This is a genomic window from Paraburkholderia largidicola, assembly GCF_013426895.1.
GTDB classification, from domain to species: Bacteria; Pseudomonadota; Gammaproteobacteria; order Burkholderiales; family Burkholderiaceae; genus Paraburkholderia; species Paraburkholderia largidicola.
On sequence record NZ_AP023174.1, the window covers coordinates 3,503,760 to 3,618,399 of the forward strand.

103 protein-coding genes, 1 pseudogene and 1 riboswitch (2 of these 105 only partly in view) are annotated in these 114,640 nt (G+C 62.9%); of the genes and pseudogenes, 37 read left to right on the forward strand and 67 right to left on the reverse strand.

Annotated elements, in window-relative coordinates; genetic code table 11:
• From PPGU16_RS15625 to PPGU16_RS15635, 3 genes are all read left to right on the forward strand, one after another.
• On the forward strand, nt 1-410 hold the 3' portion of the coding sequence (locus PPGU16_RS15625) for a DUF969 domain-containing protein (RefSeq protein ID WP_180720882.1). It extends 364 nt beyond the left edge of the window; the window shows 410 of its 774 coding nt (coding positions 365-774); its start codon lies beyond the left edge, outside the window; its stop codon occupies nt 408-410.
• The gene (locus tag PPGU16_RS15630; RefSeq protein WP_180720884.1) at nt 407-1,363 is read left to right on the forward strand and encodes a DUF979 domain-containing protein; all 957 of its coding nucleotides are present in this window, start codon (nt 407-409) and stop codon (nt 1,361-1,363) included. The genes PPGU16_RS15625 and PPGU16_RS15630 overlap by 4 nt, the downstream gene beginning before the upstream one ends.
• A 221-nt stretch (nt 1,364-1,584) precedes the next feature.
• Nucleotides 1,585-2,292: a tetratricopeptide repeat protein gene (locus PPGU16_RS15635; protein WP_180720886.1), complete on the forward strand. Its 708-nt coding sequence runs from the start codon at nt 1,585-1,587 to the stop codon at nt 2,290-2,292.
• A 36-nt stretch (nt 2,293-2,328) separates the two neighbouring features.
• Here the strand turns inward: PPGU16_RS15635 and PPGU16_RS15640 are convergent, their stop codons facing one another.
• From PPGU16_RS15640 to PPGU16_RS15700, 13 genes are all read right to left on the reverse strand, one after another.
• Nucleotides 2,329-3,537 carry a TraB/GumN family protein gene (locus PPGU16_RS15640; protein ID WP_180720888.1) on the reverse strand — a complete coding sequence of 403 codons (1,209 nt, stop codon included), beginning with the start codon at nt 3,535-3,537 and terminating at the stop codon, nt 2,329-2,331.
• Nucleotides 3,530-4,567, reverse strand: coding sequence for a peptide ABC transporter ATP-binding protein (locus tag PPGU16_RS15645; RefSeq protein ID WP_243460550.1), 1,038 nt, complete (start codon nt 4,565-4,567; stop codon nt 3,530-3,532). The genes PPGU16_RS15640 and PPGU16_RS15645 overlap by 8 nt, the downstream gene beginning before the upstream one ends.
• Nucleotides 4,564-5,568: an ABC transporter ATP-binding protein gene (locus tag PPGU16_RS15650; RefSeq protein ID WP_180720890.1), complete on the reverse strand. Its 1,005-nt coding sequence runs from the start codon at nt 5,566-5,568 to the stop codon at nt 4,564-4,566. Before PPGU16_RS15650 ends, PPGU16_RS15645 begins: the two co-directional genes overlap by 4 nt.
• Before the next feature lies 1 nt (nt 5,569).
• Entirely contained in the window at nt 5,570-6,487 is a 918-nt protein-coding gene (locus PPGU16_RS15655; protein WP_180720892.1) for an ABC transporter permease subunit, read from the reverse strand.
• A 10-nt stretch (nt 6,488-6,497) separates the two neighbouring features.
• A complete protein-coding gene (locus PPGU16_RS15660) occupies nt 6,498-7,511 on the reverse strand; it encodes an ABC transporter permease subunit (RefSeq protein WP_180720894.1) in 1,014 nt (337 codons plus the stop codon).
• 154 nt (nt 7,512-7,665) lie between these two features.
• Entirely contained in the window at nt 7,666-9,297 is a 1,632-nt protein-coding gene (locus PPGU16_RS15665) for an ABC transporter substrate-binding protein (protein ID WP_180720896.1), read from the reverse strand.
• A 185-nt stretch (nt 9,298-9,482) separates the two neighbouring features.
• Nucleotides 9,483-11,138, reverse strand: a complete 1,656-nt coding sequence (locus tag PPGU16_RS15670) for an ABC transporter substrate-binding protein (protein WP_180720898.1) — start codon at nt 11,136-11,138, stop codon at nt 9,483-9,485.
• A gap of 891 nt (nt 11,139-12,029) precedes the next feature.
• Nucleotides 12,030-12,860, reverse strand: coding sequence for a methylenetetrahydrofolate reductase [NAD(P)H] (gene metF, locus PPGU16_RS15675; RefSeq protein ID WP_180720900.1), 831 nt, complete (start codon nt 12,858-12,860; stop codon nt 12,030-12,032).
• Nucleotides 12,861-12,877: 17 nt separating this feature from the next.
• Complete coding sequence (locus tag PPGU16_RS15680) at nt 12,878-13,231, reverse strand: phage holin family protein (protein WP_007577130.1); 354 nt, start codon at nt 13,229-13,231, stop codon at nt 12,878-12,880.
• Between the two features lie 169 nt (nt 13,232-13,400).
• Complete coding sequence (gene ahcY, locus PPGU16_RS15685) at nt 13,401-14,822, reverse strand: adenosylhomocysteinase (RefSeq protein WP_180720903.1); 1,422 nt, start codon at nt 14,820-14,822, stop codon at nt 13,401-13,403.
• Nucleotides 14,823-14,853: 31 nt separating this feature from the next.
• Nucleotides 14,854-14,968: riboswitch (S-adenosyl-L-homocysteine riboswitch) on the reverse strand.
• Nucleotides 14,969-15,017: 49 nt separating this feature from the next.
• Nucleotides 15,018-15,827: a glycosyltransferase family 2 protein gene (locus PPGU16_RS15690; RefSeq protein WP_180720905.1), complete on the reverse strand. Its 810-nt coding sequence runs from the start codon at nt 15,825-15,827 to the stop codon at nt 15,018-15,020.
• 92 nt (nt 15,828-15,919) lie between these two features.
• Nucleotides 15,920-16,642, reverse strand: coding sequence for an LrgB family protein (locus tag PPGU16_RS15695; RefSeq protein WP_180720906.1), 723 nt, complete (start codon nt 16,640-16,642; stop codon nt 15,920-15,922).
• A gap of 24 nt (nt 16,643-16,666) precedes the next feature.
• Entirely contained in the window at nt 16,667-17,155 is a 489-nt protein-coding gene (locus tag PPGU16_RS15700; protein ID WP_405034141.1) for a CidA/LrgA family protein, read from the reverse strand.
• Nucleotides 17,156-17,272: 117 nt separating this feature from the next.
• Between PPGU16_RS15700 and PPGU16_RS15705 the strand changes: the two genes are divergently transcribed.
• Nucleotides 17,273-18,232, forward strand: a complete 960-nt coding sequence (locus tag PPGU16_RS15705; RefSeq protein ID WP_180720910.1) for a LysR family transcriptional regulator — start codon at nt 17,273-17,275, stop codon at nt 18,230-18,232.
• Nucleotides 18,233-18,296: 64 nt separating this feature from the next.
• Here the strand turns inward: PPGU16_RS15705 and PPGU16_RS15710 are convergent, their stop codons facing one another.
• The gene (locus PPGU16_RS15710; protein ID WP_180720912.1) at nt 18,297-20,078 is read right to left on the reverse strand and encodes an OmpA family protein; all 1,782 of its coding nucleotides are present in this window, start codon (nt 20,076-20,078) and stop codon (nt 18,297-18,299) included.
• A gap of 181 nt (nt 20,079-20,259) precedes the next feature.
• A complete protein-coding gene (locus PPGU16_RS15715; protein WP_180720914.1) occupies nt 20,260-21,900 on the reverse strand; it encodes a GMC family oxidoreductase in 1,641 nt (546 codons plus the stop codon).
• A 308-nt stretch (nt 21,901-22,208) separates the two neighbouring features.
• Between PPGU16_RS15715 and PPGU16_RS15720 the strand changes: the two genes are divergently transcribed.
• Nucleotides 22,209-23,882 carry an isovaleryl-CoA dehydrogenase gene (locus PPGU16_RS15720; RefSeq protein WP_180720915.1) on the forward strand — a complete coding sequence of 558 codons (1,674 nt, stop codon included), beginning with the start codon at nt 22,209-22,211 and terminating at the stop codon, nt 23,880-23,882.
• Between the two features lie 38 nt (nt 23,883-23,920).
• Nucleotides 23,921-25,339, forward strand: a complete 1,419-nt coding sequence (locus PPGU16_RS15725) for a coniferyl aldehyde dehydrogenase (protein ID WP_180720917.1) — start codon at nt 23,921-23,923, stop codon at nt 25,337-25,339.
• Between the two features lie 9 nt (nt 25,340-25,348).
• Here the strand turns inward: PPGU16_RS15725 and PPGU16_RS15730 are convergent, their stop codons facing one another.
• From PPGU16_RS15730 to fliE, 5 genes are all read right to left on the reverse strand, one after another.
• Nucleotides 25,349-25,684, reverse strand: a complete 336-nt coding sequence (locus PPGU16_RS15730; protein WP_180720919.1) for an EscU/YscU/HrcU family type III secretion system export apparatus switch protein — start codon at nt 25,682-25,684, stop codon at nt 25,349-25,351.
• On the reverse strand, nt 25,681-27,072 hold the full coding sequence (gene fliK, locus PPGU16_RS15735; protein WP_180720921.1) for a flagellar hook-length control protein FliK: 1,392 nt from the start codon (nt 27,070-27,072) through the stop codon (nt 25,681-25,683). The genes PPGU16_RS15730 and fliK overlap by 4 nt, the downstream gene beginning before the upstream one ends.
• Before the next feature lie 68 nt (nt 27,073-27,140).
• Nucleotides 27,141-27,470, reverse strand: a complete 330-nt coding sequence (locus tag PPGU16_RS15740; RefSeq protein ID WP_180720922.1) for a flagellar protein FliT — start codon at nt 27,468-27,470, stop codon at nt 27,141-27,143.
• Nucleotides 27,467-27,901 (reverse strand): flagellar export chaperone FliS, encoded by a 435-nt coding sequence (gene fliS, locus PPGU16_RS15745; protein ID WP_007577111.1) that lies wholly within the window; start codon nt 27,899-27,901, stop codon nt 27,467-27,469. Before fliS ends, PPGU16_RS15740 begins: the two co-directional genes overlap by 4 nt.
• Before the next feature lie 394 nt (nt 27,902-28,295).
• Nucleotides 28,296-28,631 carry a flagellar hook-basal body complex protein FliE gene (gene fliE, locus PPGU16_RS15750; RefSeq protein WP_180720924.1) on the reverse strand — a complete coding sequence of 112 codons (336 nt, stop codon included), beginning with the start codon at nt 28,629-28,631 and terminating at the stop codon, nt 28,296-28,298.
• A 232-nt stretch (nt 28,632-28,863) separates the two neighbouring features.
• Between fliE and fliF the strand changes: the two genes are divergently transcribed.
• The 13 genes from fliF (at nt 28,864) to fliR (ending at nt 41,204) form a co-directional block, all read left to right on the forward strand.
• Complete coding sequence (gene fliF, locus PPGU16_RS15755) at nt 28,864-30,645, forward strand: flagellar basal-body MS-ring/collar protein FliF (RefSeq protein WP_180720925.1); 1,782 nt, start codon at nt 28,864-28,866, stop codon at nt 30,643-30,645.
• Nucleotides 30,635-31,630 carry a flagellar motor switch protein FliG gene (gene fliG, locus PPGU16_RS15760; RefSeq protein ID WP_180720926.1) on the forward strand — a complete coding sequence of 332 codons (996 nt, stop codon included), beginning with the start codon at nt 30,635-30,637 and terminating at the stop codon, nt 31,628-31,630. The genes fliF and fliG overlap by 11 nt, the downstream gene beginning before the upstream one ends.
• Complete coding sequence (gene fliH, locus PPGU16_RS15765) at nt 31,617-32,294, forward strand: flagellar assembly protein FliH (RefSeq protein WP_180720928.1); 678 nt, start codon at nt 31,617-31,619, stop codon at nt 32,292-32,294. Before fliG ends, fliH begins: the two co-directional genes overlap by 14 nt.
• On the forward strand, nt 32,288-33,943 hold the full coding sequence (gene fliI / locus PPGU16_RS15770) for a flagellar protein export ATPase FliI (RefSeq protein WP_180720929.1): 1,656 nt from the start codon (nt 32,288-32,290) through the stop codon (nt 33,941-33,943). Before fliH ends, fliI begins: the two co-directional genes overlap by 7 nt.
• 18 nt (nt 33,944-33,961) lie before the next feature.
• A complete protein-coding gene (fliJ, locus tag PPGU16_RS15775; protein WP_007734698.1) occupies nt 33,962-34,411 on the forward strand; it encodes a flagellar export protein FliJ in 450 nt (149 codons plus the stop codon).
• A 65-nt stretch (nt 34,412-34,476) separates the two neighbouring features.
• Entirely contained in the window at nt 34,477-35,991 is a 1,515-nt protein-coding gene (locus PPGU16_RS15780) for a flagellar hook-length control protein FliK (RefSeq protein ID WP_180720931.1), read from the forward strand.
• Between the two features lie 608 nt (nt 35,992-36,599).
• A complete protein-coding gene (gene fliL / locus PPGU16_RS15785; protein ID WP_180720932.1) occupies nt 36,600-37,103 on the forward strand; it encodes a flagellar basal body-associated protein FliL in 504 nt (167 codons plus the stop codon).
• 65 nt (nt 37,104-37,168) lie between these two features.
• Nucleotides 37,169-38,167: a flagellar motor switch protein FliM gene (gene fliM / locus PPGU16_RS15790; RefSeq protein WP_180720934.1), complete on the forward strand. Its 999-nt coding sequence runs from the start codon at nt 37,169-37,171 to the stop codon at nt 38,165-38,167.
• Entirely contained in the window at nt 38,160-38,624 is a 465-nt protein-coding gene (gene fliN / locus PPGU16_RS15795) for a flagellar motor switch protein FliN (RefSeq protein WP_035991507.1), read from the forward strand. The genes fliM and fliN overlap by 8 nt, the downstream gene beginning before the upstream one ends.
• Nucleotides 38,621-39,229: a flagellar biosynthetic protein FliO gene (gene fliO / locus PPGU16_RS15800; protein WP_180720936.1), complete on the forward strand. Its 609-nt coding sequence runs from the start codon at nt 38,621-38,623 to the stop codon at nt 39,227-39,229. Before fliN ends, fliO begins: the two co-directional genes overlap by 4 nt.
• 98 nt (nt 39,230-39,327) lie before the next feature.
• Complete coding sequence (gene fliP, locus PPGU16_RS15805; protein ID WP_180720937.1) at nt 39,328-40,098, forward strand: flagellar type III secretion system pore protein FliP; 771 nt, start codon at nt 39,328-39,330, stop codon at nt 40,096-40,098.
• A 22-nt stretch (nt 40,099-40,120) separates the two neighbouring features.
• Nucleotides 40,121-40,390, forward strand: coding sequence for a flagellar biosynthesis protein FliQ (fliQ, locus tag PPGU16_RS15810; protein ID WP_180720939.1), 270 nt, complete (start codon nt 40,121-40,123; stop codon nt 40,388-40,390).
• Nucleotides 40,391-40,421: 31 nt separating this feature from the next.
• The gene (gene fliR, locus PPGU16_RS15815) at nt 40,422-41,204 is read left to right on the forward strand and encodes a flagellar biosynthetic protein FliR (protein ID WP_180720940.1); all 783 of its coding nucleotides are present in this window, start codon (nt 40,422-40,424) and stop codon (nt 41,202-41,204) included.
• Between the two features lie 844 nt (nt 41,205-42,048).
• Here the strand turns inward: fliR and flgL are convergent.
• The 12 genes from flgL to PPGU16_RS15875 all read right to left on the reverse strand — a co-directional run bounded on the left by flgL (nt 42,049) and on the right by PPGU16_RS15875 (nt 55,157).
• Nucleotides 42,049-43,269 carry a flagellar hook-associated protein FlgL gene (gene flgL, locus PPGU16_RS15820; RefSeq protein WP_180720941.1) on the reverse strand — a complete coding sequence of 407 codons (1,221 nt, stop codon included), beginning with the start codon at nt 43,267-43,269 and terminating at the stop codon, nt 42,049-42,051.
• A 14-nt stretch (nt 43,270-43,283) separates the two neighbouring features.
• A complete protein-coding gene (gene flgK / locus PPGU16_RS15825) occupies nt 43,284-45,257 on the reverse strand; it encodes a flagellar hook-associated protein FlgK (RefSeq protein ID WP_180720943.1) in 1,974 nt (657 codons plus the stop codon).
• 917 nt (nt 45,258-46,174) lie between these two features.
• Complete coding sequence (locus PPGU16_RS15830) at nt 46,175-46,924, reverse strand: flagellar brake protein (protein ID WP_180722646.1); 750 nt, start codon at nt 46,922-46,924, stop codon at nt 46,175-46,177.
• Nucleotides 46,925-47,343: 419 nt separating this feature from the next.
• Nucleotides 47,344-48,276 (reverse strand): flagellar assembly peptidoglycan hydrolase FlgJ, encoded by a 933-nt coding sequence (gene flgJ, locus PPGU16_RS15835; protein ID WP_180720944.1) that lies wholly within the window; start codon nt 48,274-48,276, stop codon nt 47,344-47,346.
• 12 nt (nt 48,277-48,288) lie between these two features.
• The gene (locus PPGU16_RS15840) at nt 48,289-49,476 is read right to left on the reverse strand and encodes a flagellar basal body P-ring protein FlgI (RefSeq protein ID WP_224033004.1); all 1,188 of its coding nucleotides are present in this window, start codon (nt 49,474-49,476) and stop codon (nt 48,289-48,291) included.
• Between the two features lie 2 nt (nt 49,477-49,478).
• Complete coding sequence (gene flgH / locus PPGU16_RS15845) at nt 49,479-50,189, reverse strand: flagellar basal body L-ring protein FlgH (RefSeq protein ID WP_180720946.1); 711 nt, start codon at nt 50,187-50,189, stop codon at nt 49,479-49,481.
• Nucleotides 50,190-50,239: 50 nt separating this feature from the next.
• Nucleotides 50,240-51,028 (reverse strand): flagellar basal-body rod protein FlgG, encoded by a 789-nt coding sequence (flgG, locus tag PPGU16_RS15850; protein WP_180720947.1) that lies wholly within the window; start codon nt 51,026-51,028, stop codon nt 50,240-50,242.
• Nucleotides 51,029-51,080: 52 nt separating this feature from the next.
• Entirely contained in the window at nt 51,081-51,839 is a 759-nt protein-coding gene (gene flgF, locus PPGU16_RS15855; protein WP_180720949.1) for a flagellar basal-body rod protein FlgF, read from the reverse strand.
• Between the two features lie 22 nt (nt 51,840-51,861).
• Nucleotides 51,862-53,370, reverse strand: a complete 1,509-nt coding sequence (locus PPGU16_RS15860) for a flagellar hook protein FlgE (protein ID WP_180720951.1) — start codon at nt 53,368-53,370, stop codon at nt 51,862-51,864.
• Nucleotides 53,371-53,403: 33 nt separating this feature from the next.
• The gene (locus PPGU16_RS15865) at nt 53,404-54,120 is read right to left on the reverse strand and encodes a flagellar hook assembly protein FlgD (RefSeq protein WP_180720953.1); all 717 of its coding nucleotides are present in this window, start codon (nt 54,118-54,120) and stop codon (nt 53,404-53,406) included.
• A gap of 11 nt (nt 54,121-54,131) precedes the next feature.
• The gene (gene flgC, locus PPGU16_RS15870) at nt 54,132-54,557 is read right to left on the reverse strand and encodes a flagellar basal body rod protein FlgC (RefSeq protein ID WP_180720954.1); all 426 of its coding nucleotides are present in this window, start codon (nt 54,555-54,557) and stop codon (nt 54,132-54,134) included.
• A 108-nt stretch (nt 54,558-54,665) separates the two neighbouring features.
• The gene (locus PPGU16_RS15875; protein WP_180720956.1) at nt 54,666-55,157 is read right to left on the reverse strand and encodes a flagellar basal body rod protein FlgB; all 492 of its coding nucleotides are present in this window, start codon (nt 55,155-55,157) and stop codon (nt 54,666-54,668) included.
• A gap of 242 nt (nt 55,158-55,399) precedes the next feature.
• Between PPGU16_RS15875 and flgA the strand changes: the two genes are divergently transcribed.
• From flgA to PPGU16_RS15890, 3 genes are all read left to right on the forward strand, one after another.
• Nucleotides 55,400-56,671 (forward strand): flagellar basal body P-ring formation chaperone FlgA, encoded by a 1,272-nt coding sequence (gene flgA / locus PPGU16_RS15880; protein ID WP_180720958.1) that lies wholly within the window; start codon nt 55,400-55,402, stop codon nt 56,669-56,671.
• Nucleotides 56,672-56,776: 105 nt separating this feature from the next.
• Nucleotides 56,777-57,112, forward strand: coding sequence for a flagellar biosynthesis anti-sigma factor FlgM (gene flgM, locus PPGU16_RS15885; protein ID WP_180720959.1), 336 nt, complete (start codon nt 56,777-56,779; stop codon nt 57,110-57,112).
• 98 nt (nt 57,113-57,210) lie between these two features.
• Nucleotides 57,211-57,657 carry a flagella synthesis protein FlgN gene (locus tag PPGU16_RS15890; RefSeq protein WP_180720961.1) on the forward strand — a complete coding sequence of 149 codons (447 nt, stop codon included), beginning with the start codon at nt 57,211-57,213 and terminating at the stop codon, nt 57,655-57,657.
• Between the two features lie 937 nt (nt 57,658-58,594).
• Here PPGU16_RS15890 and PPGU16_RS15895 read toward each other — a convergent pair.
• The 20 genes and pseudogenes from PPGU16_RS15895 to flhD form a co-directional block, all read right to left on the reverse strand.
• On the reverse strand, nt 58,595-59,329 hold the full coding sequence (locus PPGU16_RS15895) for an RNA polymerase sigma factor FliA (protein WP_028364064.1): 735 nt from the start codon (nt 59,327-59,329) through the stop codon (nt 58,595-58,597).
• Between the two features lie 22 nt (nt 59,330-59,351).
• Nucleotides 59,352-60,221: a nucleotide-binding protein gene (locus tag PPGU16_RS15900; protein ID WP_180720962.1), complete on the reverse strand. Its 870-nt coding sequence runs from the start codon at nt 60,219-60,221 to the stop codon at nt 59,352-59,354.
• The gene (gene flhF / locus PPGU16_RS15905) at nt 60,214-62,061 is read right to left on the reverse strand and encodes a flagellar biosynthesis GTPase FlhF (protein ID WP_180720964.1); all 1,848 of its coding nucleotides are present in this window, start codon (nt 62,059-62,061) and stop codon (nt 60,214-60,216) included. The genes PPGU16_RS15900 and flhF overlap by 8 nt, the downstream gene beginning before the upstream one ends.
• Before the next feature lie 943 nt (nt 62,062-63,004).
• Nucleotides 63,005-65,101, reverse strand: a complete 2,097-nt coding sequence (gene flhA / locus PPGU16_RS15910; protein ID WP_180720966.1) for a flagellar biosynthesis protein FlhA — start codon at nt 65,099-65,101, stop codon at nt 63,005-63,007.
• Nucleotides 65,098-66,306 carry a flagellar biosynthesis protein FlhB gene (flhB, locus tag PPGU16_RS15915; protein ID WP_180720967.1) on the reverse strand — a complete coding sequence of 403 codons (1,209 nt, stop codon included), beginning with the start codon at nt 66,304-66,306 and terminating at the stop codon, nt 65,098-65,100. The genes flhA and flhB overlap by 4 nt, the downstream gene beginning before the upstream one ends.
• A gap of 227 nt (nt 66,307-66,533) precedes the next feature.
• Nucleotides 66,534-67,819 (reverse strand): annotated as a pseudogene (locus tag PPGU16_RS15920) (DUF3443 domain-containing protein).
• A gap of 16 nt (nt 67,820-67,835) precedes the next feature.
• Nucleotides 67,836-68,402, reverse strand: coding sequence for a DUF2844 domain-containing protein (locus PPGU16_RS15925; RefSeq protein ID WP_180720969.1), 567 nt, complete (start codon nt 68,400-68,402; stop codon nt 67,836-67,838).
• 1,036 nt (nt 68,403-69,438) lie between these two features.
• Entirely contained in the window at nt 69,439-70,158 is a 720-nt protein-coding gene (gene cheZ / locus PPGU16_RS15930) for a protein phosphatase CheZ (RefSeq protein ID WP_035987522.1), read from the reverse strand.
• 1 nt (nt 70,159) lies between these two features.
• Nucleotides 70,160-70,555 (reverse strand): chemotaxis response regulator CheY, encoded by a 396-nt coding sequence (gene cheY / locus PPGU16_RS15935; protein ID WP_028364056.1) that lies wholly within the window; start codon nt 70,553-70,555, stop codon nt 70,160-70,162.
• Between the two features lie 74 nt (nt 70,556-70,629).
• Nucleotides 70,630-71,733 carry a protein-glutamate methylesterase/protein-glutamine glutaminase gene (locus tag PPGU16_RS15940; protein ID WP_180722648.1) on the reverse strand — a complete coding sequence of 368 codons (1,104 nt, stop codon included), beginning with the start codon at nt 71,731-71,733 and terminating at the stop codon, nt 70,630-70,632.
• 5 nt (nt 71,734-71,738) lie between these two features.
• Nucleotides 71,739-72,539: a chemoreceptor glutamine deamidase CheD gene (cheD, locus tag PPGU16_RS15945; RefSeq protein WP_180720970.1), complete on the reverse strand. Its 801-nt coding sequence runs from the start codon at nt 72,537-72,539 to the stop codon at nt 71,739-71,741.
• Nucleotides 72,536-73,474 carry a CheR family methyltransferase gene (locus tag PPGU16_RS15950; RefSeq protein ID WP_180720972.1) on the reverse strand — a complete coding sequence of 313 codons (939 nt, stop codon included), beginning with the start codon at nt 73,472-73,474 and terminating at the stop codon, nt 72,536-72,538. The genes cheD and PPGU16_RS15950 overlap by 4 nt, the downstream gene beginning before the upstream one ends.
• 248 nt (nt 73,475-73,722) lie before the next feature.
• Nucleotides 73,723-75,510 carry a methyl-accepting chemotaxis protein gene (locus PPGU16_RS15955; RefSeq protein WP_180720974.1) on the reverse strand — a complete coding sequence of 596 codons (1,788 nt, stop codon included), beginning with the start codon at nt 75,508-75,510 and terminating at the stop codon, nt 73,723-73,725.
• A gap of 85 nt (nt 75,511-75,595) precedes the next feature.
• A complete protein-coding gene (locus PPGU16_RS15960; RefSeq protein ID WP_180720975.1) occupies nt 75,596-76,123 on the reverse strand; it encodes a chemotaxis protein CheW in 528 nt (175 codons plus the stop codon).
• A 45-nt stretch (nt 76,124-76,168) separates the two neighbouring features.
• Nucleotides 76,169-78,481 carry a chemotaxis protein CheA gene (cheA, locus tag PPGU16_RS15965; protein ID WP_180720977.1) on the reverse strand — a complete coding sequence of 771 codons (2,313 nt, stop codon included), beginning with the start codon at nt 78,479-78,481 and terminating at the stop codon, nt 76,169-76,171.
• A 73-nt stretch (nt 78,482-78,554) separates the two neighbouring features.
• Nucleotides 78,555-78,917 carry a response regulator gene (locus tag PPGU16_RS15970; protein WP_042305151.1) on the reverse strand — a complete coding sequence of 121 codons (363 nt, stop codon included), beginning with the start codon at nt 78,915-78,917 and terminating at the stop codon, nt 78,555-78,557.
• A 69-nt stretch (nt 78,918-78,986) separates the two neighbouring features.
• Nucleotides 78,987-80,105 carry a flagellar motor protein MotB gene (gene motB, locus PPGU16_RS15975; protein WP_180720978.1) on the reverse strand — a complete coding sequence of 373 codons (1,119 nt, stop codon included), beginning with the start codon at nt 80,103-80,105 and terminating at the stop codon, nt 78,987-78,989.
• A gap of 12 nt (nt 80,106-80,117) precedes the next feature.
• A complete protein-coding gene (gene motA / locus PPGU16_RS15980) occupies nt 80,118-80,978 on the reverse strand; it encodes a flagellar motor stator protein MotA (RefSeq protein ID WP_007581537.1) in 861 nt (286 codons plus the stop codon).
• Nucleotides 80,979-81,137: 159 nt separating this feature from the next.
• Nucleotides 81,138-81,749: a flagellar transcriptional regulator FlhC gene (flhC, locus tag PPGU16_RS15985; RefSeq protein ID WP_180720980.1), complete on the reverse strand. Its 612-nt coding sequence runs from the start codon at nt 81,747-81,749 to the stop codon at nt 81,138-81,140.
• A 133-nt stretch (nt 81,750-81,882) separates the two neighbouring features.
• The gene (flhD, locus tag PPGU16_RS15990) at nt 81,883-82,203 is read right to left on the reverse strand and encodes a flagellar transcriptional regulator FlhD (RefSeq protein ID WP_007581541.1); all 321 of its coding nucleotides are present in this window, start codon (nt 82,201-82,203) and stop codon (nt 81,883-81,885) included.
• Nucleotides 82,204-82,877: 674 nt separating this feature from the next.
• Here flhD and PPGU16_RS15995 point away from each other — a divergent pair.
• Entirely contained in the window at nt 82,878-83,942 is a 1,065-nt protein-coding gene (locus PPGU16_RS15995; RefSeq protein WP_180720981.1) for a glycosyltransferase family 4 protein, read from the forward strand.
• 312 nt (nt 83,943-84,254) lie between these two features.
• On the opposite strand, the gene PPGU16_RS16000 is transcribed toward PPGU16_RS15995, so the two are convergent.
• Nucleotides 84,255-84,557 (reverse strand): H-NS histone family protein, encoded by a 303-nt coding sequence (locus tag PPGU16_RS16000; RefSeq protein ID WP_180720983.1) that lies wholly within the window; start codon nt 84,555-84,557, stop codon nt 84,255-84,257.
• A 290-nt stretch (nt 84,558-84,847) separates the two neighbouring features.
• Between PPGU16_RS16000 and aqpZ the strand changes: the two genes are divergently transcribed.
• Together aqpZ and PPGU16_RS16010 are read left to right on the forward strand one after the other, a co-directional pair.
• Entirely contained in the window at nt 84,848-85,597 is a 750-nt protein-coding gene (gene aqpZ, locus PPGU16_RS16005) for an aquaporin Z (protein ID WP_180720985.1), read from the forward strand.
• Nucleotides 85,598-85,956: 359 nt separating this feature from the next.
• Nucleotides 85,957-86,271: a PXPV repeat protein gene (locus tag PPGU16_RS16010; RefSeq protein ID WP_180720986.1), complete on the forward strand. Its 315-nt coding sequence runs from the start codon at nt 85,957-85,959 to the stop codon at nt 86,269-86,271.
• Between the two features lie 95 nt (nt 86,272-86,366).
• Here the strand turns inward: PPGU16_RS16010 and PPGU16_RS16015 are convergent, their stop codons facing one another.
• The gene (locus PPGU16_RS16015; protein ID WP_180720988.1) at nt 86,367-87,188 is read right to left on the reverse strand and encodes a Cof-type HAD-IIB family hydrolase; all 822 of its coding nucleotides are present in this window, start codon (nt 87,186-87,188) and stop codon (nt 86,367-86,369) included.
• A gap of 92 nt (nt 87,189-87,280) precedes the next feature.
• Nucleotides 87,281-88,165 (reverse strand): glucosamine kinase nucleotide-binding domain-containing protein, encoded by an 885-nt coding sequence (locus PPGU16_RS16020; protein ID WP_180720989.1) that lies wholly within the window; start codon nt 88,163-88,165, stop codon nt 87,281-87,283.
• 97 nt (nt 88,166-88,262) lie between these two features.
• On the opposite strand from PPGU16_RS16020, the gene PPGU16_RS16025 reads away from it, so the two are divergent.
• From PPGU16_RS16025 to PPGU16_RS16035, 3 genes are all read left to right on the forward strand, one after another.
• Complete coding sequence (locus PPGU16_RS16025; RefSeq protein ID WP_180720991.1) at nt 88,263-88,919, forward strand: DNA-3-methyladenine glycosylase I; 657 nt, start codon at nt 88,263-88,265, stop codon at nt 88,917-88,919.
• Complete coding sequence (locus PPGU16_RS16030; RefSeq protein ID WP_180720993.1) at nt 88,916-89,056, forward strand: hypothetical protein; 141 nt, start codon at nt 88,916-88,918, stop codon at nt 89,054-89,056. Before PPGU16_RS16025 ends, PPGU16_RS16030 begins: the two co-directional genes overlap by 4 nt.
• A 305-nt stretch (nt 89,057-89,361) precedes the next feature.
• Nucleotides 89,362-89,787 (forward strand): hypothetical protein, encoded by a 426-nt coding sequence (locus PPGU16_RS16035; protein WP_180720994.1) that lies wholly within the window; start codon nt 89,362-89,364, stop codon nt 89,785-89,787.
• A gap of 145 nt (nt 89,788-89,932) precedes the next feature.
• Here the strand turns inward: PPGU16_RS16035 and rpsU are convergent, their stop codons facing one another.
• Nucleotides 89,933-90,145 (reverse strand): 30S ribosomal protein S21, encoded by a 213-nt coding sequence (rpsU, locus tag PPGU16_RS16040; protein ID WP_007581560.1) that lies wholly within the window; start codon nt 90,143-90,145, stop codon nt 89,933-89,935.
• Nucleotides 90,146-90,440: 295 nt separating this feature from the next.
• On the reverse strand, nt 90,441-91,382 hold the full coding sequence (locus tag PPGU16_RS16045; RefSeq protein WP_180720996.1) for an aldo/keto reductase: 942 nt from the start codon (nt 91,380-91,382) through the stop codon (nt 90,441-90,443).
• A gap of 240 nt (nt 91,383-91,622) precedes the next feature.
• Between PPGU16_RS16045 and PPGU16_RS16050 the strand changes: the two genes are divergently transcribed.
• The 3 genes from PPGU16_RS16050 to PPGU16_RS16060 all read left to right on the forward strand — a co-directional run bounded on the left by PPGU16_RS16050 (nt 91,623) and on the right by PPGU16_RS16060 (nt 94,365).
• Entirely contained in the window at nt 91,623-92,441 is an 819-nt protein-coding gene (locus tag PPGU16_RS16050) for a flagellin domain-containing protein (RefSeq protein ID WP_054929282.1), read from the forward strand.
• Between the two features lie 163 nt (nt 92,442-92,604).
• Nucleotides 92,605-94,038, forward strand: coding sequence for a flagellar filament capping protein FliD (gene fliD / locus PPGU16_RS16055; RefSeq protein ID WP_180720997.1), 1,434 nt, complete (start codon nt 92,605-92,607; stop codon nt 94,036-94,038).
• A 33-nt stretch (nt 94,039-94,071) separates the two neighbouring features.
• A complete protein-coding gene (locus tag PPGU16_RS16060; protein ID WP_224028577.1) occupies nt 94,072-94,365 on the forward strand; it encodes a flagellar protein FliT in 294 nt (97 codons plus the stop codon).
• Nucleotides 94,366-94,515: 150 nt separating this feature from the next.
• Here the strand turns inward: PPGU16_RS16060 and PPGU16_RS43400 are convergent, their stop codons facing one another.
• The 9 genes from PPGU16_RS43400 to PPGU16_RS16100 form a co-directional block, all read right to left on the reverse strand.
• A complete protein-coding gene (locus PPGU16_RS43400; RefSeq protein WP_434064403.1) occupies nt 94,516-94,800 on the reverse strand; it encodes an O-linked N-acetylglucosamine transferase family protein in 285 nt (94 codons plus the stop codon).
• Nucleotides 94,776-96,971 (reverse strand): tetratricopeptide repeat protein, encoded by a 2,196-nt coding sequence (locus PPGU16_RS16065; RefSeq protein ID WP_434064404.1) that lies wholly within the window; start codon nt 96,969-96,971, stop codon nt 94,776-94,778. Before PPGU16_RS16065 ends, PPGU16_RS43400 begins: the two co-directional genes overlap by 25 nt.
• A 30-nt stretch (nt 96,972-97,001) precedes the next feature.
• Nucleotides 97,002-99,374: a tetratricopeptide repeat protein gene (locus PPGU16_RS16070; RefSeq protein WP_180721001.1), complete on the reverse strand. Its 2,373-nt coding sequence runs from the start codon at nt 99,372-99,374 to the stop codon at nt 97,002-97,004.
• 21 nt (nt 99,375-99,395) lie between these two features.
• A complete protein-coding gene (locus tag PPGU16_RS16075) occupies nt 99,396-100,601 on the reverse strand; it encodes a class I SAM-dependent methyltransferase (RefSeq protein ID WP_180721002.1) in 1,206 nt (401 codons plus the stop codon).
• Nucleotides 100,598-101,539, reverse strand: a complete 942-nt coding sequence (locus PPGU16_RS16080) for a UDP-glucuronic acid decarboxylase family protein (protein ID WP_180721004.1) — start codon at nt 101,537-101,539, stop codon at nt 100,598-100,600. The genes PPGU16_RS16075 and PPGU16_RS16080 overlap by 4 nt, the downstream gene beginning before the upstream one ends.
• Nucleotides 101,536-103,419: an O-linked N-acetylglucosamine transferase, SPINDLY family protein gene (locus PPGU16_RS16085; RefSeq protein WP_180721006.1), complete on the reverse strand. Its 1,884-nt coding sequence runs from the start codon at nt 103,417-103,419 to the stop codon at nt 101,536-101,538. Before PPGU16_RS16085 ends, PPGU16_RS16080 begins: the two co-directional genes overlap by 4 nt.
• Nucleotides 103,416-105,545, reverse strand: a complete 2,130-nt coding sequence (locus PPGU16_RS16090; RefSeq protein ID WP_180721008.1) for an O-linked N-acetylglucosamine transferase, SPINDLY family protein — start codon at nt 105,543-105,545, stop codon at nt 103,416-103,418. Before PPGU16_RS16090 ends, PPGU16_RS16085 begins: the two co-directional genes overlap by 4 nt.
• Before the next feature lie 32 nt (nt 105,546-105,577).
• A complete protein-coding gene (locus PPGU16_RS16095; protein ID WP_180721009.1) occupies nt 105,578-106,267 on the reverse strand; it encodes a glycosyltransferase family 2 protein in 690 nt (229 codons plus the stop codon).
• A 496-nt stretch (nt 106,268-106,763) separates the two neighbouring features.
• Nucleotides 106,764-107,852 (reverse strand): hypothetical protein, encoded by a 1,089-nt coding sequence (locus tag PPGU16_RS16100; RefSeq protein WP_180721011.1) that lies wholly within the window; start codon nt 107,850-107,852, stop codon nt 106,764-106,766.
• A gap of 224 nt (nt 107,853-108,076) precedes the next feature.
• Between PPGU16_RS16100 and PPGU16_RS43405 the strand changes: the two genes are divergently transcribed.
• The 6 genes from PPGU16_RS43405 to PPGU16_RS16130 all read left to right on the forward strand — a co-directional run bounded on the left by PPGU16_RS43405 (nt 108,077) and on the right by PPGU16_RS16130 (nt 113,604).
• A complete protein-coding gene (locus PPGU16_RS43405) occupies nt 108,077-108,217 on the forward strand; it encodes an AlpA family phage regulatory protein (protein ID WP_434064421.1) in 141 nt (46 codons plus the stop codon).
• A complete protein-coding gene (locus PPGU16_RS16110) occupies nt 108,207-109,175 on the forward strand; it encodes a replication initiator protein A (RefSeq protein WP_243460551.1) in 969 nt (322 codons plus the stop codon). Before PPGU16_RS43405 ends, PPGU16_RS16110 begins: the two co-directional genes overlap by 11 nt.
• Nucleotides 109,176-110,189: 1,014 nt before the next feature.
• Entirely contained in the window at nt 110,190-110,903 is a 714-nt protein-coding gene (locus PPGU16_RS16115) for a site-specific integrase (protein ID WP_180721015.1), read from the forward strand.
• A 405-nt stretch (nt 110,904-111,308) separates the two neighbouring features.
• Complete coding sequence (locus PPGU16_RS16120) at nt 111,309-111,701, forward strand: very short patch repair endonuclease (protein ID WP_243460599.1); 393 nt, start codon at nt 111,309-111,311, stop codon at nt 111,699-111,701.
• Nucleotides 111,702-111,799: 98 nt separating this feature from the next.
• Nucleotides 111,800-112,876: a DUF262 domain-containing protein gene (locus PPGU16_RS16125; RefSeq protein ID WP_180721019.1), complete on the forward strand. Its 1,077-nt coding sequence runs from the start codon at nt 111,800-111,802 to the stop codon at nt 112,874-112,876.
• Nucleotides 112,873-113,604: an MAE_28990/MAE_18760 family HEPN-like nuclease gene (locus PPGU16_RS16130; protein WP_180721021.1), complete on the forward strand. Its 732-nt coding sequence runs from the start codon at nt 112,873-112,875 to the stop codon at nt 113,602-113,604. Before PPGU16_RS16125 ends, PPGU16_RS16130 begins: the two co-directional genes overlap by 4 nt.
• On the opposite strand, the gene PPGU16_RS16135 is transcribed toward PPGU16_RS16130, so the two are convergent.
• On the reverse strand, nt 113,594-114,640 hold the 3' portion of the coding sequence (locus PPGU16_RS16135) for a DNA cytosine methyltransferase (RefSeq protein WP_180721022.1). It continues 72 nt past the right edge of the window; 1,047 of the gene's 1,119 nt are visible here — the last part of the coding sequence; the start codon falls outside the window, past its right edge; the stop codon is at nt 113,594-113,596. The genes PPGU16_RS16130 and PPGU16_RS16135 overlap by 11 nt on opposite strands.

Consider the following 114,640-nt stretch of genomic DNA (forward strand, 5'->3'; position numbering starts at 1 on the left):
ATCCGCAGATGGTGCGTCCGCTGATCGCGCCGATGGCGGAAGGCGCCACGGAAACGCGCTTCGGCAAGCTCAGCGATGCCGTGCGCTACAAGCTGCGCGCGTTCTCGGCGGCGACGGACAACGTCGGCCTGTTCTTCGGCGAGGACATCTTCGTCGCATTCGGCGCCATCGTGCTGATGGTCACGTTCCTGAAGGAAGCGGGCATCACGGTCGAGCCGATGCACGTCGCGCTGTGGGGCATTCCGACGGCTATCAGCGCCTTCCTGATCCACGGCTTCCGGCTCTGGCTGCTGGATCGCAGGCTCGAACGCGAGTTGCGCGGCAACGCGGCATCGCAAGCGACTGCGAGCGTCAACACGAACAACCACGCGAGCCACAACGCGACGCGCACGACCGGGGACGAAGCATGACACTCACCATCAACTATCTGTTCTGGCTGCTCGGCATCGTGCTGCTGGTGATCGGCGGCATGATCGTCACCGATAAGGACCACCCGCGCCGCCTCACGGCGGGCGGCTTCTGGATCATCTACGCGCTGATCTTCCTGGTCGGCGACAAGTTGCCCGTCGAAGTGGTGGGCGTGCTCGTCATCGCGATGGCGCTGATCGCGGGCTTCGGCGGCGTGACGGCGGGCAAACCCAAGGTGCTCTCAGAAGCGGCGCGCAAGGCGAGCGCCGCGCGCCTCGGCAACAAGCTGTTCGTCCCCGCGCTGACGATTCCCGTCGTCACAGTGATCATCACGTTGTCGGCGAGCCATCTGGTGTTCGGCGGCACGCCGCTGGTCGAGCAGAAGAACGTCACGCTGATCGGCTTCGGCATCGGTTGCGTGATCGCGCTGGCGTTCGCCTGCGTCATGACGCGCGACACCGTCGGCCAGTCGATGAAGGAAGCGCGGCGTCTCGTCGATGCGCTGTCGTGGGCGGCCGTGCTGCCGCAAATGCTCGGCATGCTGGGCCTCGTGTTCTCGGACGCGGGCGTCGGCAAGGCGGTCGCGCACGTGACGACGGCCTATATCAGCCTCGACTACCGGCTGATCGCGGTGGCCGTCTACTGCATCGGCATGGCGCTCTTCACGATGGTGATGGGCAACGGCTTCGCGGCGTTCCCGGTGATGACGGGCGGCGTCGGTGTGCCGATCCTCGTCAACGTGTTTCACGGCAACCCGGCCGTGATGGTCGCGATCGGCATGTTCTCGGGGTACTGCGGCACGCTGATGACGCCGATGGCCGCGAACTTCAACATGGTACCTGCCGCGCTGCTCGAACTCCCCGACAAGAACGCGGTGATCAAGGTGCAAGTTCCGACGGCGCTCACGCTGCTCGTCGTGAATATCTTCCTGCTCAACTTCCTGATGTTCCTGTAGCGTTGTCGTGCGGTTGCCGGTTGCGGGCGGTTCGCCATTTCCTATTTTCAGGATAGGCGAACCGCCCGCGCGGCTGGTTTCAAAAGGCGCGCCGCCATTTTTAGGATGCCTCTGATAGTTTGGCCGAGGCCCTGGACCTAACCTGTGAATGTTCCATCGTTCACAGTCCGGCGCGTCGACAGGTCTGCGCCGGCTCTTTCGAGAGTCTGGAGAGCATCGCCATGCAACCGCAATCCGCTGTTTCTACTTCCTCCGCTTCTACCGCCTCCGCAACCCGGCATTTCCCGGTGACGCTCGCGTTCGCGCTCGAAGCACATCGCGCGTGCCGCTACGTCGAAGCCGAGTCGCTGTACCACGAAGCACTCGATATCTGCCCGGAACAACCGGATGCGCTGCATTACTACGGCGTGCTGCTGCATCAGCGGGGCCAGCATAGGCTGGCGCTCGAGTACATCGACCTTTCGCTCGAACTCGAGCCGGACAACGCGGAGTGCTGGAACGACCGCGGCTTCGTGGCCAATGCGCTCGGAGACAAAGCGCTCGCGCTGCGCTGCTATCGGGTGTCGCTGGCGCTCGATCCGCGCTCGCCCGATGCGCACAACAACATCGCCGTGGCACTGGAAGCGGGCGGCAAGCTCGGTGAAGCCGTGCATCACTATCGCGAGGCGCTGAAAATCGACCCGACGCTCGCCGACGTGCATCTCAATCTCGGCTCGGCGCTCGACCGCCTGATGCGATTCGACGATGCCGACGAGCACTACCGCGCGTTGCTGTCGCTGAATGCGCGCACGGTCAACGTCTGTCTGAAGACGAGCGGTTCGAAAGACCTGTCGCTCGACGCACTGGAAGCCGCGCTGAAGCTCGCGTCGCAAACGGGCCGAGGGCGTATCGCTAACGGCGCATTCGGCGCGGTAGGCGCCACCGTTTAGCGGTCGCTCGCTTTGAGCGCACCGGCAGCGCGCGTATCAATACGGTTCGACGACGAAACCCCGCTGCCGCAACAACTGCAGCACACCCTTTTGCCCGCCCAGATGCAGCGCGCCGATCGCGACGAACACCGGTTTGTTCGGCGCCGCGATCAGTACCATCCGGTTGACGAAGCGCCGGTTGCGATCGAACAGTATCTTGTTGTCGACCTGCGCGGAGATGCGCTTGTCGCGCGCGAGTTTCTCCGACTTCGCCGCTTCCCACGCGGAAATCGCGTCCGCATCGCCGACGCGCCATAGCCGGTGCAAGGTCTGCACATCGGCGACATTCTCGGCGGGCGTCTGCACGAGATCCTGCGCGAGCATTTCGCGCTGCTGCGCGAGCGTGAGCCCCGTGAACGCCCGCATCTGCTCGCCGAGCGTCTCCAGCCCGACAATCTTTCCCTTCTGCCGCAGATACACGTTCTGCAACTGCGCTTCCGTGCCGTACTCCGTCTGCAGCCCGGCGCTCAGCGAATCGTAGGTTTCGACCAGCAGGGAGGCGAGCCACGGCCGCATCTTGCGGATTTCGTCGAGCGCAGCGGGATTGCCGCGCAGACGCATCGCGAGCTTGTGCCACAGCGGCTCGGGCAACAGCTTCGGCAGACATTCATACGTGCAGATGCCGTATTTCGACACATCGTCCTGCGAGACGAGCAGATCGTCGGGCGACAGTTCGAGCGCCAGCGTGGGCGATGCGGCTAGTGCACCGAGAATCGGCGCACGGAATGGCTGGTTGGGTGGATAGTCGTTGGGATCGCCGACATGCAGCGTGCCCAGAAGGTAAATCGTGGTCTTGCCGCGTGTCGCGACATAGAAAGGCATGCGCGCCGGTTGCGCGCGCACCGGACCGCTCGCCGTGGTGCCGCTTGCATACGAAGGCGGCGGATTGAAACCCGGCAGCGTCGCGCGCGGTGGCGACGGCGTGTGCGGCACGGGGACGGCCGGGCGGCCAACCTGATTGGCCTGCGCGCCCTGCACGGGGGTATTCGCCGCGGCGCCTGCCGCATGCGCGGAGGCGATCGGATCGAACGAACTGAATGGGTGTGGAAGCAAAACGCATTGCGCCGCCACGGCGAGCAGCGCGCCCATCAGGACGCGCGCGACCCGCCGGGGCGTAAGCGCAACGCGCGCGCCGCCCGCATGATTCACATGCAAACGACGCGCGTGACGGCGCGCAACATCACGCGCCGCCACCCGTTCATGCATTCGCGTCGTCCCCCACCTCCTCGGCGCGGTGACACGATACCTGGCGACCATCCACTTCACGCAGCTTCGGCTCTTCTTTGCGGCAACGCTCGATAGCATACGGGCAACGCTGGTGAAACGTACAGCCCGACGGCGGATTGAGCGGCGACGGCATTTCACCTTGCAGCTTGATCTGGATGCGGCGGTCGGCTTCGAAGATCGACGGTGTCGCCGACATCAGCGCGCGCGTGTATGGATGACGCGGCTTGCTGAAGATGCGCTTCTTGTCGCCGAGCTCGGCCACGCCGCCGAAGTACATCACCATCACGTCGTCGGCGATATGCTCGACCACCGACAGATTGTGCGAGATGAACACGTAGCTCGTCTTGAACTGATCCTGCAGGTCCATGAACAGGTTCAGGATCTGCGCCTGGATCGACACGTCGAGCGCGGAGACGGGTTCATCGGCGACGACGATCTGCGGATCGAGAATCATCGCGCGCGCAATCGCGACACGCTGACGCTGGCCGCCCGAGAACATATGCGGATAGCGCTTCGCGTGCTCGGGCCGCAGGCCGACGATGCGCATCATGTGCGCAATGCGCTCGCCGCGCTCGCTCACGCTCAATTGCGTGTTGATCGCGAGCGGCTCGCCCAGCGTCTGCTCGACGGTCTTGCGCGGATTGAGCGACGCAAACGGGTTCTGGAACACCATCTGCACGCGGCGGCGCAACTGCGCGATTTTTTCGCGGCTCGCGCCCGCGACGTCTTCGCCGTCGATCAGCAGACGTCCGGCCGACGGCGCTTCGATCATCGTCAGCTGACGCGCGAGCGTCGATTTGCCGCAACCGGATTCGCCGACCACGGCGAGCGTCTTGCCGCGCTCCAGATGAAACGACACGCCGTTCAGCGCCTTGACGGTGCCGTGGCCGAACATGCCGCGCTTCACGTCGTAGAAACGCGCGAGGTTGTCGGCGATCAGCACGTGATCGCCTGCGGGCTTGCCGGGCCTATCGCCATCGGGGCGCCGCGTTTCGGGTACTGCATTCATCGTGCGCCTCCCGGTTGAATGGCATCGCGAATCAGGTTCAGCGGCTTGATGCAGCGAACCTGGGCGGCGGGGTCGTGATCGGCCAGCGGCGAAAGTGCGGGACGCGCCTTGTTGCATTCGTCGACGACGTATTTGCAGCGTGGCGCGAAGAGACACCCTTTGGGACGGTCGTCGCGTCCCGGCACCATGCCCGGCAGCGCGGCCAGCCGCACTGCGCCGACGTTGTGCTCGGGAATCGCGGCCAGCAGCGCTTCCGTGTACGGATGATGCGGCGCCTTGAAGATATCGGGCACACGGTTCGTTTCGATGACTTCGCCCGCGTACATCACGGCCACGCGCTGCGCGACTTCCGACACGACGGCCAGATCGTGCGAAATCAGCACGAGCGCCATGCCGCGATCTTTTTGCAACTGCACGAGCAGTTGCATGATCTGCGCCTGAATGGTCACGTCGAGCGCCGTGGTCGGCTCGTCGGCGATCAGCAGCTTCGGGTTGCACGCGACCGCCATCGCGATCATCACGCGCTGGTTCATGCCGCCCGACATCTGATGCGGGAACGTGTTGATGCGGTTCTTCGCGTCGGGAATGCCAACCTGATCGAGCAGTTCGAGCGCACGCTTGTGCAGCGCGTCGCCGCGCAGCCCTTCGTGCAGCTTCAGCACTTCCTTGATCTGATAGCCGACGGTGTAGCTGGGATTCAGGCTCGTCAGCGCGTCCTGAAACACCATCGCCACGTCTTTGCCGATGATCGTGCGGCGTTGCTTGGGCGTCGCGTTCAGCAGGTCCTTGCCGTCGAAGGTGACTTCGTCGGCGGTGACCTTGCCGGGCGCGTCGATCAGGCCCATCAGCGCCATCATCGTCACGCTCTTGCCCGAGCCCGATTCGCCCACGACGCCGACCACTTCGCCCGGCGCCACGTTCAGATTGATTCGATCGACAGCGGGCAGGCCGCTGAAGTTCACCGCGAGATTGCGGATGGTCAAAAGGTTAGCGTTGCTCATGTCAGGCCATCCGCTTGAGTTTCGGGTCGAGTGCGTCGCGCAGCCCGTCGCCGAGCAGGTTGATCGCGAGCACCGAGATCAGGATGGCGAGACCGGGCATGGTGACGATCCACCATGCGCTGTCGATGTAGTCGCGTGCCGACGCGAGCATCGCGCCCCACTCCGCCGACGGCGGCTGCACGCCGAGGCCGAGGAAGCCGAGCGCGGCGGCATCGAGAATCGCCGACGAAAAACCGAGCGTCGCCTGCACGATCAGCGGCGCCGTGCAGTTCGGCAGCACCTGCGAAAACATCAGGCGAGCCGTGCCGGCACCCGCGACACGCGACGCCATCACGTATTCCTTGTGCAGTTCGCCGAGCGCCGACGCACGCGTCAGACGCACATAGCCCGGCAGCGCGACGATCGCGATCGCAAGCATCGTGTTCACCAGACCCGGACCGATGATGGCAACCACTGCCACCGCGAGCAGCAGCGACGGCAGCGCGAGCAGCACGTCCATGATGCGCATGATGGGCGTGTCGGCCCATTTCTCGAAGAACGCGGCGATCAGACCGAGCACGACGCCGGGAATCAGCGCGAGTACCACCGAAACGAAGCCGATCCAGAACGACAGGCGCGCGCCGTACATCAGGCGCGAGAGGATGTCGCGGCCTGCTTCGTCGGTGCCGAGAATGAACTTCCAGTTGCCGCCGTCGAGCCAGGCGGGAGGAATCTTCACGGAATCGCGGTATTGCTCGATCGGGCTGTGCGGCGCGATCAACGGCGCGAAGATCGCGACGAAGATCAGGATCAGCACGATGACGCCCGCGCCGACTGCGCCACGATTGCGCGAGAAGTTGGACCAGAATTCACGGGCGGCCAGTGCACGGCCGCTGGGCGGTGTTACTGCCTGGGGGACTGTATTTTGAATGTCTGCCACGATTTTTACCTCACCTCGTATGACGGATGCGTGGATTCAGCACGCCGTACAACAGGTCGACGACGAGGTTCACGACGATCACGAGTGTCGCGATCATCAGGATACCGCCCTGCACGACGGGATAGTCGCGCCGGCCGATCGCGTCGATCAGCCATTTGCCGATGCCCGGCCACGAGAACAGCGTCTCCGTCAGCACAGCGCCCGCGAGCAGCGTGCCGACCTGCAGACCGATCACCGTCACGACGGGAATCAGCGCGTTACGCAGCGCATGCACGACGATTACGCGTCCCGGCGACAAGCCCTTCGCGCGCGCCGTGCGGATGTAGTCTTCGCGCAGCACTTCGAGCATCGACGAACGCGTCATCCGCGCGACCACCGCGAGCGGAATCGTGCCGAGCACGATCGACGGCAGGATCAGGTGCGACAGCGCCGAGCGGAACGAGCCTTCGTCCGTGCCGGGCAGCAGCGAGTCGATCAGCAGGAATCCGGTCACGTGCGGAATGTCGTATTCGACCGCGATGCGACCCGACACGGGCGTCCAGCCGAGCTTTGCCGAGAAGAACATGATGAGGATCAAGCCCCACCAGAAAATCGGCATCGAGTAGCCAGTGAGCGCGGTGCCCATCACGCCGTGATCGACTGCCGTGCCGCGCCGCAGCGCAGCGAACACGCCCGCCGGCAGGCCGACGATCAACGCGAACAGCATCGCGCAGATCGATAGCTCGACGGTGGCGGGGAAACGGGCCAGGAATTCGTCCATCACGCTGGTATTGGTGATGATCGACGTGCCGAGGTTCCCCTGCAGCGCGTGGCCGACGTAATGGAGGTACTGGATGGGCAGCGGTTCGTCGAGCCCGAGGCGATGCATCGCGGCGGCGTGCATGGCCGGGTCGACGCCGCGCTCGCCCATCATGACTTCGATGGGGTCGCCCGGAATCAGGTGAATGAGCGCGAACGCGAGGATCGTGATACCGATGAAAGTCGGTATGACCATCCCGATGCGGCGCAAAACGAATCGGAACATGGTTCGTCCCTATGGTCTTGGTGAGAAAAAACGCAACCGGCGACGAGGGCTCGTGACCCCGGTCGCCGGACCATTTCGACCAGTCTTCTAACCGAACGAAAAGCGTACTGCGTATGGGATGCAGCAGGCAACGAAGCCCACCGCATCACGTGATTTACTTCATGCTGACGCCGTCGAAGCGCGCGTAGCCGAGCGGCTCGATGCGCATGTCGACAACCTTCTTGCTCACCGGCTGATACACCGTCGAGTGAGCGATCGGCGAGAACGGCAGTTGCTGCGCGAAGATCTGCTGCGCCTGCACATACGCCTTCGTGCGATCTGCCTGGCCCGTCGTTTCACGGCCCTTCTGCACGAGTTCGTCGAACGGCTTGTAGCACCACTTCGAGAAGTTGTTGCCGTTCACTGCGTCGCAGCCGAGCAGCGTACCGAGCCAGTTGTCCGGGTCGCCGTTGTCGCCCGTCCAGCCGATCAGCATCGTGTCGTCTTCGCCCGCGTGCGCGCGCTTGATGTACTCTCCCCATTCGTACGTGACGATCTTCGCCTTCACGCCGATCTTGGCCCAGTCGGCCTGGATCATTTCCGCCATCAGCTTGCCGTTCGGGTTGTACGCGCGCTGCACGGGCATGGCCCACAGCGTGATGTCGAAACCGTTCGGGAAGCCAGCCTTGGCGAGCAGCGCCTTGGCCTTTTCCGTGTCGTAAGCGGGGAGCTTCAGGCTCTTGTCGTACGACCATTGCGTAGGCGGCATCGGATTCGTCGCGGCCTGGCCTGCGCCCTGGTAGACGGAATCGATGATCGCCTTCTTGTTGATCGCCATGTCGAGCGCCTGACGCACTTCGAGCTTGTCGACCGGCTTGTGCGACACGTTGTACGCCAGATAGCCCAGGTTGAAGCCCGGCTGCGACGGCATGTCGATGTTCGAATCGGCCTTCAGGGGCGCGATGTCGGCGGGACGCGGATAGCTCATCACCTGGCATTCGCCGGCCTTGAGCTTCTGCACGCGCACGCCGGCATCCGGCGTGATCGAGAAGATCAGCTTCGAGATCTTGACCGTGTTCGGCTTCCAGTAATCCGGATTGCCGTCGAAACGGATCGTCGCGTCCTTCGTGTAGCTGCGGAAAATGAACGGGCCCGTGCCAACCGGCTTCTGGTTGATGTCGGCGGCCTTGCCATCCTTCAGCAGCGAATCCGCGTATTCAGCCGACAGGACCGACGCGTATTCCATTGCCAGATTCTGGATGAACGGCGCGTTGACTTCCTTCAGCGTGAACTTGACCGTGTACGGGTCGACCTTTTCGACCTTGTCGATCAGCTTGTCGAGGCCCATGTCGGTGAAGTACGGGAACTGCACCGGGTAAGCCTTGCGGAACGGCTGGTTCGTGTCCAGCATGCGCTGGAACGTGAACACGACGTCATCCGCGTTGAATTCGCGGGTCGGCTTGAACCATGACGTGGTGTGGAACTTGACGCCGTGGCGCAGATGGAACGTGTACGTCTTGCCGTCCGGCGAGACATCCCACTTTTCTGCGAGGCCCGGCTCGACTTTCGTGCCGCCGCGTTCGAATTCGACGAGGCGGTTATAAACCGTGAACGTATTGGCCGTGAAATCCACGCCCGTGGTGTACTGCGCCGGATCAAAGCCCGCCGGACTGCCTTCCGAGCAGTAGACGAGGGTTTTGTTCGGGATATCGGCGGCGTTCGCCAGTTGAGTCCCCGCCATCGATGCCGCTGCCGTCGCGACCAGCATCGTGAGCCGTGCCGCGCGCAACAGTTTGTTTTGCTTCATGTTTCCTCCAGGATCGGCGCCGGCAAAAACCAGCGTAGCGCGATATTACTGAGCTTTGCCAGGGGCCGCAATTGGAGGAAATTAACTTTGTTGACGATCGGAAACAGCTTTCATTCAGGTTGCCGCGCGTGACGCGGCAACCGACCCGAATTTCAGCGGAATTGGGGAGAGAAGCCGTAAATTGCCTACTTGAGACCGACGTTCCAGAACTGGGTTGGGCCGAACGGGTCGATCTTGAAGCCGGTGACGGCCTTCGACAGGGGCTGGTAGACGGTCGAATGCGCGATCGGCGTAAATGGCACCTGATCCTTGAAGATCTGCTGCGCCTCGGTGTAGTCCTTGGTGCGCGTGGCCGTATCGGTGGTACTGCGGGCCGCCTTGATGAGGTCGTCGAACGGCTTGTAGCACCATTTGGAGAAATTGCTGCCGTTCACCGCGTCGCAGCCGAGTAGCACGCCGAGCCAGTTGTCGGGGTCGCCGTAGTCGCCCGTCCAGCCGATCAGCATCGCCTCGTGCTCGCCGCTGTGTCCGCGGCGGATGTACTCACCCCACTCGTAGGTGACGATTTTCGTCTTCACGCCGATCTTCGCCCAGTCGGCCTGCAGCATTTCAGCCATCAGGCGCGCGTTCGGGTTGTACGGGCGTGAAACGGGCATCGCCCACAGCGTCAGGTCGAAGCCGTCCGGGTAACCCGCCTGCTTGAGCAGCCCTTTGGCCTTGTCGACGTCGTAGGGGGCGTCTTTCAGGCTCTTGTCGTAGCCCCACTGGGTGGGCGGCATCGGATTGGTTGCCGCCTGACCCGCGCCCTGGTAGACCGAATCGATGATCGCCTTCTTGTTGACGGCCATGTCGAGCGCGCGGCGCACGAGCACGTTGTCGAGCGGCTTTTTCGTCGTGTTGTACGCGATGAAGCCCAGATTGAAGCCCACCTGATGCGGCAAGGCGATCGACGAATCCGCCTGAATCTGCGCGATGTCGGCCGGCTTCGGGTAGCTCATCACCTGGCATTCGTTGCGCTTGAGCTTTTGCAGACGCACGGACGGATCGACCGTAATCGCGAAGATCAGCTTGCTCACCTTCACGACGCCGGGTTTCCAATAGTTCGGGTTGCCGTCGAAGCGGATCGAATCGTCCTTCGTATAGCTGCGGAAGATGAACGGCCCCGTGCCGACGGGAAAGAGGTTGATGTCGGAGGCCTTGCCGGCCTTCAACAGCTGGTCCGCGTATTCAGCCGACAGGATCGATGCGAACGGCATCGCGATCTGCTGCAGGAACGGTGCGTCGACTTCTTTCAGCGTGAAGCGAACGGTGTAGGGGTCGAGTGCTTCGACTTTGGTGATGTTCTTTGCGAGGCCGAGATCGCTGAAGTATGGAAACGGTACGTTGTAGGCCTTACGGAACGGCTGTTCCGGGTCGAGCATGCGCGTATACGTGAACACGACGTCGTCCGCGTTGAAGTCGCGGGTCGGCTTGAAGAACGACGTGGTCTGGAACTTCACGCCTTTACGCAGGTGAAACGTGTATTGCAGGCCGTCGCTGGAGACGTCCCATTTTTCGGCGAGACCCGGCTCGATGTCGGTGCTGCCGTGGCCGAACTCGACGAGCCGGTTATAGACGGTGTACGAGCCGGCGCTGAACTCGACGCTGGTGGTGTATTGGGCGGTGTCGAATCCGGCTGGACTGCCTTCGGAGCAGAAGACGACTGTTTTGTCGGGGAGTGAGGCTGCCGCAGACAGTTCAGGCGCAAAGCAGGCCGCGAGTAGCGCGGCGGTGGACAGCACAGGCAGGCAGGACTTGCGAACTGCATTTCGAACTGCAGACAGCGTCGATGACATGGGCATGGCGTTCTCCGCGAGGCAGCTGGGGCGAGTGCCCTTGGATCATAGTCAGCCAATAATCGGATTCAATATGGGTTTTCACTCCACTTTTGCTTTTGCCTTTTCTGGTATTTGGGATTTGGGTTCGGGGCAGGGTGGGTTTGGTTTGGTCGTATTTGGTCGTGTTTGCGCTGGCATCCGCGTGATGTCTTTGGTCTGCTAGCGTTGCCCCTGTGCGGGGCGGCACCTACTTTTCTTTGCCGCCGCAAAGAAAAGTAGGCAAAAGAAAGCGGCTAACACCGCCAGCCCATATTCTTATCCACGGGCCCCCAACGTCCCCATCCTTCACACGACAGTGCCCTCGCCGGTGCTCGTTGCCAACGCTTCGAACAAGCGCATCACCCACTTCAGGCACCCATACAACGGCAGACGGCAGCAAATGGTATGCGCCGTCCAGGTGGCAAACTGTGTGTAGATTGTCGCGGCGTATAGCCTGGCGCTCTTACAGGGTGGGGCGCGTGCGCTATCGGTCCGGAGTGAGGCGTGTGGAACACTTGGGCCGACACACAGTTTGCCACCTGGGCGGCGATGGACCGTGTGGCGCGGCATGCTGTAACGCGGGAGGGTGAAGCGGGTGAGGCGCATCGCAAGAGCGCTGGCAACGAACGTGGTCACGTGGTTGCCGTGTGAAGCGTAAGAACCTTTGGGGGCCCTCAGGCAAATACAAGAACTGGCGGTGTGAGCCGCTTTCTTTTGCCTACTTTTCTTTGCGGCGGCAAAGAAAAGTAGGTGCCGCCCCGCACAGGGGCGACGCCTGAAGCACGCTAACAAATCGCGGATGCCAGCGAAAAACACAAGCAGACCACCCAGCGTCGCAGACAGAAAAGCAGAAAAGCAGAAAAACAGAAAAACCGATCAGACGCCCAACCGCTCGCAAATAGCCTTAGTAGCAGCCGACCCGTTAAGGGTATAAAAATGCAGCCCCGGCACCTTCGCCTCAACAAGCCGACGACAAAGATCCGCCACCACATCGAGCCCAAACGCCCGAATCGACTCGCGGTCATCACCAAAACTTTCGAGCCGTCGCGCGACCCATCGCGGCACTTCAGCACCGCACATTTCGGAGAACCGCATCAACTGCGAAAAGTTCGTGATAGGCATGATGCCCGGCACGATAGGCACATCAACACCAAGCTTGTGCGCATCGTCGACAAAACGGAAATACGCGTCAGCGTTAAAGAAGTACTGCGTGATCGCCGAATTGGCACCCGCCTTCACCTTGCGCGCGAAGTTCTCGAGATCATGCTTCGGTGAACGCGACTGCGGGTGATACTCGGGATATCCCGCCACTTCGATGCGGAACCAGTCGCCGAATTCGGCGCGAATAAAACTCACCAGTTCCGACGCGTAGCGCAACTCGCCGACTGCGCCCATGCCCGACGGCAAATCACCGCGCAACGCGACGATATGGCGGATGCCGTGCGAGCGATATTCGTTGAGAATCGCGCGCAGGCTTTCCCTCGACGAGCCAATGCACGACAGGTGCGGCGCGGCTTCGAGGCCGTCCTTCGCCATGTCGAGCACCGTGTCGAGCGTGCCTTGCTGGGTCGAACCGCCGGCGCCGAACGTGACGGACACGAACTTGGGCTTGAGCGGCAACAGTTCTGCGCGCGTCGCACGCAGCTTGTCGAGCCCTTCCTGTGTCTTCGGCGGGAAGAATTCGAATGAAAGTTCGATGGGGTTCATGGTTCTGTTGGCACCCGTCAGCTCAGGCCGCGGTTGCCGAAGATGAGCGCGGACAACAGCCACGAAACGATGCTGTACAGGATCGAGCCGAAGAACGCCGACCAGAATCCCGACACTTCGAAGCCCTTCAGCAGCGACGCGCACAGCCAGAAGCACAGCGCATTCACCACCAGTATGAAGAGCCCAAGCGTGAGAATCGTGACGGGCAACGTCAGCAGGATCAGCACCGGCCGCAAGACGGCATTGATGAGCCCCAGCACGAGCGCGACGATCAGCGCAGTGCCGAAACTGCGAATGTGGATCGACGGCACGAGGTAGGTGATGATCAGCAGCGCGAGCGCATTGATCACCCAGGTCAGCAATACAGTCATGAACAGCTCCTGGTCGTCTGTGGTGTGAAGTCCGGATTGAACTCGAAGGCACGCGAAAAGCGTCAGCCGATGCAATGTCTCGCATGGGCCTGTGCTTCGTCCGGTGCAGCCGCCCGCCGAAGCAGGCGGCCGCACCTGTCATGCCGCTTTTTGCGGCCTGGCGTGCGGCTTAATAACGGTAGTGGTTCGGCTTGAACGGACCGTTCTTGTCGACGCCGATGTAGCCAGCCTGTTCCGTCGACAGCTCCGTCAGGTTCGCGCCGATGCGCGCGAGGTGCAGACGCGCGACCTTCTCATCGAGTTGCTTCGGCAGAACATAAACCTTGTTCTCGTACTTGGCGCCGTCGACGAACAGTTCGATCTGCGCGAGCGTCTGGTTCGTGAACGAGTTCGACATCACGAACGACGGGTGGCCCGTGGCGCAGCCCAGGTTCACGAGGCGGCCTTCAGCCAGCAGGATCACGCGCTTGCCGTCCGGGAAAATGATGTGGTCGACTTGCGGCTTGATGTTTTCCCACTGGTACTGGCGCGTCGACGCAACGTCGATTTCCGAGTCGAAGTGGCCGATGTTGCAGACGATCGCGTTGTTGCGCATCGCCTTCATGTGATCGTGGTTGATCACGTGGTAGTTGCCCGTTGCCGTCACGAAGATGTCTGCGTGCGGCGCAGCGGCTTCCATCGTCACGACGCGGTAGCCTTCCATCGCGGCTTGCAGCGCGCAGATCGGATCGATTTCCGTGACCCACACCGTCGCGCCCAGACCGCGCAGCGATTGCGCGCAGCCCTTGCCCACGTCGCCGTAACCGGCAACCACCGCGATCTTGCCGGCGATCATCACGTCGGTCGCGCGCTTGATGCCGTCGACGAGCGACTCGCGGCAGCCATACAGATTGTCGAACTTCGACTTCGTGACCGAGTCGTTGACGTTGATCGCGGGGAACGGCAGACGGCCTTCCTTCTCCATCTGATACAGGCGGTGCACGCCCGTCGTCGTTTCTTCCGTCACGCCCTTGATGTGCGCGAGGCGCTTCGAGTACCACGTCGGGTCGATCTCGAGATGCTTTTCGATCGACTTGTACAGTGCGACTTCTTCCTCGTTGGTCGGCTTCGCGATCACCGAGCGATCCTTCTCGGCCTTCGAGCCGAGGATCAGCAGCAGCGTTGCGTCGCCGCCGTCGTCGAGGATCATGTTGGCGAACTCACCGTTCGGCCATTCGAAAATGCGGTGCGAGAACTCCCAGTATTCGTCGAGCGATTCGCCCTTGAACGCGAACACGGGGGTGCCGGCCTTCGCGATGGCGGCGGCGGCGTGATCTTGCGTCGAGAAGATGTTGCACGATGCCCAGCGCACGTCCGCGCCCAGCGCGGTCAGCGTCTCGATCAGCACGCCCGTTTGAATGGTCATGTGCAGCGAGCCCGCGACGCGCGCGCCCTTCAGCGGCTGCTGCGTCTTGTACTCTTCGCGGGTTTGCATGAGACCGGGCATTTCGGTCTCGGCGATGGTGAGTTCCTTGCGGCCCCAGTCGGCCAGCGACAGGTCGGCAACAACGAAATCCTGGGAATTTTTGGAATCCATAACTGCGGCGTTCATCACGCCCTCCTTTCTAAAAATGACTAGAAATTTGACGTGAGCGCCGTTCGATGCGGTTGGTTTGTAGGCGCGGCGCGCGTCCAATCCTTCCGATTGAAAGCCTTCGAGCCTGGCGGGTGGAGCCCGTCGCAACGCTCCTCGAAGACGAACGGCGATTGTAGCAAAACGAGATGGCTTGCGGTATGACGATTCAGCTTATGCCGATTGATCTGGCGCCGAATCCGCGCCTTGCTGCGCGGTCAGATGCGGCGCGAGTTCGACGCCGCGCAATACCTGTATCGCTTCATATGCGCGGCGCACGAAGCGCCACGACGCATCGCGGGTCGAGTCGACGAGTTCGTCCGAGGCCTGGACCATGCCCATCGATATGCGGAAGTAGCGTTCTGCGTGGATGTTCGGGTGATAGTGCATGCGCACGCGCTTTCGGTCGTCGAGTCGCGGATTGCCGAAAATATTGAGCAGCGCCAGCGAAAACGCACCATCCTCGCCGCCGTGACGCCGGAACACGTCATCAGGCGGAAATCCGCCGAATGCCGCATAGATGGATCGGCGGATCACGAGGCTGCTCGGCACCGTGTTGCTCAGCGTCGCCGCGTGAGTCTCGAATTGCGGATGATCGGTGATGTCGGCGGGGAAGCCGCAATAGTCGACGTCGAGGCGAATCGAAGATTGACCTGGATGATCGTGCAGGAAGGCAGCGGCAGCGGTGAGCGCGTGCAGCATGTATTCGTCGTCGGCATCGATGAAAGCCAGCAGCGGATGCAGCGCGTGCATCGCGCCCCAGTTTCGCGCGCGTGCCGCGCCGCCGTTTTGCGGCATGCGCAGCAGTTCGATCTGCGGATGCGTCTGCGCATACAGCGCGGCGATATCGGGCGAAGCGTCACGCGAGCCGTCGTCGACGACGAGAATCTGCGCGGCTTCGGGCTGCGCGATGCAACTGTCGAGCGTGCGCGCCAGCGTCTGTTCGGCGTTGTAGCAGGGAATGATGACGGAGATGGGAAGCATTGCCTGGACTGGCCTCGGGAATGAACGACGGCGGCAATCATAGAGCCAGCGCGCCGCCGTTCATCCCAAATTTGCTGCCGATCCCGGCTACGTCAAAGCGGAAGCATCCCGAACAGCGGCGCGAGCAGCACCATCACGACGCCGGCGATCATCATCGTCAGGCTCGCGACGACGCCTTCTTCGCTGCCCAGTTCGCGCGCCTTCGCGGTGCCGACGCCATGAGCCGCCGCGCCGAACAGCGCGCCGCGCGCGAGCCGCGTGCGCAGCGGCACGAGCGCGAGCACGAGTTCACCGAACAGCATCCCGCAGACGCCCGTCGCGATCACGAACAGCGCAGTCAGGTCCTTCGGCGCGTGAATCTTGTCGGAAACGGCGAGCGCGAAAGGCGTCGACACCGAGCGCGTCATCAGGCTGCGCTGCAGTTCTGGCGACAGATGCAGCAGCTTCGACAGCGCGAGCGAACCACCCACGGCAACCACGATGCCGACCGTGACGCCAACCGTGAGCGAAATCCAGTGCCGCCGCAGCAGATCGCGGTATTCATAGATAGGCACCGCGAATGCGACCGTGGCCGGGCCGAGTAGCCACATCAGCCAGCGCGTGTCCTGAAAGTAGACGGCGTACGGAATCCGCGCGATCACGACGATCGCGGCAAGCACAGCGGGCACGGCGAGAAGCGGCGTCAACCACGGCGATTTGAAGCGCGCATACAGCGCCTTCGATGCGAAATAGAGCGCCACCGTCAGCACGAAGCAGCCTGCCGCGATGAGCCGGGAGGCGTCGTCGGCGAAAAGGGACGTGTAGAAGGCGCTCATCGGCGGAATGGTCCCGGTCGTGGATTAGAGGAAGTTGCGGCTGACAGGAGGACGTTCGACGGGCGCGCGCTGAATCATCACGCGACGCAGCGCGAGACGGCGTTCGAGCCGCGCGGCCTGTTCGACGGCGAATGCGACGGCCACCATCACCATCAGCGTGCCCGCGACCACGACGAGCGCAAGGCGCCAGCCGTCTTCGCGAAACAGGCCGCCGTACTGGACGGCCGCGACGGCGGCGGGAATGAAGAACAGCAGCATGTCCGACAGCAACCAGTCGGCGCCCGCCTTCACCCAGCGCGGCGCGACGCCGCCGCAGAACAGCAGCGCGAGCAACGCGACGAGGCCCACGACGCCGCCCGGCACCGGCAAGCCAAAACGGCGCACGATGTAGTCGGCGGCGAACCAGACGGCGGCGATCCCAGCGCTCTGCACGGCGATCCGGCCGATCTTCGCGACGGGCGACGTCGCATCGAGGCGGACAGAAGCGGCAAGACGGGCGATCAGCGGCGAGATCATGGCAAACCCTAGGTGACTTTTAGATGAGATTCAGTATAGGGTGCAGTGCAACATAAATATAATGACTTAGAATTATCTGCTTCATTCCAAATTGGAATTCCGAGGGCTACGAACATGGAACTGCGCGCGCTCCGCTATTTCGTCGAGGTCGTTCGACAACAGAGCTTCACCGTCGCCGCCGAGCAGATGTTCGTCACGCAGCCGACCATCAGCAAGATGGTGAAGGCGCTGGAGGACGAAACCGGCTCGCCGCTGCTGCTGCGCGACGGCCGGCAGATGGTACTGACGGATGCCGGGCGCATCGTCTATCAGCGTGGCCAGGACGTGCTTGCCGCCTACGCGCAGTTGCAGGCCGAACTGAACGACCTCGACAAACTCGGGCGCGGCGAACTGACGATCGGCATTCCGCCGATGGGCGGGTCGCTGTTCACGCCCGCCATCGCCGCGTTCCGTCAGCGCCATCCGAAGATCGAACTGAAACTCTTCGAACAGGGGTCGAAGGCCATCGAAGCCGCGCTGATTTCCGGCGAACTGGAACTGGGCGGCGTGCTGCAACCCGTCGACGACATGATCGACGTGCTGCCGATGAGCCGCCAGGTGCTGTGGCTCGTTGCTCGTCAAGGCTCGCGCTGGGACGAGTTGCACGAAGTGCCGCTCGCCGATCTCGCCAGCGAGCCATTCGTCTTCTACGGCGAAAGCCTCGCGCTCAACGACGTCGTGCTGACGGCGTGCCGCACGGCCGGTTTCGCGCCGACCATCGTCGGGCGTAGCGGGCATTGGGATTTCATGGCGGCGCTGGTGCTGGCGGGCGTCGGCATTGCGCTTCTGCCCGCGCCGTATTGCCGGCGGCTCGATGCGGCGCAGTTCACCTGCCGGCCTGTCGTCGCGCCGGAGATACCGTGGGAAATGGCGATTGGCTGGCGGCGCAAGGGCTATCTGTCGCATGCGGCGCGCGCATGGCTCGAGGTCGCGCGTGAAACGCTGCCGGGACTGACCACCGACAACTTCACGCACCCGCTGACCTTCGACGCGCCCACGACTACGCCGGATCGCGCGAAACCGCCGCTGAAATAAAAATGCCGCCCGGTTTGCGCCGGGCGGCATCGTGTCTCACGTCTTTACGCTGCGTAGCAACGCTTTATTTGGTCTGAACCTGCGTTTGGGCCTGAGTCTGAGCTTGCGCCTCGCTGAATTCGATCCGGCGATTCGCAAAGCGTCCGCTCTCCGTCGCGTTGCTCGCTACAGGATGGACGTTGCCGTAGCCCTGCGCGACGAGCGCATCGGCGGGCACACCGGCCTTCACGAGGTAGGCGCGCACGGCGTCGGCGCGTTCCTTCGACAGTTCCAGATTCGCCGATTCGCTGCCGACGTTATCCGAGAAACCCGCCACTTCCAGCTTCAGCGCGTGGACGTTCGTCGTGCACGACTTGAGCAGTTGTGCGGACTGGTTCAGATCGTCGAGCGCGGACTGCGGCACGTGCGCGTCGCGTGACGCGAAATTGACGACCTGCAGGTTCAGCGTCTTCACGACATCCGCAGCCGCGCACGATGCGCCCAGCGATTTCGCCGCGTTCCTGAACGACTGCGCGGCGTTCGCAACGGCTTGCGCAGCATCGAATGCGCTCACCTGATACGGCGCGCCGAACAACGATTTCAGACGGTCGAGCCAGCCCGATTTTGCATCGGCGGCCGCGCCGCTCAGTTCGACATGCGTGCCGTCGATCTTCATCTCCGCACCCGGCATCGACAGCAGCGGCATCAGCGCGTCGATCTGCGCGAGCCAATCGGCAGCCTTACGGCTTTCGTCGACGGTGATGTCGGCGTTGAAGTTGCCGGCGCCGAATTTCTTCGTCAGCGCGTTGAGCAGCGCCGATTTCTCCGCAACGTTCTGCACGACCGCGGTCACCGTCGGCTTGCCCTTCCCGTCGACGGAAACGATCAGTTGCGAGTCCTTCGCGACGGCGGGCGCCGCTTCGGTTTCGACTTTGCCGGCTGCCCTGGCCGCGCTGTCCTGCGGTGCTTGCGAGGCGGGCTGCACATCCACTTGCGCTTGAGCAGCCGGCGCTGCAACGGTAGCCGCGACCGCGTCGCGGCCGAGGAAGCTGGTCGCCGCCGGGCACAAGGCCAGCGCCACCCACGTCAGCATCGCAGCGATCGCGCCGATCAGCGCGGACAACGTCGCCATGCCGAACCAGTGCTTCGCCTTCGGGCCGACATGACGCACTTCGCGCGCGGGCAGCACAACAGACGTCGCAGTGGGGGACAACGTGGGTTCGACGGGAACGCGCGCGGTCGTCGACGCCGGCGCGGCGGCGGGATGCTCGAAATGCGACGACACGGCGCGCACCTGCGAGCCGATCGTCTGCGCGAAGGCAGCTGCGCCGCCCAGACCCAGCACGGTCGTGAGGCCGTCGTTCAGAAACGGCGCGATGATCGGCAACTGCTGGCCGAGCAAGGTCGGCAACTGACCAATATTGCCCCGATGCTCAAGGATATGACGCTTGAGCACGCCCATCAGAATGCTGCCCGCAATGCCCGACACGGCGTGCGTCGCATGCGCGGGCACGCCCGTTTGCATCGACACGGTGTCGCTCAGTCCGTCGATGCGTCGCTCGAACGAATGCTCGAGCAACTGGCGTCCCGTCGACGACAACTGCGTGACGCCCGTCGTGCTCGAGAAGAGGCGTGGCAGCTGTTCGGCGACATCCGCGTTGACTTCCTGACCGAGGATCGTCGCGAACAGCGCACGCGCGCCATCGAGCGTCGTGCACTTGTTCAGCAGGCCGGCAACGAGCGCGGGCGTGGTGACGTCCATGACTTTCGCCGTCGCTTCCGGCGGCAATCCGAGGCAGTTCGACAGCTGTTGAACCACGGTGTCCGGCAACACAGACCGGACGAGTTGAATCACATTGACACTCATCGATTCGTTTCCCTGAATTTCGAACGCGCGCCCATGCGCCCTTCGTTGGGCGGCGATTATAGGAGCGGGGAAATCTCAGAATTGAAGCGATCAATGATTTTCAAACGTTATCGGAATTCTCTTACTGCGCTTTTTGCGCTTTATCACAATTCACGGCGTGCGCCGCAGGAGCCACGTCGCTTCACGTGGCGCGCGCCGGCTCGTTCGCGATCGCCGCACTCGGGCCAGCACGGCGCGCAGCGGCGATGAAATCGGCGGCACGCTCGCCGATCATCACCGTCGGCGCATTCGTGTTGCCACCGATCAGCGTCGGCATCACGGAAGCATCGACCACGCGCAGACCCGTCACGCCGCGCACGCGCAGCTGCGTATCGACGACGGATCGATCGTCGCCGCCCATCCGGCACGTCGAAACGGGGTGATAGATCGTGTCGGCATGCGCGGCGATCGTCGCGCGCAATTCGGCGTCCGTCTGACCATGCCGCGTATAAAGCTCGCGGCCGCCGCACAGCGCGAGCGATGGCGCATCGAGAATGCGCCGCGACAGATGCACGCCCTCGACCAGCAGGTTGAGATCGCGCGGATCGCTGAGAAACGCCGGATCGATGACGGGTGCTTCGCGCGCATCGCTGCTTGCCAGCGTCACCGAGCCGCGGCTATGCGGACGCAGCACGCACACATGCAGCGAATAGCCGTGCCCCCAATGCATGCGACGGTTGTGATCGTCGACAAGCGCCGTACAGAAGTGCAGTTGCAGATCGGGCCGGTCGAGTGTCGGCCGGCTTTTCAGAAAGCCGCCCGCTTCCGCGACGTTGCTCGTCAGCATGCCGCGCCCGCTGCGCAGATACGAGACAAAACCCGGCACCATCTTCGCGAAGCCGCGCAGCGAGAAGCCGATGGTCTGCGCCGACGACACGCGCTTGTTGATCGTGAAGTCGACGTGATCCGTGAGGTTGCGCCCGACCTCGGCCGCGTCGTGCAGCACGGGAATGCCGAGCGCGCGCAGATGATCGGCGGGACCGACGCCCGAGCACATCAGCAGTTGCGGCGAGTTGAACGTCCCCGCCGACAGCACGACTTCCGCGCGCGCCTCGATCGTCTCCGTGACGCTGTTGCGCACCACTTCCACGCCCTTCGCGCGCTTGCCGTCGAATACCACGCGCAGCACAGCCGCGTCGGCGATCGTGTGCAGGTTCGCACGCGCGTGGCCATAGATATACGCGCGTGCGACGCTCCAGCGCTGTCCGTCGCGCTGCGTCACCTGATAGAAGCCGATGCCTTCCTGCTGCGTGCCGTTGAAGTCGTCGTTGCGCGGGAAGCCCGCTTCGACGGCGGCTTTCACGAAACGATGCGAAAACGGATTCTGAAAGCGCAGGTTCGACACGCTGAGCGGGCCGTCCGCGCCGTGCAGCGCATCGGCGCCGCGCTCGTTGCCTTCCGCGCGGCGGAAATACGGCAGCACGTCGTCGAATGCCCAGCCGTCGCAGCCCAGACGCGCCCAGTCGTCGTAGTCGAGCGGATGGCCGCGCGTGTACACCATCGCGTTGATCGCGCTCGATCCGCCGAAGCCGCGTCCGCGCGGCTGATAACCGCGCCTTCCACCGAGGCCGGGTTGCGGCGTCGTCAGATAGCCGTAGTTGGTCTTGCGCCGGAACGGCACGACGGCCGCGACACCGAGCGGCATGTTGACGAACAGATTGCGTTCGGTGTGCGGGCCGGCTTCGATGAGCGCGATGGTCGCATCGGGACATTGCTCGGCGAGACGCCCGGCGAGCGAACAGCCGCCCGAGCCTGCGCCGACGATGACGTAGTCGTATTGCATCCGCTCCTCCTGTCGACCGCGCTGATTTGCTGGCGGCATCTGTCTCGTGCACACTTGTCTACGTGCGTTTGTTTGCGCATTGTAGGGAGCGCCGGCCGTTCGCGCGCTGGTGGCGTCAGAGCGATCACTCTAAACGGAACCCGCGACGCGCCCCTATGATGAAAGATGCTGTCCGCGCCCGGCACCGCGCGCGGAACTCATTCAAACACGGTCTTTCGCGCATCGTCTTATACGCGTATGGCTCGCGCACTCCAATAAAACAGCGCCCGCACAATGGACGGCGCGCGTGCATCGACTGGAGACATCAGATGGAACGGTTCGGCCCCGGCAACACGCATGAAGTGACCAATCAGGTCCCGCCCCTCGCGAACTACAACCTGTTTGCGAGCGATGCCGCGCTGGCCGCTGCTGTCGAGCGCGAAGGCGCGGCGTGGCATCGCGAGGCGCTCACACGCGACGGCGCCGCGCTGACAGCACCTGAAGTGCTCGCGCTCGCCGATCTGGCCAATCGCCACACGCCCGAACTCGCGAGCTTCAGCCCGCGCGGCGAGCGCATCGACGCGCTCGAGTTTCATCCCGCGTGGCAAACGCTGCTCGGCTTGCTGCGCAGCGAAGGACTTCACGCGCTGCCGTTTTCCGATCCGCAGCCCGGCGCGATGGTCGCACGCTGCGCGGGTTATTTTCTGCATGCGCAACTCGAATCCGGCTCGCTCTGTCCGCTGACGATGACCTTCGCCAGCATCCCCGTGCTGCAACGTGAGCCTGCGTTGTTCGCCACGCTGCGCGACAAGCTCTATTCGCGTGAGCACGATCCGCGCGACGTCCCGCTCGATCAGAAAATATCGATGATGGTCGGCATGGGCATGACCGAGAAGCAAGGCGGCTCGGACGTGCGCAGCAACCGCACGCAGGCGTTCGCGGCGGACGGCGGCGGACGCGGCGCGGCGTATCGGCTGGTCGGCCATAAGTGGTTTTTTTCCGCGCCGCAGTGCGACGCACATCTCGTGCTCGCGCGCACCGAAGATCAGGAAGCGCTGTCATGCTTTTTCGTGCCGCGCTTCGCGCCCGATGGAAGCAAGAACGCCGTGCGCGTGCAGCGTCTGAAGGACAAGCTCGGCAACCGTTCGAACGCGAGCAGCGAAGTCGAATTCTTCGACGCCCACGGCGTGATGATCGGCGACGAAGGACGCGGCGTGCCAACCATCATCGAAATGGCGAACTACACGCGGCTCGACTGCGTGATCGGCAGCGCGGCGCTGATGCGCGCGGCGCTCGTGCAAGCGATCCACCACGCGCGGCATCGCAGCGCATTCGGCAGGCATCTTGCCGATCAGCCGCTGATGCGCAACGTGCTCGCGGATCTGTCGCTCGAAACGGAAGCGGCCACGGTCCTGTTCATGCGCCTCGCGCGCGCCTTCGAAGACACCACGAACGCGCCCGAAGAACGCGCGTGGCGGCGTCTCGTCACGCCCGCCGCAAAGTACTGGGTTTGCAAACGCACGCTCGAATTCACGGGCGAAGCGATGGAAGTCTGGGGCGGCAACGGCTACGTCGAAGAGGGGCCGATGGCGCGCTTCTACCGCGAAGCGCCCGTGAACTCGATCTGGGAAGGCTCGGGCAACGTGATGTGTCTCGACGTGTTGCGCGCGATGGAGCGCGAGCCCGACGCCGCACAGGCCTTGCTTGCCGCGTGGCGCGAAGCGGCGCGAGCGCATCCCGCGCTGAACGCAGCGCTCGAACGTTTGATGAGCGCGCTGTCGTCGGCGCCCGAAGAACGCGAGGCGTCCGCGCGCCGCATCGCGCAACAGATCGTGCTGATCGCGCAGGCCGTACTGCTCGTGCAGCATGCGCCTGCCTTCGTCGCCGATGCGTTCATCGCGACGCGGCTGGGCGATGGCTGCGGCGAAAGCGGCCGCGTGTACGGCACGCTGCCCGCCTCGTTCGACCATAAGGCGATCGTCGATCGCGCGTTCACCGGCTGACTTCACGCGGCATACAAGAAAATGGGAGAGACAACGAAATGAAGAACGATCGGCCGGATATCGCGGCCCTGGAAGAGCTGTTGCGCGAGCAGCGGGCGGCATATCTGAAAGCGCCGTATCCGTCATGGGATCAGCGTGCCGCGCATCTGAAGGCGCTACGCGAAGTGCTGCTCGACCATCGCGACGCGCTCGCCGATGCGATGCACGCCGACTTCGGCAATCGCGCGAAGGAAGAAATCCTGCTGGCCGAATTTCTGCTCATCAAAGAGGAAATCGACGGCGCGCTGCGTCACGGCAAGCGCTGGATGAAAGCGCAGCGCCGCGCGACCAACAAGTGGCTCTTGCCTGCCCGCGCCAAGGTCGTGCCGCAGCCGCTCGGCGTGGTCGGGATCATCGTGCCTTGGAATTATCCGGTGCTGCTGGCGGCCGGACCGCTCATCAGCGCGCTCACGGCCGGCAATCGCGCGATCATCAAGATGTCGGAATTGACGCCGCGTACCTCGCTGCTCTTCGAGCAACTGATCGCGCAGACCTTCGCCCGCGATCACGTCGCCGTCGTGAACGGCGACGCCGCGCTTGCGGCGGCATTCAGCGCACAGCCATTCGACCATCTGCTGTTCACCGGCTCGACGAAAGTCGGCCATGAAGTGATGCGCGCCGCCGCGACGCATCTGACGCCCGTGACGCTCGAACTCGGTGGCAAGTCGCCCGCCATCGTCGGGCCGCAGGCGCGCTTCGACTACGCCGTCGACAGCATCGTCGCGGGCAAGACGCTCAACGCGGGACAAACCTGCATCGCGCCGGATTACGTGCTGGTGCCGCGCGGCAAGGAACAGGCGTTCATCGAGCGGGCACGCTCGCGCATGACGCGCCTGTATCCCGATTTCGCCCGCAACCCCGATTACACGTCGATCATTTCGCCGCGCCATTTCGAGCGCCTGCAGCGTCTCGCCGACGAAGCCTGCGAACAGGGCGCGCAGCTGCACGCGCTCACCGATGCCGCGCCCGATGCCAACGCGCGCCGCTTTCCGCTCGTCGCCGTGACGCACGCGCCCGACACGTCCATGCTGATGCAGGAAGAGATTTTCGGGCCGTTGCTGCCCGTGATTCCCTACGATTCGCTCGACGACGCCATCGCCTATGTCAACGCGCGCCCGCGTCCGCTATCGCTCTATCTGTACGACGACGACAAGGCGACGATCGCGCGCGTCACGCACGAAACGATCGCGGGCGGCATGTCCGTCAACGAAACGCTGATGCATCTTGCGTGCGAAAGCCTGCCGTTCGGCGGCGTCGGCGCGAGCGGGATGGGTGCGTATCACGGGTACGAAGGCTTCGTCACGTTCTCGAAGATGAAGCCGGTCTTGACGCAGGCGCGCTTCAACGCGCGCGGCCTGATCGCACCGCCGTATGGCAGGCGCGTGCGGGCGCTGCTCAGTCTGATGATGCGGTTCTGACGCCGGGCGTCAAAGCTCGCTGGACGTGTCGGGCGGAAGATCGGTGGCAACGATGTCGATGACGGGCGAATCATCGCCGGCACCGCTCTCCAGCCGATGCAGCCAGGCGAGCAGTTCCGCGACGGCCTGATAAAGCCGCGGCGGAATGCGCGAGTCGACATCGACCTGCATCAGCAGCGACACCATTTCGGGCGATTGATGCACGTACAGGCCCGCTTCCTTCGCGCGCTGCACGATCATCTCGGCGACGATCCCGTAGCCTTTCGCGACGATGCGCGGCGCGTCGTCGTGACCGTGCGAATCGTAGACCAGCGCCGCCGCGCTCTTGCGACTCGTACGGCTCATTGCATGTCCCAATCGAAATCGCGGTCGTCGGCATCGTTCTGCGCGGGCTTGTCCGCCGTCGAGCGCGCATACGCCGATGCCGCAGCGGCAGCCGCCGCCGCGCCGCCCGCCGGCATGCTTCCGCCGATTTCGCGGATCGACAGGCCGCTCAGTTCGATGCCCGCTTGCGCGAGCCGCTCGCGGAAGGTTTCGCCCTGCGCCGCGAGCCGCACCGCGCCGCCGGGGCTCGCCTGCACGCGCGCGACCAGCCGCGAGCCCGTCAATGTGAGTTCGGCGTCGACGGTACCGAGCGACGGCAGCGACAGCGTGAGGCGCGTGCGCCACGGGTATTCGTCGTCGGCAGAGGCGGCACCGTTGCCGCTGCGCCGCCATTCGTCACCGTCCTGCTCGATCGTCCAGTCGAGGCGCGCGCCCGGCCACGCTTCACCCGTCCAGCGGAATTGCCCGGTCGCGAGCAGATCGAGTTGCTGGCGCACGAGCGGTATCGTCGCGGGATGCAACGCCGCCGCCATCGATTGCTGCTGGTGCGCGTTGGCGTCGTCCATGCCCGCGGCATGGGCCGCCGCCGGGTTCTGCGCCGGTTGCCCCGCCTGGTCGGGCGTGTCGATGATGTCGTGGGTCGCGAGATCGAACGTCGTGAAGCGCGCCGACTGCGTCTGCGGGCCTTCCGGCGTGCCGCGCGCAGCGGCCACCGCAGCCGCGAAAGCCGCGGCGCCCGTGTTGCCTGAGGGACGGCCTTGCGTCCAGGAGTTCGATTCGTCGGCGTCGTGGCTCAAGTCGAGCGGCATTTGCGACGCCGCGTCGGCAAGCCGGTTCTGCGCTTCGCCCGCAAGCGATTCGACGGGTCGTTGCCCCGACAGCCACTGCGCGAGATGCGATTCGTAGAACAATCCGCTTTCGTCGACGGTGCGCCTGAGGGCGGCCGCCAGCTCGGCGACGGGCAACGGCGCGGCGACGATGTTCGCCGCCGCGTCCGTGCCGTGTGCGGCATTCGCGCCGCCTGCGGTCTGCGAAGGCGCGGCACCTGTTGGGGCGTTACCCGAAGCAGCCGCCTGCGATGCGCTCGCGCCCGTGTCGAAGAGCGGCAGCGGCGCGATGTCGATGGCGGGTGCAGCGGGCCAGACGGGAATCTGCCCGACCAGCGCGGGTGTCGCTTCGCCGCCGGATCGGGTAATCGCGTCGAGCGTCAGCGCGACGGCCGACAGCACCGTCTGCGCGGATGCCGGCAACGGCGCAGGCATCATTGCGATGGGCGCACCGGGCGGCTGCCTGACGTTCAGGGACGCGTCGGTCTGCGCGGTCGTCGCGCTGGATCGCGAGCCGAGGGGAAGCAGGCTGTCGATGCGGCTAGCCAGCAACGAGGCCACCGCCGTGTCGATTCCGTTCATGCCCGCTTCCTCTCGCGCATTGACGCTGCGTGGCCGCTAGCGGCTCGTATTGGACGTTATGAAAGCGCTCAGCGCGCCTGGTAAAGTTCTTTCAGCACGATGGCCGGGCGGCTCGGCGCGAACAGCGCCTGCAGCTTGGCCATGCGCGGGTTCGCGAGATCGCGGACCGTCGCGTCGTTGGCGAGGATCTGGCGGATCAGGTCGAATTTGCGCGAGCGCTCGTCGTCGGACAGGCGTACGCCGTCTTCCGCGTGCTTCAGCGCGTCGACGAGATGCCGGTACTCGTCCTGCAACAGGACGAGCTCGTTCCAGAGCGCCTCTCGCGCCGCCATCACCATCTGGACTGAAATCGCTGCGATCGCCTCGTAGCGGGCGAAATATTCTGCGTTCGAACTCATCTCATGCTTTCGGCGGATGACTGCATCGCCATCCGCGCAATCTCCGGCGCGATTCCAATCCAGGCTTCCTCGAGCGTCGCCAGCAAGCCGTCGACTTCGACGAGCATCGCATCGCTCTGTTTGAGGTTCGCCTCGAGCAGTCGCCGTGTCATATAGCTATAGAGCGCGTGGAGACGCTCCGCGATTTCACCGCCTGCTTCTACGTTGAGCGCCTGCTGCAATCCGTCGCCGATGATCTGAATCGCCTTGCCGATCGCCTCGCCGCGCGCCGCAATGTCGCCCTGCTGCAGATGCATGCGCGCCTGCGCAACGGCCTTGCGTGCCCCCTGGTAGAGCATCACGATCAGGCGATGGGGACTGGCGCCCATCACCCCTGTCTCCACGCCAACCCGAGCGTAGGCATTGGCTCCAGAGTGTCCCGGGGAAAACATCGGCGCTCCTCCTGTATTGCAGATGACGATCAGATCAGACTGACAGCGGACAGCCCGCCAAAACGCCGCGAGATTCTGCCGCACGCGTTCCGGCCAGCCCTTGTATCAAGGTTATCGGTTCATACGAATAAAGCTTTAGCCCGCTGGAAGGAAGCGTCAGGAAAGATACGCGGCGCGGCGCCCGGGCGCCGCGCGCGGGCGCAGGTTGGCTGCGCATGGCGGGCCGCCGCACCGGCACGGTGCACGGAACCCGCGCGCGAGGCCGCCCGGCGAGGCGGGCGACGGGACGCTGCGCACGCTTGCGACAGACGCGATGCCGCCTGCATCGACCGCGTTCCGCCGCCCGGAGGCTGGCGGCGGCTCGCGATCGCACGCGGCATGCGCCGCAGGCGTCTCAGACGGCCATCTGCATGATGTCGTTGTAGGCCGACACGAGCTTGTTGCGCACCTGCAGACCGAACTGGAAGCCGACGTTGGCCTTCTGCATGTCGACCATCACGTCGTTCAGCGACACGTTCGGCGCGCCGATTTCGAACGCATGGGCTTCGCCGATCGCGCTCTTCTGGTCGCCGCTGATCTTGTCGATCGAGGCTTTCAGGGCCGACGCGAAGCCGCCTGCCGTGGCCGCGCCATTGTCATTCCCAACCGGGGCGCTGCCGCCCGTGGCCTGAGCCGCCATCTCCTGCATCTGCTGCAAGGCCGACTGGAGCGGATTGATGAGTGCCGTCATGTTCTCTCCTGAGTGAGATGCAGGCGAGCGTTCGCGCCATACACCGATTGGACAGGAAGCATAGCAGTGGCCCTTTTGCGAAAGCCGTGAAAGTAAGGGGAAACCCCCCGCTATTCGGCGCATCGGGTTGCTTACCCATGCGGATAATCCCTAGCGTGAAAGTCTCTGTCGGCAGGCAAGGTAAGGCGCCGTAAGCCGCAGAACGCAAAAGCATTCCGGAGAAACCCGACGCATGGATTCGTCAGCCAACTCTTTGATCAACCCCGACGCCCGCATGGGCCTCGCCGGCGCGCAGCCGGGCGCAGCGGGAGCAGCCGGCGGCGCTGCAGGCCTCGACCTCGGCGGCACGGGCGGTGGTTTCGCCACGCGCTTCCCGGGCCTTCCCACGTCGCTGTCGCAGATGCGCGGCAACCCGCGCGCGCCGCTGATCTTCGCCGTCGCGCTGCTGGTCGCCGTGGTCGCGGGGCTGATCCTCTGGTCGCGCGCTCCTGACTACAAGGTGCTGTACAGCAATGTCTCCGATCAGGACGGCGGCGCAATCGTTGCCGCGCTCCAGCAGGCGAACGTGCCGTACAAGTTTTCCGATGCGGGCGGCGCGATTCTGATTCCCGCCGACCAGGTGCACGAAATGCGTCTGCGCCTCGCGTCGCAGGGCTTGCCGAAGAGCGGCTCGGTCGGCTTCGAACTGATGGACAACCAGAAGTTCGGCATCAGCCAGTTCGCCGAGCAGATCAACTATCAGCGCGCGCTCGAAGGCGAGTTGCAGCGCACGATCGAATCCATCTCGACGGTCAAGACGGCGCGCGTCCATCTGGCGATTCCGAAGCCGACCGTGTTCGTGCGCGACCGCGAAGCGCCGTCGGCATCCGTGATGGTCAATCTGTATCCGGGCCGCATGCTCGACGAAGGCCAGGTCGTGGCGATTACGCATATGGTCGCCTCCGCCGTGCCCGACCTGCCCGTGCGCAACGTGACGATCATCGACCAGGACGGCAACCTGCTCACGCAGGCAGGCGTCAGTGGCAGCGGCCTCGACGCCACGCAACTGAAGTATGTGCAGCAGATCGAACGCAACACGCAGCAGCGCATCGACGCGATCCTTGGGCCGCTGTTCGGCTCGGGCAATGCGCATTCGTCGGTGAACGCAGACATCGATTTCTCGAAAGGCGAGCAGACGTCGGAAGACTACGGCCCGAACGGCAACCCGCAGCAAGCCGCGATCCGCAGCCAGCAGACCAGCACGGCCACCGAAATGTCGCAGAGCGGTGCGTCGGGCGTGCCGGGCGCACTGTCTAACCAGCCGCCGCAGCCGGCCTCCGCACCGATCGTCGCGAGCGCAAATGGCGCAAGCGGCGTGACGACGACGCCCGTCAGCGACCGCAAGGATGCGACCACCAACTACGAGCTGAACAAGACCGTGAGCCACACGGAAAAGGCGATCGGCGGCATCAAGCGCCTGTCGGTGGCGGTGGTGGTGAACTACATGCGCGTGGTCGACGCGAAGGGCCACGCGACCATGCAGCCCGTCCCCGCCGACAAGCTCGCGCAGGTCACACAGCTGGTGAAGGACGCGATGGGCTACGACCAGGCACGCGGCGACTCGATCAACGTGGTGAACAGCGCGTTCACGCAGATCGTCGATCCGGATGCCGACCTGCCGTGGTGGCGCACCAAGGACATGATCGCGATGTACAAGCAGATCGCGACGTACGTGGGCATCGGCGCGGTCGCCCTGTTCCTCTACTTCGTGATGGTCAAGCCGGCGCTGCGCCGCGCGTTCCCGCCGCCGGAGCCGGCTGTCGCCGCGCTGCCGTCGCCGGACGAGCCGGTGCTCGACGGCCTGCCGAGCGCAGCCGCCATCGCCGCCGAAGAAGAAGTCGAAGGATCGCTGGTCTCGCTGGAAAGCGACAAGGCCAAATATGAGCGGAACCTCGAATATGCGCGTCAGATCGCGCGTCAGGATCCGAAGATCGTTGCAACCGTCGTGAAGAGCTGGGTGTCCGATGAGCACTGAAGGCGTATTGAAGAGCGCGCTCCTGCTGATGTCGATCGGCGAGGAAGAGGCAGCTCAGGTATTCAAGTTTCTGGGGCCGCGTGAGGTCCAGAAGATCGGCGTCGCGATGGCGTCGCTGAAGAACATCACCCGCGAGCAGATCGACGAGGTGCTGCACGAGTTCGTCTCCGAGGCGGACAAGCACACTGCCCTCTCGCTCGATTCGAACGACTACATCCGCTCGGTGCTGACCAAGGCGCTCGGCGACGACAAGGCAGGCGCGATCATCGACCGTATCCTGCAAGGCAGCGATACGAGCGGCATCGAAGGCCTGAAGTGGATGGATTCGGCGGCCGTCGCGGAACTCATCAAGAACGAGCACCCGCAGATCATCGCGACGATTCTCGTGCACCTGGACCGCGATCAGGCGTCGGAGATCGTCGCATGCTTCACGGAGCGTCTGCGCAACGACGTACTGCTGCGCATCGCGACACTCGACGGCATTCAGCCCGCCGCGCTGCGCGAACTCGACGACGTGCTGACGGGCCTGCTCTCGGGCAGCGACAACCTGAAGCGCAGCCCGATGGGCGGCATTCGCACGGCGGCGGAAATTCTCAACTTCCTGCCGGGCAATCACGAAGAGTCCGTCATCGACAACGTCCGCCAGTACGACGCGGAACTCGCGCAGAAGATCATCGACCAGATGTTCGTGTTCGACAACCTGCTCGACCTGGAAGACCGCGCGATCCAGCTGCTGCTGAAGGAAGTCGAGTCGGAAACGCTGATCATCTCGCTGAAGGGCGCGCAGCCCGCGCTGCGCCAGAAGTTCCTGTCGAACATGTCGCAGCGAGCGGCCGAACTGCTCGCGGAAGACCTCGATGCGCGCGGCCCGGTCCGCGTGTCGGAAGTGGAAACGCAACAGCGCAAGATCCTCCAGGTCGTGCGCAATCTCGCCGAGTCCGGTGCAATCGTGATCGGCGGCAAGGCGGAAGATGCATATGTCTGAGCACGACTCCCCGCGCAAGGAGAGCCTCTCGGCCTACCAGCGCTGGGAGATGGCCTCGTTCGACCCGGTTCCCGAGCCGGAACCCGAAGTCGACGACGGCGCGTTCGAAGCCGAACTGCAACGCCTGCGCGACACCGCGCATGCGCAGGGCGTCGCGTCCGGCCATGTGGCTGGCCAGGCGCTCGGCTATCAGGCCGGCTACGAACAGGGCCGCGCTCAGGGCTTCGAACAGGGTCAGACGGAAGCGCGCGCGGAAGCCGAACAGCTCGCCGCGCTCGCCGAGACCTTCAAGGCAGCGCTCGACAATGCGCAGCACGAATTGTCCGAAACGATCGTCGCGCTCGCGCTCGACATCGCGCAACAAGTGGTTCGCCAGCATGTCCAGCACGATCCGACGGCACTGATCGCCGCCGCGCGTGAGGTGATGGCGACGGAACCGGCGCTGGTCGGCGCGCCGGCGCTGATCGTGAGTCCCGCCGATCTGCCCGTCGTCGAAGCGTATCTGCTGGAAGAACTGCAGACGCGCGGCTGGAGCGTGCGCACCGACCCCGCGGTCGAACGCGGCGGCTGCCGTGCCGTCTCCACGACAGGCGAAGTGGACGCCGGCATCGGCACGCGCTGGGAGCGCGTGACGGCTGCGCTCGGCAAGGCAAGCACATGGTAAAGCCGACCATCGAAGACATTCAGCACAGCGACCTCACGCCGCTCGAGCGCGAGCTGGCGCTGGCGTCGTTCGGCGCGGAAGCGCTCACCGTCGCGCAGATGGAAGAGTCGCTCGCGGCGCTGGAATCCGCGATTTCTGACGCGCATTCGGCAGGTCAATCCCGCGATGAAACCCGCGACGACACAAACGACAACGCCAGCGGCGCACATCCCGCTGCCGCGCCCGCGAGCCGCGAATCGGCGGCTGCGCAAAAGCGCGCGCCCGATCCCGCGCTCGCATCCAATCCGCATTTGCAGGCGTGGCGCAATCGTTTGAACGGTTTGCGCGAGCGCAACCAGATCGCGCGCCCGCTGCGCGCCTGCGGCCGCCTGACGCGCGCCGCCGGTCTGGTGCTCGAAGCCGTTGGCCTGCGTCTGGCCGTCGGTTCGGAAGTGATGATCGAACTGCCGCCCGGCAGCTCACGCACCATGGCGGAAGCCGAAGTGGTCGGCTTTCACGGCGACAAGCTCTTTCTGATGCCGACCACGGAAGTCGCCGGTCTGCTGCCCGGTGCGCGTGTCTATCCGCTGGAAGTCGCGCCGATCGCCGATCCGATGGCGGGCGCGAAGCGACTGCCCGTCGGCTGGGAACTGCTCGGCCGCGTGGTCGATGCATCAGGCAAGCCGCTCGACGGTTTCGGCCCGCTCAACGCGCGCAACGACGCGCCGCTCACCGCGCCGACCATCAACCCGTTGCATCGCGAGCCGATTCACAAGGTGCTCGACGTCGGCGTGCGCGCAATCAACGCGCTGCTCACCGTCGGACGCGGCCAGCGCATGGGGCTGTTCGCCGGTTCGGGCGTCGGTAAATCGGTGCTGCTCGGCACGATGGCGCGCTACACCAGCGCCGAAGTGATCGTGATCGGCCTGATCGGCGAACGTGGCCGCGAAGTGAAGGAATTCATCGAGCAGATTCTCGGCGAGGAAGGTCTCGCGCGCTCCGTCGTCGTGGCCGCGCCCGCCGACGTGTCGCCGCTGTTGCGGATGCAGGCCGCCGCCTACACGACCTCGCTCGCCGAATATTTCCGCGACCAGGGCAAGCACGTTCTGTTGCTGATGGACTCGCTCACGCGTTACGCAATGGCGCAGCGCGAGATCGCGCTGGCGATCGGTGAACCGCCTGCGACCAAGGGTTATCCGCCTTCCGTGTTCGCGAAGCTGCCCGCGCTCGTCGAGCGCACGGGCAACGGCCCGGAAGGCGGCGGTTCGATTACCGCGTTCTATACGGTGCTGACGGAAGGCGACGACCAGCAGGACCCGATCGCCGATTCGGCGCGCGCGATTCTCGACGGCCATATCGTGCTGTCGCGCGCGCTTGCCGAAGCGGGCCACTATCCTGCCATCGACATCGAAGCGTCGATCAGCCGCGCGATGACCTCGCTCATCAGCGACGCGCATCTCGATCGCACGCGGCAGTTCAAGCAGATGCTGTCGCGCTACCAGCGCAACCGCGATCTGATCAACGTCGGCGCGTATTCGTCGGGACGCGACGCGGTACTCGACAAGGCCATCGCGCTGTATCCGCGCATGGAAGCGTTCCTGCAGCAAGGTTTCCGCGAAAGTGCGGGCTTCGACGCCAGCATCGCGCACCTCGATTCGCTGTTCGGCTAGCAAGCCAGGAGAGACTGAATGAGCAAGCACTTTCCGATCAAGACGCTGATTGGCCTCGCGCAGGACGACGTCGATGCTGCCGCGCGCAAGCTCGGCCGCGTGCAGCGCGAGCGCAACGACGTCGAAGCGCAGTTGACCGCGCTGATCGAATACCGCGACGAGTATCACCGCCGTTTCACGGAAACCGCCAAGGCGGGCATGCCCGCCGGCAACATGCGCAACTTTCAGGCGTTCATCGACACGCTCGACGCCGCCATCGAACAGCAGCGCGGCTTGCTGGCGACGGCGACGGCGCGTGTCGAAGCGGCCAAGCCCGAATGGCAGCACAGCAAGCAGAAGCTTGGTTCTTACGAAGTACTGGAAGCACGCGGCATCGCCGCCGAAGCAAAAGTCGCGGCGCGCCGCGAGCAACGGGACGCCGACGAGTTCGGCGCACGAATTCTCCGGATGCGCGCGGAAGGCGCATGAAGACGCCTCACGCCGCGAAACGATGCGGCGCGCAACGGGACTGACACGACCACACGAGATCCAGCATGTCGCCTCTTTCACTGATCAACTCGCTGCTCGGCTCGACGAGCGGCTCATCGGGCAGCAGCGCGTCGAACGGCGTGAACGCCAGCACGCTGCCGTTCTCGACGACGCTGCAGCAAAGCATCGCCGCGCAGAACCAGGCGCTCGCGCCCTCGCCTGCTCCCGCACCGGCGCCCGCGCCGACGCCGGCACCGTCCGCATCGAATGGTTCCAGCGTGCACGACGTGCCGCCCGCCGACAACAGCTCGAAGGACACCAGTGCCGCCGACGGTTCGAACGGCACCGACAGCACGAAGTCCGCGAGCCAGAGCGACAACACGCAGCAAAGCGGCGCGTCGAACGGCGCCAACGGTGCAGACGGCACCAATGGCGCGAACGGCAAGGACAAGACCGACACGGCATCGAAGCCGGACGACGGCGCGCCGACCAAAGGCGCCGCAGCCGCGGAGACGGCGGCAGCCGCAGCGGCCGCAGCCGCCGCTGCACAAGCTCAGGCCCAGGCGAGCAGCGCAGCCGATGCAGCGAATGCGGCAACGACCGACGCGCAACCGACGCCCGCTTCGACCCCGGTCGCCGGCAATACGACCACGCCCGTGGTTCAGACACCGTCGAAAAAGATCGCCTCGCTCGACCCGAAAGCGACTCAAGATGCGTTGCAGGCTGCCTTCGCCGCGATGGCGAACGGCCAGGGCGCAACGCCTGCGACGGGCGTGAGCACATCCGCAAGCTCCGGCGCGTCGGCGACGGGCGAAGCGACGCTCGGCGGCACGGGCGCAGGTGCCGGCAAGGGCCTGACGCTTGGCGACTTGCGCAACATGAAGGGCGACGCGGCTGGGACGAACGCGACGGCCGCTACCACACCGGCCGCCGCCGCAGCCGCGCAGCCGAGCCCAGCCGAAACGCTCGCCGCCGCCAGCGCGAGCGTCTCGCAGGCGAGCGCCGTGCCTGCCGCGAATGCCGACACGAACGCCGCGCTCGCGGCGACTCAGGCCGCATCGGCGGCAGCCGCCGCAAGCGCGACGACGACGGCAACGCAGGGTTCCAACCCCGCGACCGCCGCGATGGCGAACGCCATCGCGCCGCAAGTCGGCGCGCACGATTGGGAAGACGCGTTCAGCCAGAAGGTCGTGTTCCTCACCAACGCGCATCAGCAGACGGCGGAACTCACGCTCAATCCACGCGACCTCGGCCCGCTACAGGTCGTCCTGCAGGTTGCCGATAACCATGCACATGCCCTTTTTGTTTCGCAGCATCAGCAGGTGCGGGAAGCGGTCGAAGCCGCGCTGCCGAAACTGCGCGAAGCGATGGAGCAAGGCGGCATTGGCTTGGGCAGCGCCAGCGTGAGCGACGGCTTTGCCCGCCAGAGCAGCCAGCAGGGCCAGGAGCAGAGCGGCGGCGCTCGCGGCGGCCGCAGCAGCGGCCGTGGCGATGCGGGCATCGACGTCGCGGGCGGCAGTGCGACGACGGTGAGCATGCCGGTGCGACGCACGGTTGGGTTGGTGGACACGTTCGCGTGACGTTATGCGGTTTGTTGCTGCGCTGGCATCCGCGTGATGTTGTCGTTCTTCATGCGTTGCCCCTGTGCGGGGCGGCAGTCACTTTCTTTGCCGCCGCAAAGAAAGTAACCAAAGAAAGCGGCTCACACCGAGCCGCTTGACGATCGCCAAGGAATTCAGACAGCCCAAGCTGAGGCAAACTGTATGTAGGCTTCCTCGCCTTATGCGCGTGCACTTCGGACCTGGTCCGGAGTGCCCACGTGGGCGGCACGATGGCCTGCACAGAGTTTGCCGCAAAAAGGATGCTGGAAGCTCTGGAGCAATGGTCAAGCGGCTCGGTGTGAGCTGCTTTCTTTTGCCTACTTTTCTTTGCAGCAGCAAAGAAAAGTAGGTGCCGCCCCGCACAGGGGCAACGCATGAAAACCGAAAACATCACGCGGATGCCAGCGCGACGGCAAACCGCGGATGCCAGCGCAACGGCAAACCGCAGAAAGCCTGCGCAGCAAAAACAAAACCACCCCCCGACAGGCAAACACACGAGCTAACCCTGAATATCCCTTCTTTTCGACCCATCGCAGCAGCGTCGGACACCTGAAAATTCAACCTACAGCATTGAGGCAATCAATTCCATGGCAACCACGACCGCAAACCAGCAAGCCAACGCGAAGCCCTCCTCTCCGGGCCTCGTCAAGCGCATCTTGGTGATCCTGCTGATCGTACTGGTCGCGGCAGGCGTAGCCGGCGCCGCCACCTGGTTCTTCATGTCGAAGCGCGCGCCCGCCGCCGCGACGGCAGCAGCGCCGACGCCCGCGCCTGTACCGATTTTCTTTCCGCTCGAATCGATGACGGTGAACCTGCAGTCCGACGACGGCCAGCAGCACTACCTGCGCATCGGTCTGACGCTGAAGCTTGCCGATCAGAAAGTGCAGGAACATCTGACCGAACACATGCCCGAAGTCCGCAGCCGCGTGCTGCTCGCGCTGTCGAACAAGCATCCCGAAGAACTCGCGACGCTCGACGGCAAGAAAGCACTCGCCACGGAACTCGAGAAGCTGATCGAAGAGCCGACCGAGGCCAACGGTCAACCCGTGCACGTCTCCGACGTGCTGTTCACCGAATTCGTCGTCCAGTAATAGCGCATTGCGCTGACTGATTTGATTTCCAACCGCGCCATCGAAGGGACGTACGAGGAATAGGAATGGGCCACGAAGAGTTCATGTCCCAGGAGGAGGTCGATGCCCTCCTCAAGGGCGTCACCGGCGAGTCCGACTCGCAGTCCGATCAGGGCGATCGGTCCGGTGTACGTCCGTACAACATCGCGACGCAGGAACGCATCGTTCGCGGCCGGATGCCCGGCCTCGAAATCATCAACGACCGGTTCGCGCGTCTGTTGCGCGTCGGCATCTTCAACTTCATGCGGCGCACGGCGGAAATTTCCGTCGGCCCGGTGAAGGTGCAGAAGTACAGCGAGTTCACGCGCAACCTGCCGATCCCGACGAACCTGAACCTCGTCCACGTGAAGCCTCTGCGCGGCACGTCGCTGTTCGTGTTCGATCCGAACCTCGTGTTCTTCGTGGTCGACAACCTGTTCGGCGGCGACGGGCGTTTTCATACGCGCGTCGAAGGCCGCGACTTCACGCAAACCGAGCAGCGCATCATCAGCAAACTGCTGGGGCTCGTGTTCGAGCACTACACGACGGCATGGAAGAGCGTGCGGCCGCTGCAGTTCGAATACGTGCGTTCGGAAATGCATACGCAGTTCGCCAACGTCGCGACGCCGAACGAAATCGTGATCGTCACGCAGTTCTCGATCGAATTCGGACCGACGGGCGGCACGCTGCACATCTGCATGCCGTACTCGATGATCGAGCCGATCCGCGACGTGCTGTCCTCGCCGATCCAGGGTGAAGCGCTCGAAGTGGACCGCCGCTGGGTGCGCGTGCTGTCGCAGCAGGTGCAGGCAGCCGAAGTGGAACTGACGGCGGATCTCGCGCAGGTCCCCGTCACGTTCCACGAGATTCTCAACATGAAGGCGGGCGACGTGCTGCCCATCAACATTCCCGAGCACATCACGGCGAAGGTCGACGGCGTGCCGGTGATGGAATGCGGCTACGGAATTTTCAATGGTCAATACGCATTGCGCGTGCAGAAGATGATCAGCGCAGCGGAACAGATGAAGGAAGCGGGATATGACTGAGCTGAACTCGACACCCGATATGGACATGCCGGAAGAGTCGAAGGTGAATGATCCGTTGCCCGGCTCGGGCGCCGAAGAAGCGGCCCTCGACGATTGGGCGAGCGCGCTCGCCGAGCAGAACGACAACACGTCCGTGAGCGCCACCACGGCGGGCGTGTTCCAGCCGCTGTCGAAGGTCGAGCCGTCGACGACGCGCAACGACATCGACATGATCCTGGACATTCCCGTCCAGATGACGGTCGAGCTGGGCCGCACGAAGATCGCGATCCGCAACCTGCTGCAACTGGCGCAGGGTTCCGTCGTCGAACTCGATGGTCTCGCGGGTGAGCCGATGGACGTGCTGGTCAACGGCTGCCTGATCGCGCAGGGCGAAGTGGTGGTCGTGAACGACAAGTTCGGTATCCGTCTGACCGACATCATCACGCCGTCCGAGCGTATCCGGAAGCTGAACCGATGAAACACGCAGTAACCCGGGCCGCGTCTCACGGGAGCGGCATGCCGCTGCCGCGCCGCGCCCGTTTCATGTCGACGGTGGGCGTGCTCTGCGCCAGTGCATGTAATTTCGCGCACGCCGCCGATATGAATGCCGTCAACAACGCCGCGAAGATCGCTTCTAGCGTCGGCGCGGGAACAGCGGTGCCGTCGCTCGGCGTCGGCGCCGTGCTGCAGACGATCGTCGGTCTTGCCGTCGTGATCGGTCTCGTGTTCGGCTTCGCATGGCTCGCGCGCCGCTTCGGCCTGCAACCGGGCCAGCGCGGCGGGATCGTTAAGACGATCGGCGGCACGTCGCTCGGCGGCAAGGAGCGCGTGGCCGTCGTCGAGATCGGCGATACGTGGCTCGTGCTGGGCGCTGCGCCCGGCAACGTGCGCCTGCTGCATACGATGCCCGCCGGCTCCGCCTCGGGCGCAACCCTTCCCACCGGCACGCCTTTTTCAGTGCCCGGCGCATCCAATCCCGGCGGCCCGGTCCAGTTGAGCGGCACCTTCGGACAACGCTTTCGCGACGCGCTCAAAAACGAAGCGGCCAAACGTTTCCAGCGACGCGCGAGCGGAGAACAGTAATGCAGTACGACCGATCTGACGTGCAGCGCGGCTGCGCTGTGACTTCCCACGTCCTTTCACAGGCATCCACGCCTGTATCAGAGCAGGCTCCCGCTTCGATGAAAAAGCGCATCCTGAAGGGCGCCGCGCTGATCGCGCCGCTCGCCGTGCCCGCGCTGCTGTTTGCGCTGCCGACGCTGTCGCATGCGCAGGCCAACGGTCTGCCCGCCTTCAACACGAGCCCCGGCCCGAACGGCGGCACGACGTACTCGCTGAGCGTGCAGACGATGCTGCTGCTCACGATGCTGTCGTTCCTGCCCGCGATGGTGTTGATGATGACGAGCTTCACGCGCATCATCATCGTGCTGTCGCTGCTGCGTCAGGCGATCGGCACGCCGACTACGCCGCCCAACCAGGTGGTCGTCGGCCTCGCGTTGTTTCTCACGCTGTTCGTGATGACGCCCGTGCTCGACAAGGCGTACACCGATGGCTACAAGCCCTTCTCCGAAGGCACGATCCAGATGGACGAGGCCGTGAAGCGCGGCGTCGCGCCGTTCAAGGCGTTCATGCTGAAGCAGACTCGCGAAAGCGATCTCGCGCTGTTCGCGCGCATCTCGCACGCCGCGCCGATGCAGGGTCCGGAAGACGTGCCGCTGTCGCTGCTGGTGCCGTCGTTCGTGACGAGCGAGCTGAAGACGGGTTTTCAGATTGGCTTCACGGTGTTCATTCCGTTCGTGATCATCGACATGGTGGTGGCGAGCGTGCTGATGTCGATGGGCATGATGATGATTTCGCCCGCGACCATTTCGCTGCCGTTCAAGCTGATGCTGTTCGTGCTGGTCGACGGCTGGCAATTGATCATCGGCTCGCTTGCGCAGAGCTTCGTCTGAATTTCGCAGGGAGAATCACGCCATGACGCCGGAAACCGTCACCACGATCGCGCACGAAGCGATGTACATTGCGTTGCTGCTGGCTGCGCCGCCGCTGTTCGTGGGGCTCGTGGTCGGTCTCGTCGTGAGCCTGTTCCAGGCTGCGACGCAGATCAACGAATCCACGCTGTCGTTCATTCCGAAGCTGTTCGCGATCGCCGTGACGCTGGTGCTGATTGGTCCGTGGATGCTCGCGAAGCTGCTTGACTACACGCGCCACATGTTCACGAGCATTCCGACGCTTGCCAACTGAGCGCCCTTCTCTTTCCTTCATTCGACGCGCGATGTTTTCCGTCACCTACGAACAGCTGAACGTTTGGCTTACCGCGTTCCTGTGGCCGTTCGTGCGGATTCTCGCGATGATGGCGACGGCGCCTGCGTTCGGCGACAAGTCGTTGCCGACTCGCGTGAAGATCGGGCTGGCGGGTTTTATTACGCTGATCATTGCGCCGACTATCGGTGCGTTGCCGCAGGTGACGGTGTTCTCCGCGCAGGGCGTGTGGATCATCGTCAACCAGTTTCTGATCGGCGCGGCGCTCGGTTTTACGATGCAACTCGTGTTCGGTGCGATTCAGGCCGCCGGCGACATCATGGGCATGAGCATGGGGCTCGGGTTCGCGACGTTCTTCGATCCGCATGCTGCGGGGTCGACGGATGTGATGTCGCGGTATATGAACATGCTCGCGATTTTGACTTTTCTCGCGGTTGATGGGCATTTGCAGGTGTTGTCTGCGCTGATTCAGACGTTTCAGGCGTTGCCTGTGTCGGCGAATGTGCTTGGGGCGAATGGTTGGCGAGTGCTCGCCGGGTGGGGGAGCACTGTGATCAGTGCGGCTCTGCTTTTGTCTTTGCCTATTGTCACGGCGCTGCTTATCACTAATCTTGCGCTCGGGATTCTTAATCGGGCTGCGCCGCAGATTGGGGTTTTTCAGGTTGGGCTGCCTGTCACCGTGATTACCGGGTTGCTGCTGATTCAGTTGATGTTGCCCAATATGATGCCCTTCTTTGTCCGGTTGTTTGAAAGTGGGATCGATCAGATGGGGCGGGTGGTGGCTGGGTTGAGGTGAGGGTTTTTGCTGTTTGGTTTTGGGTTTTGGGTTTTGGGTTTTGGGGCTTTTCGCTGGCATCCGCGGTTTGTTATTGGTCCGCACGCGTTGCCCCTGTGCGGGGCGGCACCTACTTTTCTTTGCCGCCGCAAAGAAAAGTAGGCAAAAGAAAGCGGCTCACACCGCCAGTTCTTGTTCCTGCCTGAGGGCCCCCACAGGTTCTTACACTTCACACGGCAACTTTCCTGTTCGCGTGCGTTGCCAACGTTCTCTCTGTACGCCTCACCCGCTTCGCGCGCCCGCATCACCGCATCCCGCGCCAGATAGTCCACCGCCGCCCATGCGGCAAACTGTGTGTCGGCCGCAGTACCTCACACGCCTCACTCCGGACCGATAGCACGCGCATACCGCGATGTAAGAGCGCCAGGCTATACCACGCGACAACCTACACACAGTTTGCCACCTGGGCGGCGCATACCGTTTGCTGCCGTCTGCCGTTGTATGGGTGCCTGAAGTGGGTGATGCGCTTGTTCGAAGCGTTGGCAACGAGCACCGGCGAGGGCACTGTCGTGTGAAGGATGGGGACGTTGGGGGCCCGTGGATAAGAACACGGGCTGGCGGTGTGAGCCGCTTTCTTTTGCCTACTTTTCTTTGCGGCGGCAAAGAAAAGTAGGTGCCGCCCCGCACAGGGGCAACGCGTGAAGCACGCTAACAAAACGCGGATGCCAGCGCAAACACAAGCAAACCACCCCAACGTCGCAAGACAAAAAAAACGCCCAACCCTCATTCAAAAGAGTCAGGCGTCTCACACCTACAAAAAGTCAAAAAGCAAAAAACAAAAACCTAAAATGAAGAACGAAAAAAATCAGTTCCCGATGTAATCGAACAACGACAACTTCTGAATCATCGAAAACCCCTGCTGCGCTGCCTGCAGCGAAAACTGCGTCATCGTGTACTTACTGATCACCGACGTCAGATCCGTCTGCGTCAAATCTGCAAGATTACTCGTCGTCTGCAACGAGTTCGTCTGCGTCACCGTCTGCAGTGCCTCGATCTCCTGCTCGCGACCGCCCACCGACGTCTGGATCGACGTCACGTTGTTCATCGTGTTATGCAACTGCGTCATCGCCGTGCCCAGCGCGTTCGTCAGGTTCGCCTGGCCACCCGTGCCCGTAACGGGCGCTTGCAGCGCGGCAATCACGCTGTCCAGGTTCGCGAACACATCCTTGCTCGATTGCGCCGCAGGCGTCACCGAGAACGCATCGCCCGCATTGGGCGTGCCGGAAATCGTCACGCTCTGGCCGCCGCCGCCAAGCGAAATCGCCTGGCCGGCCGCGAAGGTCTGCGGTGCGGTCGTCGTCGACGCGGTGGTGTCGGTGATCGTGTAAGTCGTCGACGACGTGAAGTTGATCGTGTACTTGTGCTGGTTCGTCGGATCGGTCGGATTGCTCACCGACACATTGCCGATCGTGCCCGTGCCCGTGTTGGCCGAGTTGCCCGCCGTCACGGGCGCGCTGCCCGCCGGAGAAATGCTCAGGAACACCGCCTGGCCCGTATCGCCGATCGCGATGTTGCGCGTGCCCGTCACCTGCACGTTCTGCACGCCATTGTCGCCGTTGTACTGAACCGCGCCGCTCGAATTGATCGAGAACGGCGGCGTCGCAGCCTGATAGCCGGCGTACAGATAGTTGCCCGAGCCGTCAGTGCCGTTCGCGAGACCCATCAGCTGGTTGCGCAGGCCCTGCAACTGCGTCGCGATCGCGCCGCGGTCACCGTCGTTGAGCGAGCCGTCGCCCGCACGCACGAGCTGCGTGCTGATCGACGTCAACACGTTGTTGATGCTGGAGAGCGAACCGTCCTCGGATTGCAGCGCGGCAAGCGCGGTGTTCTGGTTGTCGGCGTACTGCGACAGCGTCGCGCCCTGCATGCTGAGCTGCACCGCCTGCGCCGCGCCGACCGGGTTGTCCGACGGCGTCGCGAGGCTCACGCCGCTCGACAGTTGCTGATACAGCGACGCGAGCGTGGATTGCTGATCGTCCATCGTCTGGACGTTCATGCCGAAGTATTGCGTAGTAGAGATGCGCATAGTCGTTCAACGCCTCAATTGAAAATGCCGAGGATCGTCTGGAACAGCGTCTGGGCCGTCTGGATGACCTTGCTGTTCGCCTGATACAGCTGCTGGTATTGCAGCAGGTTCGCCGCTTCCTCGTTGATGTTCACGCCGGAGATCGACTGCTGCGCAGTCGTGATCTGCGTCACGAGCGACGTCTGCGATTTGCTCGACGCCTGGATCTGGTTCGTCTGGTTGCCGATGTCGTTCACGTAGTTCGCGTACGAGTCGGTCAGCGTGAGCGTGCCGTTGCCCATCGACTTCGCCGTCACGAGGTTCGAGATCGACTGCGCGTTGCGGCCGTCCTTGCCGCCCGCCGGGTTCGGCGCGATCGTGAAGGTGTCGCCGTTCGCGGGCGAGCCCGTGATCTGCAGTGACACGTTGTTGATCGTGCTGCCCGTGATCGTCATCGACGCGCCCATGGCCGGGTTGTACGGCACATTAGGCGTCGCTGCCGTGATGTTGTACGAGGTCGGCGGCGTGCCGTCGATGGTCACGGTCGAGCCGACCGGGAAGCCGGAGATCGATCCCGTCGTCGAGTCGTACGTCAGCGTGGTGGTCGTGTTCGGCAACGTGTAGCCCGCCGATACCGTGCCCTGCGTGACCGTCGACGTGCCCGTATTCGACGAACCCTTCGAAACCAGAACCGGCGACGAAGCCGCGATGGCCGCGCCGTCGCTCGTAGTCAGCCCGAAGCCGTTCAGCGCGCCGCGGGTCGGCTCGACGGTGAACGAATCGCCGGGGTTCATGGTGCCCGACAGCGAGAACTGCATGCCGCCGATCGGGTTGGTCAGGTTGGCCGCCTGGCCGACGACCTGGCCCGTGTCGCGATTCGTGAGCGTGTAGTTCGAGCCGTCATACGACAGCGTGTAGTCGCCCGATACGGGTTGCGACGGATTGGACAGCGAAGCGCCCAGCGTCGCGCCGCCCGTGTTCTTCAGGTTCGCGAAGATAGTCGGATTGCCGACCGTGAACAGCGCGCCGCCCTTGTTGCCGTTCAGGTCGATACCGAGCGAATTCTGCGCGTTGACCTGCGCGGCGAAGCTCGTCGCGATCGCGCCGAGTTGCGCTTCAGCGGGATCGAGCGTCTGACTGCGGAACGTCATCAGCCCACCGATCTGCCCTCCCAGCTGGACGCTGTCGGGCAGGATTTGCGGCGTCGTCGTTCCGGCCTGGCTCGCAAGACCTGCGTAGGCAACGGCCGTTTCCGTCGGGTCCGACGGCGAGGTGACGGTTGTGAGATTGAAGCTCTTGTCGGCGACGACGAGCGGCTGGCCGTTGCCCATGAACACGCTGTAGCCGCTATCGCCCTGCACGACCTGCACGCCGACGAGTTGCGACAGATTCGACACGGCGAGATCGCGCTGGTCGAGCAGCTGGTTGGGCGGCTGGCCTTGAGCGCTCAGCGACTGGATCTGCGAATTCAGTTGCGCGATTTGCGCGCTGTACGTGTTGATCTGCTTGACCGTGTCGCCGATCTGCGTGTTGACGCTGGTGCGCAGCTGGTCGTACTGGTCGCCTGCCGCGTTGATCTGGTCCGCCAACGATTGCGCGGTGCTGATGGCGCTTTGGCGCATCGCGGGATTCGACGCATCGTTCGCGACGTTCTGCATTCCGGTGAAGTACGACGTGATCGCGCTCGAAATGCCCGAGGTCGGATTGCCGACCATATTGTTGAGCTGCGCGATCAGGTTGTAGTACGTGTTGAGCGAACCGGACTGCGACTGCGCGTTGTTCAGCTCGGTCGTCAGGTACTGGCTGTACTGGCGCTGGATGGTCGTAGTCGACACGCCGCTGCCGAGATAGCCGGAGCCCGTGTACTGTCCGCTCGATTCCGAGTAGACGGGACGCTCGACGGAATAGCCAGGCGTCGCCTGGTTGGAGATGTTCTGACCCGTAGTCGTCAGGCCCCATTGGGCTGCGTTGAGTCCACTAAGGCCGATGCTAAAAAGGTTACTCGACATGCGTCATCCTGAAAGACGGCGTAAGGGGCGGTGCGTGGGGCACCGCCAGGTTGACCGAACAATTTGTATATCGGCGTTCTGGCGGGAAGATTGAGGGCGGGAAGGGCTTTTTTGCGCGGAGCGCCCCAGTTTTTTTATTGCGCGGAGCGCTGGATGGGGTTTTGATTTTGTCTTCGACGAAGGGCGTGTTGTTTTTGCTTTTTCGCTGGCATCCGCTCGATGTTATTGGTCTGCATGCGTTGCCCCTGTGCGGGGCGGCACCTACTTTTCTTTGCCGCCGCAAAGAAAAGTAGGCAAAAGAAAGCGGCTCACACCGCCAGCACGTGTTCTTATCCACGGGCCCCCAACGTTCCCACATTTCACACAGCAGTGCCCTGGTCGGTGCTCGTTGCCAACGCTCTGAATGAGCGCCTCACCCGCTTCAGGCACCCGTACAACGGCCAGCGGCAGCGAATGATATGTGCCGCCCAGGTGGCAAACTGTGTGTAGGTTGTCGCGTCGTAAAGGGTAGCGCTCTTACAGGGTGGAGCGCGTGCGTTATCGGTCCGGAGTGGGGCGTGTGAAGCACCAAGGGCCTACACACAGTTTGCCACCTGGGCGGCCGTGGACTATCTGGCATGGCACGCTGTGATGCGGGTGCGTGAAGTGGGTGAGGCGTACTGAGAGGACGTTGGCAACGGGCGCGGACTGGCGCGTTACCGTTTGAAGCGTAAGACCCTGTGGGGGCCCTCAGGCAAACACACGCACTGGCGGTGTGAGCCGCTTTCTTTTGCCTACTTTTCTTTGCGGCGGCAAAGAAAAGTAGGTGCCGCCCCGCACAGGGGCAACGCGTGAAGCACGCTAACAAATCGCGGATGCCAGCGAAAACGCAAGCAGACCACCCAGCGTCGCAGACAGCAAACCAAAAACCTTAAACCTTAAACCCTGGCCAACGACCGCCGTTTCATTTCCAACTGAGTAATCAACCGCTGCAGCGTATTCTCAGCATTCCCCGGCAGGGACAAAAACCGAAACCCCAGCGTATAACGCTGCGTGCCGTTAGGCAGATCCACCGCCCGATTCGACATCAATTCCAGATCGAGCTGCAACGTCCCCAGCGACCCAAGAATCACTTCGGTATCCAGCAACTGAACCCCATGCTCGAGCGTGGACACACGCTCATCGCTGGTACGCATCGCCATGCCGCCCAGCGACAGATCCTGCACTTCGAACCGGAACCCTTCCCCATCCGGCAAGCGCCCGCGGCAAATATACGGATCCAGCAACGGCGCATCGACGCGGAAATACTCACGCCGCTGCACGTAATACAAAACCTCAGGGAAATCGGCCTCGAACGAAGGCCGCCCTTCGAACGTCGTTTCACGCGGCGTCTGCGTGACGAAATGGACGCGCACGCCGTCGGGCGTCGCATGGAAATGGCCCTCGGGCGAAGTCAGCAGCCCACGGTTCTGCTCGGCAAGCGCGCCCCAGTCGAACGTGAAGGTGCGCTCTCGCACGTCCACTTCGAGGATCTTCGTCACGAGCTGGCCGCCCTTGTACTGCACGGTCAGAAAATCGCCGCGATTGAGCAGATTGCGCAGTTGCACACCGATCTCAAGCGGATTGCGGCGGCCGAAGTCGACGCCTTCCATCTCGCGGTTGTCACCATTCGACTGGGTGGTATTCATGGCCTTGCCAATTTCTCTTCGTTCTTGCGGGCACGTCGCGAAAGCACCGCCGGCCGGTGCTCGGCACGGCCTGCATACGTCGCGAAACACGCGTGGGTCCGGAATTCTTCGCACCATTCCGGTATCGGGTCTGACTGTTTAGCGGCAGCGTCGGCCCAAAGTTTAGACCGGTTTTACGAAATATTTTCCGCAAACGTTTGACACCGCAACGAAGACAGGATACGCGAAATCTGCTCGCGGCCCGAAAGTGGCAAAAGACAAGAACTGGAAGAAAAGCGGCTCGAGCCAACCGCACCCGGCGGCCAGCCCGTCCGTCTGATTCTGCGACATGGCCCCGTCGCCGGCATGATGCTTTTGAAGCGCCGCGTAACTACGACGCGTAACGGAAACGGGCGCGGCTCGCGCCACGCCTGCGCGCGTCACACCATTTTTTGCATGATCGAAATCAGCTTCTTCGCGTAGTGCGGATCGGTCGCGTAACCGGCGCGCTGCATGCCCTGCGCAAAGCCGTTCACGTCGCGCGACGAATTGATCACCTGCGCATAACGCGGGTTCGACTTCAGGAAGCTCGCGTAGTCGGTCATCGCTTCCTCGTACGAATCGTACGCACGGAATTTCTCGACCACGCGTTGCGGGCGGCCGTTGATGTACTCGGTCGTGACCGTCGCGACAGTCTTGCCGTTCCAGTCGTCGGTGGCCTTGATGCCGAAGATGTTGTGGCTCGTCGTGCCGTCCGTCTTGCGGATCTCGCGCTTGCCCCAGCCCGATTCGAGCGCGGCCTGGCCGATGATGAAGCGCGCCGGAATGCCCGTCGCGGCGCTCGCCGCCTGCGCCGGCGCAGCGAGCTTGTCGACGAAGGCATCCACCTTGTCCGACGAGCCGTCGCCACGCACGGCCGGCGTCAACGCGCTGTTCGCCGAATAGCCGCGGCCCATCTTCAGTGCGCCGTTGTTCGCCGGGTTCGAGTACGCCTTCGCCAGCGCATTCAACGCGACGTTGTTGCCCGCGTTCGTATCGTCGGGGGACATGCCGGAGTTGCGCATCAACTGCTTGAGCATCGCGTCGGCGACGCCAATGCCTTTCGACGACATCTGCTGCGAGAGCTGCTGGTCCATCATCGACGTGAAGGTGGCCGTGTCGTGCGAGTCGAACGGACCGTCGGACGGCGTCGCGTCACGCATGCTCTTCAGCATCATCTGCGTAAAGACGGCGTCGAACTGCTTGGCCGCCGACTTCATCGCCTCGCGCGGATTCGCCGCTGCCTGCGCGCGCATCGCGTCGAAGCCCTGCGTGTCGAGCGCGAAGCGATTGGTCAGATCGTTTGCGGCGTTGCGCGTCGTGTCGGAGTTCATTCTGGTTGTTCCTTAGATGATCTCGAGATCGGCTCGCAGCGCACCCGCTGCCTTCATCGCCTGGAGAATCGACATCAGATCGGCGGGCGTCGCGCCGAGCGCGTTGAGCGCCTTCACGACGTCCGCGAGGTTCGCGCCCGCGCTCACCATCTTGAGCGCGCCGTTGTCCTGCTTCAGCGCGATCTGCGACTGCTGCGCAACGACCGTCTGACCGTTCGAGAACGCGCCCGGCTGGCTCACCACCGGCTGCGTGTTGACGATCACCGACAGGTTGCCGTGCGCCACCGCGCAAGTCTGCAACGTCACCATCTGGTTCATCACGATCGAGCCGGTGCGCGCGTTCAGGATCACCTTCGCGGCAGCCTGCGCGGGCTTCACATCGAGGTTCTGCAACTGCGCCATGAACTGCACCTGCTGCGCCGGATCGGTCGGCGCGCGCAACTGGATCGTGCGGCCGTCGAGCGCGACCGCCGTGCCGAAGCCAAAGGTGTTGTTGATCGCCGACGTGATGCGCTGCGTCGTGTCGTAGTCCATGTCGTTCAGGTCGAGCTGCATCGTGCCCGCCTGCGAAATCGTAGTCGGCACCGAGCGTTCGACGATCGCACCGCCCGCGATGCGGCCCGCCGCAAGCTGGTTCACCTGCACCTTGCTGCCGTTCGCGCTGGCACCTGCGCCGCCGACGGCCATGTTGCCCTGCGCAAGCGCATAGACCTGGCCGTCCGCGCCCTTGAGCGGCGTGAGCAGCAGCGTGCCGCCGCGCAGGCTCTTGGCGTTGCCGAGCGACGAGACGGTCACGTCGAGCGCTTCGCCGGGCCGCGCGAACGCGGGCAGCGACGCCGTCACCATCACGGCTGCGACGTTCTTCAGCTGCATGCTGGAGAGCGAATTGTTGCTGGAGTTCGAACCCGCCTGCTGGTTGTTGATCGAGATGCCGAGGTTCGCGAGCATGTTCGCGAGCGTCTGCGTCGTGAACGGCGTCTGCGTGGTCTGGTCGCCCGTGCCGTCGAGACCGACGACGAGGCCATAGCCGATCAGCGGGTTGTCACGCACGCCCTGGATCTGCACGAGGTCCTTCAGGCGTTCCGCATGAGCGACGTGCGTCGTCACGGGCAGCGCGGCGCACGCGAGCGCAACCACGGCGAACGCGCGAGCGGCGAACCCGGAAACGGACGTCAGGCGGAGAAAAGAGAAGGTACGCATGATCAGAACGGCGCGACGTTGAGGAAGAAGCGTTGCAGCCAGCTCATGTCCTGGGATTCGTTGATATAGCCTTTGGCTGAGTATTCGATCTTCGCGTCCGCGACCTGGGTCGAGTAAACCGCGTTCAGGCTGCTGATCGTGTTCGGGTTGACGACACCCGAGAAACGCACGAATTCGTTGCCCTGGTTGATCAGCATCTGCTTTTCGCCGCTCACGAGCAGATTGCCGTTCGGCTGTACGCCGATCACCGTGACGGTGATCACGCCGCTGAACGTGTTCGACGCATTGGCGCCGCCCGTCGCCTTGAACGTGTTGGCGCCCGTCGCGTCGAGGTTCACCTTGCCGAACAGACCGCCGAGAAAGCCTGCCGTCGGCACGCCGAACTTGGTCTCGCCGTTGCGGTTCGTGTTCGCACCCGAAGACTTCGTCGCGTTGATGTTTTCGGAGATGACGATGGTCAGGATGTCGCCGACATTGCGCGGACGCTGGTCTTCGAACAGCGGCCGGCCAGCGTAACCCGGGTTGTAGATCGAGCCGGGCGTCTGCAGCGACGGCGGCGGCGGCGGCACGGCCGTCATCGGTTGCTGGGTGATCGGCTCCCTCGGCACGAGCGCGCAGCCGCCGAGCGCGGCTGCGAGCACGCCAGCGCAGGCGAGCATCGATGCTGCTCGCGTGCGGCGCAGAGGAATCTGGGTTCGAATGAGGTGCGACATCTTGGTTACCGCCTAAGTGTTTCCGACTTTCAGCCTTGCGATCAGCCTGCTTAAACCGGCATCTGGCTGAGCGTCTGCAGCATCTGGTCGGAGGTCGTCACGGCCTTGCTGTTGATTTCGTACGCGCGCTGCGTCTGGATCATGTTCACCAGTTCCTGCACGACGTTCACGTTCGACGCTTCGACATAGCCCTGATTCAGCGTGCCGGCGCCGTTCAGACCCGGCGTCGCGACGTTCGGCGTGCCCGACGAGGTCGTTTCCTGGAACAGGTTTTCGCCCTTCGCATCGAGACCCGTCGGGTTGATGAACGTGGCGATCTGCAACGAGCCGATCTGCGTCGTCGCCGTCGAGCCTGCCGTCGTCACCGACACCACGCCGTCGCTGCCGATCGTGAGCGACGTCGCGTTCTGCGGAATCGTGATCGCGGGAAGCACCTGATAGCCGCTCGACGTGACGAGCTGGCCCTGCGAGTTGGTCTGGAACGAGCCGTCGCGCGTGTACGCGGTCGTGCCATCCGGCATCTGCACCTGGAAGAAGCCCTGGCCGTTGATCGCGACGTCCTTCGAGTTGCCCGTCTGCTGCAGGTTGCCCTGCGTGTACAGACGTTCGGTCGCAACCTGTTGCACGCCCGTGCCGAGCTGGATGCCCGACGGCAATTCGGTCTGCTGCGTCGAGTTCGCGCCCGGCTGGCGGATCGTCTGATACAGCAGATCTTCGAACACGGCGCGCGAGCCCTTGAAGCCGTTCGTGCTGACGTTCGCGAGGTTGTTCGAGATCGTGTCCATCTGCGCCTGTTGCGCATTCATGCCCGTGGCGGCGATATAGAGTGAGCGGTTCACTTGTTTCTCTCCGTGGAAGCGCGTTCTGCGTTCCGTAAAATCTGCGTCGGGATTAGCTGAAGTTCAGCAGCTTGTTGGCCGACTGTTCGTTCTGGTCAGCGGACTCGATCATCTTGGTCTGCATCTGGAACTGGCGGGCGTTGGTGATCATCGAGACCATCGCCGACACCGGGTTCACGTTGCTGCCTTCGAGTGCCCCTGCCGTCACGACCACAGCGGGATCGGCATCGGCGGGATTGCCGTCGCTCGTGTGAAAGAGCCCGTCATTGCCGCGTGTGAGCGCGCCAGGCGCGGGATTCACCAGCTTCAGCTGATCGACGAGCGCGATCGTCGTGGCAGGGTCGCCCGGCATCAGCGCCGTTACCGTGCCGTCCTTGCCGATCGTCACCTGCGCGCCGGGCGGAATCGACACGGGGCCGCCGCCGCCCACCACGGGCATGTTGCTGGCATTCACGAGCTGGCCGTTTTCGTCGACGTGCAGGTTGCCTGCGCGCGTGTACGCTTCCTGGCCGTCGGGCGTCAGCACCGACAGCCAGCCCGGGCCCTGGATTGCGACGTCGAGCGGGTTGCCCGTCTGCTGGATCGGGCCGGGCGTGTAGTCCGCGCCCGGCGTCGACGACAGCACGAAAGTGCGCGTGGTGTCGTCCTGAATCGTGCTGCCGTCGCCGAACGCCATCGGCACGGCGCGGAACGTCGCGAGCTGGGCCTTGAAGCCCGTGGTCGAGGTGTTCGCGAGGTTGTTCGCGACCACGGCCTGCTGTTCGAGCGCCTGGGTCGCGCCCGACATCGCGGTGTATATGAGCCGGTCCATGATGGTGTCGGTGCGTCAGCTATTACAGGTTGATCAGCGTCTGGTCGACGGCCTGCTGGGTCTTGATCGTCTGCGCATTCGCCTGGTAATCGCGTTGCGCCGTGATCAGGTTCACCAGCTCGCTCGTCAGGTCGACGTTCGAGTTTTCCGTCGCGCCGCCTTGCAGCACGCCGTGGTTCGTCGAACCCGGCGCCGCGATCACTGCGACGCCAGAAGCTGCCGTTGCCTGAAATTCGTTGTTGCCGAGGTTGATCAGGCCGTTCTGGTTCGCGAACGTCGCCAGTGCGACCTGGCCGAGCGCCGCCGTCTGGTTGTTCGAGTAGTTGCCCGTGATGATGCCGTCGGCGCCGACCGAGAAGCTCGTCAGCTGACCCGCCGCGAAACCGTCTTGCGTCAGCGAGTTGACACCGTCCTTGCTGCCGAACTGCGTCGTGCCGGCGATGTTCAGCGTCAGACCTTGCGGCGTTGCCGAGCCGTCCGAGTTCGGGATCGAGAAGTTGAATGCGAACAGCGTCGAGGTCGGGTTGCCCGATGCATCGAGCGTGCTGACCAGATTGCCCGACGTGTCGAACTTCGCGGTGCCGATCTTGGTGGTCGGGACGCTGCCGTCCTTGCCTGCATACACGTCCCACGAACCGGCCGCCGTCTTCACGAAGTACATGTCGACCTGCTGCTTGCCGCCCAGCGAGTCATAGACGGGCACCGACGTCGAGTAGGTGTACGTCGCGCTGTTGTTCGGGTCGAAAGCGAGCGGCGTCGGCGTGACCGTTACCGCGTCGCCCGTGGCCGGCGTGCCGGCAAGCGTGATCGTTTCGCCGTTGCCGAGCTTGATCGGCGAGTTGGCGGAGTACGTGCCCGTTACGCTCGAGCCGTCGCTGCCCGTCACCGTGTAGGCCGTCGGGCTGGTGAAGGTGACCGTGTACGTGTTGGCGTTCGTGCCCTGCGTTCCGTCCGTGATCGACACGCCGTTGTTCGTCAACGTGCCCGTGTTGGTCCCGGCGAAGGTCGCGGTAGGCGTGCCCAGCGCGAGCTTGTCCTGCGCGTTCAGGTTCAGGCCAGCCGTGATGCCCTTGGTGGCCGTCGGCGGAATATTGGCCGTCGGCACCTGCAGCGGCACCGTGCCCGCCGTGTTGACGACGCCGTTCGCGTTCGCCGCGTAGCCCATCAGCTTCAGGCCGTCGGCGTTGACGATGTAGCCGTTCTTGTCGAGCTGGAACACGCCGTTGCGCGAGTATGTCACCGAGCCGTTGTTCGACATCTGGAAGAAGCCGTTGCCGTTGATGGCGACGTGCAGCGCGATGTCGTCGTTCGTGATCGTGCCTTGCGAGAAGTTCTGCTCGACTTCCGACATGCGCGTGCCAATGCCGATCTGGTTGTTGACGGCCGTGGCGACCGAGTTCGCGTACATGTCCGCGAACTGCGCCGCACCTTGCTTGAAGCCGACGGTATTCGCGTTGGCGATGTTGTTGCCGATGACGTCGAGGTCGCTCGATGCGCCTGCCAGTCCGCTCAATCCTTGCTGGTAACCCATGACGGTCTCCGTATCTGCTGAAGCTGAATGCGTTTAGATGATGGCGGCGACCGACGTCAGGCCGACCGTCTTGCCGTTAGAGAGGACGAGGCCCGGCGTGCCGTCCGGCTGCTTGATGACGCCCTGCACCGTGGCCGCCGACAGCGTGGCCGGCGAAGCCGTGCCGTTTGCCGTCGTGCTGCTCGCGGTGAACGTGTAGGTGCCGTCGGGCAGCGCGTTGCCGGCCGTGTCGACGGGCGTCCAGCCGATCGGAATCGTGCCTGCCGACTGCTTGCCGAGGTCGATCGTGTTGACGATCTGGCCGGCCGAGTTCTTGACCGTGACCTGCACGTCCGTCGCGTCGTTCGCGAGCGTGACGCCGAAGCCCGTTGCCTTGCCCGATGCCACCGAGAAACTGTCGCCCGGGGCGAGCACCGTGGCGCTGATGAGGCTCGCGGCCTGGGTCTGCTGGTTCGTCGTCAGTTGCGTGGCGAGCGACGTCAGCGACGTGTTCAGCTGCGCGATACCCGTCACCGTATTGATCTGGGCCAACTGCGAGGTCATCTGCGAGCTGTCCATCGGGTTGGTCGGGTCCTGGTTCTTCATCTGCGCGATGAGCAGCTGCAAGAACGTGTTCTGCAGGTCGCTGCCCGACGTCGCGCTGGACGACGAGCTCGATGACGACGACGCACTGCTCGTGCCGTTCATCGTATCGAGCAACGTCTGCGAAACAGTCGCGCCGTTGTTGCCGATTGTGGATTGCGTAGTCAAGGAAACTCTCCTCAGGTTCCGATCGTGAGCGTCTTCAGCATCAGCTGTTTCGCGGTGTTGAGCGTTTCGACGTTGGCCTGGTAAGAGCGCGAGGCCGAAATCATGTTGACCATTTCCTGCACCGGGTCGACGTTCGGCATCTGGACGTAACCGTTTGCGTCAGCGGCCGGGTTGCCCGGGTCGTAGGACGTCTTCATGGGCGTCGGGTCGTCGATGACGCCCGTCACCTGCACGCCGCCGACCTGCTGGCCCGAGCCCGTGCGCGCGCCGCCGATCGGATTGACGGCGAACACGACCTGCTTCGCCTTGTACGGCTTGCCGTCCGGGCCCGTCGTACTGTCGGCGTTCGCGAGGTTCGACGCAGTCACGTTCAGGCGTTGTGCTTGCGCGGACATCGCCGAACCGGCGACGTTGAAAATGTTCATCAGGGATGGCATGGCTTTCGACCTCTCTTGCCGGCGCACCGGCGTCTAATCCCGTAGCGTTGTTGGTTTTTAGCGTTGATCCAGCGCGCTGCCCTCTATATGGAAGGCGGCGCCATGTCGTTAACCGTTCGACGTGATCGCCGACAGCATCGACTTGATCTGTTGCGACAGCACCGTCATGCCGGACTCGAAGTGCAGCGAGTTGTCGGCGAACTGCACGCGCTCGGCGTCGAGATCGACCGTGTTGCCGTCGAGCGAAGGCTGCGACGGAATGCGGTAGCCCACCTTGCCGAAGTCGTCGGCCGGACCGCCTGTCGGAATGAGGCGCGCCTTGCCCGTCATGTGGCCCGGCTCCGTCGCGGCCATCGACATGCCTTGCGACACACCCGCCGGCTGCGTCATCGCGAGCGGCGCGTTGTTCGAGGCGCCCGCCGTCGAGCCGCCGCTTTTCTTCAGCGCGCCCGCGAGCGACGAAGCGAAGTCGACATCGCGCGCCTTGTAGCCAGGCGTATCGGAGTTCGCGATATTCGACGACAGCAGTTCCTGCCGATAGGCGCGCACATCGAGCGCCTGGCGGCCAAAGGCAAATTCGGCATCGAGTTTGTCCAGCATTGGGTTCTCCGTGGAACGGTCCGTGGCTTCCCGTTTCGCGCCGACGATTCGCCTTGTTCGGTAAGAAGCGTTTCGACTGCGTTGGCCGGGATGGCCTTTTTGCATGTGGTGAATTGTGCGGGCGGTGCGCAAGTCTTAATCGGACGAATAGCCGGGGAAGGACGCCTCTATTCACCGTTTGCACGGGAGGCGCGATCTCTAGAATGCGATTCGTACCTATGCATCAATGAAGGAGTCAGACCATGCCCTTGCCCGTCACCGCTTCACGCGATGCTCGCCGTCCGGGCGCGCGTGCTGCCCGGACGCTGTCGGCGATGGCGCTGGTCAGCGCTTGCGCGGCCGCATCCATTGCGCATGCGCAAGAGAACAACGGACCGATCGTCATTGCCGGACCCGGCGAGAAGAACCCCGCCGATCTGCAGGCACTGGCGGAGCGGATCAACACGCCTGCGCCCGCCGCAGCACCGCGCGCGAGTGTGCCGGCGCCGATGGTTGCGCCTGCAACGCTCGCCGCGAATCCTCGCGACGAGGCGGACCGTTTCGCGAAAGCCGCGCATGCGGATGGCGCGATCGTGATTCCGGGCGCGGGTGAGACGTCGGCGCAGCAAGGTGTTGCCGCCGCGCCTGCCAACAGGATTGTGAATGCGGGTGCGCCGGGCATGATGCGCGTCAGCCTGCAACCGGCATCGCGTCAGGTGATGCCCGTCGTGGTCGCGCCGGCTCAGGCCGCAGCGCGACCGACGGCGGGTGTTCAGCCGATTGCGGTGAATCCCGCTACCGGCACTGCCGCAGCGGCGCAGTTGCGCGCCGCGGCCGCGGTGCCGCCTGCTGCCGCGCAGACTCAGGCTCAGGCTCAGGCCGCCGCGCAACCGGCGGCGCCCGTACCGGCCGGACAGCAGGACGGCGAAGCGATCCGCCGCGCCGCGCTTGCGTATTTGCAACAGCAGTCGGCGGGATTGCCGGGCAAGGTCGACATCACCGTCGCGACGGTGTTTCCGCGCGGCCTTGCCGCGTGCACGACGCTCGAACCGTTCCTGCCGACGGGCGCGCGCGTCTGGGGCCGCACGACGGTCGGCGTGCGCTGCTCGGGCGAGCATCCGTGGACGCTGTATCTGCAGGCCAAGGTGTCGATCCACGCGACCTACTTTCTCGCTTCGCGCTCGATTGCGCCGGGCGAGCTGCTGTCCGCCGCCGACCTCATCGCCCGCGATGGCGACCTGACGCTGCTGCCGCAAGCCGTCATCACCGATCCGGCGCAGGCTGTCGGTTCGGTGTCGCTGATGCGGGTGTCGGCGGGGCTGCCGCTGCGCCGGGACATGCTGAAGAGCGCGGACTCGGTGACGATCGGTCAATCGGTGAAGGTGGTAGCGCAGGGTGACGGTTTTGCGATTTCGTCGGAAGGCAGCGCGATGAACAACGCGTCGCCGGGCCAGCCGGTGCGGGTGAAGACGGCGAATGGGCAGATCATCCAGGGCATCGTGAAGGACGGCGGAACCGTCGTGATCCAGCTCTGACGGGTGTTACCGGTGGTTACAACTTGAAAAACGTGTCGGATCGATTGACCTAAAGTTCGATGGGTGAATGCCGTTAATTCATTCAAATCGTTCAGGAAGCCAATCGTGAAAGTTGATTCCACTACCCATTCAGGCCTGCAGACGTTGAAAGACGGGCTGCAGCGCACGCAGCAAGGCGACGCCGCCACGACGGGCGGCGCAGGTACGTCGACGGCCACGGGCGCGTCGGGCGACGCCAATGTGAATCTGTCGGGGCTGTCGTCGCATTTGCACAGCCTCGCGAGCGCCGGTTCGTCGGATATCGACACGGCGCATGTCGAGTCGATCAAGCAGGCGATCAAAAACGGTACGTTGACGATCGACTCCGGCAAGATCGCCGATGGCGTGCTGGCGACGGCGCGCGACCTGTTGCAGAAGAAGAGCCAGTCGTCCGGCAACTGATGGACGCACCGATGGACGGTGCGGCGTGTGCCGGGCGGTATTTGTGACAAATCCGGTTTGCGTGTTGCGCGAGCCGGTGCCTAGCGAGTTGCTTTGTGATGAAAGACGCCCTGCTTGCCACCGTCATCGACGAATATTCCGCTGTGGAGCTGTTTGCTTCTGTCCTCGCTGCCGAGGAGAGGGCGCTGACCACGGTGCATCCCATCGACACGCTGCCGCCCATCGTCGAAAAGAAGATGGAGCTGGTGGAGCGGCTCTCCACGCTGGAGAAGGCGCGAGATTCGCAACTCGCTGAGTTGGGGTATCCGGCGGGATGGAAGGGGATGGAGCTGGCTGTTGCTGCTGATTCTCGTCTGGCGACGCAGTGGTCTTTGTTGCAGAAGGCTGTTGAGCGGGCTCGGCGGTTCAATACGACCAATGGTGCTTTGATTCGTACTCGCATGGAGTACAACCGGCGGGCGCTCGCCGCTCTGAACGTGGCTGTTGGGCCCGAGCGAGGCGCGTTGTATGGGCCCGATGGGCGGGTTCCAGCGTTTGGAATGTGAGTTTTTTTGAAGGGGTTCTCCCCCTTCTTTATCCCCGTTTTTTTTGGTTTTTACTTGGCCGGTGCTCGTTGAGAGTATCGGCTTTTTGGTTTTTGGTTTTGGTTTTTGCTTGTCTGCGACGCTGGGTGGTTTGCTGTGCGTTTGCGCTGGCATCCGCGATTTGCTTCTGGTTCGCAAGCGTTGCCCCTGTGCGGGGCGGCACCTACTTTTCTTTGCCGCCGCAAAGAAAAGTAGGCAAAAGAAAGCGGCTCACACCGCCAGCCCGTGTTCCTATTCACGGGCCCCCAACGTCCCCATCCCTCACACGGCAGTGCCCCAGTCAGTGCTCGTTGCCAACGCTTCGAATAAGCGCCTCACCCGCTTCAAACATCCGTAGTCGGGCCAGCGGCAGCGTACGGTATGCGCCGCCCAGGTGGCAAACTGTGTGTAGGCCGTAGTACTCCACACGCCTCACTTCGGACCGAAAGCGCACACGCTCCACCATGTAAGAGCGCCAAGCTATATGACGCGACAACCTACACACAGTTTGCCACCTGGGCGGCCGTGGACTATCTGGCACGGCGTGCTGTATTGCGGGAGCGTGAAGCGGGTGAGGCGCACTGCAAGAGCGCTGGCAACGAACGTGGATCACGTGGTTGTCGTGTGAAGTGTAAGAACCTGTGGAGGCCCTCAGGCAAATACAAGAACTGGCGGTGTGAGCCGCTTTCTTTTGCCTACTTTTCTTTGCGGCGGCAAAGAAAAGTAGGTGCCGCCCCGCACAGGGGCGACGCTTGAAGCACGCTAACAAATCGTGGATGCCAGCGAAAAGGCCAAAAAAACCACCCAGCGCCGCAGACAACCCAAAAAACAAAAGCCGACCTATAAAAGATCGGCTCTCGAAGAAGAAAAAGAGGAAGCAAAAAAACCAGCAGCCCGCAGGGCAAAAATCAAAAGCGCATTAGCTAGTTTCGGCAGAAGCCCATGCCTGCTCGCGCAAGCGAGTCCTAAGCCGTGCAACGGCCTGCGAATGCAACTGACAAACCCGCGACTCGCTGACCTCCATCACCGCGCCGATCTCCCGCAAATTCAGCCCACGCTCGTAATAGAGAGACATCAAAAGCTTCTCCCGCTCGGGCAACCGGTCAATCGCCTCAACCAAAGCCCCGCGCAGCGACTCATCCAGCAATGCCGACAACGGATCAGAATGATCAACGCAGTACCGATCCAGAAACGGCTCATCATCGGCCGATCGATCGAAGTCTTCGTAATAGATCAACTGACTGCCGTGCAGATCCTGCAACATCGACTGATACTCATCGAGCGGCATCTTCAGATGCTCAGCAATCTCCGTCTCGCTCGCCGAGCGCCCGAGCGACTGCTCAACCTGATGCACGGCCGATTCGACCTCGCGCGACGTCCGCCGCAAGCTCCGCGGCAACCAGTCGTTACTGCGCAGCTCGTCGAGCATCGCGCCGCGAATCCGCTGGCTCGCGTACGTCTCGAACTGCGCGCCCTGGTCTTCCTTGTAGCGGCTCGCCGCGTCCAGCAGACCAATCATGCCCGCCTGAATCAGATCGTCGAGATCGACGCTTGCCGGCATCTTCGCCACGAGCTGCAAACCGAGACGGCGCACCAGCGGTGCGTACTTCGTCAGAACCTCGGCTTGCGAAATTTTTCCTTGAGCGTTGTACATCGTGCTCCCCTTGTCCTTGCCTTCACGCGTGCTGCGCTGACGGTTGATCGGCGAATTGCGCCGCTGTTACGGTCGTCGGCGGCACGCCATGCGTCCGTGACGAAATCGCTGGCCGCATCGGCCAGTACTGCAGTTCGGCTGCGATATGACGGAAATCACGCGCAGCAGGTGCCGATGGGAAAGCATCGACGACACAACGCGACAACTCCATGGCTCGCGCCATCAAAGGATCGGCTGCAACGCAGCCGGCATCTTCAAGCGACACAGCGAGATAACGCCCCGCCACGCCCGCCAGGTTCTCAAACGCGGTATGCGCATCGGCCACGCTCTGCACGTGATTCACGAGCACGCGGAACTGCGCGATCGCATGCGCGAAGTGCAGGCGCTTCATGCACGCATACGCATCGGTGATCGCCTGCGCCGCAACGCGCGTCACCACCATCACGTCGTGCGACTGCATCGCGAGCGCCGACAGCGAGCCTTCTCGGTCCACCTGCGCATCGATCAGCACCACATCTGCCGGTCCGCTCAGCACCACGCTCATCTGCTCGCGCGTGCAGCTGTCGCGATTGCCGCGCGACGCATTGAGCACCGCGAAGCCCAGCGAATGCCGTCCGGCCGCTTCGTCGAGCGTCATCTCGCCGCGCATCACGGCAGCGACATTGCCCACGTTGCGCACGCCGCCCAGCATGGCGCTCACCGAACGCTCGCCAAGACTTTCGTCGATGACGAGCACATCCTTGCCTTGCTCGGCGAGCGCCGCGGCGAGGTTCACCACCGTCGTCGTCACGCCTACGCCGTGCGAGCCACCTGCGACCGCTATGACCCGCGAGCCGGAGCGCGCAAGCAAACGCCGCAGTCCTTCAGCCTGGTCCAGCACGAATTTATCCAAAGCGAACCTCGTGCAGATCGGCGGTCGAACGGGCCGACAGGGCCGACAGCAGCGCCGGCACGTCCTCGTCCTGCGGGACGAAAGGCGAGTTCTCGCGCGGAATGCAGAAGGCGCTCTTGATGAGGAATTTCTTCGTCGCGACGTACAGGTTCTCCGGCACCTTCTGTCCCGTCGACACGTAGTGCACGGGCAGCTTGTAGCGGATCACCGTATCGAGCACGCTGCCCAGGTTGGTCGCTTCGTCGAGCTTGGTCAGGATGCAGCCGGCGAGCGGCTGCTGGTCCGGCGCGTTCTGATAGGCCTGCACGACTTCGTTCAGCGTGTCGCCGTGGCTCGTCGCGTTCAGCAGCAGCAGGCGCTGCACAGGCTGACCGGCGCGGCACAGCATCGCGATCTGATCCGAAACCAGACGGTCGCGCTGGCTCATGCCGATCGTGTCGATCAGCACGATATGTTTGTTGCGCAGTTCCGAGAGCGCCAGTTGCAGGTCGGCGCTGTCCTTCACGGCATGCACCGACACGCCCAGAATCTTGCCGAAGATGCGCAGTTGCTCGTGACCGCCGATCCGGTAGCTGTCGGTGGTGAGCAGCGCGACCTTGCTGGCGCCGAAGCGCATCACGCAGCGCGCGGCGAGCTTGGCCGTGGTCGTGGTCTTGCCGACGCCCGTCGGGCCCATCAGCGCGAACACGCCGCCGCGCTCCATCAGCGCGTCTTCGTTTTCCATCACGGGCACATTCGATTCGAGCACCGTCCTGACCCACTCCATGCCCTCGTCCATCCCTTCGACTTCGGGCAGGTTGTCGATCACCATCTTCACCAGCTGCGCCGAGAAGCCGGCGGCGAACAGATGTCGCGTCAACGCTGCATGCGTCGGGCTGCGGCGCTGGCGATCGGCCCACACGAGGCCCGCGAACTGCTCTTCCATCATGCCGCGCATGGAAGTGAGCTCCTGCATCACGGTCTCGTTGACCATCTGCTCGATGCGCGACTTGATCGATTCCGTCAGCGCGGCGGCCTGCTTCGGCGTCATGTCGGCGGCGGCGGCGTTCTTGCGCCCGTCGCGCGCCGTGTTGATGTCGCCTGCGCCGTCGGCCATCGTCGGAGGGTTGTTCTTCTGCGCGGCGCGGCGCGCGGCGAGTTGCGCGGCTTCGCGAGCCCAGTCGGGCTTTGCTTCTTCGTTGCCTGCATCGACGGGCGTGCCCAGGCCGCGTGCCATCGCAGCGGCGGGCGTCATCGTCGGATTGGCTGCGTGGACCACGTCCTTCGTCGCGATGCGGCGTGCGTGATCGATCAGCCAGGGGTTCGTTTCGGCCATCGTGCGCTGACGGGCCGGTGCTTCGGGCATCGCGGGCGCGGTGGCTTTCGCCGATGCGGCGGGCGTTTCGCTGCGCAGGTCGACGCGCACGTCGTCGCTTGGGCGCGCTGCGGCTGCCGGGCTTTCGACTGCCGCGCTTTCGGCGGATGCTGCTTGCGGGCCGGCCTTTTCTTCGCTGACCGCGGGCATGCGTTCCGTGCCGGCTTCGGGGCTTGCGCCGAACACCGACGAGAACACGTCGGGCATGCCGCTCGCGTACGGGTTGTTGACGGGCATCGACGACGCCGAGGGCAGCAGGGGGCGTGCGGAGCCTGCTGCCGTGTTCGGGCCTGCGCCCTGGCTGGCGGCGCCTTCCTGGCTGCGCGGTGCGATGGCGCTCAGATCGCGGTCGGCGACGGCGACGATTTCGACGCTGCCATCCTCGTTGGTACGGTTCGACAGCACGACTGCATCGGAGCCCAATGCCTCGCGGACGAGACGCAGCGCGTCACGACTCGTTGCACCGACAAATTTGCGAATGTTCAAGCTGTTCTCCGATGAGCTGCCCGGTCCGGCGACATACCGATTCCCGATGAGATGAATTATTGCGGGAGACGTCTATTGGCTATCGGGCAATAAAGAAGGTGAAACGCTGGCAATTCGGGCAATGGGGAGGGTTTGCCGGTTCCCGGTTTGGGTTTTGGTTGTGTGCCTTTTGCGGCACGGGCATACCGGGGAGTGTTTTTTTGTTGCTGCGCGAGCTGCGTGGTCTGCTTGTGGTTTCGCTGGCATCCGCGGTTTGTTAGCGTGCTTCAGGCGTCGCCCCTGTGCGGGGCGGCACCTACTTTTCTTTGCCGCCGCAAAGAAAAGTAGGCAAAAGAAAGCGGCTCACACCGCCAGCTCTTGTTCTTGTCCACGGGCACCCAACGCCCCCACGCTTCACACGGCAGTGCCCTGGCCGGTGCCAGTCGCCAACGCTTTGAATGAACGCTTCACCCGCTTCAGACACCCGCACAACGGCCAGCGGCAGCGAATGGTATGTGCCGCCCAGGTGGCAAACTGTGTGTAGGTTGTCGCGTCGCAGACGGGAGCGCTCTTTCGGGGTGGGACGCGTGTGCTACCGGTCCGAAGTGAGGCGTGTGAAGCACTTGGGCTTACACACAGTTTGCCACCTGGGCGGCGGCGGACTGCCCGGCAGGGCGTGCAGCGGCGCGGGTGCATGAAGCGGGTGAGGCGTACCGAGAGAACGTTGGCAACGGGCGCGAACTGGCTTGTTGCCGTATGAAGCGTAAGAACCTTTGGGGGCCCTCAGGCAAACACTAGAACTGGCGGTGTGAGCCGCTTTCTTTTGCCTACTTTTCTTTGCGGCGGCAAAGAAAAGTAGGTGCCGCCCCGCACAGGGGCGACGCTTGAAGCACGCTAACGAACCGCGGATGCCAGCGAAACCAAACAGCAAACCACCCAGCGTCGCAGACAAACCAAAAAAACCTTACGTTCCAATCACATTAACGACCCGCACGTGCCGCGTATCCGGCACCTCAGCATAAGAAAGAACCTTCAACTGGGGCAAACTACGCCGCAAAAACCTGGCCAACATCGCCCGCAACGAATGCTGCACAAGCATCACCGGCGACAGCCCCATATTCTGCTGCCGCGTCATCGCCTTCTGCGTTTCCATCAAAAGCGTATTGGCGAGGCCCGGCTCAAGACCCGGATTCGCCCCCGTCGCAAGCGCCTGCGTCAACAGCCGCTCCAGATGCGCATCGAGTCCCATGACCTGGATATCGCCATTGCCCGGGAACCACTGCTGCGTAATCGCGCGCCCAAGCGAAAGCCGCACCGCAGCCGTCAGATCATGCGGATCGGTAATCTTGGAACCATGCTCCGACAGCGCTTCGAGAATCGTCCGCATGTCGCGAATCGGCACCCCCTCTTCCAGCAGGTTCTGCAGCACCTTCTGCAAGGTAGCAACGGGCAACATCTTCGGCACGACATCATCAACCAGCGGCGCGGCATCCTTCTGCATCCGCTCGATCAGCGCCTGCACTTCCTGGCGGCCGAGCAGTTCCGCCGCGTGCGTCACAACAAGGTGGTTCAGGTGCGTCGCGACCACCGTGCTCGAGTCCACAACCGTGTAGCCATACACCTGCGCCTGCTCCCGCAGATTCGTGTCGATCCAGATCGCCGGCAGGCCGAACGCGGGATCGGTGGTCGGGGTGCCGGGCAGCGCCGCCGTCACCTGACCAGGATTGATCGCGAGCCACTGGCCCGGATACGCCTCGCCCACCCCCACTTCGACGCCCTTCAGTGCAATCCGGTAGCCGTTCGGCCGCAGTTCCAGGTTGTCACGGATATGAATGACAGGCGGCAGGAAACCGATTTCCTGCGCGAACTTCTTGCGGATGTTCTTGATGCGCTTGAGCAGTTCGCCGTCCGAGTTCTTGTCGACGAGCGGAATCAACCGATAACCAACCTCGAGCCCCAGCGCGTCGATCATCGTCACGTCGTCCCAGCTGGCTTCCGAGCCTTCCGCCGGCGTGAGCGCCTGCGGCGCCACTTCGGCCAGCGCCGTCGACGTCTTGCTCTGCGTCGCGCGCTTCTTCATCACGCGGGCAAGCTGGATCGCGCCGCCGCCCAGCAGCAGAAACGCAAAGTGCGGCATGCCGGGGATCAGCCCCATCAGCACGAGGATCGAGCCCGTGATCATCAGCACGCGCGGATTCGTGAAGAGCTGGCCCGTCAACTGCGTGCCGATGTCTTCGTCGGTCGCGACGCGCGACACGATCACGCCCGCCGCCGTCGAAATCACCAGCGACGGAATCTGCGCGACGAGGCCGTCACCGATGGTCAGCAGCGTATAGGTCTTGCCCGCGTCGGCGAAGTCCATGCCGTGCTGCACGACGCCCACGATCAGCCCGCCGATGATGTTGATCACCATGATCAGCAGGCCGGCGATCGCATCGCCGCGCACGAACTTGCTCGCGCCGTCCATCGAGCCGTAGAACTCGGCTTCCTGCCCGACTTCCAGACGGCGCTTGCGCGCCTGGTCTTCGTTGATCATGCCGGCGTTCAGGTCGGCGTCGATCGACATCTGCTTGCCGGGCATCGCATCCAGCGTGAAACGCGCGGACACTTCCGCGATACGCCCCGCGCCCTTCGTGATCACCATGAAGTTGATCACCATGAGGATCACGAACACGACGATACCGACCGCGAAGTTGCCGCCCACGAGGAAGTGGCCGAACGCCTTGATCACCGCACCCGCCGCGCCCGGCCCGGTGTGGCCTTCGAGCAGCACGATACGCGTCGACGCGACGTTCAGCGACAGGCGCAGCAAGGTCGAGAACAGCAGCACACTCGGGAAGGCCGCGAAATCGAGCGGCTTCATGGTGTACATGCTGACGAGCAGCACCATGATCGACAGTGCGATGTTGAACGTGAACAGCAGATCCAGCAGGAACGGCGGCAACGGCAGGATCATCATGCCGAGGATCATGCAGATCAGCAGCGGGCCCGCCAGTGCCCGCAAGTTCGTGCCGCTCAGCGCGTCCGGCCGTCGTGAAAGGAAACCTGCGCGGGCGTTCATGCTGATACTCCATTACTTTGATTGTCGCCGCCGAGCGAATCGGCAGCTTCCTGGTCGGCGTCGTCGTCCGACACGCCGCCCTTGTCCAGTTCCGGCGGCACTTCGAGATCCGTCGGCGCGACAGGCGCGACGCCGCCGTCTTCCTTGAAGCGGCGCAGCTGATAGACCCACGCGAGCACTTCCGCGACGGCGCCGTACAGCGCGCCCGGAATCTCGCGATTCAGTTCGACGTTGTGATACAGCGCCCGCGCGAGCGGCGGCGCTTCGAGCAGCGGCACGTTGTTCTCGACGGCCAGTTCGCGGATGCGCGCGGCCACCAGGTTCACGCCCTTCGCGACCACCTTCGGCGCACCCATTTCGCCGTCCGTGTATTGCAGCGCGACCGCGAAGTGCGTCGGGTTGGTCACCACGACGTCCGCCTTCGGCACGTTCGCCATCATCCGGCGCCGCGCCATCGCGCGTTGCTGCGAACGCAGGCGCGCCTTCACGTGCGGATCGCCTTCGCTTTCGCGGTGCTCGCGCTTCACTTCTTCCTTGGTCATGCGCAGCTTCTTGTGGAAGCTCCACAGCTGATACGGCACGTCGAGCGCCGCGATCACGAACATGCCCGCGACCGTCATCGCGCAGCACACGGCCACCAGATGCCCGGCATTCGACAGCGCGATGTGCAGCGGCTGCGTCGCGAGCGCGAGCATGTCGTCGCGCCGGTGCCAGATCGCCGTCGCAGCGATCACCCCGACCACGAGGATCTTCGCCATCGACATGCCGAGCTGGATCACGCCGTTGATCGAAAAGACGCGGCCAAGTCCGGTGATGGGGTTCAGGCGCCCGAAATTCGGCGCGAGCGATTTGGTCGACAGCAGCCAGCCGCCGAGCGCCATCGGCGCGAGCAGCGCGGCGAGGCCCGTCAGCACGAGCAGCGGCGCCAGTACGAGGCCGCCCTCGCGCGCCACGGAGCCGGCATTCGTCAGCGCGCGCTTCGTGTCGAAGACCGTCTCGTGGTTGAAGGTGAAGGCCGTACGCAGCATCGTCTGCACGTGCTCGCCGATCATGCCGGACATGCCCCACGCGCCGAGAAACCCGGCCGCGACGAGCGCGAACGTCGCCAGCTCCCGCGAACGCGCAACCTGCCCTTCCTCCCGCGCCTTATCCAGGCGCCGGGGAGTGGCTGATTCGGTTTTTTCGAGGTCGCTATCCTCTGCCAATGCGCTCTCCAGCTGGGCTGGGCACCATGCCCTTTTTCAGTGAGAGCGATTATTCCTGCAGACGTCGAGCGGCGATTGGCGGATAAGGGCGGGGAAACCGGGGTATTTCAACCGATGGGCGGCGCAAGGGCGCGCCGCCGGGTTCGCGGGCAGGCGTCGCGCGCGGCGGCCCGCCCGGAAGCGGGCCGCCCGCGCCGTCATCAAAACCCGGCCGGGAAACGGCGGCGTCAGAACGCAACGAATGGCGCCGCGCCACCCGTCGCGCGCTTGTCGATCCCGTAATACACATAGCGCCCAAAGAAGAACGGCAACCCGAGGTCGAACGCGCTCAGCGAGCCGATCTGCCCCCGAGATCGTTGAACGCGTAGTTGTTGGCGTTGCTGAGCAGCGTCTGCGCGTTCGCGATGTTGATCGTCAGCGCCCCCGTCGCGCCGTTTGCGCCGACGAGGTTCACGGTGCGCGACTGCGTCGAGCCTGGGCAATAGAACGACGCCAGGTTGCCGCCGCACATCGCCAGCGAGTTGTCCGTGAAGAAATAGCCGTTCGAGCCCGAATCCATGAACGTGCGGATCGTCGTGCCGTTGAACGTGCTGTTGACGAGGTCACCGGATGCATCCGTCGTATAGGTCGTGCTGGATGCATTGCCGTTGTTCGACTGCGTGCCGATGCCGAATACGACGGTTCCCGTCGCCGTCGCCGCGCCGCTCGACGAAATCGGCGCCATCTGCACGATCACGCCGTTATTGTCGACGGGGAAGTTCGGGATCGGGTTAGCGACCTGTTTCGCGGTCTCGGCCAGCGTGCGCGTGCAGTTCGTTCCGTTCGGGCATGCGTAATAGTTGCTGAACTGCGCGACATTGGCCTGGACCGAGCAGGCCACGCCGCAATCGACGGGCGCCACGCCGAGCCCAAGAATGCCGTTCGCGCCGAGCGCACTGGCCGAGTTTTCGTTGGCGCCGTTCACGCAGCCGCTTGCCGGAATAGTCGAGTCGGGCATGTCGCCGATGACCTGGATCGGGATGTTGCTCGCCACCTCGCCGCTGATCTTTACGGTCGCAGTGCGCGTCGTGCCCCATGTGAAGCCGTCCGCGAAGTGCGTGCATTCGGCGAGCTGGCCGCCTGCCGTCGCCTGCTGGATGGGCAGCGAGTTCGCAATCGAGCCGAGCGCCGAGTTGACGACGCGCAAGCCGAACGAGCCGGTGTCGAGCAGCACGTTGTCGACCGTTGCGCAGTTTGTCGTCGAATTCGGCGCGCAGACCGTCACGCTGACGGTCGGTATGTTGATGATGCCCGCCACGCCCCGCGCGACGGTCACACCCACCGTGTTGGCCGCATTCGCGGCGATCGGTTGCTGGTTGGGGCCGCTATTGTTGTTGCTGTTGTTCGACGAAGACGACGAATCGCCGCCCCCGCCGCCGCAGCCCGCGACCAATGCCGTCATCGCGACGACGGACACGGCGAGCACGGCCTTCACGACGTTGACGCATGCTTCGATCTTCAACGCAAATCGCATGATGGATCTCCCGTCGTCACTGGATGTCGGTGCCGTTCACGCCGGCGGGCAATGCCTGCGGCAGATAGGCCTGGCCGGAGAACGCGCCCATATGGCCGCCCGAATGCACGACGAGTCCGCTGTCCTGCACGATACCCGGGCCGTGGCCGCCGCCGCGCAGCTGGCGCGCGCTGGTCACGCCTGCGACGTACTGTGGGAAATAACTACCGAGCAGGTCGGACAGATTGGGCATTTGTGGCCCGCTCCATGCAAGGCCGAACACGCTGCCTGCCGACGAGATGTATTCGCGGATCACCGTGCCGTTGCCGAGCGTCATTTGCCGCACGGAGTAGGAGGCCGATGCGCTGGTTGAAGAGGTGGAAGTGGTAGCGCCCGAACTGGCCGACGACGCGCTGCGCATCACGGCAGTGCCATTCGACGAGGGCGCGGCAATGGTGCGCGTGGTTTCGCTCGATCCGGCGGGCGGCGTCATTGGATCTCCACCTAGCGCGGCGTGCGCGGGTAGGGGAATGAGCACGGCGGACAGCGAACAGCAGAATCCCAGAGCTGAAGCAAACACAGCACGGCTGAAGCGGATCGACATGGTTGTGTGCCTCCCACAATCGTCAGCGGACAATCGCCCGCAATTCGCGGGCCCGGCTTGTTGATTCAGGGAGCAAAGCAGCATGGCGCGTGCAGACGCGCGTTATGCGTATTGGGGCCGCGGTTGTGGCGCGCGGCCGTCTCCCTTGGGGGTAGTATGCCAGTGGTTTGTGTCAGTGACGGTTTTTTGGGGTTCTTGGGGGTGTGGCGCCTGGTGCGGCTTGCTTTGGGTTTGCTGTGGCATCCGCTTGATGTGATTGGTCTGCTAGCGTTGCCCGTGTGCGGGGCGGCACCTGATTTTGGTTGTCTGCGACGTCATGGTTCGCCTGGTTTGCTGCTGGCATCCGCGTTTTGTTAGCGTGCTGCAAGCGTTGCCCCTGTGCGGGGCGGCACCTACTTTTCTTTGCCGCCGCAAAGAAAAGTAGGCAAAAGAAAGCGGCTCACACCGCCAATCCTTGTTCCTATCCACGGGCCCCCAACGTCCCCACCCTTCACACGGCCGTGCCCCTGGCTGGTACTCGTTGCCAGCGCTTCGAAAGAACGCCTCACCCGCTTTAAACACCCACACAAGAGCCAGCGGCAGCAAATGGTATGTGCCGCCCAGGTGGCAAACGGTGTGTAGGTTGTCGCGTCGTGTAGCCTGGCGCTCTTACAGGGTGGAGCGCGTGCGCTATCGGTCCGAAGTGAGGCGTGTGGAGCACAAGGGGCCTACACACAGTTTGCCACCTGGGCGGCCGTGGACTATCTGGCACCGCGTGCAGTGGCGCGGGGGCATGAAGCGGGTGAGGCGTACAGGGAGAACGTTGGCAACGGGCGCCGACTGGCGCGTTGCCGTGTGAAGCGTAAGAACCTTTGGGGGCCCTCAGGCAAATACTAGAACTGGCGGTGTGAGCCGCTTTCTTTTGCCTACTTTTCTTTGCGGCGGCAAAGAAAAGTAGGTGCCGCCCCGCACAGGGGCAACGCTTGCGAACCAGAAGCAAACCGCGGATGCCAGCAAAATCACAAGCACCCCACCCAACATCGCAAGACAAAAAAAATCAAAACCCGAGACTAGCTAGCAGATCATCAACCTGCCCTTGATCCTGCACGACATCGGCCTTGCCTTCAGGATTGATCTGCGGCCCATTCAGCAAACTCTCCGGACTGCCAGTCGGCGAAATAGCCTCATGCTGCGCCTCAGCCACGAGCTGCTGCGCCGTAGCAGCAAACTGCTCCCGCCGCTCGGCAGCAATATTGTCGATCAGCACCCCGAGCAGCTGTTGCTCGATCAGATAAACAACATCCGTGATCTTCTTGATGACCTGGCCCGTCAGATCCTGAAAGTCCTGCGCCATCATGATCTCGAGCATCTGCGCGTTCGTCGCAGTAGTCAGCTCCGGCACCCCGCGGAGAAACGTCCGCGTGTCGTTCATCAGCGCCCGCACTTCCTCGCGCTCGATGGGCGCCGCATACCACTGCTCCCAGCGTGCATCGAGTTCCGCCGCGTCCTGCTGCAACTGCTCCTGCATCGGCTTCGCCACTTCGATCGCCGACAGCACGCGTTCGGCCGCCTGCTCGGTCATCGTCGCGATGTACTTCAGACGGTCGCGAGCATCCGGCACCGCTTCCGCCGCGCGCTCGACATGCTTGTCGATCCCCAGCTCGCGCATCGAATCGCGCAACGTGCGCGTCAACTGTCCGATGCGGGCAAGGATGCGGTCGGTAGCGAGGTCGGTGCCGTCTTCCCTGGCGCCTTGCTCGTCGATGGGTGGGTTCACATCAGCTCCCGGTTTTTGCCATCTTCTCGAGAATCTTGTTGAGCTTCTCGTCGAGCGTCGCAGCCGTGAACGGCTTCACCACATAGCCGCTTGCGCCAGCCTGAGCCGCCGCAATGATGTTTTCCTTCTTGGATTCGGCCGTCACCATCAGCACGGGCAAATGCGACAGCGTCGCGTCCGCGCGGATTTCCTTCAGCATCGCGAGGCCGTCCAGGTTCGGCATGTTCCAGTCGGAAATCACGAACTCGTAAGCGCCGCTGCGCAGACGCGCAAGACCCGCCGCGCCGTCTTCCGCTTCGTCGACGTTCGAGTAGCCCAGTTCCTTCAACAGATTGCGAACGATCCGGCGCATCGTCGGAAAGTCGTCCACAACCAGAATCTTCATTCCCTTATCCATTTCCTGTTCCTTTTTCCCCAATCCAGATCGTGCGGTGGTCTTCGGCTTATCTCAAATTTGCGCCGAGGCTCGCATCATACGCGTTGAACGCGATCGCCCATTGCGGACAAACGTGCCATCACGCGCCGGCTCATTTCCGACAGCGACGCGATTTCGTCCGCGGCGCCCATCGCGATCGCCTCGCGCGGCATGCCGAACACGATGCAGCTCGCTTCGTCCTGCGCGAGCGTGTACGCGCCCGCTTTCCTCATGTCCAGCAGGCCCGCCGCGCCGTCGCGTCCCATGCCTGTGAGAATCACGCCGACAGCGTTCTTCCCCGCATGCTGCGCCGCCGAGCGGAACAACACATCGACAGACGGACGATGCCGGTTGACCGGCGGGTCGTCTGACAGATGCGCAATATAGTTGGCCCCACTACGGGCGAGCAACAAGTGAGCGTGGCCGGGCGCGATATACGCATGACCGGGCAGCACGCGTTCGCCGTGCTCTGCCTCTTTAACGGTAATCCGGCACAAACCATTAAGGCGTTGTGCAAAAGATTTTGTGAAACCGGGCGGCATGTGTTGCGCGATGAGCACGGCGGGCGCATCGGGCGGCAGCGGCACGAGCACTTCGCGGATCGCTTCCGTGCCGCCCGTCGACGCGCCGACGATGATCAGCTTTTCCGTCGACACGAGCGGATTGTTGAACAGCGGTGCCGGCGATGCAGCATGCGCCGCGGCGCCGGCGTGCCCGGCGGCGGCTGCCGCGTGCTGCACCGGCGCGGCCTGGCGCACGCGCGCGCGGGCCGCCGCGCGAATCTTGTCAGCGAGCTTTTCCGAGTAGTCGAGCATGCCGTCGCGAATGCCGACTTTCGGCTTCGTGACGAAATCGACGGCGCCCAGTTCGAGCGCGCGCAGCGTGATTTCCGAGCCGCGCTCGGTCAGCGACGACACCATCACGACAGGCATCGGACGCAGGCGCATCAGCTTCTCGAGGAAGTCGAGGCCGTCCATGCGCGGCATTTCGACGTCGAGCGTGAGCACGTCGGGGTTGTGCTGCTTGATGAGATCTCGCGCGACGAGCGGATCGGGCGCGGTGGCGACGACCGTCATGTCAGGCTGACTGTTGATGATTTCCGTCATCAAGCTGCGAATCAACGCCGAATCATCGACGCACAATACTTTGATCTTTTGCACAGTGCTCACGCCTCCTCTACTGTCCTGGCGTTATTTGGTTGGGTCGGGCGCGCGGTGGCGCCAAATAGTTCGATACGCGGCTTCGCGCCAGCCGGGCGCGCGGCGCCCGTTCCCGAAGCCTGGTTGGCTCCCGCCGATCCGCCCGAGCCGAACAGCTCGATGCGCGGCTTCGCGGCAGCGGGCGACGAAAACAATTCGACGCGCGCGCGTGCTTTCGCGAGCCGCTCGGCGCGCTGTTCGGCCGATTGCCGGGCGAGCGCCTGTTCGCGTTCCGCGACGCCTTCCTCCTGCTGAAGACGCAGCTTCTTCACCATCACCTGACCGGTACGCGGCATGAACGCAACTTTGCGTGGATGCTTGCCTTCCAGGTCTTCGGCGACGATGCGAATTTTTTCGAGCGCAAGGTAACGGCGCACGAACTCGGAGTTGCGGTCGCCGATGTTCATCGTCGTCATGCCGGCCAGCACGGCGGCACCGCCGAACACCTTGGCTTCGAACCGTTCGCGGCGGCCGCCCGCCTTGATCAGTTCGTTGATCAGCACTTCCATTGCGTACGCGCCGTAGCGCATCGAGTCGGATGCGGCTTGCGCGACGTCGGCGCCGTCATCGGGCAGCATGAAGTGATTCATGCCGCCGATACCCGCCGTGCGGTCCTGGATGCACGCCGCCACGCACGAGCCGAGCACGGTGACGAGCACCATGTCTTCGCTCGTCGTGTAGAACTCGTTCGGCAACAGCTTCACGCCCGGGCGCTGGAAGTGGTTGTCGTAATACAGGTTGGTTGCGATCGGCAGGGTGCTGCTCATGCTGGCACCCCGCTCGTCGCACGCTGAGCCGCGCGGCCGGCAGCCGTCGCAGCGCCCGCATCGCGTGTCAGTTCATAGACGGTCTGTCCGCGCAGACGGAACGCCTGCGTGACGTACGTAAAGTTCTCCGAATGCCCGGCGAACAGCAGGCCGCCCGGCTTCACGAGCGGCTCGAAGCGCGACAGCACTTGCCCTTGCGTCGGCTTGTCGAAATAGATCATCACGTTGCGGCAGAAGATCGCGTCGAACTGCGTGTTCAGCCGATAATCGCGATCCGTCAGGTTCAACTGCTCGAAGCGGATCATCGCGCGCACTTCGGGGCGCACCTTCACCATTCCAGCGTGCGCGCCCGTGCCCTTCAAAAAGAAGCGCTTGAGCCGTTCCGGCGACAGGTGCTTGACCTGGTCGAACTGGTACGTGCCCGCTTCACCCTTTGCCAGCACCTGCGTGTCGATGTCGGTGGCGAGCACCGTTGCCTGGCGCGCGGCATGGTCGCCGAGCGCTTCGATCAGCGTCATCGCGATCGAATACGGCTCCTCACCCGTCGATGCCGCCGAGCACCACACCGACACGGGCGCAGACCGGCGCGCAACGAACTCCGAGAGGATCGGAAAGTGATGCGCTTCGCGAAAGAACGCGGTGAGGTTGGTCGTGAGCGCGTTGGTGAACGCTTCCCACTCGGCGGGATCGTTGTCCGCCTCGAGCATGTCGAGGTACTGGCGGAACGAGTCGAGCCCGCGTGCGCGCAGTCGTCGCGCGAGTCGGCTGTACGCCATGTCGCGCTTGTGGTCGGACAGCGAAATGCCTGCGCTGCGATGAATCAGCTCACGAATCCGCGCGAAATCCGCCGACGTGAACTCGAAGTCGCGTGCCGTTTCGCCGGATCTTCCCGGCTCTGCCCGTTCAGGGCGTGATTGCGCGCGCGTTGCCATCATGATGTCTTCCGTCTGCCATAAGGAGCGCCGCACCGCCCGTCGATCCCGCCAATGCCGCTGTTGCCTTCGATACTGCTTGCGATGTTGCATGCGCTGTCGCCAGCGCCACGGCCTTCTGTTCTACCTGGTCCCACTGCCCTGCCCACATCCCGCTCCAGGCTGCTGCACGCGCGCCTTCACGGCGCGTCGCGCTGAAACGTCCATCACGGGACGATGTGCCGGGCGTTCGCATCTCGATCCACCGTCCTTCAGAACGTTTCCCAGTCGGCATCGGACGTGGAGGCCACGGCCGTCTGGCGCGGCGCCGGTTCGGCCGCCGCGGCACTTGCCTTGCGCGCCACCGGTTCAGCGCGCGTATGAACTGCCGCTTCCGCCTTCGCGACGGCAGGCTGCGCTTGCGCCGGCTTCGCTTGCGCGACGGCCGCCTTCACGCGGCTCTTCGCCGTGTTGGCCGTCGGGACCGCTTTCGCCGTCTGCTGCGTGCCGCTCACGCGCCACTGTCCGATCACCGTCTGCAGCGAGCGCGTCTGCTCTTCGAGCGACGCCGCCGCAGCGGCAGCCTGTTCGACGAGCGCCGCGTTCTGCTGCGTCACTTCGTCCATCTGCACGACCGCGCGGTTGACCTGCTCGATGCCGCCCGACTGCTCTTCCGACGCCGCGCTGATCTCGCCCATGATGTCCGTCACGCGGCGCACGGCCTGCACGATCTCGTCCATCGTCGTGCCCGCCCGGCCGACGAGCGCCGAGCCGCTCTGGACCTTGTCGACCGAGTCGCCGATCAGTTCCTTGATTTCCTTCGCCGCGCTCGCGCTGCGTTGCGCGAGGCTGCGCACTTCGCCGGCGACGACCGCGAAGCCGCGGCCCTGCTCGCCTGCGCGCGCCGCTTCGACGGCTGCGTTGAGCGCGAGGATGTTGGTCTGGAACGCAATGCCTTCGATCACGCTGATGATGTCGACGACCTTGTTCGAGCTGGTCGCGATACCCTGCATCGTGCTCACCACCTGGCCCACCACTTCGCCGCCGCGCGTCGCGATGTCCGACGCGTTCACGGCAAGCTGGCTCGCCTGGCGCGCGTTGTCGGCGTTCTGCTTTACGGTGCCCGTCAGCTGTTCCATGCTCGACGCCGTTTCCTGCAGCGACGCCGCCTGTTGCTCGGTGCGTTGCGACAAGTCCGTGTTGCCCATTGCGATTTCGCGCGCGCCCGTGTCGATCGACTCGACGCTCGTGTGCACCGCCCGGATCATCGTCGACAGACTGTCCTGCATCGCCTTGACGGCCTTGAACAGGCGGCCGATTTCATTGGTGCCCGACGTGTCCATGTGCTGCGACAGGTCGCCCTTCGCAATGCGCTCGAAGCACGTGACGGCATCGTCCAGCGGCTGCACGATCATGCCGCGCAGCGCGAAGCGGATCGCCACCACCAGCACCAGCGCAACCACGATGACGCCGATGATCGCCGCGCGCAGCATCGACATCTGCGCGACGGTGTCCGCCTGCTGCTGTTCGGCGTGCGCCTGCAGTGCCTTGACCACGGGCGACGCGGCGTTGTCGTAGGCGACGAACATCGGGCTGATCTTCGTATCGGCGATCGCGTGATAGCCGGACAGGTCGCTTGCGCGGAGCGCCGTGAACTCGGGGTTCACGCCGTCGTTGATGAGCGCCGTGCGCTTCGCGACCACGGCGTCGATCAGCGACTGATCGATGCCGTTCTTCGGCGTGTTCAGGAACGCCTGCCAGTTCTCATTCGATTTGCCGAGCAGTTCGGCCGCGCGGTCGAGCACCTGTTTCGACTGCTCGATCTCGCCTGCCGCTGTCAGCGCGTTGACGCGGTCGAGCGACACGCGCGAGCGCAGCAGGAACGAACCCGAGTCGTTCAGCGTGCGGATCGCGACCATGTCGCCGTGCGTCATGGTGTCGAGCGCGTCGCCCGAACGGCTCAGCGCGGTGAGCCCGAGCGCCCCGACGATCACCGTCAGCCCAACGAGAATGATCCCTACGACGGTCAGCGTCGTGCGGATCGACCATCTGCTCAGCATTGTTTTGCTCCCTGATTCTGCCGATGGAAGTTGGCGCTTTCGCGCGTGGCTTCCATCCTATGCGAGGCTGTCGTTTCTGCCTGCCTTACTTCCCGAGCGTTTCCGTCAAGGCCATTTCCCGGCTGGTCATCAGCTTTTCGATGTCCATCAGGATCAGCATGCGGCCGTCGACCGTGCCGAGGCCCGTCAGATATTCCGCCGTCAGCGTCGCGCCGAATTCCGGCGCGGGCATGATCTGGTCGATAGCGAGCGTCAGCACGTCCGAGACGCCGTCCACCACCATGCCGACCACGCGGCCCGCAACGTTCAGGATGATCACCACCGTCTGATGGTCGTACTCGACGCGACCGAGGTGGAACTTGATACGCATATCGACGATCGGCACGATGATGCCGCGCAGATTGATCACGCCCTTGATGAACTCCGGCGCGTTCGCGATCCGCGTCACGCTGTCGTAGCCGCGGATTTCCTGCACCTTCAGGATGTCGATGCCGTACTCTTCGGCGCCGAGCGTGAAGATCAGGAATTCCTGACCACTCGCGTCGGCTTGCGCGTCGCGGCGGCCGATCGAACCGGCTACGCCGTTCGAATTGATGGATTGGACTTCTGCCACGTTAGCCCCCAAACGGTTGGGATGAGTTGAGTTTCAGTTTCAATGTCAGGCGAGCGCCAGCGACGCACTATGCGACGCGCGCGTCTCGCGGTTCAGTGCCGCCACGTCCACGATCAGCGCGACGCTGCCGTCGCCGAGGATGGTCGCAGCGGAAATGCCGTGTACCTTGCGGTAGTTCGTTTCGAGGTTTTTCACCACCACCTGTTGCTGGCCGACCAGTTCGTCGATCAGCATCGCGAAGCGTCGTCCTTCCGTCTGCATGATGGTGACGATGCCCTGGGTCGGATCGGTGCGCGCGTCTTCGACCGAGAACACTTCGTGCAGCGCGACGAGCGGCAGATATTCGCCGCGCACACGCACGACGCGCTCGCCATTCGCGACGGTGTAGATATCGTCGGCGCGCGGCTGCAGCGACTCCATCACGAAGTTCAGCGGCAGAATGAAAATCTCGCTGCCCACCTTGACCGACATGCCGTCGAGAATCGCCAGCGTGAGCGGCAACACGATGCGCGTGGTGCTGCCCTTGCCCGCATGCGACGTGATTTCGACGTGACCACCCATCGACTGGATGTTCCGCTTCACCACGTCCATGCCGACGCCGCGGCCCGAGACGTCCGTCACCTGCTCCGCCGTCGAAAAGCCCGGCAGGAAGATCAGGTTCCAGACTTCGTCGTCCGTCATCGTGTCGCTGACGGTGATGCCCTGCTTGGCGGCCTTCGCGAGAATCTTGTCGCGGCGCAGGCCCGCGCCGTCGTCGCTCACTTCGATCACGATGTTGCCGCCGTGATGCGCGGCCGACAGCACCAGTTGGCCCGTCGAATCCTTGCCCGCCGCCTTGCGCGCTTCGACCGTTTCGATGCCGTGGTCGAGACTGTTGCGCACGAGGTGGGTCAGCGGGTCGATGATCCGCTCGATCAGGCTCTTGTCGAGTTCGGTCGCCTGACCGAAGGTGACGAGTTCGACCTGCTTGCCGAGCTTCGCCGCCAGATCGCGCACCAGACGCGGGAAGCGGCTGAAGACGTAATCCATCGGCATCATGCGGATCGACATGACGGCTTCCTGGAGATCGCGCGCGTTGCGCTCCAGTTGCGCCATGCCGTTGAAGAGACGGTCGTGCAGCGCCGGGTCGAACGTGCTGGTGGTTTCGGCCAGCATCGCCTGCGTGATCACCAGTTCGCCGACCAGGTTGATCAGCTGGTCGACCTTTTCGACGCCCACGCGGATCGAGCTGCCTTCACCCGCATTCGCGGCGGCTGCCGGACGCGCCTTGCGATCGCCTTCGGCGGATGCAGGCGCGGCCTTCGGCGCGGCGGGCGCAGTCGCGGCTGCGGCGGCCGGTGTAACGATTGCGGCCTCGGCCGGAACAGGCGCCGCTTGTGCGGCGGGTTGCACTGCGGCTTGCGCCGCCGCGGGCTGCGCAGCCGGCTGTGCGGCGACAGGCGCCGGCGCAGCAGGCGCCTGCACGACAGCGGCCGGCGCCCCCGCGCCGCCGCTCGCCATGCCCCCCGCATTCGCCGGCTCGGTCGCGGCTTCGGATGCTCCAGGCGCACCCTGTTCCGCACCGTTTGCCGGCGCTGCGCCGCGGCCGATCACGATCTGACTTTCGTCGATCACGAAACAGCACACGGCGACGATATCGTCGGACGACACATCGGATTCCAGCCACAGCGTGATATCGCTGCCCGTCTTCACCTGTCCGACGATACGGCCCAGGTTGCCCAACTCTTCGGTGAGCAGTTCCTGGTCCTTTTCCCCAACGCCCCGTAGCGTAATTTTCAGATGGGGTCCTGCAGCCGCATCGGATGAAGCAGCGCCGGTCTGTGCCGGTTCGTTATCTGCCCAAACGCCTGCGGCTTCTACTGCCTGTTCGGCCTGTTCGACCACGTGCTCCGGCGTATGCCCTTGCACGGCTGCGGCTTCCGGCGCAGCCGCGGCAGGCGCCGCTGCTGCTGCGGGCGCCGCGCCGCTGCTTTCCTTATGGAGCTGTTCGAGCTTCGCGCAGATCGCGGCGGCGATGGCCGCATCCGGCTCAGCGCTCGCGCGATAGTCGGCGAGCTGGCCCGAGAGCACGTCCTTGGTTTCGAGGAACGTGTCGATCATGTCCTTGCGCAGCACGATCTCGTTGTTGCGCGCGCGGTCCAGCAGCGATTCGAGAATGTGCGTCGTCTCGGTCAGCGCCGTGAAGCCGAAGGTGGCCGCGCCGCCCTTGATCGAGTGTGCCGCGCGAAAGATGGCGGCCAGATCTTCGGGATCGGGATGGCCGACGTCCAGGTTCAGGAGCAGCTGCTCCATCTGCGCGAGCAGCTCGTCCGCTTCGTCGAAGAACGTCTGGTAGAACTGAGTGATGTCGAGAGTCATGCGTGTGTCACCGCGAGAGTCCTGGCTGCTATGCCACTTCCATGTATCGGTTGCTGCCTGCTGGCTGCCGCGCTCAGGCGAGCGCTGCGACCAGCTCGGTCAGCATGTCGGGGTCCAGCGGTTTTTCGATCCAACCTGTGGCGCCCGCATCGCGCGCCGCTGCCTTGAAGGGCTCGCCGGATTCGGTCGTGAGGACCAGGATCGGCGTGTCGCGGTATGCGGGGTTGCCGCGCAGCGCGGCGATCAGATCGAGGCCCGTCCGTCCGGGCATGTGCTGATCGGTCAGCACGAGATCGAACGGCATCGCCAGCGCGTTTTCGAGCCCTTCGTCGCCGTCGGCCGCGAGCGTCACCTGATAGCCGGCATCCGTCAGCGTCGCGGCAAGGATTTGCCGCATCGATGCCGAATCGTCGATTGCCAGAATGTGCCTGATCATTCAATCCTCACTGCGCTCACGATGGATCGAGGTCGCGCCGCCATCGGCGCGTCCGTTATCCGCTATCTGTCACTGCGTCGCCGTTGCAGGCGCCGCGCTCTTGTCCGCTGCTTCAGCCGGTTCCGCCGCGCGCTGTGCGACCGCGCTGGTTTGCTCCGCGTCCTTTTGCATCGCGTGCGGCGCTTTGGCGGGCGGCGACGCAGGTTGCGCGGCGGGTGGTGAAACCGGCTGGGTAATCTTTTGCAGGAGCGGCTTGTTCGCGCCCGCCGCGTCGTTCGACAGCGTGGTCGACGTCGAGTCGTCCTGCATCAGCGCGTCTTCCGAACGCTTGTTCAACACGATGATGCTGATGCGCCGGTTTTCCGGGTCGAGCGGATCGGCCTTGTTCAGGTTCTGCGTCGACGCGAGGCCGAGCACGCGCAGCACCTTCGCTTCGTCCATGCCGCCCGCGATCAGCTCGCGGCGCGATGCGTTCGCGCGGTCCGCCGACAATTCCCAGTTGCTGTAACCCTTCTCGCCGCCGGCGTACGGCACGGCGTCCGTGTGGCCCTGCACGACGATGCGGTTCGGCACGTCGTTCAGCGTATTGCCGATTGCCTGCAGGATGTCGTGCATGTACGGCTGGACGATGGCCTGCGCGGTCGCGAACATCGGACGCTTCTGCGTATCGACGATCTCGATGCGCAAGCCCTGCAGCGTCGAATCGATGCGGATCTGCTGCTTGAACTGGCGCAGCACCGGGTTCGCTTCGATCGCGGCCATCAGCTTGACCTGCAGGTCGTGCAGACGCACCTGCTCGCGGCGTTCGACGGCGCCCTGCAACTGCTGCAGCGCCTGGTCGTCGGCACGCGCGGCCGTGTGTTCGGCGCGATTGGTCGAACCGTCCGTCTGACGCGTGATGCCGTCCTTGTCGGTCGAGATGTCGCGCCCGCCACCGGGGATCTGGCTCGAATCGACGGCGCTGCGGTCGCCGCCCCACAGCGTGATCTTCAGCGGCTGGTTGAAGTAATCGGCAATGCCCTTCAACTGCACCGTCGATGCCGAGCTCAGCAGCCACATCAGCAGGAAGAACGCCATCATCGCCGTCATGAAGTCCGCATACGCGAGCTTCCACGCGCCGCCGTGATGGCCGCCCTTCTTCGGCGCTGCGCGCTTGACAACGATTGCGCGGTCTTTGTCCTTGCTCATCGCCCGCGTTCCTTATTTCGCCTTCACGCGGCGCACGTGCTCTTCCAGCTCGGCGAACGACGGGCGTTCAGTCGAGAAGAGCACCTTGCGGCCGAATTCGACAGCGATTGCGGGCGCATAGCCGTTCAGGCTCGCGAGGATCGTCACCTTGATGCACTGGAACATCTTGGTCGACTCGGTGACGCGCTGTTCCGCGACGCTCGCGAGCGGCCCGATCAGACCGTACGACAGCAGAATGCCGAGGAACGTGCCGACCAGCGCCTGCGCGATCATTTCACCGAGCACGGCGGGCGGCTTGTCGGCCGAGGCCATCGTGTGCACCACGCCCATCACGGCCGCGACGATACCGAACGCCGGCATCGCGTCACCGACCTTCATCAGCGCGTGCGCGGGCGCCTCGCCTTCGGCGTGATGCGTTTCGATTTCCTCGTCCATCAGACTTTCGATCTCGAACGCATTCATGTTGCCGCCGACCATCAGGCGCAGATAGTCCGTCAGAAATTCAACGATGTGATGATCCGCAAGAATCTTCGGGTATTGCGTGAAGATCGGGCTCTTCTGCGGATCGTCGATATCCGCTTCGAGCGTGAGCGTGCCCTCCTTGCGCGCCTTCGCCAGCAGGACGTAGAGGAGCGCCATCAGCTCCATGTAAACGTCCTTGTTGTACTTGGCGCCTTTGAACAGCGTCGGAATCACGCGCAACGTAGCCTTGATCGTCTTCATCCCGTTACCGAGGATGAACGCACCGAGACCCGCGCCCGCGATCATCAGCACTTCGACGGGCTGCATAAGCGCGCCCAGGTGGCCGCCCTCCAGCGCATAGCCGCCGAAGACGGACAACAGCGTAACGAGTGTTCCCACGAAAATCAGCACTGCCGAGCCCTCTCGAAAAGCGACGGAGACCGTCGTTATTCAGGTTTACGGCAAGCAGTCGGAAAACTTTGGCGGAATGCGTGCGGGACTGGGGCGGTGTTAACCAGAGTGCCGTCGCGCGCCCGAAGAATGCCGCGCGACGACTGCTCCCGGCGCCCGTCAGACGGCCGTGACGGCGGCTTCAGGCAAGGCTTCCAGCGTTTCGTCGAGCGGCGCGCCGAGGGCCGCCCGAGCTTCCTCGCAGCGCGCGTCGGCGGCTTTCCGGGTCTTACCGGCGCGCGACGGCGGCGCGCACAGGCCGCAGACGAAGCCGTGCTGCGGGTCGTGCGCGTGTGCGACAAATTGCCCGCGGCAGCGCGTGCACGTCGTCATCTGCAGCATGCCGGAATCGAAGAAGCGCACCAGCGTCCACGCACGCGTCAGGCTCAGCGCCGGTTCGTCGTGGTGCATGCGCGCGTGTTCGAGGTAGAGCCGGTAGGACTTGACGATCGACTGGATCGTCGCGCAGCCGCCCAGCCCCGACATGAAACGGTAGATGTTGTAGAACAGCGACGAGTGAATGTTCGGCTGCCAGGTCATGAACCAGTCGGTCGAAAACGGCAGCATGCCCTTGGGCGGCGACACACCCTTCACTTCCTTGTACAGCTTGATGAGCCGGTCGCGCGACAGCGTCGTCTCCGCCTCGAGCAGCTGCAAGCGTGCGCCGAGTTCGATCAGTTCAATCGCCAGGGTGATTTCCCTGACTTCGAGCACCACGCTTTTCTGTGCCATCCGCCTCGCTTCCCGCGTCCGTTGTCGTTTTCCGTCGGCGCGAACAGCCGGGAAAAACGATAAAAGCGCCGTCGCCGGCGCGCGTAAGGTGCGTCTGTCCCGGCGCCTGCGCGCCGGCCTTCGTCGGCCAGTCTCAGCCGATCTGCTCGACGGGCTGGCCCGCCATCAGGATGGCGGAGTGCGCCTGGGCGACGGCGGACGATTTGCCCTTGTCGGCCAGCGACGAGAGGATCTGGTGATCGTCGAAGCGGAAGCGGCACAACACCTGATTCGATGCGGCCAGCTTGACAGTCTGTGCGAGCGACAGATTGGCGAGCACGTCGGCGAGCTGCTCCGAGATGCCCATGCGGAACATGCCCATCGGCTTGTCTTCACGCAGCAGACGCTGCGCGAGTAGCAGATAGGACAAGTTCACTTCCCTAATTTCATTGAGCATGTCACTTTGAGTGCTCATTGAATCCCCCGATTCAAATCTGGCTGGTCAGGCCTGGTAAAACGTTTGCTCGCTCGCGTTAAAAAAAACCACGAACGGCACGCTTATGGTCAGCGTGCATTTTCCCGAAAGGGGCAGTCGACGAAAATCGGACATTCACCCCAACTGATTGACGGAAAAATCCAGGATTTCTGTAGGAGTTTTTCCTACAAATTTTCGCGACGGGGGATTTTGGAGGATATCGGCATACAAAACGCGCCGACTACTTACACGCGAGATCACGCGTGAAAGGTTTGGGAAGCGGATTATGCGCCCATATTTGAGCGGAAACAAAGCGAATTTCGCACGGATATGTTCGGCAGCGCACCATTTGATCCGACGAAATGGCTCTGCAACATGCTGCGTCAGTCGACCCAAAGTGCGGTGGATATTGCCTCGATGCCCGATGCCGCGAGCTTTCCGGCAACATCCGCACAGTTGTTACGCATCATGTTTCGCGCTGTAACAACGTTAAGCGTTTGAAAAATAACTCGAATTGCCGCCCGCGATCCCGATAATGACACCTAGGGATAACCCCATTTGGGCATCCTGCCACGGGCGGCGGCACACCGCGCCCAACCGTCCGAAAGGCTTCCGCTTTTTTGCCACACGCAAAGCAGCGCCGCGCGAAGCCCGTTTGCACAAGGAGATCACGCATGCGTATCGCACAAATCGCCCCGTTGTACGAAGCTGTCCCACCGAAACTCTATGGCGGCACAGAACGCGTCGTGTCGTATCTGACCGAAGCGCTAGTCGATCTGGGTCACGATGTGACGCTTTTCGCGAGCGGCGATTCCGTGACGTCCGCGAAACTCGAGGCGTCGTGGCCGCGCGCGCTGCGTCTGGATCCGACGATCCGCGACGCGCTCGCCCCCCACATGCTGCTGCTCGAGAAGGTGCGCAAAGTCGCGCACGAGTTCGACGTGCTGCACTTCCACCTCGACTACCTGCCGTTCCCGCTCTTTTCGACGCTGGACACGCCGTTCGTGACGACGCTGCACGGCCGTCTGGACCTGCCGGAACTGCAGCCGGTGTTCGAGACGTTCACCGACGCGCCCGTGATCTCGATTTCGGATTCGCAGCGTTTGCCGCTGCAGCAGGCCAACTGGCTCAACACGATCTATCACGGCCTGCCGGAACAGCTGCTCACGCCGCAAACCAGCAAAAAGCCGGAATACCTCGCGTTCCTCGGTCGGATCTGTCCGGAAAAGCGCGTCGATACAGCCATCAAGATCGCTGCACAAAGCGGTCTGCCGCTGAAGATCGCCGCCAAGGTGGACAAGGTCGACCAGGAGTACTTCAAGACGGAGATCGAGCCGCTGCTGTCAATGGCGCATGTCGAGTTCATCGGCGAGATCAACGAGGCGCAGAAGCCGGAATTCCTGTCGGGTGCCAAGGCGCTGCTGTTCCCGATCGACTGGTCGGAGCCGTTCGGCCTTGTGATGATCGAGTCGATGGCTTGCGGCACGCCCGTGATCGCGTTCAACCGCGGCTCGGTGCCGGAAGTGATCGATCACGGCGTGACGGGCTTCATCTGTGAAGACGTGCAAGGTGCCGTGGCCGCGCTGCAGCGTATCGACGAGCTGTCGCGCACGGAAATCCGCGCACAGTTCGAGCGCCGTTTCAGTTCGAAGATCATGGCGCAGAACTATGTCGACAGCTATTCGGCGATGCTCGAAGCCACGCGCCGTCCGATGCTGCGCCGTGTGGCCGTGGGTTGATCACCCGGTTGAACAGGTCAACTCTGCCGATGCTGCGACATATTGCGTAATTTGTTCACTTGAACGTTTGCGCTGTCATTCAAAGATAGTTATTGCGCCGCTGACACGAAAAAGCCGCCTCCCCAGGCGGCTTTTTCTTTTCCGGCGTTCGGAAAGCGGATCGGCAATGGAAGCGCTTTCTTCAACCCGCTGCAATGCGCTTTTCCCGAATGAAGTATCCCCGCTTCAGACGGTTTACCGCGCATTAACAGAATGTGGAAGGCGGCGTATTTCGCCAGATCGCCTTCAGGCGGCTTTCGCCGTTTGCCGTAATTACGCCTGGCCGATCAGAAAGCGCTCGCGGTTCTTTCCGGCAATCCACTTGGGCGGCTTTCCCCGGCCGCTCCACGTGTTGCCCGACTTCGGATCCTGATACTTCGCAGGCAACGGCGCCTTTTTGGGCGGGCGTCCGCGACGAGCCGCCTCGGCAAAACCAAGGTCATGCGCGTTAAGGCCGTATTCGGCGATTTTCTGGCGGATTTCGGCAATCACATTTCCAACTTCATTACGACGCGCTTCGTCCGCTTCCTGCTGCAAGCGGGCAATCTGCGCCTTGAGATCTGCGTATTGTGACATTTGGGCTCCCCTCTTTTTCTAAAAGTGGTTAGCACGGAGATTAGCCCGTGCTAACGAAATTCGCAATGGCGGCTAATACCGCGCTATCAAAAGTTTTCGTCTGAGTATTTATAAAGCGACGCTGAATCGTTCAAACGGCTGGACTTTTATCACGAAATAATTCCGCGTTCGTGAATGACAATTCTTGACAGTCCATTTGCGCGACGTTGCTTAAAATTTGCGCTCCCAAGTGCCGGGGAGCGCGTGCGCCTCTCGTCCTTGAATCCCCGTACTTATTAGGATTACACACGATGAACCTTTCCAGGCGCCTCTCGGCGGAGCTGTTCGGCACCTTCTGGCTCGTACTCGGAGGCTGCGGCAGCGCCGTGCTTGCGGCGAATTTTGCCGGCCCCGTTCACGGGCTCGGCATCGGCTTCGTGGGCGTTTCGCTCGCTTTCGGCCTGACCGTCCTGACCATGGCCTACGCCATCGGACACATCTCCGGTTGCCATCTGAACCCGGCTGTGACCGTCGGCCTGACTGTCGCCGGCCGCTTCCCGGCGCGCGACCTCGTCCCGTACATCGTCGCGCAGGTGCTTGGCGCCGTGCTCGGCGCGTATGTGCTGTCCGTCATCGCTTCGGGTAATCCGGACTTCCATCTGGTCGCGAGCGGCTTCGCGAGCAACGGGTATGGCGACCGCTCGCCGGGCCACTACGCGTTGCCGGCTGCGTTCGTCTGCGAAATGGTAATGACGGCGTTCTTCCTGTTCGTGATTCTCGGCGCGACCGACAAGCGCGCGCCCGCTGGCTTTGCGCCAATCGCAATCGGCCTGTGCCTCACGCTGATCCACCTGATCTCGATTCCCGTCACGAATACGTCGGTGAATCCGGCACGTTCGACGGGGCCGGCGCTGTTCGTGGGCGGCGCTGCTGTCGACCAGTTGTGGCTCTTCTGGGTCGCCCCGATTCTCGGCGCGGTGGTCGCCGCTATCGTATATCCGTTGGTGGCTGGCGACGCCCGGCACGTCGCGGATGCCGAACGCGTACGCGTGGCGGCCTGATTGCCGGCTATCCGGCCTGAATGAAAACGGGGCGCTTCGGCGCCCCGTTTTCGCTTTTGCGACGTCCTTCCAGCATTAATAGATGGTTCAAATGTAAGGCTGGTTTACGGCCACATTCATCGCTATTAAAGGTGTGCTTTGGCATTTTGAAAGATCCACTCCTCTGCGCTCCGCCCTGTACGGCGGATGCCGGACTTCCGCAAAACACTAGCTGGCAGGCATTGTGTGGATGCTGCAATCCACCTGATAAGGCGGCATTGCACGCTTTCACTTCGTAACATCCTGTCGCAGTGGCGCCGAGCGACGGCGCGTAGATTGAACCTGTACGGCAACCAAGCCGCATTCACAGGAGAATCACAATGAAGCGCATCGTCACTCACGTGCTCGTCGCAGTTGGCCTCGCCGCTGGCGCATGCGGTGTCGCACAGGCGCACTCGAATCTGAGCATCGGCTTGTCGCTCGGGACGCCTGCCCCTGCTTACGTCGCGCCGGCGTACGTCGCGCCCGCACCGCAGCCGGTGTACTACGGCAACCGATATTGGGGAGACCGCCGCTACGACGGCTATCGACATGACCGCGGCTGGGATCGCGGCCGCTGGGATCATGGCAACCGTTGGGATAACAACAATGGCTACCGTGGAAACGACAACCATCGGGGCGGCTATCGCGACTAGGAAGCGGGCTTCGGCGGCGTAAATCGTCTTTTCTACTTCGACACGGCGCGGCCCTGAAAGGGGCGGCGCCGTGTGCATTCGGCGGCGGGCCGGAGCTACGCCGTCAGTTCGTCGTCCATTTCGAACAGCTTGCGCAGATGATGCGCGACGCCCGCTTCGAAGTTATTGCCGATACGCGGCACATTCGGCAGACGCTTGATGAGGTCAGGGTTCGCGTTGTTCATCATGAACGGATGGCCTGCCGTTTCCAGCATGTCGATGTCGTTCATGTTGTCGCCGAACGCAACGCACTTCGTGGCCGGCACATCCAGCCGGTCGAGTACGAACTGCAGCGCGCGCCCTTTCGATACGTTCGCCGTCATCACTTCCAGACAGTCCGGCAACGAGTAGGTGACGTAAAGCGCCTCGCCGAACGTGCGCTCGAGATTGGCCGCGACCACGGCAAGATCTTTGGGATCGCCGATATACAACGCCTTCGCGATATCCGCGCCGTCGTGCTGCTGCAGATCGGTCACGTTATAGGTGAAGCCCGAATCCTGGTGATAGCGCAACAATTCAGGCGCATCGCGATCGATCAGCCATTCGCGGTCGGCGAACAGATTGACGATCACGCGCCCATGTTCGCCCGCAATCTGCGGTTTCACCAGTTGCTGGACTACATTCGCCTGAAGATCGTCGGCGAAGATCATTTCGTCGTCGGGCGAATGGACTCGCGCACCATTCGACGTGATCAGATATGGCCGGATACCCAGCACATCACGGATTCCTGCGACGTCGCTATAGTGGCGCCCCGTCGCGATCACGATATGGATGCCCTGCGCTTCGAGCCTGCGCACCGTGCTGATCGTGAAGGGGTCCACCTGATGGTTGCTGTTCAGCAGCGTTCCATCCAGATCGCTGGCAATGACTTTGTACATGGGCGGGCGGCAGACGGCGTCGGAAAACATCTATTTTATCGTCTCTTGGACCGGCGCTTTCCGTTTCCGACCGCGCCCATGTGTTTCGCCCGTCATGCGCCGCCGATCTGCGCGGCCTCCCGCCGGGCCATCTGCAGTGCGCCGTGCGCGGAATCCGAGAGCGGCGCGCGCAGACGCTCGCGATACGGCGCGGGCACATACTCGCTCAGCGGCTTGCCGAGCCCGCCGCACAGCGCCACGGGCAAGGCTCCGGACGGGTCGAGCGCCGCAATCATCTTGCCGATTTCCTGTCCGGCTTCGCGCAGCAACCGGGCGGCAAACGGATGCTCGCGATGCGCAACGACGACGGGCGCGAGGCTCGCATAAGCCGTCTGATTCGCGTCGCACAGCCAGACGACCAGCCCGCCGCGATCGGTCGCGCCGACGTGATCGATCAATGCTTGCGAGAGTTCGTCAGCGGGAACCCGGCCGTCGAGCGCCTGCTGCGCATGCACGATGGCGCGCAGGCCGAGCCAGGCGCCGCCGGCCTCGTCGGCAGACGGATAGCCGTAGCCGGCGACCATGCGGCTCTGGCCGTCGCGGTCCAGCACCGCTGCCACACTGCCCGTTCCCAGTGCGACGATCACGCCCGGCTCGCCGCCGTGCGCGCCGAGCAAGGTCGAATAGGCGTCGCTTTCGATCGCGAGGCCGGCGAGCGCCGGCGCCTTCGCACGAAATGCCGCCAGCCAGTCACGGTTGTTGACGCCCGCCAGCCCGCAGCCGAACACGAAGCGCGGCCAGTCGGCGGCGATGCCGGCACGCTCGCACGCTTGCGCGCTCGCGGCCAGAATTGCGTCCCACGCACGCTCGACGCCCAACGCGAGGCCGGACGGGCCCGCCGTGCCTTGCGCGAGTTCTTGCCCTTCGGCGTTCGCCAGCACGACGCGCGTGCCGGTGCCGCCGCCGTCGACGCCGATCAGATAGAGGTGTTGATTCATCGATATGCTCATTGAAGTGTTACCGCATAGCGTGGCAGGTCTTGTCCCCCGCGACAATTAGCCGATCGGCCAGGTTGCGGCCGCAACCCGTTCCGCTATGCTGGCGTGGCCCGACAGACGGGCGATCAACCAACCAAGCAGGAGCCTGAACGTGGCGGAGCAGCGATGCAACTGGGCGACGACGAGCGAAGCGCTCGCACACTATCACGACACCGAATGGGGCGTCCCTTCGCGCAATGACCAGCATCTGTTCGAGATGCTGGTGCTCGAAGGTGCGCAGGCCGGACTGTCGTGGTCGACGATTCTCAACAAGCGCGCCGGATACCGGCGCGCCTTCTCGAACTTCGACATCGACAAGGTGGCCCGCTACTCGACGCAGAAGATCGACGCGCTCGTGCTCGACGAAGGCATCGTGCGCCATCGCGGCAAGATCGAGTCGACGGTCCTCAATGCCAAAGCGGTCAGGCAGATTCAGATGGAGCACGGTTCGTTGGCGGATTTCGTGTGGTCGTTCGTCGATAACACGCCGATCCAGAACGCCTGGACGAGCTACACGCATGCGCCGGCGTCGACGGATGTGTCGGACGCGCTCAGCAAGGCCCTCAAAGGCTATGGCTGCAAATTTGTAGGCACAACCATTTGCTACGCGTTCATGCAGGCAGTCGGCATGGTCAACGACCATCAGACCGATTGCGCCTGCTATTCGCGCTGCGCTCTGCTCGGGAAGAAAGGCCGCAAAAAGAGCGCCAAGTGACGGGCGCCACTGCTTCCGATGCGTTGCGCGAGGTGTCGCGCCATTGCAACACATGGCATAATCGCGCCCGGCTCGAACGGGCGTGGCCTGCTGCGTTGCGTCACCCGCAAATCCGCTTCCCGCAAGGCCTCGAATAGAGATTGACGAGCGGAGCGCCGGCCGTGCGTGCCCGTATTGAGCGCTAGCCAACACAACGGCTGACCTTTACCGCATTCCGCTCGTTATAACTAATGCATGCGATGTCGTTCGACGCGCCTCCGGACGGGGATAGTCAGCCGGGCGTCGACGCTGTCGCTGGTGCAAGTCGTGCGCTTCGCAAGCCGTGAATTGAGCGGTAAATGATGCTCTCGTCGCGGCTTTGGGCGTGAGCACGTCACGGAATACTGTCGGCAATTGCACCGGAAACGAATGACCGCTGCGCAGTGCGCGGGGGGAGACCAACATGAAAAATCATAACTTCCTGACACATCAGGAAATTTTCGACCGGGCAGTCGAGCATCTGTTCGGCCAGGGCCGCGCGGCGCTGCTGCCGCGCGGTGGCGGCGCCTACCGCGGTTATTGCGGCGGCTGCCCGGTCGGCAGCTTTATCCATCCGCGCGACTATATGACCGCGATGGAAGGCATTCCCGTCCGATACGTCGGCAAGATCGCTTCTGAAACGCCGATGTACATGGACGTCGGCGTGGCCGCGCTGAAGAAGGCGCTGCTACGCTCGCGCCTGAACATCTACGATCCCGTCACGGTCGAATTGCTCAGTTGCCTGCAAAACGTGCACGACGTTTTCGGGACCTGGGAATGGCGCGACCGGCTGCGCTCGATCGCCCGTCAATTCGTCCTTTCCGATGAACGCGTCAAATCGGCCGCCTAAGTCTCGCCTTCAGCTTCACGTCACCGGGCAGCGAGTCGGCGCGGCACTACCCCATCTCAGACGCCCCAAATGAAAAACGGCGGTGTGGCTTCTTTCGAAGCTCACACCGCCGTTGGCGTGCTTTCGCGTACCGGAGGAAGCGTGCTTAGTGCAGCTTCTTCGGCAGCATCTGGCTGCGCAGGCGCTTGTGCAGGCGCTTCACTGCAGCTGCCTTCTTGCGCTTACGTGCCGTCGTCGGCTTTTCGTACGCCTGGCGCTCACGCAGTTCTGCGATCAGGCCATTTTTTTCGATTGCGCGGCGGAAGCGGCGGATTGCCACTTCGAACGGCTCGTTTTCCTTCAGAAGAATCGTCGTCATGTAATTCCTAAAAACGCTTGATACGGTTAATGGCGTGGCGGTCAACCCACTCACGCGCCGGCCCTCCGGTCGTTTCAGACTGGCGAAGCACAAACTGAAACGAGAGGCAATGCGGCCACGGAGGCCGGAAAAGAGAGGTGGGAGTACACCGCGAAACGCGGGCAGCGCACGTTGCGGCGCCGCGCCTAGCTAGCGTTTCGCCACCAGCAACCCATGACGAAACGAGCAAAGATCTCAATTCACTCCCGATCATACCAGGAATTTCGCCCGCAGACCAGCATTTTAGCGATTCTGTTCAGGCACTTGCGTCGTTCAATATGCGCAAATCCGCGTCCGTGAGCACCAGATGCACCGCCGCGACAAGACTTTCCAGCTGTTTCACCGATGTTGCGCTGGCGATCGGCGCCGTGATGCTGGGCCGCGCCATCAGCCATGCCAGCGCCACCGACGCAGGCGTGCTGCCGTGCCGCTGCGCCACTTCGTCGAGTGCATCGAGGATCGCGAAGCCGCGTTCATTCAGATAACCCTCGACCTTCCGGCCACGCGCACTTTTCGACAGATCGTCGCGCGAACGGTACTTGCCCGACAGAAAGCCGCTTGCGAGGCTGTAATAGCAGACGACGCCCAGCCGCGCCGCGAGCGCAACCGGCTCAAGATCGGTTTCGTAGGCCGCGCGGTCGTACAGGTTGTACTCCGGCTGGATCACCTGATATTGCGGCAGGCCATTGTCCCGCGCAATCTGCAGCGCTTCCTGCAGGCGCGCGCCGCCGTAGTTCGACGCGCCGATCACCCGCACCTTGCCCGCTTCGATCAGCTGCTGATACGCGCCCAGCGTTTCCGCGAGCGGCGTCTCCTCGTCGTCGAGATGCGAAAAATACACGTCGATATAGTCCGTCTGCAGGCGCCGCAGCGAATCTTCGACAGCCGCGCGGACGTTGCCTGCCGACAATCCCTTGCGGCTTCCCAGCATGCCGACCTTGGTCGACAGCACGATCTTGTCGCGCTTGCCCGACTTCGTGAACCACTTGCCGATGATCGCCTCCGATTCGCCGCCGTGGTTGTCCGGCACCCACGCGGAATAGACGTCGGCGGTATCGATGAAATTCAGGCCGGCGTCGGCGAACGCGTCGAGGATGGAGAACGACGTCGCTTCGTCGGCCGTCCAGCCGAACACATTTCCGCCGAACATCAGCGGCGCGACCTGCAATGGCGACGTGCCGAGATTGCGTTTCTGCATGACATCTCCACGAGCAAGGTAAGCGGGCCAATCAGGATACGCCCTCTTCACATACGGCACAGACGCCCCGTGTGTGCCCGATCCGGACCCATGCGCCCCCAAATTTCGCGAGATCGCCCCTAAAGTTTTCTTCTGACCACGCCGTCAACCAGGACAGGCGGCGACGCAATGCACACAGTAAGCGCGACGCCGAGCCAAAAACAGCCTCTCTCTGAGGCGTTTTAAAAACGAGGACGCAAAATGCTGAACATCAACACCAACATCGCTTCGCTGACCGCGCAGAACAACCTCTCGGGTTCGCAAAGCGCGCTGTCGCAGGCGATCAACCGCCTGTCGTCGGGCAAGCGTGTGAACACCGCTGCTGACGACGCGGCAGGTCTCGCGATCTCGACGTCGCAAACGGCTTCGATCAACGCACTGACGCAAGGTGCTGCAAACGCGAACAACGGCATTTCGATGGTGCAAACCACGAACGGCGCGCTGCAATCGATCGTCGACAACCTGCAACGTATCCGCCAGCTGGCAGTGGAAGCAGGCGACGGCTCGCTCGACTCGAACGCACTGGCTAACCTCCAGTCGGAAGTGTCGACCCGTCTGACGGAAATCACCCGCGTCGCGCAACAAACGACGTTCAACGGCCAATCGGTCCTGAACGGCATCGGCTCGGTCAACTTCCAGATCGGCGCATTCAACGGCCAGCAGATCACGGCGAACTTCGGCACGCAGAAGTGGGACTCGAACAGCCTCGGCGTGAGCGGCGTGTCGGTTTCGACGGCTTCGGGCGCTCAAGCTGCAATGAGCACGATCGACACCGTCCTGACGAGCGTCAACACCTTCCAGGCAACGCTGGGCGCAACGCAAAACACGTTCTCGGCAGCAATCTCGACGACGAACACGCAAGCAACGAACATGAGCGCAGCACGTTCGCAGATCACCGACGCAGACTTCGCGACGGAAACGGCGAACCTGTCGAAGGCTCAGGTTCTGCAGCAAGCTGGTATCTCGGTGCTCGCGCAAGCGAACTCGATGCCGCAACAGGTTCTGAAGCTCCTCCAGTAAGACTGACGACTAGCGGCGCGCAGCCTGGCGCCGCGACCCGAAGCCGCGGCTCGCGCCCGGCTTCGGTACGCAACTGGATCGCATGGTTGGGAGGCTCGCCTCCCATCATGCATTTACGAGCCACGAATAAACCGCATCCTGTTTCGCCAATCGGAGCACCCGCATGACCACCACGTCGACTACGAATTCGTCAACGGACGTCACTTCCCTGCTACAGCAGGCGGCGCAGTCCATCATCAGCGGCTCGACCAAATCGACGCTCGATGTCAACTCGCTGGTGTCAGCGCTCGTAACGGCGAAAACGGCGGCCCAATCGTCGGCAATCGTGAACAAGCAGAACTCGGACAACGCCGAGCTCTCTGCAATCGGCAAGATCAAATCGGCGCTTGCGTCACTGCAGACCGCATTGAGCGGCCTGTCGGACGGCACGGCGCTCAGCCAGCTCGCAGTCGCTATCGGCGGCACGGGCACGGGTGTCACGGCAACGGCAGATCCGAGCAAAGGCGCGGTAGCCGGCAACTACACACTCGCCGTCACCAACATCGCGACGGCCAACAAGATTTCCTCGCAGGCGTACGCGTCGGGCGCGAGCCTCGGCAGCGGCACGCTGACGGTCGGCGTCGGCAGCAGCTCGATGCAGATCAACGTCGCATCGACTGATTCGCTGTCGGACATCGCCACTGCGATCAATTCGGCAAACAACAATCCGGGCGTCTCGGCAGCCGTCATCACGGCAGCGGACGGCCAGCATCTGGTCTTGACGTCGAAGCAGACGGGCGCGGCCAACACCGTGACGGTTTCCGCAGGCGCAGGCCTAGATACCGGTCTGAACACGGCCAGCTTCACGCAGGTCACGACCGGCAAGGACGCCACGCTCTCCGTTGACGGCAACACGATCACCAGCGCAAGCAACACGATCACGAACGCACTCACGGGCGTGAGCATCGACATCTCGGGCGCGTCGGCGAACAGCACGCAGACGATCTCGATCACCAACGACACGACGGCGTCGACGAAGGCCATCAACGATTTCGTCACGGCGTACAACAGCTACATCACGACCGAAACGGGCCTGACCTGGGACCCGACGGCGGCGACGGGCTCGCAAGCCGGCGCGCTGCTCGGCGACTCGATGACGAACACGATCACAAACGGTCTGGGCGGCCTGGTCGCCGGCGGCATCACCGTCGGCGGCAAGACGTTCAGCCTGTCGTCGATCGGCATCAACCTGCAGCACGACGGCACGCTGTCGGTCGACTCGACCACGCTGCAGACCGCGCTGACGAGCAACAGTTCGGCCGTCGCGGCCGTGTTCAACAAGACGAACGGTATCGGCACGACGCTGAACTCGTTCATCAACACGTACACGCAGACGAGCGGCACGATCGATCAGCGCACGCAGAACCTGAACACCGACCTGAGCAGTCTGGCGGATCAGGCGACGCAGCTCACGAACTATCAGAGCACGCTGACCGACCAGTACAACGCGCAGTTCTCGGCGCTGAATACACTGATGACGACAATGGCCAACAACACGGCCTACCTGAACCAGCTGTTCGGCGGCGGCGGCCTGACGGGCTCGCTGAACGCGAAGTAACGCGGGTAGACACTCCGCTCAATGGAACTGACGATGAACGACTCGCTGACACGCGCACTCGACCTGACCCGCGCTCTCGAAGCCGCGGTTTCGCAACAAGACTGGGCGCGCGCGTCGGCGATCGTCGAAGAGCGTTCGCCGCTGCTGATGTCGTTGCGTCCGGAGCAGACGCCGGAAGCGCTGGACAAGATTCGCGCGATCCAGCGCATCGACGCCGGCATCAGCCAGCAAACCCGCACCGGCATGGATCGTCTCACCGCGCGGCATGGCGATGCGTTGCAGCGCATCAAGTCGGTGAGCATGTACCACTCGACGGGCATGCTCTGAAGAGTCGAACTGAAGAACGCCGCGCGACGTAGTCAAAAGAAATGCGCGGATTGATAAAGCTGCAGCGATGCAGCTTTTTTTTTGCCTGCTGCAAGCGTGATATCCGCGATCAGGCCATGCAGCCGTAATCGCGGATACCAGCGAGCAGATCTAGTGGGCGCCTTCCTCGTAGACGCGCCACATGCCTTCCAGCGCGTCCTCGAAGTTGCTCGCAAATCTCCGCGCATCGCACATTGCAGAGGCGAGCACATGCTCGCGCATTCCGGCGCGCAGCGTCGTCAGCGCATCGACGTTGGCCGCCAGTTCTCGGGCCTTGTCGACGTAGCCATCCTGATCGTCGGAGATCCATTCGCCGAAGCCGGCGGAATGCAGCACGCTCTCGCAGATATGGCCAAGGAAACGGTCGCCCTTCATCGCCACGACGGGCACGCCCATCCACAGCGCTTCAGCCGTCGTCGTGCCCCCGGATATGGGAAAGGACTGAGCACGATGTCCACGTGATGGTACGTCTTGAAGTACTCGTTGCGCTTCGATCCGCCTTCGAGGATGAGTTGCGAGGCGTCGATGCCGCGCTCCGCGAAGCGCTGAAGCGTCGCGTCGAAGGCATGCTTGCGGTCGAGTTCGTGAGCCTTGACGAGCAGACGTGAGCCGGGCACCTCGCGCAACACGCGGGTCCACAGATCGAGCACGTCATCCGTCATTTTCGCGAGCTTGCCGAGATAGCCGAACGTCACGAAGCCATTGGTTCGCATCGGCAGCGGACCAACGAGAACGTCGGACTCCGGCGGCGTCATGCACAGATAGCCGTCCGGCAGACGCCATGGCTTTTCGATGAAGTGATGCGCTTCCTCGGGCGGCAGCACATAGCGGTCGCCGAGCACGTAGTCGATTTGCGCAATACCCGTCGATGCAAAAAAACCCAGCCACGTCACCTGGATGGGCGCTGGCTTCATCGCGAACACGGGCAAGCGGTTGAATGCCGTATGGCCCGCCATGTCGAGCAGAATGTCGATGCCGTCATCGAAGATGCGTTTCGCGGCGGCGTCGCGAGAAAGCTTCCATAACGGCGTCCAGGCGTCGAAGAGCGGCTTCAGACGTTGCGTCGTTTCGTCCTCGACGTCGTTGGTCTGGTACGCGATCAGCTCGACCCGTGACGAATCGATGTGGCGCAACACGCTCTCGGTGAAGATGCCGACGGGATGCGTGCGCAAATCGCCCGACACAAAGCCGACGCGCAACGGCCGTTTGCCGCGCGGCGCGCGCGCATGCGTGAACGGCGTGACATTGGCAGCGACCCGCTCGCCGAAATAGACGGCATCGGCGAGATAGTCGCTGACGGGCCGCTGCGACATGCTTGCCTCGCAAAAAAGCAGGGCCGTGTGAGCGACATCGGCATCGGGCGACCGTTCGATCGCGCTCCGATAGCTGCTCGCGGCTGCGTCGAGTTCGCCCAGCGAGCGCAACACGTCGCCGAGGTTGATGTGCATCCGCGACGAGCCGTCCTTCAATTCGAGCGCCTTGTGCGCATAGCGCAGCGCCTCGCCTGGGCGCTCAGTCTTCAGATACGCGACCGCGAGATTGTGATGCACTTCGGCGTCGTCGTCCGCGAGCGCGACCGAGCGCAGATAACTGTCGATCGCTTCCTCGTAGCGGAAGAGTCCGTACCACGCATTGCCGAGCATCGCATACGCTTCTGCTAACGTCATGCGCGGCTCGGTAGACTGCGCGCGCGTCATAGGCACGGCCCGGCCGCCCAGCCAGGAATCGACGATCGCCTGCGCAAGCTGCATCGCCTTCGAGTAATGCATCGCTGCGGCCTCGCGCTCGCCCATATCGCGCAGCGTATTAGCCAGATTGTTATGCACGCCGGGCCGATCGGGATCGAGTTCGACCGCCCTGCGAAGGCTTGCCGCAGCCTCGGCAAGTTCGCCACGCGCGAGCAGCAACGTGCCGAGACTGTTGTGCATCAGCGCGCGGTTCGAATCGAGCGCAATCGCGCTTCGATAGCTCTCGATCGCCTCGTCGTACTTGCCCTGCTCCATCAGCGCATTGCCGAGGTTGTTGTGCGCGTCCGCGTAGTCGCGCCGGAAGGAAAGCGCTTTGCGATACGCGAGTACCGCGCTATCGATTTCGCCTAGATCCTTCAACGCATTGCCGAGATTGTTGTAGGCCTCGGCATAACCGGGCCGCAGCTCGATGGCTTGCGCGCAACTGCGCATCGCCGCATCCGGCTGACGGTCTTCGCGCAGCGCATTGCCGAGATTGTTGTGTGCCTCGGCGTATCCCGGATTGAGCGTCACAGCCTCGCGGTAACCGTCGATCGCCTGCTTCAACTGGCCGTACTCGCGCAACGCGTTGCCGAGGTTGTTGTAGTAGATCGCGTTCGGCAGAATCGCAATCGACTGACGCATCAGCGTGATGCCCGCGTCATGCTGTTGAATCTGGCACGCGAGCAGTCCGAGAAAATGCAGCGCATCCGAATGTCGCGGATTGACGCGCAGAATCTCGTCGTAGATCGCCTTGGCTTCGGCGAGCCGTCCGGCCTGATGATGCGCGAGCGCGGTGTTGAGAAGGTTAGCGTGATCCACTGTGATCCCTGGTTTCATCGAAAGCGAGGCAAACGCGCTCGCCTCGCGTCATGCAGCTTGCGGCGCGGCGTACTCTGACCACATGCCTTCGAAAGCCGCTTTGAGATTCTTCGCAAAGCGCAACGCATCGCACAGCGGCGACGCGAGCGTCTGCGCGCGCAAACCCGCGCGCAATGCGGCGAGATGCTCAGGCTGCGCAGCCCACATACAGGCCAGCGCGAGATAGTCGTCTTCACTGCGTGCGATCCATTCGGCGAGTCCCGCGGCGTTCAGCACGCTCTCGCAGATGTGCGTGACGAAGCGATCGCCCTTGAGCGCAACGACAGGCGTGCCCATCCACAAGGCTTCCGCCGTCGTCGTGCCGCCCGGATACGGAAACGGACTCAGCATGATGTCGACGCGGTTGTACGACGCGAGATATTCGTGACGCGGCGAGCCGCCTTCGAGAATCAGACGCGACGCGTCGATGCCCTGCGCCGCGAATTTCTCCAGCGTCGAGCGGCGCGCATGCTCAGCGCCGAGTTCGTGCGATTTCATCATCAGCTTCGCGCCCGGCACCGCATGCAGAACGCGCGACCATTCGACGATCACATTCGGCGTGATCTTCACCAGCTTGCCGAAATAGCCGAAGGTCACGTGGCCATTGAGCGCCATCGGCAGCGGGCCGACCGCCACATCGTCTTTGGGCGGTGTGAAGCACAGATAGCTGTCGGGCAGCCGCCATGTCTTCTCGACATAGTGCGACGCTTCATCGACGGGCAGTACATGCGGATCGCCGAGCACGTAATCCATTTCATTCAAACCTGTCGTGCCGAAGTAGCCGAGCCAGCTCACCTGCACAGGCGCGGGCTTCCACGCGAATACGGGCAGCCGGTTGTGTACCGTATGGCCCGACAGATCGACGAGGATGTCGATCCGATCGTCGCGGATCATCTGCACGACCTGTTCGTCAGGTACGTTCACGACGCTGCGCCACGCAGTGAAGCGCTGTTTCAGGCGCGCCGTAATGTCGTCTTCCTTGGCCCGCGTCGAATAGGCGATCAGATCGAAGCTGCCGTCCGCGAAATGTTCCATCACCGATTCGATGAAGATTCCCACGGGATGCAGTTGCAGATCGCCCGACACGAAACCGATGCGCAGCTTGCGTCCATCGTTTCCCGGTGCCGGATGTTCGCACCGGCGCGCACGTGCGGCCATGCGCGTGCCGAACTCGCGCGCGGCGGCCAGCGTGACGGAAGGCGGAGTCGGCGCGTGGGTCGCGAGATCGAATAGCAGCCGGTTGTGCGCGAGCTCCATTTCACCGTCGAGCCCGATGCCGCGCCGATAGCTCGCAATCGCGCCTTCCGCGTCGCCGAGCACGCTCAACACATCACCCAGATTCACGTGCAGCACAGCCGAATGCGGTTCCAGCGCAACGGCTTGTTGCGCGCTCTTGAGCGCTTCATCCGCACGGCGTTGCTTGAGCAGCGCGACAGCCAGCCGATGATGCGCGTGCCCGTCGCGCGGCGCGAGTTCGGTTGCCGTCTGGTAACAGAGGATCGCCGCGTCGAGCTTGTCGCCTTGCTCGTACGTGTCGCCTAGTTCCAGGTAGCCCGATGCGTCGCCCGGCGCACGCTCCACTGCGCTCGTGAGCGCGTGCGCCGCTTCGTCCCAGCGCTTGCGGCCCCGCAGCCATTGCGCAAGCTTGCGATGACGCGCGCCATCGGCAGGATCGAGCTGCGCTGCGCGTTGCAGCACGACGATTGCCGCGTCCGCGTCGCCGCTCGCATGCAGCAGCGTCGCGAGACTGTCGTGACTGTCGACGCGGTTCGGATCGAGTGCGATCGCGCGACGGAACGCGGCAATCGATTCGTCCGCGTTGCCTCGCCCCGCCTGCGCGCGCGCGAGATTGCTGAACGCGTCCGCGTAGTCGGGCCGGAACGACACGGCCTTCCCATACGCGAGCACCGCATTGCCGAGATCGCCGAGATCCTTCAGCGCGTTGCCGAGGTTGTTGTAGGCCTCCGCATAGCCGGGGCGCAACTCGATCGCCCTCGCGCAACTCAGCATCGCCGCGTTCGCGTCGCCCGCGGCGCGCAGCGCGTTGCCGAGGTTGTTGTGCGCTTCCGCGTAATCGGGGCGCAGCGTCACCGCGTGCCTGTAGCCTTCAATCGCTTCGCCGAGTTGCCGACGTCCGAGCAGCACGTTCCCGAGGTTGTTGTAATAGACGGCATTCGGATTCGCGGCAATCGACGCGTGCATCAACGCGATGCCCGTATCCTCGCGATTGGTCTGGCACGCCAGCAGCCCTGAGAAATGCAGCGCGTCGGATTGCGCGGGCTCGCTCTGCAGAATGGCATCGTAAAGCGCCTGTGCGTCGGCGAGCCGTCCCGCCTGATGATGGACGAGCGCGGCGTTCAGAAGACTCGGAATGTCGTGCATATTCAAACGTACCGGCCGCGTTCAATAAGGATGCGACTGCGCGAAGAAGTCGACGAGACCGCCATCGTGTTCGATCATCACGCTCTTCGTCGCGATGCCTTCGCGCGTCATCTCGGCGATGATGTCGCGTGCGCGCCATTGCGTCGGAATCACGATGACGTCGACGTCGGTCTGCTTCAGCACATCACGAAACTCAATGCGCTGGCCGGTGCCGGGCACGAAGGTGCCGACCTTGCCCGGGTCCGAATCGACGACGAGCGGAAAGCGCACGGCATCCGCGCCGAAGTGATGGATGAACGCCGCCGCCTTGCCCGTGCCGCCCCAGATCGCCACGCGCTTGCCTGACGCGCTCAGTTGCGACAACTGCTGCGCGATGGTCGCGCGGCTAGTGACGGTGCGCGCGGCAAAGCGCGTCGCGGCTTCCGCGCGCGAGCGCGCATACGCGGGCACGGCGAGTTTCACGAGCGCGTAGACCACTTCACCGTCGTAGCCGTGATCGAGCGTGACGATTTCTCCTGCGCGCGACATCAGCGCGCGGAACGATTCCGTCGTGAAGTGCGACACGTGCTCGTAGAAAAAGTCGGCAATACGATGCGTGTCGAACACACGGTCGATGCACGGCACTTCGGCGAACAGCCAGCTCTCCTTGCCCGTCGACGCCGCGCCCCACGCCAGCGCTTCGATGAGCCGCGCCGGTTCCGTCAGATGTTCGAGCACATGGCGAATCACGACAGCGTCCGGCTGAAACGCCTTCATGTCTGCGAGCGGTTCGAACAGGCGCGGATGAAACTCGACGCCCAATCCTGTCTCAGGCGTCGCATTCGGATCGAAGCCGATAAAGCGGCCACCCGGCCGCGCCTGCGCGAGTCCGCGCACGAAGTGTCCTTCGCCGCAGCCGATCTCGACGACATTCGGCGCATCAGGCAAGCGCGACAGTACGAGATCGCGCGTGTCCGCGAGATGGCCTTTCCAGATGCTGCCGTTGTTGAACATCCGGTTCGGATTGCTCTGATACGGAATCGCGTCGTACTCGAAGCGGTGATTCCACACGTGCGTGCACGAAGGGCACTGCACGAAATCCTGCGCGTGACGCGGCAACGCCTGCGCGGCATCCGCCGACCCTGGCCACGCGAGCGTCGCCAGTGTCTGTTCGCCTGCCGGGAAAAAGCGGGCGGCGACGGTGTTCGAGCAAACGGGGCACACCGCTTCGATCAGATCGCAACTCATTGCTTCACTACCTTTTTGAAGTACGCAATGGTCTCCTTGAGACCGTCTTCGAGCGTCACGCCCGGCTCCCAGTCGAGATGCTGGCGAGCCTTCGCGATGTCGGGACGCCGCTGCACCGGATCGTCCGATGGCAGCGGCCGATATTCGATGCGCGAACGCGAGCCCGTCAGACGCAACACCGTTTCCGCCAGCTCGCGGATCGTGATCTCGCTCGGATTGCCGATGTTGAACGGCCCCGGCTCGCCTTCGTGATCCATCAGGCGCATCAGCCCTTCGACCAGATCGTCGACATAGCAGAACGAGCGCGTCTGGCTACCGTCGCCGTACAGCGTGATCGGTTCGCCCTGCAGCGCCTGCATGATGAAGTTCGACACGACGCGGCCATCGTCGGGACGCATGCGCGGGCCGTACGTATTGAAGATTCGCGCAATGCGGATATCGACGCCGTGCTGCCGGTGATAGTCGAAGAACAGCGTTTCCGCGCAGCGCTTGCCTTCGTCGTAGCAGGCGCGCGGGCCGTTCGGGTTCACGTTGCCCCAATACGTTTCCGGCTGCGGATGCTGCTGCGCGTCGCCATAGACTTCGCTCGTCGATGCCTGCAGGATGCGCGCGCCGCAGCGCTTCGCGAGCCCGAGCATATTGATCGCACCGAGCACCGCCGTCTTCACCGTCGATACGGGATCGCTCTGGTAATGCACGGGGCTCGCCGGGCACGCCATGTTGAACACGCGGTCGGCTTCGACATAGAGCGGCAGCCACACGTCATGGCGAATCACTTCGAAATTCACCTTGCCGATCAGGTGGTGAATGGTCTGCTTGCTGCCTGTGTGAAAGTTGTCGACGCACATCACGTCGTGACCGGCTGCCACCAGCCGGTCACACAGATGCGAGCCGAGAAACCCCGCGCCGCCCGTAATCAGGACCGACTGGGCACTCACTGTGCCGCCTCCGCGACCTGCGCGACGCGCTGTTCCCACATGCCATGCAGCGCGGCTTCCAGATTGCGCGCGAAGCGCGTCGCGTCGCACAGCGGCGAGGCGAGCAGTTGCGCGCGCAGAGTGGCGCGCAGCGCGGACAGCTGTTCGCGATCCGCGGCAAAGGCGACGGCTTTGTCGACATAGGCGGCATCGTCGGCGGCGATCCAGTCGGCGAGGCCCGCCGTGTGGCACATCGTTTCGGCGATGTGCGTGACGAAGCGCTCGCCCTGGCGAACCAGCACGGGCACGCCCATCCAGTACGCTTCGGCCGTCGTCGTGCCGCCGCCGTACGGGAAGGGACTCAGCATCATGTCGACGCGGCGATAGGCGGCGAGGTACGCGTCGCGCGCCGAGCGCCCTTCGATAATCAGCCGCGAAGCCGGAATGCCGCGCATCGCGAAGCGGCGCACGAACGCATCGCGCACGTGCGCGTCGTCGAACTGGCCGGACTTGAGGAACAGCGTCGCGCCGGGCACTTTCTGCAGCAGCGTCGACCACACACCGACGACGTGATCCGTGATCTTCGTCACATTGCCGAAGTAGCCGAACGTGACGTGACCGTTCGCGAGCATCGGCAGCGTGCCGGTTTCGACGCGATCGGCGGGCGGCGTGAAGCACAGATAGCTGTCGGGCAGACGCCACGGCTTTTCGACGAAATGCGCTTCTTCGGCTTCGGGCAACACATGCGCGTCGCCGAGGATGTAGTCGATCGCGCGCACGCCCGTGCTCGCGAAATAGCCCGGCCACGTGACCTGCACAGGCGCTGGCTTCCATGCGAAAAGCGGCAGGCGGTTATACGTGCTGTGACCCGATGCGTCGATCAGAATGTCGATGCCGTCGTTGCGGATGCGCTGCGCGGCCGCTTCGTCGCTCAGACCGGCAAGGCTCGTCCACGCGGAGAACGACGGCTTGATACGCGCCGTCAGTTCGTCTTCGACATCGCGCGTCGGGTAGGCAACCAGATGCACGCGCGAGGAATCCAGATTCGCGAGCACGCTTTCGATGAAGTAACCGACAGGATGCTTCTTCAGATCGCCGGACACGATGCCGACGCGCAGCGGACGGTCCGCGCGCGAGCCCGCGTCGACGAGCCACGTCGTGAAAGGCTGCGCGCGAGCTTCCATTGCTTCACCGAAGCGCAGTGCTTCGTCCAGATACGCTTGCGGCGTGGTCTGCTGCTGATAGTTCAGCGCGAACAGCAGATTGCTACGCGGCTCCGCGAAATCCGGACGCAGCGCGATCGCATTGCGCCACGCTTCGATGGCCGCGTCGAGCTCGTCGAGTTCCATCAGCGTGTTCGCGAGATTGTTGTACGCGCGCGCGTGATCCGGCTTGAGGTTGATGGCCTGGCAGAACGACTGCACGGCGCCGTGATGATCCTTCAGCGCGCGTTGCGCGTTGCCGAGATTGTTGTGCGCGTCGACGTATTCCGGCTGCAGCACGAGCGCCTGGCGAAAACACTCGGCGGCGGCGGCCGGCCGGTTGTTCGCCTGCATCACGTTGCCGAGGTTGTAGTAGTAGAACGCCTGCGGATTGCGCGTGATGGCCGCCATGATCAGATCGCAGGCCGTCTGGTACTGGCCGAACTCGTGCGCGATCAGGCCGAGCAGATGCATCGAATCGGCGTGATTCGGATCGATTGCGAGAATCTGGCGATACAGCGTTTCCGCTTCGTCGAAGCGCTCGGCCTCGTGATGCTCGACGGCCGTCTGCAGCATCGACGCGACCTGCGCCTGCGCTGCCGCGTCGGGTGCTGCTTGCGGCTGCGGCGCCGCGCCGAAGTTGGCAGGCGTCGGAATGCGCTGCCACGAGCCGTTCTGATTCTGATTGAAGTCTGTCATGCGAAATTGCGCTCCGCGTGCTCGCGGGCGTCTCCTGATGAATGTCGATCCGGTTGGGCGGGCAGCCCGCTGTTGGTGTGATGGCATGCAGCGTGGCGCGCCCACATGCCGTGAAATGCGTCTTCGAGATGGCGCGCAAAGCGCGGCGCGTCGCATAGCGGTGAAGCCAGCAGGCGTTCGCGCAACGTGTTTCTCAGCGCTGTCAGTTCATCGCGCTGCGCGCTGAAACGCACGGCTTTGTTCAGATAGTCTGCGTCGTCCGCTGCGATCCACTCGGGCAAGCCCGCCGTGTTCACGATGCTCTCGCCGACGTGCGACAAAAAGCGTTCGCCACGGCGCGTCAGGACAGGCACGCCCATCCACAGCGCTTCGACGCTCGTCGTGCCGCCTGCGTATGGGAATGGGTCGAGCGCGATGTCGACGCGCTGGTATGCCGCGAGCAGTTCGGCGCGCGGCGACTGGCCTTCGAGCATCAGACGCGCGCCGTCGATACCGTGTGCGGCAAAACGTTCGAGCGTGGCGCGCTGCACGACTGGGTCGTCGAGTTGCCGGGTTTTCAGCAGCAGACGCGAACCGGGCACGGCGTCGAGAACACGCGACCACAGCGCGACAACGGCATCGTTGAGCTTCACCAGATGGTTGAAACAGCCGAACGTGATTGCGCCGTGTTCACCGGCGGGCAGCGGGCCGACTTCGATATCGAAAGGCGGCGGGGTGAAGCACAGATAGCTGTCGGGCAGATGCCATGGCGCTTCGACGAATTGCGACGACTCGTCGAACGGCAACACGTGACGATCCGCGATCACGTAATCGATCGACGCAAGGCCCGTCGTCGCGAAGTAGCCGAGCCACGTCGCCTGAATGGGCGCGGGCTTCCATGCGAATACGGGCAGGCGGTTGTGATTCGTGTGGCCGGACAGGTCGACGAGAATATCGATCGCGTCGTCGCGGATGCGGCGCGCGCAGATTTCGTCGTCGATCCGCGAGATGTCGTGCCACGCGCTGAATCGCGGTTCAAGGCGCTGCGAGACGGCGTCGTCGCGCTGGCGCGTCGCGTAGGCGACGAGTTCGATGCGCGTTCGGTCGAGATGACCGAGCACGCTTTCGAGGAAAAAGCCGACGGGATGCGAGTTCAGATCCCCGGATACGAAGCCGACGCGCAGGCGCTTTTTCATCTCGCCCGCTTGCGCGGCGTGCTCGAAGCGTTGCGCCTTTGCCGACTGGTGTCGGCCGAACGCCCGCGCTTCGTCGACCTGCTCGCACACGCTCACATCGGGCCGCGTGTTGAGCAACAGCAGCAGATTGCTATGCGCCTGCGCGAAGCCGGGATCGAGTGCGAGAGCTTGCCGGTAACTGGCCGTCGCCTGATCGAGCAAGCCCTGGTCGCGCAGCACGTTGCCGAGGTTGTTGTGCAGGGACGCCCGCCTCGGTTCGAGCGCTAACGCGCGCTGATAGGCCTCAGCGGCATTCGCGGCGCGGCCGTACTTTTCCAGGATGTTGCCGACATTGTTGTGCGCGTTCGCGTCGTTCGGATTCAGCGCGAGCGCCTTGATGTAGCTGTCGAGCGCCCCTTCGTCGCTGCCGAGATCGAGCAACGCGTTGCCGAGGTTGATCCACGCTTGCGCAAATTCGGGCTTGAGTTGGGTGGCGCGCGCGCAACTGTCGATCGCCGCCAGTGAATTGCCCGCTTCGCGCAACGCGTAGCCGAGATTGCTGTGCGCTTCCGCGTAATCCGGTGCAAGCGACAGCGCTGCGCGATACGCGGCAATTGCGCCCTGATGGTTCCGCGCGCGCCCTCGCATGTTGCCGAGGTTGTTCAGGTAGATCGCGTTCGGATGCAGCTGGATCGACTTTTCGATCAGGTCGATGCCGGCCGGCAGGTTGCCGACGTCGCACACGAGCACGCCGAGAAAATGCAGCGCGTCGGCATGCGCGCCGTCGTGCTGGAGAATCAGTTTGTAGCAATCGGCGGCATCGGCCGTGCGGCCCGCCTGGTGATGCGCGAATGCGGCTTGCAGCACGGCGGCGGCATCGAATGCGGGCGCAGCCGGCGACGACGCGTGCGCCGTCCCGTCCATCTGGACGTCGTCGCTTGAGCGGGATTCGTGATCGGCAGGCGCTTGCATCGGGGATCCTGACGTGACGCGAAACGACGCGCTTACACGCCCATGTACTTCTGCATGTAGCGCTCATATCCGCCGCGCCACGCCGGAGTGCCGAACGATCCGGCGCTCTCGTGCACGACGCTCATCGGCCAGGTTCCCATGCGCAGTCCGCGCGATTCGGCCTGGCGGCAGAAATCGAGGTCGTAGAAATGGAAGTCGAAGCGCTCGTCGAAGGTGAGGCCGCTGGCGATCAGGCGCTCGCTATCGGCGGCGAGCAGCAGGCCGTCGAGCAGCTTGCATTCGCGGCCAGGCGGCCCGTAGATCGACATGTTGGTGCACGGAAAGCCGCTGCCATGACCGACGACGCCGCTCAGATACTGCGCGTCGTCACGCGTGAAGGACGCGTCCCGGAAAAACCACGACGGCTGGCCCGGCAGGCGACGCGTGTTGCCCGCCAGACCGACGATGTCGAATTGCGTGACCGCGTCGCGGATGCGGTCCATCCAGTAGAAGTCGCACAGGTGCAGGTCGTCGTGCAGGAAGACGAGGATCGCCGGGTCGTTGCGGGATTGTTCAATTGCGTAGTTGTAGATCGACGAAAGACCGGCCCGGTTGTTGTCGAACAGCATCAACTGCGGCGGGCTCGCATGACGGAACAGCGAAAGCGAACGGCCGAGCGCGGTCTCCTGCGAGAAATCGTCGTAAGAGGCGCGCGTGCCGCAAACCAGGCGAATGGGCTTCATGAAAACGGAACAGAAAAAGTGTCGATGAGCGCGCGGGCGTCATGCCGGACAGCGCTCGCGTAATGGCGACGCGCTGCCGGCAGGACACGCGCCGGCTTCAACGGAAACTCGACCCGCAATGAGCTACCGTGACGCTATTCTGTCGGCGAGGCTCGCAAGGTGATTGGTGGATCAGATGGAGTTAATGGCCGTATTTCGGGAGACTGCGGCAGGCGTGAGGAGCCGGTGCAGAGGCGTTGCGCGGGGGACTGCGCAAGAAGGAGGCGTAAAAAAACCCGCATAGGGGCGGGTTTGGCGCGGGCGTTGATGTTGTTGTTGTGTTAAACCGCCACGCTTGATCCATTTTGGCGCGCCCGGCTGGGATCGAACCAGCAACCCCTGCCTTCGGAGGGAGAAATCGCCCAGCTGCACACAAGGCCATGCGCAACTAACTTCTTGATTGTACGAGATTTTAACTCAGAACGCCTCTCTTCATCTCAGTTTGTATTCCTTCGCCTTAGCCATGGGCTCCGCCACTTTTCCGCCGGCTCGCCCGATCAATTAGAGCGTTGGCTTCCTGCGTAGCCTGTGCCACACGTGCCCGTCTTTCAGTTATCCAAGCTTCGATGTCGTCACCCCGAGAGTCCGGTTCTGGTTGAAGTTCGCCATCGATCACGCTAAAGCTCGTGACTTCATCGGTAAGCACGTAGCCTCGCAGACGTGGCTTCGAGCTGGGGTGTTCAAACCGCGTGTGGTATGTGCTATATGGCATATCACTCTCTGTGATGAGGATCAGGCTGTCAAGAAGCTCCCCGCTGCTCAAGGCATCGAAGCTATCCCAGTAGTCGACATCCACCCTCCAGATCCAAGGCGGGCAGCCGAAAGAATATTCGTCGCAGATGCCGGACCAGTACCACAAAAATTGCTCTATTGTGCTGGACGTGCCGGAAGGATTGGCCAACTCAAACCATTCCTGCCATTCACCGCGCTCCAGCACACGACAACCTAGTTGCTCGATCTCATCTAACCAACCATTGAACGACGCCCGACGCTCTACTGAAGTGGCGTTAGCCCATCTTTTGCGTCGACCATTTCTTGCCCAAGGAACATCGCCTCTACGAATGTTGTCGAGACCATTCGTGAAAATTTTCTGGGCCTTGTGCCGGTTATTTAGCAGCGCTCGCACCCAGGCTTTTGCTTCCTCATCGATTTCAGCTTCTTCTGTATCAGTTAGTCCACTACCGCGTTGGACCTGAACCGATTCCACAAGCTGCCCAAGCCCCAATTCAAAGATGAATTTGTCAGTGAGCCTACCGCGGCCCTTGTCATAGCCTTTGCCTGCGATGAAGGCAAAGTCCGTTTCGTCCAGCACACCAGGCTTGGTTTCGACCAATTCACTAGCGCCGGTGGTTTTGTTCGTTTTCCAGCGCTTACGAGTTGCTTGACGACATATCTCCGTCAGCTTGTTCACTGGAAGTTCCAATTCGGCCTCGATGCTCCTTCGAGTTTTCATTCCATCGGGATTGAGCGCGCCAATCAGAAGCGTGGTTACCGCTTGTCTCCGGGTGTGCTCCTCCGCCCCGATCCCCGCGCTCCGCTTCGTCATCTAAAACCCCCGGCTTTGCGCCATTTCCAACGAGCGCCTTGCGCCCGAACATTTGAAATCAGACTACCTGATTCATATGGACCGCGCAAATGCCAATCGAGCAAACTGCTTTCACCAGTGATTTTCGCGTGACGTTCGCACAGCTAGACCCGAGCGCACTGATCTCGCCCAAAGAGTTCGCCTGCCTCCTCGGCATTTCACCAGGGGCCTTCTATCAGCGAAACATGCAGGGGGAGTTTCCACGCCCGGCCATGAGCCGACACCGTTGCGTCCGCTGGCGTGCGGCTGATGTGAGGGAATGGCTGAATGCTCTCAATACGGTCGTAAAACGACGCGGTCGCCATCGCCGATCGGGTGACCAATAAAGCTGCCGCGACACTGGCAATGGCTATGGATCGAGATCACGAGTTGCTGCCGATACCGTCAGTGGCCGTGGACGACGTTGACGCGGATACGCGAGGCTTTCTCTCGCCGAACCGTCATCAGCAACGCGACTTCTTCGTCGCAGACATCCTCGACGCTGCGCCGAAGGATGATCTGGCTAGCATGGAGCACCCCCTGTTCGCCTTAAAGGCTGGAGACAAGCGCGTGCGCGTATATGCGCGAAACGGAACGACGGTTACCGTCAAACCGGGACATGACGGCTGTGCGACGATTCACGACAAGGACCTCTGGATCTACTGCATTAGCCAGCTAGTAGAGGCAATCAACCGAAGCCGAAAGGATGTGGGGCGCGTCCTGCGCTTAACTGGCTACGATTTCCTTGTGGCAACAAACAGGCGTACCGACGGCGACAGTTACAGGCGATTGGGCGATACGCTGGCCCGGCTTTGCGGCACTCGTATCGAGACCAACATAGCAACGGACGGCAGGCGAGAACGAGCAGGCTTTGGGCTGATTGATTCATGGCGCGTCATTGAGCGCGACCATGACGGTCGCATGGTCGCCATTGAAATCACGTTGCCCGAGTGGCTATGGCGTTCGGTGCAGGCCAAGCACGTCTTAACTGTCAGTCGCGACTACTTCCGGCTGCGCAAACCGCTCGACCGGCGCATCTACGAGCTGGCCCGCAAGCATTGCGGCGGACAGCCCAAATGGCGCGTGAGTCTCGCAGTGCTGCACGAAAAAAGCGGGAGCACCGACACGCTGCGGAAGTTCCGGGCCACCATTAAGGCACTGGCGGGAGCCAACGTGCTGCCGGATTACCGTGTGGTGTTTGATCTCGGGAACGATGTGGCGACGTTTTATGCACGCGCCCAGAAAGGCGCAAAGGCCCAGCTGAAAGATCTCCTTACTGAACTGAAAAGAGGTAACCGTCCGTGAAACCACGTGTCCGTTACCTGTGGACAAGTCTGCCGCACCTGTGAATTGGCACGTGGTTTCACGAACGCCTGACCTGTGAATTGACACGTGGTTTTATGGACATCCTGCTTCGTGGTTTCACGGACGCAAACTCCCCGCGAGGCCAATACATACGTGGCTCCCAAAAACCGTAACGCGCGCGCGCGATTAACCAAAATCTTTTATAAACCTTAACGCTAACGACCGCTTGATGGATATACGCCTGAGCCAACAACACGCCTCCGCCAGCGGAGGCAAAAGCGGCGCATTGCGCCTTGACGGCCCCCCATCCCCGCACCACGAGCGCCTGTCCGAATCGCCCGCCCACAGGGCGGTCGGCGCTCTCCCCGCGCCTACAGCGCGGGTCCCCGTGCGCCTCGATCCGGGCGCGCAGCGCGCGCGAGCCGCGTTCGGTCATCGACCGTCCTGGCTTGCAGGAAGAGGGTTGGGTCACGCTTCCAACTTGAGCAAACCGCATTCCGACGCGTCAGGCCGAGGGCAATCGTCGCGGGGAGCTGGTGGTCCACTGCAGAACGCCTGCCAACCAGTCGGCGCTGTCCACGCCCTTGCGGTGTGGCCAGCGCAGCCGTCGAGGGGCGGACGCTGGAATAACGAGAACCACAGCACAACGCCGGTTTTCGAGCCGCACGCGGCGTTACCGAAGCCTGACAGCGGCGACCACGATTTTCGCCGAATTCTTCGCTGCCGAATACAGATCGGACCTGATTTCCAAGGTGCCGAAATCATATCGGACTCTTGTCCGGACGGCATGTCGGACAAGAGGGGGCTTGTGCTGTTTCAGCCACAACAACGACATGCGAAGACATGGCGAGTTGTGGCTGAAACAGCACAAGCCCTAACCCCTCAGGGGTCGAGGCGCATCGCGACTCGGGGGTGGTTTTCAGTCGATTTCTAACGGTCTTGAAATCGATCGGCTACGAACCCCGACTAGGCTAAATGCGAATACTAACGGACACCCGAAAACGGAAGAGAACAATGGGAAAAGCAAAGAAGCCCACACTCAGACTGCTTCCTGCCGATTGGCGCGACGCGCTATGGGAGAGAGCATGCACACCGGACTGGCAACAATCTAGGCCACAATTGCTCCCTGCACTTGCTGTCCTCTGGCTGACGGGGTGCCGCTCGGCAGAACTCAGTGCGGGCGCGGTCATCTACGTGCGAGGAGATCTCCTTGCGATTCGAATCAAGGGTGCAAAATGCATTGATGCAGGTGGGCGCGAGCGTGGTCAGCCGATGCGTACACTCGGGTTCGCGGTCGGCGCGGGTGCAAATCCCGCACTGAAGTTCCTACATGCCCTCGCAAGTCGGGATATCGTTGACGGCAAGGGCCCGCTCGCGATCGCGCACGACAAGGACTATCTCTATAACTGCATCGTGCAACTGGGGAAAAGCACATATCCAAAACTACGAACGCGTGTCAGCCCAAATTGCTTCCGGCACCAGGTCGCGTCCGACATGAAGGCAGATCCCGAGGTTTCACTTGAACATGCAGCCAAAGTCATGGGTCACCTTAGTGATTACAGCATCGGACGGTACGGACACGCCGTTCACGGTCGAAAAAGTCACGGCAGGCGCGGTACAGCACCTTCCGTCGATACCGCGCGACCAATTAAGCACTCGCCGAAGGTTGACCGCTTAGCTCGGTTCAAAATAGAGAGTGCGAAACGGCGCGGCCAAAAACCGGCTTGATTCTTAAACGAGGGTGGTGCGTTGATTTTGCGTCGATTCTGCGTCGATTCTGTGAGTCGAGGGATCAGGCGACGCCGGCGGGGCAGCATTGCGTCATAAACACGTCGATTTCGACGCATCCGGCCGCCTTCGCCGCGGTATCGCTGGGCGAAACTACGGCCGCGCCAAAAGAACAATCCACTCGTCGCAATTGCTGACTTTAAGTCCACGCTCCTAACGCGGCCGAAAAACCAAGAGGGAACCATGATCTGCAACGTGCCGCGTCGCGAGATTACCAGCAACGGTGGTGCAGCGCATCCGAGTATGCTGGCAGCGTCTCTCCGCCAGCCCTTCGATACTCCGAAACGCTTGGTGTAGCATTAAAAGAACATGGACACGCTTACACCTGAGCAGAGAAGTGACTTGATGCGCCGAGTGAGGCAAAAGGACACGCTCCCAGAGTTGCGCGTTCGGCGCATTGCTCACGCAATGGGACTTCGCTTTCGCCTTCATCGGAAAGATTTGCCAGGACGCCCCGACCTTGTTTTCCCGAAGTCGAGAATCTGCCTGTTCGTACATGGTTGTTTTTGGCATCGGCACGGTGGATGCCGATTGGCCTCAACGCCGAAGTCGAATGGGGGGTTTTGGCTGAGCAAGTTCGATCGAAACATCGAACGAGACGAATGCAACGCAAGAGACTTAGAAGCGCTCGGATGGAGGGTTGTGGTTATTTGGGAATGTGAGACTCGCGATGCCGAAACACTGTATCAAAAACTCCGGCGCGAACTCATCAAGCGCTCGACGGAAGAATCGAAGTAGGGTGTTCTCCCCCTTTAGGCTACGTTGTCGCGTTTTCGCTTACCCTTGGAGCTATACTAAACGGCTTGTCGCTGCTAGTTAGGAAAACGGGGGAAGGAATGGCGCAGGAATCTCTGTTCGGCTTTACAGACGAAGAAAAAGACGCCGCGGAGGCGCAAATTCAAGAGCGCGCAAAGCGTATTGAATATTATATTACGGAATTCACGATCGAAATATTGGCGCAGAAAACCCGCCAAGGGGAATATGTAGTCCCTGCGTATCAGCGTGAATTTACCTGGGAAGAATCGCGTAAGTGGCGATTTATTGAATCTGTGCTGATGGGATTGCCGATTCCGTTTATTTTCTTTTGGGAGGATCCTTCCACTGGGAAATTGGAAATCGTCGATGGCTCGCAGCGTTTACGCACGCTGGAAGAATTTGTATATAACGAACTGGCTTTAGGGGATTTAGAAAAACTTCCCGCCGTTTCCGGTTTCAGGTTTTGCGACTTACCGGAAGCCCGTCAACGAAAGCTTTTTAATCGTTCGATTCGCGGAATAGTATTGAGCGAATTCGCGGATGAAGAGGCACGGTTTGATCTATTCGAACGGATAAACACCGGCAGCAAGGTTGCGAATAAGGCGGAAGTGCGGCGCGGTGCCCTACGGGGTCCATTTTTGGATCTCGTGGTTGAACTCGCCAAAGATCCGGTATTTCAATCCTTAGCCCCGGTGAGCGAAAAGCAACTAAAAGAGAGAGAGCCAGAAGAGCTAGTAACGCGGTTCTTCGCTTATGGCGACGGCTTGGAAGACTATGCCGACGAGGTTTCTCCATTCCTGTTTTCGTATTCGCGCCATACTAACAAGGCTTTTGAAGAGGATCCCTCGTTAGTTGATGCTTACAGGGAGCGCTTCCATCGGACGATGGCGTTTGTGCAGAAAGCTATTCCCTACGGGTTTCGGCGCACGCCAACAGGAAAAGCAACGCCACGATCGCGCTTCGAGGGTATTGCGATTGGCACCTACTTGGCTCTGCAAGCCAAGCCTGATTTGCAACCAGATCCAGTAAAAACGGAAGGGTGGTTGAAATCTGAACGCTTTATCAAAGAAGCGCGATCAGACGGCGCAAATGCGATCGGGCGCCTGGAGGGCCGGATTGGTTTCGTTCGTGACAGCCTGCTAGGGACGGTAGCATGAACGGCGTGCGTACTGCATTTCAGGAGCGAAAAAATGAGATTGAAGCCTATTTCTCATTAATGGAAACCATTGAGCGCAGCCTTCAAATTGGCGTCCCCGTAATCAAAGTTGGATTAGAGGAGCACCAAGTCACGCCTTTGCAGCAGCGAATTCTGTATGCCGGACTCTATTTGCATCTCTACAATCTTGTGGAGTCGACGACGACCTTGCTTATTAGTGCCGTCGAACGCGCGGCAATGGGCATGGGAGATCCTCCAAGGACTGCGCGCGAACTTTCGACAGAAATGCGAAAACAGTGGGTTCGTTCGTTTGCAAAAACTCACGAAGATCTTTCGCCAGAGCACCGTCTAGAGCGAGCCATGGCAGTTTGTAATCACTTACTCGGCATTCTGCCACTAGAACTGTCAATTACGAAGGGTGGTGGCGGCAATTGGGACGATGACGAAATCGAGGGTCTAGCGGAAAAACTTGGAATGACACTTACCGTCCCAAAAGCCATTTATACTGCCGTGAAGCGTCCCGCTAGAGATAACAAGGGTCCGCTAAAGCTTGTTCGGGATCTCCGTAACAAACTCGCCCACGGTGCAATCTCGTTCTCCGAATGTGGAAATGATCATTCTACCGGTGATCTTCGAAAAATCTCCGATGCAGTTATAGATTATTTGGACGCGGTAATTAACGCATTTCAGCAATATATAACTCTCGAGCAATACCTCGCTACGACTTAGGAAAATCGCGCAAATGTTGCTGAATTGACAATGCAACGGCTTCTGCCAGCTTGACTGGTACGGCATTTCCTATATGACGGCCTATATGCCGAAATATTATCTTTTCACCCGGAGCGGCGAATGAATATTTCGCCGGAAATGTTTGTAATAACGCCGCCTCGCGTAGCGAAATCGCACGATCTTGACTCGGATGCCCGAAACGCCCATTCCCTAGGCCGTAACATTGAGTCGTGATGGTTGGCCCCGGCTTGTCCCATCGCATGCGCCCGTAGACGCTCGGATAAGTGGCACCGGTATCTCTCTTGTGACAGGCCAATTTCAGACGCTCCGGCCAATCGGGCCATCCGCCACCTTCAGGCGTAGAGCGAATCCTTTCCAAGTTCAGAGGCGAGAGCCTAGAACTGACGTGTAATGGGTCGTTGGTCGGGGAGGGGCCACCGGCGGTAATAGCAGGCAGGTGACCGATAGTGTCATGTACGGATGCGTAATCTTCGGCGTCGTGGGTCGGCGGGATCAGCTTCAGAGGACCTCGCAAAGACGCGAGAATTACCAAACGCTCTCGGGTCTGCGGTACACCATACTCGGCACAACGCACGATGCTTTCAGTGACATGGTATCCCATGTCAATCAAATCCTTGACGAAGCTTACATAGACGTCGTGCTTGAGTCTTGCGAGTTCGGGTACGTTCTCGGCTGAGACAATCTCCGGTCGTACCGCGCGAATTAAATCTCGGAAGCGATACAGGAGTGCCCATCGCTTGTCCTTTGATTTCCGTTTGCCTGGCGCTGATGCGTAACGATAGCTGTAGGTAGAGAACGGCTGGCAAGGGGCACAACCAATGAGCACTTTGACTGCTCCCTTGGGATACCAGGACTCGAGCTCGGAAGGATTCAATTCTTCCACGCCCTTACATACAAACGTGGCGCCTACGTTGTTGTTTTCGTAGGCGTATTGACATGTGTCGTCGATATCATATCCGGCGACCACAGGTATTCCCGCATTTATAAAACCGTGAGTCTTTCCTCCCACGCCGCA

What these genes read in the sequence shown, in the direction of transcription:
- PPGU16_RS15925 (WP_180720969.1), bottom strand. Translation starts at nt 68,402, where the DNA reads ATGTCGATCCGCTTCAGCCGTGCTGTGTTTGCTTCAGCTCTGGGATTC.
- PPGU16_RS15830 (WP_180722646.1), bottom strand. Translation starts at nt 46,924, where the DNA reads ATGAATACCACCCAGTCGAATGGTGACAACCGCGAGATGGAAGGCGTC.
- fliD (WP_180720997.1), top strand. Translation starts at nt 92,605, where the DNA reads ATGACCACCACGTCGACTACGAATTCGTCAACGGACGTCACTTCCCTG.
- PPGU16_RS15840 (WP_224033004.1), bottom strand. Translation starts at nt 49,476, where the DNA reads ATGCGTACCTTCTCTTTTCTCCGCCTGACGTCCGTTTCCGGGTTCGCC.
- PPGU16_RS15730 (WP_180720919.1), bottom strand. Translation starts at nt 25,684, where the DNA reads ATGAGCCGTACGAGTCGCAAGAGCGCGGCGGCGCTGGTCTACGATTCG.
- PPGU16_RS15725 (WP_180720917.1), top strand. Translation starts at nt 23,921, where the DNA reads ATGAAGAACGATCGGCCGGATATCGCGGCCCTGGAAGAGCTGTTGCGC.
- flhD (WP_007581541.1), bottom strand. Translation starts at nt 82,203, where the DNA reads ATGAGCACTCAAAGTGACATGCTCAATGAAATTAGGGAAGTGAACTTG.
- PPGU16_RS16115 (WP_180721015.1), top strand. Translation starts at nt 110,190, where the DNA reads ATGGGAAAAGCAAAGAAGCCCACACTCAGACTGCTTCCTGCCGATTGG.
- PPGU16_RS15705 (WP_180720910.1), top strand. Translation starts at nt 17,273, where the DNA reads ATGGAACTGCGCGCGCTCCGCTATTTCGTCGAGGTCGTTCGACAACAG.
- fliQ (WP_180720939.1), top strand. Translation starts at nt 40,121, where the DNA reads ATGACGCCGGAAACCGTCACCACGATCGCGCACGAAGCGATGTACATT.
- fliP (WP_180720937.1), top strand. Translation starts at nt 39,328, where the DNA reads ATGAAAAAGCGCATCCTGAAGGGCGCCGCGCTGATCGCGCCGCTCGCC.
- PPGU16_RS15875 (WP_180720956.1), bottom strand. Translation starts at nt 55,157, where the DNA reads ATGCTGGACAAACTCGATGCCGAATTTGCCTTTGGCCGCCAGGCGCTC.
- ahcY (WP_180720903.1), bottom strand. Translation starts at nt 14,822, where the DNA reads ATGAACGCCGCAGTTATGGATTCCAAAAATTCCCAGGATTTCGTTGTT.
- flgC (WP_180720954.1), bottom strand. Translation starts at nt 54,557, where the DNA reads ATGCCATCCCTGATGAACATTTTCAACGTCGCCGGTTCGGCGATGTCC.
- PPGU16_RS15680 (WP_007577130.1), bottom strand. Translation starts at nt 13,231, where the DNA reads ATGACTGTATTGCTGACCTGGGTGATCAATGCGCTCGCGCTGCTGATC.
- fliJ (WP_007734698.1), top strand. Translation starts at nt 33,962, where the DNA reads ATGAGCAAGCACTTTCCGATCAAGACGCTGATTGGCCTCGCGCAGGAC.
- PPGU16_RS15670 (WP_180720898.1), bottom strand. Translation starts at nt 11,138, where the DNA reads ATGCCCATGTCATCGACGCTGTCTGCAGTTCGAAATGCAGTTCGCAAG.
- PPGU16_RS15715 (WP_180720914.1), bottom strand. Translation starts at nt 21,900, where the DNA reads ATGCAATACGACTACGTCATCGTCGGCGCAGGCTCGGGCGGCTGTTCG.
- PPGU16_RS43400 (WP_434064403.1), bottom strand. Translation starts at nt 94,800, where the DNA reads ATGGGCGTGCCCGTCGTGGCGATGAAGGGCGACCGTTTCCTTGGCCAT.
- flgK (WP_180720943.1), bottom strand. Translation starts at nt 45,257, where the DNA reads ATGTCGAGTAACCTTTTTAGCATCGGCCTTAGTGGACTCAACGCAGCC.
- fliG (WP_180720926.1), top strand. Translation starts at nt 30,635, where the DNA reads ATGAGCACTGAAGGCGTATTGAAGAGCGCGCTCCTGCTGATGTCGATC.
- PPGU16_RS15860 (WP_180720951.1), bottom strand. Translation starts at nt 53,370, where the DNA reads ATGGGTTACCAGCAAGGATTGAGCGGACTGGCAGGCGCATCGAGCGAC.
- PPGU16_RS16010 (WP_180720986.1), top strand. Translation starts at nt 85,957, where the DNA reads ATGAAGCGCATCGTCACTCACGTGCTCGTCGCAGTTGGCCTCGCCGCT.
- fliH (WP_180720928.1), top strand. Translation starts at nt 31,617, where the DNA reads ATGCATATGTCTGAGCACGACTCCCCGCGCAAGGAGAGCCTCTCGGCC.
- PPGU16_RS15955 (WP_180720974.1), bottom strand. Translation starts at nt 75,510, where the DNA reads ATGCTGAGCAGATGGTCGATCCGCACGACGCTGACCGTCGTAGGGATC.
- PPGU16_RS15890 (WP_180720961.1), top strand. Translation starts at nt 57,211, where the DNA reads ATGAAAGACGCCCTGCTTGCCACCGTCATCGACGAATATTCCGCTGTG.
- cheY (WP_028364056.1), bottom strand. Translation starts at nt 70,555, where the DNA reads ATGGATAAGGGAATGAAGATTCTGGTTGTGGACGACTTTCCGACGATG.
- fliM (WP_180720934.1), top strand. Translation starts at nt 37,169, where the DNA reads ATGGGCCACGAAGAGTTCATGTCCCAGGAGGAGGTCGATGCCCTCCTC.
- PPGU16_RS16070 (WP_180721001.1), bottom strand. Translation starts at nt 99,374, where the DNA reads ATGCACGACATTCCGAGTCTTCTGAACGCCGCGCTCGTCCATCATCAG.
- PPGU16_RS15780 (WP_180720931.1), top strand. Translation starts at nt 34,477, where the DNA reads ATGTCGCCTCTTTCACTGATCAACTCGCTGCTCGGCTCGACGAGCGGC.
- PPGU16_RS16100 (WP_180721011.1), bottom strand. Translation starts at nt 107,852, where the DNA reads ATGACGAAGCGGAGCGCGGGGATCGGGGCGGAGGAGCACACCCGGAGA.
- fliK (WP_180720921.1), bottom strand. Translation starts at nt 27,072, where the DNA reads ATGAACGGAATCGACACGGCGGTGGCCTCGTTGCTGGCTAGCCGCATC.
- fliS (WP_007577111.1), bottom strand. Translation starts at nt 27,901, where the DNA reads ATGTTTTCCCCGGGACACTCTGGAGCCAATGCCTACGCTCGGGTTGGC.
- PPGU16_RS16130 (WP_180721021.1), top strand. Translation starts at nt 112,873, where the DNA reads ATGAACGGCGTGCGTACTGCATTTCAGGAGCGAAAAAATGAGATTGAA.
- PPGU16_RS16035 (WP_180720994.1), top strand. Translation starts at nt 89,362, where the DNA reads ATGAAAAATCATAACTTCCTGACACATCAGGAAATTTTCGACCGGGCA.
- flgL (WP_180720941.1), bottom strand. Translation starts at nt 43,269, where the DNA reads ATGCGCATCTCTACTACGCAATACTTCGGCATGAACGTCCAGACGATG.
- fliI (WP_180720929.1), top strand. Translation starts at nt 32,288, where the DNA reads ATGGTAAAGCCGACCATCGAAGACATTCAGCACAGCGACCTCACGCCG.
- fliF (WP_180720925.1), top strand. Translation starts at nt 28,864, where the DNA reads ATGGATTCGTCAGCCAACTCTTTGATCAACCCCGACGCCCGCATGGGC.
- cheD (WP_180720970.1), bottom strand. Translation starts at nt 72,539, where the DNA reads ATGAGCAGCACCCTGCCGATCGCAACCAACCTGTATTACGACAACCAC.
- flhA (WP_180720966.1), bottom strand. Translation starts at nt 65,101, where the DNA reads ATGAACGCCCGCGCAGGTTTCCTTTCACGACGGCCGGACGCGCTGAGC.
- PPGU16_RS15645 (WP_243460550.1), bottom strand. Translation starts at nt 4,567, where the DNA reads ATGAATGCAGTACCCGAAACGCGGCGCCCCGATGGCGATAGGCCCGGC.
- PPGU16_RS43405 (WP_434064421.1), top strand. Translation starts at nt 108,077, where the DNA reads ATGCAGGGGGAGTTTCCACGCCCGGCCATGAGCCGACACCGTTGCGTC.
- PPGU16_RS16045 (WP_180720996.1), bottom strand. Translation starts at nt 91,382, where the DNA reads ATGCAGAAACGCAATCTCGGCACGTCGCCATTGCAGGTCGCGCCGCTG.
- PPGU16_RS15690 (WP_180720905.1), bottom strand. Translation starts at nt 15,827, where the DNA reads ATGCTTCCCATCTCCGTCATCATTCCCTGCTACAACGCCGAACAGACG.
- PPGU16_RS15740 (WP_180720922.1), bottom strand. Translation starts at nt 27,470, where the DNA reads ATGAGTTCGAACGCAGAATATTTCGCCCGCTACGAGGCGATCGCAGCG.
- PPGU16_RS15665 (WP_180720896.1), bottom strand. Translation starts at nt 9,297, where the DNA reads ATGAAGCAAAACAAACTGTTGCGCGCGGCACGGCTCACGATGCTGGTC.
- flgA (WP_180720958.1), top strand. Translation starts at nt 55,400, where the DNA reads ATGCCCTTGCCCGTCACCGCTTCACGCGATGCTCGCCGTCCGGGCGCG.
- PPGU16_RS15950 (WP_180720972.1), bottom strand. Translation starts at nt 73,474, where the DNA reads ATGATGGCAACGCGCGCGCAATCACGCCCTGAACGGGCAGAGCCGGGA.
- PPGU16_RS16015 (WP_180720988.1), bottom strand. Translation starts at nt 87,188, where the DNA reads ATGTACAAAGTCATTGCCAGCGATCTGGATGGAACGCTGCTGAACAGC.
- PPGU16_RS15640 (WP_180720888.1), bottom strand. Translation starts at nt 3,537, where the DNA reads ATGCATGAACGGGTGGCGGCGCGTGATGTTGCGCGCCGTCACGCGCGT.
- PPGU16_RS15630 (WP_180720884.1), top strand. Translation starts at nt 407, where the DNA reads ATGACACTCACCATCAACTATCTGTTCTGGCTGCTCGGCATCGTGCTG.
- fliN (WP_035991507.1), top strand. Translation starts at nt 38,160, where the DNA reads ATGACTGAGCTGAACTCGACACCCGATATGGACATGCCGGAAGAGTCG.
- fliL (WP_180720932.1), top strand. Translation starts at nt 36,600, where the DNA reads ATGGCAACCACGACCGCAAACCAGCAAGCCAACGCGAAGCCCTCCTCT.
- flgJ (WP_180720944.1), bottom strand. Translation starts at nt 48,276, where the DNA reads ATGAACTCCGACACGACGCGCAACGCCGCAAACGATCTGACCAATCGC.
- PPGU16_RS16050 (WP_054929282.1), top strand. Translation starts at nt 91,623, where the DNA reads ATGCTGAACATCAACACCAACATCGCTTCGCTGACCGCGCAGAACAAC.
- PPGU16_RS15720 (WP_180720915.1), top strand. Translation starts at nt 22,209, where the DNA reads ATGGAACGGTTCGGCCCCGGCAACACGCATGAAGTGACCAATCAGGTC.
- fliE (WP_180720924.1), bottom strand. Translation starts at nt 28,631, where the DNA reads ATGACGGCACTCATCAATCCGCTCCAGTCGGCCTTGCAGCAGATGCAG.
- PPGU16_RS16085 (WP_180721006.1), bottom strand. Translation starts at nt 103,419, where the DNA reads ATGACAGACTTCAATCAGAATCAGAACGGCTCGTGGCAGCGCATTCCG.
- PPGU16_RS16120 (WP_243460599.1), top strand. Translation starts at nt 111,309, where the DNA reads ATGCGCCGAGTGAGGCAAAAGGACACGCTCCCAGAGTTGCGCGTTCGG.
- rpsU (WP_007581560.1), bottom strand. Translation starts at nt 90,145, where the DNA reads ATGACGACGATTCTTCTGAAGGAAAACGAGCCGTTCGAAGTGGCAATC.
- PPGU16_RS15650 (WP_180720890.1), bottom strand. Translation starts at nt 5,568, where the DNA reads ATGAGCAACGCTAACCTTTTGACCATCCGCAATCTCGCGGTGAACTTC.
- flhC (WP_180720980.1), bottom strand. Translation starts at nt 81,749, where the DNA reads ATGGCACAGAAAAGCGTGGTGCTCGAAGTCAGGGAAATCACCCTGGCG.
- PPGU16_RS15635 (WP_180720886.1), top strand. Translation starts at nt 1,585, where the DNA reads ATGCAACCGCAATCCGCTGTTTCTACTTCCTCCGCTTCTACCGCCTCC.
- PPGU16_RS16000 (WP_180720983.1), bottom strand. Translation starts at nt 84,557, where the DNA reads ATGTCACAATACGCAGATCTCAAGGCGCAGATTGCCCGCTTGCAGCAG.
- PPGU16_RS15710 (WP_180720912.1), bottom strand. Translation starts at nt 20,078, where the DNA reads ATGAGTGTCAATGTGATTCAACTCGTCCGGTCTGTGTTGCCGGACACC.
- PPGU16_RS15695 (WP_180720906.1), bottom strand. Translation starts at nt 16,642, where the DNA reads ATGAGCGCCTTCTACACGTCCCTTTTCGCCGACGACGCCTCCCGGCTC.
- PPGU16_RS15895 (WP_028364064.1), bottom strand. Translation starts at nt 59,329, where the DNA reads ATGTACAACGCTCAAGGAAAAATTTCGCAAGCCGAGGTTCTGACGAAG.
- PPGU16_RS15970 (WP_042305151.1), bottom strand. Translation starts at nt 78,917, where the DNA reads ATGATCAGGCACATTCTGGCAATCGACGATTCGGCATCGATGCGGCAA.
- PPGU16_RS16065 (WP_434064404.1), bottom strand. Translation starts at nt 96,971, where the DNA reads ATGAAACCAGGGATCACAGTGGATCACGCTAACCTTCTCAACACCGCG.
- motB (WP_180720978.1), bottom strand. Translation starts at nt 80,105, where the DNA reads ATGAGCAAGGACAAAGACCGCGCAATCGTTGTCAAGCGCGCAGCGCCG.
- flgF (WP_180720949.1), bottom strand. Translation starts at nt 51,839, where the DNA reads ATGGACCGGCTCATATACACCGCGATGTCGGGCGCGACCCAGGCGCTC.
- PPGU16_RS15995 (WP_180720981.1), top strand. Translation starts at nt 82,878, where the DNA reads ATGCGTATCGCACAAATCGCCCCGTTGTACGAAGCTGTCCCACCGAAA.
- PPGU16_RS15660 (WP_180720894.1), bottom strand. Translation starts at nt 7,511, where the DNA reads ATGTTCCGATTCGTTTTGCGCCGCATCGGGATGGTCATACCGACTTTC.
- PPGU16_RS16095 (WP_180721009.1), bottom strand. Translation starts at nt 106,267, where the DNA reads ATGAAGCCCATTCGCCTGGTTTGCGGCACGCGCGCCTCTTACGACGAT.
- cheA (WP_180720977.1), bottom strand. Translation starts at nt 78,481, where the DNA reads ATGACTCTCGACATCACTCAGTTCTACCAGACGTTCTTCGACGAAGCG.
- PPGU16_RS16025 (WP_180720991.1), top strand. Translation starts at nt 88,263, where the DNA reads ATGCTGGCGTGGCCCGACAGACGGGCGATCAACCAACCAAGCAGGAGC.
- PPGU16_RS16060 (WP_224028577.1), top strand. Translation starts at nt 94,072, where the DNA reads ATGAACGACTCGCTGACACGCGCACTCGACCTGACCCGCGCTCTCGAA.
- PPGU16_RS16020 (WP_180720989.1), bottom strand. Translation starts at nt 88,165, where the DNA reads ATGAATCAACACCTCTATCTGATCGGCGTCGACGGCGGCGGCACCGGC.
- fliR (WP_180720940.1), top strand. Translation starts at nt 40,422, where the DNA reads ATGTTTTCCGTCACCTACGAACAGCTGAACGTTTGGCTTACCGCGTTC.
- aqpZ (WP_180720985.1), top strand. Translation starts at nt 84,848, where the DNA reads ATGAACCTTTCCAGGCGCCTCTCGGCGGAGCTGTTCGGCACCTTCTGG.
- PPGU16_RS16075 (WP_180721002.1), bottom strand. Translation starts at nt 100,601, where the DNA reads ATGAGTTGCGATCTGATCGAAGCGGTGTGCCCCGTTTGCTCGAACACC.
- flgH (WP_180720946.1), bottom strand. Translation starts at nt 50,189, where the DNA reads ATGTCGCACCTCATTCGAACCCAGATTCCTCTGCGCCGCACGCGAGCA.
- metF (WP_180720900.1), bottom strand. Translation starts at nt 12,860, where the DNA reads ATGAACCCCATCGAACTTTCATTCGAATTCTTCCCGCCGAAGACACAG.
- PPGU16_RS16125 (WP_180721019.1), top strand. Translation starts at nt 111,800, where the DNA reads ATGGCGCAGGAATCTCTGTTCGGCTTTACAGACGAAGAAAAAGACGCC.
- PPGU16_RS16090 (WP_180721008.1), bottom strand. Translation starts at nt 105,545, where the DNA reads ATGCAAGCGCCTGCCGATCACGAATCCCGCTCAAGCGACGACGTCCAG.
- fliO (WP_180720936.1), top strand. Translation starts at nt 38,621, where the DNA reads ATGAAACACGCAGTAACCCGGGCCGCGTCTCACGGGAGCGGCATGCCG.